Raw genomic sequence first — 115,343 nt, 5'->3', positions numbered from 1 at the left:
TCGCTGCATTTCCTGTAATTAAAAAGCTGTCTTGCGCCTTAATACTGGCATGGACAGCTTTTTCTGAATTTCAACGTATGGGCTCAGCCGGTTCTGGCAGAGCCTGATCGAGCAAGGATAGCCCTCTCCTTGCCTGATGCTGCGTATATGCCTTCATATGCCTTCCATTCACAGTTCGCTAAAATTCTAACGATCACCAGAAGCCTTATTTGGCCCGATTCGACGCCTTTTATTTTCTAACGATCACCAGAGACCTTATTTACTCGAATTACTGATAAAATCGCCCCATTATGCACATTTTCGATGAAATAGCGTCTCTGGAGATCGTTAGAATTCTCATATCCTCAAAAACCTCGAAATAAGCTCTCCTGTGATCGTTAGAATAAAAAGTGGAGCCCGTTAACCAACGTTACGCCAAATCCTATCACTTCAATCCACCCAACTACTCTCTTCCCGTGGCTTTTGTGGCTTTTATGACTTTTGTGGCTTTTGTGACTTTTGTGACCTTTATGACCTTCGGACCCTTTTGACTCTTTTGACTCTTGTGACCCTTTTGACCCTTGTGACCCTTTAACACTCTAATTGCAAATTAGCTATATCTCCTCCATTCCCCTGTTACCTCCACTCTCCCTCACCCTCTCACTTTCTCCAGCCATCCAGCCATCCAGCCACTCATCCAGCCTAAAATAACCGACTACCCTTCCGGGGTAAGTACAATCAGTTTGTCATCCCCGTCACGCGGTGAGCCTCGGCCATCGCGATTGTTGGTTAGCACGTACAGCTTACCGTCTTCACCGGTACTAACATTACGTATACGTCCCCACTCATCTTCGAAAAAAGGGATCACCTGCTCGACCTTCGTACCGTCTTTGGACAATACTACTCGCAGCAGCTGCTCCCCTCTCAGATTCGCAGCTACCAATGAACCCGCCCATGGACCTTCCGTAATGAAGGCTACACCCGAAGGTGCCCAGGTATTATTCCCGCTATGCGCCAGCGGCGCCTGATAAGTTCCGTTATCATCGTCGTCGCCCTCCACTTCGGGCCAGCCGTAATTTTCTCCGGCAACAATCCAGTTAATCTCGTCATGGTTGCGCTGACCGTGCTCGGTCGCATAGAGATACCCGTTATCCGGGTTCCATGCCAGCCCTTGAGCGTTTCGATGTCCCATACTGTATACAGGGGAATTCGGCCAAGGGTTATCTGAAGGGATCGATCCATCGAGACCTATACGCAGTATTTTTCCACCAAGGCTATCCTGGTTCTGTGCCAGCTCCGGTTCATAACGCTCACCTGTGGTGATATACAGCAGCTGATCCGGGCCGATTTTGATTCGTCCACCGTTATGGTTTACTCCGCCTGGAATGCCCGTCAAAAGCTCTTTGTCGATCACCGCTTTTCCCCCCGTCACTTTCAAGCGCAGCACGCGATTGGCAATGTCCTGCCCGTCCAGATACGAGTGGTACACATACAAATAACCGTTACTCTCAAAGTCCGGATCCGCCTCCAGTCCAAGCAACCCGCCTTCGCCTTCTTCATTAAAAGGTGCTTTGAATTCAATCAGCGGTTCCGCCTCCAGCTTTCCATCCGTAATGACTCGAATCACCCCCGGACGCTCCGTCACAAACATCCGTCCATCTGCAACCGTCACGATCTCCCAAGGTGCATTCAGTCCCTTCACCATTACAGAAGCCTGATATGGCACTACTTCACTCCCCTGATCCTCACTCTCTCCAGTATCCTTTTCATTATTGCCTCCAGTTGCCGTCTGACCTTGACCAGATCCCTCTCCTTGAGACAACTGTTGCGAATCTGGAATCGGATTGTCAGGTCCGCACGATGTGGTTAACAGAGCCATACTAAGCAAAGAGGCATACAGAGGCACAGTTAATCGATTGTTCATGATGAATCAAAATCCCCTTTCAGTGTGTTTTCATTAGGTATAAAAAAAAGGATCCGTTTCTCTCCAACATATCCTATTTGGCCTGAAGTCGTGATGCGTCTTATAGGGGAGTCATTGTGTCGTGGGTATGAGTAGCATGTTGTGTTTGTGTGTTTTGTGTGTTTGTATTGCGTGTATCTTTGCTCCGAGTCTTTGTTCCAATTGTTTATTTATTTAGTATATCTATGTCTCTTACTCCACCTGATGCACAATCTGTAAGCGGTATCGCCCTGTATTACCCTTACCACCCTTCACCTAAACGGTAAAACCACGCATTCCTTGGCTCACAAGCCACTGCCGGTTTAGAATTCTTTCAACATCTTCTATAATAGAGGGAAGAGACGCTAAAGTGTTAAGTAAACGCGAAGTATTTAAAAGAGCGTACATAGGAAAGGTGGACATATCTATCATGAATCAAACTCCTTTATCAAGGCTGGAAGCCGATCTGTCCGGGCAAGGGCTCGATGCTATGCTGATTACAGATCCCAAACATATTTATTATCTGACCGGGTACGCAAGCAATCCGCATGAACGTTTTATGGGTCTGATGATAGCACGTGGTGAAGACCCTTTATTGATTGTACCCGCTCTGGACGCTGATGCTGCAGCAGCCGTTTCATCGGTATCCAACATTGCTACACATTCGGACACGGATAATCCCTATGCGTTATTTGATCGATATCAGGGAAGTCTGAGCCGTGTAGGTTTGGAAAAAGAATACGTCACCGTCTCTCGTTATGAGCAGTTAAGCTCCGCACTCGGCGGTGCAAGTTTTGAAGATGTTGGCTCGTTGCTGCGCGCACTGCGTGTGAACAAAACGCCAGATGAAGTCGCTCGCATTCGCCATGCGATCTATTTAATTGAAGAAACGCTGCGCCAAGGCCTTACACATGTACGTACAGGTGTTACAGAAATTGAGCTGGTCGCCGAGATGGAATATCAGATGAAGAAACTCGGTGCGGATGGCCCTTCTTTTGATACCATGGTACTCACTGGGCCTAAAACTGGTCTGCCGCATGGTACACCTGGTGATCGCAAACTGCAGCACGGAGATCTGCTTATGTTTGATATGGGTGTGTACGCTGGTGGATATGCGTCAGACATTACGCGTACTTTTGCATTTGGGGGCATTTCGCCGGAACTGCAAACCATTTATAATACCGTACTCGCTGCCAACCAAGCCGCTATTCAGGTGGTTAAGCCAGGCATTACCTGCGCATCTGTTGACCGTGCAGCTCGTCAGGTGACGATTGATGCCGGATACGGCGAGCGTTTTATGCACCGTGTTGGGCATGGACTCGGTATTGATGTGCACGAGTATCCTTCCCTGCATGGAGAGAATACGGATCTGCTTCAAGCCGGAACCGTGTTTACCATTGAACCGGGTATTTACACTGCAGCAGGCGGTGTGCGTATCGAAGACGATGTATTGGTAACCGAGACAGGTGTAGAAGTGCTTACCACGTATCCAAAAGAACTGCAAATCCTGACAGACTAAATCGCTTAGCGATCTAAGCTAAAGCAGACGATGTACGCTGACATTCAGCCGTGGGTATTCACCCTACACTGATCAAAGATGGACTGAGCTGTATTTTAGAATATCGCAGAACATACGTGAACACAAAAACAACGAACGCCAAAAAAATCGCGCAAGCCATATTGTCATGGTTTGCGCGATTTTTATTGCTTGTTTTAAATACTACACGTTACTCAAGCACATATGGTGTAATCTTGACCTTATAGATCATACGGCTGCCGCGAAATACAGGCTATCCGTACTGCATCATTACACATACTTACTATTCGTTAGTCCATTTCATGAGTGATATCCTGCCAGTCCTCCAGCTTCGGAAGCTCTTGTTTCCCCCAGTAATCCAAAAACCACTGAATCACCTTCGTTGTATCTGCCGTCGTGTAGCTGTAATGCCGAAATCCGTTCTCCCCTTCCTGCAAACGGGTCTCTACCACCATTTGTCCCGGTTCCTCAAGCGAGGCTGCCTGCAAATACATACTTCCCTCTACCAGATCTGACGGTTGCAGAACTACAAAATCATGTAATTCCAGATCAGTAATCAAATCCACAAATACCGAGGCATTAAGACTCTCATTCTCGTAAGTTGTGCCATTACTCTCCAGTTTATAGCGTAGTGTAGAATACATGCTCAATCCCCCTTGTTTTATGTAATCGCCTGGCTTAGGATACATCGCCCATACGAACGAATTTTTCATAATATAAGCCCTAGCTTTCTTATAAAATATATAAAATATCTTATAACAACTTAAATAGATTGTCCCTTAGCAACTGAGAACGTTCTCTCTATAAATTATCCCCCTGCGGAGTCCAAATTGCAACTGGCTACGCAGAGGGATTTTAATGATTAACCCTATTTAAGTCATTACGCCTCATCATTAAACTTAAAGTTACGTGCGGCATACAAAAATGGCGTTCCGACCGCAGTCAGCAAAAACTTGATCAGATATGTCGTCAGGAAAATCTCCAGCCACACATCCCATGGATAGATAAATACAAACGCGATCGTACAGAATACAAGCGTATCCACAAAAGAACTAATAATCGAGCTACCATTTGTACGAATCCACAGCTGATTACGTCCCGGTGCAATTTTACGCAGCCAACTGAACAAACGTACATCGAGAAACTGACTGATAAAATACGCGGACAGACTACCGAGCGCAAGACGTGGCAACAGACCAAATAATGTTTTCATCGAGTCCTGTGCAAAGTCCGTCGGTGCCGCTTTAAATAATAACACCATCTGCATTAGAACCGTGGTCATAATCAGCGTGAAAAATCCAAACCACACCGCTTTCCGTGCCTCTTCCGCCCCGTACTTCTCATTGAGAAGGTCACTGGTCAGATACATGCTCACATACATCGTATTACCCAGCGTCAGGACGATTCCCATAATATCTATCGTTTTGGTCACCTGAATGTTGGCAATCACTGTTGCTACACCAATCCAGGCATACAAGCCCTTTTTGCCAAACAAGCGATAACACAAAAGAAAAAATCCATACGTCACGAGAACGAACACCGCTCCCCAAACCAAATTAAACATGAACTCACACACTGCCTTCCTAGTTTTGATTACGCGGGATGGTTACGAACCGCGGTTTGACGCAGCGCCAAAACATGAATACTCTATCACATTTCTGCCCCCTTGAACAGCACTAAATCCCTCCAGCGTTGCATAACACCGTTAACCCAACACATGTATCCTCAATCGCTCTATACCCGTTATCGCCCCGATCCCCCTACTTTATTGAAAAAAAGACTCCCACCACCCGTGCCTGTCCTGCACATTCTCGTGTAATCTCACACGCAAAAGCCGCCCTTCGGAATGTCTCCGAAGGACGGCCTTGCATCAAGTTCTATTGCAGATCGCTCTGCACACTCTGCATCACCAAGCACACAAGCTGCGCGGCAAAAAGCTACGCTCCAGCTTACACGTGAGCCGGGGAATCCAGTTGACGACTCTGATCGTTAAACGTATCCCGATCATTCTCTTTCAAAATTTTGCTTGTCAGCAATCCGGATGTCATGGAACCATTCACGTTAAGCGCTGTACGACCCATGTCAATCAGCGGCTCAACAGAGATGAGCAATCCAACCAAAGCCACTGGCAGATTCATTGTGGACAGTACGATCAGGGAAGCGAAGGTTGCCCCGCCACCGACGCCAGCCACACCAAACGAACTGATCATAACCACGAGGATCAACGTTACGATGAAGTCCCAGCTCAGCGGGTCGATCCCCACCGTCGGAGCAATCATTACCGCCAGCATGGCCGGATAGATTCCGGCGCAGCCGTTTTGCCCAATGGTCGCACCAAAGCTTGCAGCCAAGTTCGCTATTCCGTCCGATACCCCCAGCTTCTTCGTCTGAGTCTCCACATTCAGCGGAATGGCTGCTGCGCTTGAACGGGATGTAAAAGCAAATACCAGTGTTGGCAGTACCTTTTTCAAGTACGTAACCGGGTTAAATCCGGACAATGTAATGATAATCAGGTGAATGATAAACATGACCGCAAGTGCCACGTAAGACGCAATGACGAATTTAATGAGCTTCAAGATCTCTTCCGCATTGGTTGTTGCCGTGACCTTCGTAATAAGTGCGAGAATTCCGTAAGGCGTAAGCCTCAGCACCAGCGTCACAATTCGCATCACCACCGCATAGACGGCATTTACCATACCGCGGAATGTTTCTGCCTGCTGCGGTTTTTTACGATCCAGTCCTAGTACAGCCACTCCGATAAAGGCTGAGAAGATAACAACAGCGAGCGTAGATGTACGGCGTTCACCTGTCATATCCGCAAATGGATTGGAAGGAATAAACTCCAGCACCTGCTGTGGAATCGTCTGATCTTTCACATCAGCCAGACGCTCCTCCACTTTCTGAATTTGAGCGTTCTCCCGATCTCCTCCTTGAATCTCAATGGAAGTCAGGTTGAAACCGAGACTTGTAACAATACTAACCCCTGCTGCAATGGCTGTGGTGATCAGCAGAATCGCAATAATCGAAAAACTCATTTTACCGAGGTTTTGTTTCCCCTTCAGGTTCATGATTGCCGAGATAATCGACACCATGATGAGTGGAATCACGACCATTTGTAACAAACGAACATATCCTGAACCGACCAGATTAAACCAATCGACTGATTTTACAATGACATCGGAACCCGATGTGTAGATCAGTTGCAGTATGACACCATACACAACCCCCATACCGAGACCCGCGAATACGCGCTTTGTAAACGAAATGTGTTTCTTCTGCATCCAGTAGAGGACACCCAGCAGCGCCAGCATGACCACTACATTCACAATGATTTGAAATGTACTCATTACTTAGTTCCTCCTCAGACATGTATAACCGGCTTGAACCGATTTTTTCTATATGCTACCTTCAAGTGCGACAATGAACAATATAACACATATCAAACTATTCTGGTAGGTATTAATTGATATTATGTAATAAGCATGTTATAGATTCATCAATCATGAAAATATTTATGCAGTTTTATGAAAATTCTTCTATTCAACCCGCGGTTAATTTTGTAAAATGGGTATATCCGCTTATTCGAGAGTTTCAAAAACACAAAAAAATAGGTCTTTCTTCGTTAGTAAAAAGGCCATAAGAGAACTGAATAAGGGACAATGTTATTGAAGATGACGTGAAAGGGTGATTCTATGTTTCGCAAACGCACCGTTGCTGGAAAAATCAGGGGCACGTTATTCCTTGTGTTGCTGGTTGCCTCCCTGTTGTTCAGTATCAGTTTTTATGCAGTATCCATGAATATTATTCAAAGTTATGTGCTTCCTCAGTTCGACAAAGTTCTGAATACGTCCATTCAGGATATTTACAAAAATACATCTTCATCCAAGATTTTGCAGATCCAAAGCGGCGGAGCAGGCGCTGAAGGTGCTGCTATGACGGTAGGTTCCTACCTTGCAGACCAATCCAAAGAACATAATCTGGATGCTGCATACGTCATTGCTATAGAGGATGGTAAAGCGAGCGTTGTTGTAGCTAGCATCAACTCCAAATTAAAAGCCGGGGACTCGATTGAAGTAGAACCATCCATGTTGGAAGCTAACGAGAAGAAGCAATCAGTCATCAGCCCGGTCTTCTCTGATTCATATGGTGTACATAAAGCAGCTTTTATGCCGATTGCCGGAAGTAATATGCTCATGGCTGTCAGCATGGATGCCAAGTTTATTCAGGATAAAATTGCTCAAATTTTCTGGCTGTGCCTTGGTATTACCGCATTGGTATTTGTCCTTGGCTGGCTCATCTCGGCGAGTATGATCAAAAGAGTCACGAAACCGATTGTCAAACTTGTAGAGCATAGTAAACGAATCTCTCAAGGTGACCTGACCGCCGAGTTGCAGATCAAAGGCAAGGACGAGATCGCACAACTGGCCTTCAGCTTCCAGACGATGACACATAATCTCAAAGAGATGATTAGCCGCGCCCTGTCTACCTCTAATGAAGTCGTAGTGGGTTCCAATGACTTGCTTGAGCGCGTGCAATCCATGTCCGGTATGGTGCAGAACTCCAGCCGTGCTGCAGAAGAAGCAGGTAAAGGCAGCGTCAGTATTGCTTCCAGTGCATCCGAGAACGCACGAGCGATGGAAGAGATCACACAAGGCATTATGCATATCGCAACTTCTGCTGCAGAAGTATCCGACCAGATCAATGAAGCTGCAACAGAGGCACTTAACGGCAATCAGCTCGCACAGAATGCGGTGGATCAGATGGAACGTGTCGGACAGACGGCAAGCGAATCGCTGCGTTACATTGAAACAATGAATGAACGTTCGGTAGCCATCGGTACGATCGTCACTTCCATTTTTGAAATTACGAAACAGATCAACATGCTGTCCCTTAACGCCTCTATTGAAGCTGCCCGTGCCGGTGAACACGGACGTGGGTTCGCCGTTGTCGCTGGAGAAGTCCGTAAGCTGGCGGAACAATCCAAGACGGCAACAGAAGAAATTGCCGATTATCTCGGTACGATCCGCGAAGATGCCGAACGCTCTGTAAGTGCGATGAACCGGGTGACGCAAGAGATCGGTTCCGGCAGTGCCGTTGTTCAGCAAGCAGGCTCGGCCTTCCAGCAGCTGAATGAATTGATCCAGAATGTGAATCTCACGATTCAAACGGTCTCTTCGTCCACACAGCAGGTATCTGCGGGTGCAGAGGAAGTTAGCGCTTCAGTGGAAGAAACAGCACAGATTACGTCCAAGTCCCGTGAGAACATGGAACGGATTGCAGCTACCGCAGAAATGCAACTCAGCGAGATGGACTCTCATTCGAGCACGGTGCGCCATTTGCACGAACAAGCAGTTGAACTACAAACCGCTATGAAGAAATTTAAAATCGACTAAATGATTAAGCATCAACCACCATAACGAACAAATATCTTTAACCCTGCATTAGCTAAACTAAACAATTTGAATCCTCGAATAAGCAAACACCCCCATAACAGCAATTTCGTTCAGAATGAACGGGTTGCCCATCATGGGGGTGTTTGTTTTGCCTATGACTCACTCATACTTACTTTCCAGTAAATCTACTTTAATCATTATCGTATAAAGTCCAAGGTCCGCTAATCCATTATTCAGGCTGTCTCATACCTGTAATCTCATACACTCGCTTCATATCCAGTGACGAGCGAAGTGACGCAGCTACACGATCAAATTCCATTTCCTTGCGCTCCTGAGCACTGTAGGTTTCCTTCAGCGGTGCAAGTCCTTTGGTTTCGCGCAGACCATTCAACCAGGAACGCCGGAATTGGTCGCTTTCAAACAGACCATGAAGATACGTCCCCCACACTTTACCGTCTGTCGTGCCCCAACCTTCCAGAAAAGCCGGTCCACCAGCATGAGCAATTTCAAACAAGGCGATTACCTGTTCAGGTTCGTGACATTCTGTTATACCCATATGAATTTCATAACCATGAACAGGTACTGCGAAAGGCTCAGCATGTTTTCCGCTATGCAGCTGGAAAGGATGTTTAGATTGTACGTTCCCGGAGGCCCTAACCGTCTGCTTGTGCTGGAGGAACGTTGTTGATAACGGCAGTCTGCCAAGCCCTGTAGCTTCTTGAGCCTGATTTGCTTCAACAGCATGTGGATCAAACAAATGTTGACCCAGCATCTGATACCCACCACATATGCCCACAAGCTGCACATGCTCTTGTTTGATATGATTTGTAATCATTTGTTCCAATCCGGATTCCCGCAGGAATAACAGATCACCGATCGTATCCTTGGTGCCTGGCAAAATAATTACATCTGGGTTACCCAATTCTTCCGGCGAAGTCACGTAACGCACATTCACATCCGGTTCACGGGACAGTGCATCGAAATCCGTAAAGTTGGAAATACGCGGATAACGGATTACGGCGACATCCAGTTCTGTCTTTTCTTTTTTGCCATGTCGCAGGGAGTCCAGTACCACCGAATCTTCCGCTTCAATCTGAATATCTCTTATGTATGGCAACACACCAAGGACAGGTATTCCCGTCCGTTCTTCAAGCCAGTCTAATCCCGGCTGCAACAGAGAAAGGTCCCCTCTAAACTTATTGATAATAAACCCTTTTACACGGGCTTTCTCATGTGACTCCAGCAGTTCGAGCGTACCCACAATCGAAGCAAACACACCGCCGCGGTCAATGTCAGAAATCAGAATAACCGGCGCATCGGCCCATCCCGCCAGATTCATGTTAACAATATCCCGATCTTTAAGGTTAATCTCCGCCGGACTGCCTGCACCCTCCATTAGTACGATGTCGTAAGTGTCGCGCAGTCGATTCAAGGCATCCATTACAGTCTGCTTCGCTTCAGGTAAGAAATGCTGACGATAATCCGACGCACTCATCTGTGCAAAAGGAACACCATGCACCACGATCTGCGAATGCATATCCCGCACAGGTTTAATTAGAATCGGATTCATATCGGTCGTTGCCTCAATGCCGCATGCTTCAGCCTGTGCCCCCTGCGCCCGACCAATCTCCTTGCCGTCTTCTGTAACATAAGAGTTCAGCGCCATATTCTGTGATTTGAACGGAGCGGGGCTGAAACCATCTTGCTTGAAAATCCGGCACAGTGCCGTTGTAATGACACTTTTACCTACATCCGAAGCCGTGCCTTGCAACATGAGTACAGCCGCTGGTTGTTTTACTTGATCTTCCACGGTTCCTCACCCCTGTCTTTCGCGCGATTAACTTGCTACACATCGATAATGCTCAAACCAAACGAAAATTCTCCAGTAAAATTCTGGCAACTCAACCTCTACAGCCAAAACAGTCCTTGAAGCACGCTTAATACCGTCAATAAAGCCGCTTCCAACAGTTCGTTCATGGCACCATATGTATCTCCGGTAAGTCCTCCGAGCCGGGCACTGATCCGGGAAGCAACAAATCGCCCTATAAAATAACACGCCACAGGCAGTACGATAACTGACGTTACAAGATACAGCCACCAAGGGAGTGATCCAAACCCGCTGACCATGGCATCGGCAATAGCCATATCCGGTTTTAACAGCCATACGGAAGCCATTGTAATGACGCCTGAGACCAGCGTAAGTCCAATCGCGGTGCTACGTGCTCGCTGGACTTCATTCCGCTCCCCAAGCCCTTTGAATAAAACGGCAAGTCCATCATCCCCACGTGCATTAGGCCAGGCTGACATGGCATAGACCATAAACCATCGGCTCCAGATCATAGGCAGAATCAGTAACGCACCATACACCCAGTTGCCTCGGGCAATCATATCGGCAATCAGTGCCGCCTTCATCATAAGTAGCAGCACACAGGCAATAACCCCCATCGCTCCTACTCGGCTGTCTTTCATAATCTCCAGCATTCGCTCACGGCTGCGATAACTGAGCAGGCCATCTGCTGTATCCATCCATCCGTCGAGATGTAATCCTCCGGTAAGCCAGACCCATACGGTCAAGGTCAGAACCGCTGCCGGAAAATCCGGAAGCAGGGCACCACTCAGTGCGGCGACCAGCCACACACAGAGACCGATTGCAGCTCCGACCAGTGGATAATACACCACACTTTCACGCAACAATGGCGGCACAAAATCGAGTTGCATTTTCACAGGAAAACGAGATAGAAATTGAAAGGCCGCTGCAGCCGCATGTTTCCGCTGCGGAACGGCTGAACCCGCTGAGTCATGCTTCATAGGCGATACTCCTTACTTTTCAATTCGATCGGAATGCCTACCGTGACGAGAAACACCTCACGACAGATTGCTGCGATGCGCTGATTCAATACACCTGCCAGATCACGATACACACGACCAAGCTTGTATTCCGGTACAATTCCATCCCCTACTTCATTGGTAACCAGTACAAGCAAGCCGGGATAAGTTTGGACCGCTTCTACCAGTGCATCGAGATGACCTTGCAACACGTGACCTTCATCATGTTCATGGGCCAATAACACATTCGTCAGCCAGAGAGTCAAACAATCCACCAGAATCGTTGGTGCAGACGTGCCCGTATGCCCTTCGCCCATCTGCTGAATCAGAGTAGGCAAAGCCAAGGGTTCCTCCATCGTACGCCAGAGATAACCGGACTCTTCACGCTGCTTCTGGTGCATTGCTATGCGTTCACGCATCTCGTCATCATACGCCTGAGCAGTTGCTACATACCAAGCTTCGGAGGAACGTTGCATGCACAGACGTTCGGCAAACGAACTCTTACCACTGCGTGCACCGCCAGTAACCAATACACTCATCGGGAGCCATCTCCCTGAACAGGTGATACCTTGGAATCGGAGTCGGAAGCCTGATTCGTCCCATCAGAGACACCCGCACTTGCAAAAGTAGCCATCTCATTCAAAATCAGACACGCCGCATCAATCAGATGCAGACTGAGCACTCCGCCTGTTCCCTCACCCAGACGCATGTCCAGATCCAGCATCGGTTTCAAATCAAGCTCACGCAGCAGAGATGCATGTCCATTTTCATGTGAAGTATGGGAGGCAATCATATAAGCTTCGCTTAAGGGAGCCAATTTTCTCGCGATCAGCGCTGCGGCTGTAGAGATGAAACCATCGACAACAACCGGACAGCGATGGGCCGCAGCTGCAAGAATAACGCCGGTGAGTCCAGCGATCTCAAGTCCGCCCACCTTGCACAGCACATCCAGCGCATCCTCAGGGTCAGGTTTGTTAACGCTCAAAGCCTGACTTATAACAGCAGCCTTGCGAAGCACGCCTGCATCATCCAAACCTGTTCCTCGCCCTACAGCAGCCGCAGGCGCAACACCGGTGAGCGCACTCATCACTGCAGCACTTGCCGTGGTGTTCCCGATCCCCATCTCTCCGGTGACAAACAGCTTTGTTCCTTTTGCCACTTCTGATGTAACCACGTCTGCGCCTACTAAAATAGCCTGAATCGCCTCATCCCGAGTCATCGCTGCGCCTTGAGCCATGTTGGCGGTACCTTTACGAATGTTGCGAGAGAGCAGGTCTGCATGTTCAAGGTCAGCATTCACACCGATATCAACACAAATCACTTCTGCTCTGGCATGACGAGCGAGGACATTGACTGCAGCACCTCCAGCCAGAAAATTCATGACCATCTGAGGCGTAACTTCGGCTGGAAATGCACTTATGCCTTCTGCCACTACGCCGTGGTCCGCAGCCATAACGATCACAGACCTGCGATCAAAACGCGGACGTGCCTGCCCTGTCATCCCTGCCAATCGAATCACAAGTTCTTCCAATTTCCCGAGACTACCCGGTGGTTTTGTGAGTATATCCACATGAGCAGAAGTCTCCGCAGCAATGGTTGGGTCAAGAGCAACAATCTTATTTAATACTTGCTCCAACTTCTGTTCTTCTTTCTTCATTCAACCAGCACTTCCTTCATCAAAATAGAGGCTCTCCCGCCTCGTTTAATCCATGTCCCGCCGCAGCAACAGTTGAGGAACAGCATGATCCGGATGAGAAACCATCGCAGGTGTAACACGAAAAATCTCTTGAATCTGCTCTCCCGTCATCAAACTGTGAGGTGTCCCCTCTCCGACTACCTTACCTTCACGCAAAGCCAATATACGATCGCAAAACAAAGCAGCCAGATTGAGATCATGCAGCACCGCTACAATCGTAATGCTGCTCTTCTTCTGCCATGCCGCTAATAACTCCATAAACTGCATTTGATATTTGATATCGAGAAACGTCGTTGGCTCATCCAACAGTAGCAAACGAGGCTCCTGTGCCATCACCTTGGCCAGGGCTACTCGCTGCCGTTGTCCACCGCTCAGAGAATCCAGAGGCCGATCCGCCAGTTCCATTAGTCCCAGCTCTTCGAGCACTCTGTCCACCACACGTGCTCCATCCGCTGTTTCCCGGCCTAACCAATTTTGGTACGGGTAACGGCCCATTTCGACGACATCCCGAACCGGATAGGAGATTGCGGGTAAGCCATCCTGCTGCAAAACCGCGATCATCCGTGACAGTTCCTTACGGCTGTAAGATCCGATATCACGACCAGCCATGCTGATCTGGCCTCCACTTAACGATTCCGTTCCTGCTATAAGCTGGAGTAGTGTGGACTTGCCGCTTCCATTGGGGCCAACGACACCCCACCAATCTCCTTCTGTGATCTGCCAATCTGTAGGATACAGGGCATGATGATCACCATAGGTTTTGCCCGCCTGTGCAACAGTTACCAACATAGCAGCGGCAGTATCATCTTTTTCGGCAATCACGGCATCATCCCTTTCCTCAGCTTTTTATTCCGATGCAACAGGTAAGCGAAGAATGGCGCACCGACAAAAGCAGTCACGACGCCTAGCGGTATCTCGGTCGGTGCCAACAAAGAACGAGCTATGGTGTCTGCCCATACCATAAAAATCGCACCGCCAATCGCAGATAAAGGTACCAGCAATCGATAGTCCGGCCCCACCAGCAATCGCAAAATATGCGGAATAACCAAGCCAACAAATCCGATGACTCCCGAGACCGAAACAGCTCCTGCTGTTAGTAATGTACCTACAGCCAGTACAGATAACTTGAGCCTGTCCACACCAACACCAATATGTGCTGCCTGACGTTCACCCAGTGCCAAGACATTCAGAGAACGTGCCCGGCTCCATAGAAAAATCAGTCCAAGCAGAAAATACGGGAAAAGGATGGTCGTATACGACCACCCACGCAGTGCCAGACTTCCCATCGTCCAGTATATAATTTCATTAATTGTCTGCTTCGACATAGTCGACAGGAAGGAAACGACTGCGCCCAGAAAACTTTGCATGACCACACCTGCCAGAATGAGGCTGTGTGTTGGTATTTTCCGACCTTCACGAGCCAGTGACAGCACAAACCATAACGTTACTACACCGGTCAAAAAAGCAACTAGCGGCAGTGTCCAAATACCAATTATAGCGTACTGTAAACCAAAGAATATTAGAAACGCCGCCCCCACCGAAGCACCTGAGGATACCCCCAGTGTGAATGGATCAGCAAGCGGATTACGCAACACACCTTGAAAACCTGCACCTGCAATAGCTAGCGAAGCGCCGACGAGCACAGCCAGCAAGACACGCGGGAAACGCACCTTCCATATAATTTGTTCGGCAGCCCTGCTCCAATCAGGTGTAATCCAGTCACCCACCCATGGCAATTTATGAACGAGAATACCAGCGATGTCCCGGATGGGCAACGCCACTGAACCGATGCCCGTGCAGATGAGCACGGTAAGCACCAGCAGCGCCATGCCCATCGTTCCGAACAGGATCAGCTTTCTGCTCATTTGAACAGGTCGGGATAGATCGCTTTGGCTACTTCTTTCAATCCTTGAGTTATACGTGGCCCCGGACGGCTGAGCAAATTGGCATCCAGTCCAATCAAAGCATTGTTTTTCATCGCCGTAATTTGATCCCAGCCGCTACGCGCTTTGATAATCTGATCCAGAGTTTTGGAATTTTCGTCAACAACATCATTTGTATACAGAATGACATCCGGGTTGGAGGCAATAACATTTTCTTCGTTAATCTGATACCAGCCCTCTTTGTCGGCAGCAACATTGGTACCTCCGGCTACGTTGATCAGTTCGTCCATGAACTCACCTTTACCTACCGTCCAGCCTGGGGAGAACTCGATGTATACTTTTTTCTTATCTTCCGGTTTTACGGCTTTTACCGCTTCGGTTACATCTGTTACATCCTGCTTCATCTGTGTGATGAGCTTCTGTGCCTGCTCCTGATGATCGGTAATTTTACCAAATGTTTCGATATTGTTCATCACATCGTCAATGGATTTAGGATCGGTTTTGAAAATGGTAATGCCCAGATCACGCAGCTTTTTCACTGCATCCTCGCTCAATGAAATACCTCCGAATACGATATCCGCATCTGCTGCAATAACGGATTCTTCATTCGGCTTGTTAATACCGCCCATTTTTGCTTTTGTCTTTGCCGCTTCCGGATAATCGTCATAGTCGGATACGCCAATAATCTCATTATCCAGTCCGAGTGCAAACAGCGACTCCGTTTCAGCTGGAGATACCGAGACGATTTTGGTTGGTGCTTTTTCAAAAGTGAAAGACTCACCCGTTGCATCTGTAACGGTCAGTGGATATTGAGTTTTCAGATCCGCTTGCTTTTGTTCCTGAGATTGCTCCTGTGCAGGTTGCTGTGAGCTACCCGCGCCTTCTTTTGTTGCAGTATTACCGCATCCAGCCAGCGCCAGTGCCAGCATTGCTGCGCTCAACAGTGATGTGAGTGCTTTCCAGTTCTTAATCATTGATTTAAACTCCCCTTCTCTATCTGTACTATTGTTGTTGCTTTTGTTGTATACACGAGGCCACTCCGATTGCAGTACCATTTTCCGATCGCTGTTACCCCCAGATTTTTTTGATTCCCTTATTCAAAGGGAAAAATCCGGTGATAAAGGCGAGCACTTCGTTTCTCCAAATTGGTTCTGCACTCTCCGTTATACGTGTATAAAATGACTCCACTACATCGTGTACAATAAGAAAAATCCCTTATCCTTAAACAAGGATTAGGGATCACGTCTCGCATACGGCCATCTGTACATGTGCAGCAAGGCAGCTGTTCATGCGCGCAGAAATAGCCCGAAACGTTGTCCTTTCCTCGAAGGAACACCGGCTTGTACGTCCAGGGCTGGTAATCTGACTTACAGGATGACTCCTGTTTCACAGTGGCGGGACCGTGCCGGATTTGCACCAGCTTCCCCATTTTACCCTTGTGCATACCATAACTTGTCCTTGTTCATCATGGACATTGGCTTTGCACGCGGGACCCTTGGTCGTTAAAGATGGTTAATTGAGATCAAACAGAATCGCAGTGCTCTTCGCACGAATCACGTCAGTTCAGGCCTCTCAGCCTATCACACCAAATATGTCCGTCCGAGTCACACTTCTGTTGTGATTATAGGGTATATTGCACCACCTTACAACCCGAAGAACGGAAAATCCACTCGTCTGCCACGCCAGTCTTCTCCCTGTTTTTCCATATGAACCTGAATGGCTTGTCCGGGGATTACATGTGTATCCCAGAACCCTAAACCTGGGATGAGCCTGGATAACATATAACGTATGACTCCACCATGGGTCACGATAAGTGTCCTGTGTGAATGCTCATGTGAATTTCTATGTGAAATACGCTGTGAACTTTGTAATACTTCAAGATCAGCCCGATTCACCTTATCCAAAATTAGCGCATCCGTATTCTCCGACCAGATATGTTCGCGCAGAAAAGAATCCATACGTTCCGCAAAAGTCTGCCACGTTTCCCCTTCAGACGGGGTTACCTTCTGAGGATCATCAATCCAGCTCCGATACAAGGAATTATCCTTCAATTGCTCATAATTCAAGCCTTCCCATTGTCCAAAATTATTCTCGCGCAGGCGTGAATCAAACTTCACTTGCTCAATCAACTGCGGTGCAATATGTGCCAGCGTCTGTCGACAGCGTAGCAAGTCACTGCAATACACCGCATCCCATGTGAGATCACGGCACTGCTCGCCTAGCCTAACCAGCTCTTCTTGTGCATCAGGCAACAGTCCCATGTCGGTATGCCCTAGATATTTTTTTTCCACATTCCACTGGGTTGTTCCATGACGGATCAGTACAATGCTTCGCTTAGAGGCAGACTGCTCTGATCCACTCTGTTCTGATTCACTATAGTTTGATTCACCCTGCTCCTGCCCTTCTTTAATTACCACAACAGCACACCTCCTGCTAACCACACTCCCAAGGATGCTAAGAAACAAAGACCCACAAAAGCGCCCGCTGACCAGAACATCAACCGGGTCGTTCGCACAATATCCTCCGCCTCCATCGGCCGTGTAGCCTCGCCCATATAAGCTCGAAATGAAGCTACGCCGTGGTACACATTATGCCCGCCCAGTCGAATTCCGAGCGCTCCAGCCACTGCCGATTCGGGAAAACCGCTATTGGGACTGGGATGCAATCTCGCATCCCGGGCAACCATACGCATTGCGCCTTTGGCATCCAGTTTTAGTACCCATGCGCCTACAATTAACAGCAGAGCAGTCACGCGAGCGGGAATCCAGTTAGCCCAATCATCCATCCGGGCGGAGGCCCAGCCGAGATGCAGATATTTATCATTTTTATATCCAACCATGGAATCAAGCGTATTAACCGCACGGTAGGCCATCGCCAGCGGAGCACCACCAATGAGCGCATAGAATAGTGGCGATACAATGGCATCCACAATATTTTCCGCAACCGTCTCCACCGTTCCCCGAACGACCTCAGGCTCGTCCAGATGTGCCGTATCTCGTCCAACAATCATACCGAGTGAACGCCGTGCAGCAGGCCAGTCCTGCTGTTTCAAGTGGTGGTACACTTCCATGCCTGCATCACGCAGACCTTTGGAAGCAATCGTTGTGGCGATTAGAATAATTTCGGCTGTAGCCGCCAAGATCGGGTGGAACAGACCCAGTAGAATCAGAAGACCCCATGTGACAGCAAAAGCCCCCCCTGCAATCAAGATCGGTAACCAGATCCCGGCTTTTTTCAGACCCTGATCTGTATGTACTCGTGCCCGAATAACACGCTCCAGTGCCGAGATGCCTTTCCCCATACCGATAACGGGATGCGGAATCCAACGTGGGTCTCCGATACATCGGTCTAATATGTATGCAAGAATGATGATCCAAGCTCCAGACATGCCAATCCAGAACGATGATGTCCATAGATGCTCCAATTCAAATGTCATTACTGTGCCCGTTCCTTTCTTTCCATTGCAATCCGGCCTGAAGGCTTTCTGTCACCGTGTCATATACCAGTCTGCCGATGGCCGCCCCCAAAGCTGTTGCTGTCCCCGCGTAGGTGTGAAGCGGCTGACTATCATCTGCCGTAGTCTGACGTACAGCGAGCACAATCGCATCGGTTGTTGTACCTGTGGCAGGAAGCCCGTTCTCCGAATCCGCAACACCTGCATCAGCAAGCGCTGCGGCTTTGGCCTCTACCGCTGTCTGAACCGCGTTGACCATTGCCCCTGAGGTCATCTGTCCATTAAACCACAGCATGATATTAATTGTTCCAGGAATATATGGAGTTCTATTTTGTGTTTTTCCATGGACATCAAAAACAGTCCTCTCCGAACCTGCCCGTGCTGCATTGGATACGCCGGCAGTCGAACAGCACAACAGCCCAAATTCCGAACTCATATACTCCTGAATAGAGGTATGCTCCAACCTGACAGCGGTCAATAGTCCAGCACATTGATCGGCTTGCTCCTGCCACTTATGTAAAGCCTCCGCGATATCACGAGGCGGATCATCACAGCGGTAATGTTTGTCCACATAGATGTTGAAGACACGGTTCAATTCAAGCATCCCGCCCCCATATACCGCGCTAGACAAGGCATGAGCAGGATGTGCCACCTGTGCTTTGATATGCCGTTCATGAGCAAATATGTTCAGACCCGGCCAGGAATAGGACCTATAATTGTTCTCGTCTACTTTCCCATGTGTAAAATAATTATAAAACGGGAGTGTCACAACCGCTTCCCTCCCTTTATTTTTTCGGATAGTGGCTTATGATCCTGCTGGCTCTCCTGATCGGCAGATTCCAGATCAGCTTCCTGATCCTCGTTTGGTTCAAGCACACCACTTCTAAGCACATCAAGCAACCTGTCGTTGGCTTCAGCACCTTTAACCGCAAAGCGTATATGTCCTGCATCTAGCCCCGGATACATCGCACAGCTACGAATGAGTATGCCTCGACGCCCCAATGCCTCCTGCATATAAACTGCCGTCCAAGGTTCTGGTACACGCGCCAGAATAAAATTAGCCTCCCCCGGCGTCACGCTAAATCTAAAAGCCTCTAGTGCTGTGTACAATCGCACACGCTCACGTGTAATTTGCGATATCGTGTCCTGTTCGAAACGTTCGCCGCTGCGCAGACACGCTTCTCCTGCGATAAGTGCCAGTCCGTTGACGCTCCAGGTCACCTGTTTCTCCGTCATTGCCTGTATGTATCTTGCGTTGCCCAAGGCATACCCGAGCCGCAACCCTGGAATCGCATAAAACTTGGTCATCGAACGAATGATGATCACATGCGGGTATTTATGCAAATACGGAGCAAGAGACTGACGCTGGGCCGCTGGAATAAAATCAATAAAGGCCTCATCCATAACGAGCACCGTATCCGTTTCTTCGGCTTTGCGAGCTAACCTGTGAAGCACCTCCGCCGGATATTGCACCCCATTTGGATTGTTTGGCTGTCCGAGAAAAAGCAGATCTACCTTTTCCATCAATTGTTCGATATCTTCGGGTCTCGCCTGCCAATTCAACTCTTCCCGACCTGTAGTATGCATGACCTCCGCACCGAATTGCCTTGCCAAAGCGCGATATTCCGAGAAACCTGGCTCCACCGTTCCAACCTTGTGCGGAGCCAGTGCCAGCAGAATCAATGCCATACTTTCAGCCGCGCCATTGCCTACGGAAATTTGCTCTTGTGTTACTCCCAAACGTTCGCTCAGGAGTGCTTTGAATCCCCGATGACCCGGATCAGGATAACGAAGCACCGAATGCAAACCTTGCTGCAATGCTCCCAAAACCTCTTTTGGCGGTCCCAAAGGGTTAATATTGGCGCTGTAATCAAGAAAATCTGCAGCGTGGCCCCCAAACCTCGAAGCCGCGGTCTCCACATCTCCACCATGTCCGAACACTTCGATAAAACCGGTCATTCTTCCGTCATCCTCTCTGTATGTTCTTTTTATTATGGATGGCATAGGAGGGATGGGTCAATCCTGTATTGCTTTTGAATTCATCCGCCTGTAAGAGTTGTATCAAAATAAATGGCATCAACGTGTTTTCTTTGTGTCCCAACGACAATTCGTTTACAATAGAAGAGGAATTTCAGAGATTCTGTTTCTGAATCAAGGATACAAGTATCACTACATAAGGGGCTTCACGCCTCTCACATACATTAATGGAGGAATGACCATGCTGTTTGTAGATAATCAGGGCATTACAGATCCTTCTGTAAACCTTGCGATTGAGGAGTACATTCTGAAGCATCTGCCGATGGAGGATGATAGCTATCTATTGTTTTACATCAACCGTCCGTCGATCATTATAGGTAAGCACCAAAACACGATTGAAGAGATTAATATCGAGTACGTTCAGGATAACGGTGTGCAAGTGGTACGTCGTCTATCCGGGGGCGGGGCGGTGTATCACGATCTAGGCAACCTGAACTTCAGTTTCATTACGGCGGATGACGGTCAATCCTTCCATAACTTCCGCAAATTCACCCAGCCTGTGGTTGAAGCCTTGCACGAGCTTGGTGTTAATGCCGAGTTGACCGGGCGTAATGATCTGCAAGTCGGCGAAAAGAAAATTTCGGGCAACGCCCAATTTGCTACCCGTGGTCGCATGTTCAGTCACGGCACTTTGATGTTTGATCTGAATCTGGAGCATGTTCAGGCTTCCCTGAATGTGAATCCCGAGAAATTCAAATCCAAAAGCACCAAATCGGTTCGTAGCCGGGTGGCCAACATTCGTGATCTGATTGACAGCAATCCGACGATTGAAGAGTTCCGTGATGAGTTGCTGCGTCATATCTTCCGCATGGAGCCGCAGGACGTTCCTCAGTACAAGCTGACCGAGAAAGATTGGGACAAAATTAAAGAAATCTCGGCCGAGCGTTATAACAACTGGGACTGGAACTACGGCTTGTCACCGGAAAGCAATGTGAAACACACTCGCAAATTCCCGGTTGGCATCATCGATCTGCGCATGAACATCAAGGATGGACGCATTGAAGATATCAAAATCTTCGGCGATTTCTTCGGGGTTGGCGATGTGGCAGATATCGAGGACATACTGCGTGGCAAGCGTTATGACGAGACTGAAGTTCGCTCCGCACTGGAAGGTTTGGATGTGAAGCATTACTTCGGCAACCTGGAGCTGGAAGACTTTATCGGCCTTGTTTTTCTGGAGGAGTAACAAAGGAAATACGACATTTAGATGGGTATAGATTGTTTGAACGAAATAGAATCACAGCAACGGAGAGGACAGAAAAAACCTGGAAAAGCGAAGCGTTCACCTAAAAGCTTTCTGCAAGAAAGCTACATCGGAAGCATATGCTTATCATCGGATTTTCTCTTTATGAAATATAAAGATCAAAAAAATCTGGGGATAACAGTGATTGAAAGGTTATTCTGTCATCGGAGTTTTTGCGTGAGACTATTTCGTTCAATGAACATAGAACCAGATAAAAAAGGAGAGAAACATCATATGACTTACAAACTCATTGCTATCGACATCGACGATACCCTCATCAACGACAACAAGGAAGTTACACCTGCTACACAAACAGCATTGGAACAAGCCGTTGCACACGGAGTAGTTGTAACCCTCGCTACAGGACGTGCTTACGCTTCCGCACAAGCACTTGCACGCCAAACCAAGCTGAACGTGCCGATTATCACCTATCAAGGTGCTTTGGTGAAAAACCTGCTTGACGAAAAAGTACTCTATGAGCGCTATGTGCCTCAAGATGCTTCACGTAAATTGTTCGACTACTGCCTGGAGAAAAACCTGCATCTTCAAACGTACATTGACGACAAGCTGTATGCTCGTGAAGAAAACCAAAAACTGCTTGATTATGCCAAACTAAACGGCACACAATATTACATCGAGTCCGACTTCATCAAAGTCATCGAACAACCAACACCAAAACTGCTCATCATCGACGAGCCAGACTATCTGGATCAAGTGGCTGTAGAGCTGCGTGAGTTGCTCGGGCCTGAAGTGCACATTACCAAATCCAAGCCGTATTTCCTCGAAATTATGCACAATGAAGGTACCAAAGGTCATGCTCTGACGTTCTTGGCTGACCACTTTGGGCACCAACTCAGCGAGTGCATCGCCATTGGTGACTCCTGGAACGATCACGAGATGCTGGAAGTCGCCGGTCTGGGTGTAGCCATGGGCAATGCCATCCCTGCGTTGAAAGAATTAGCGGACTATATTACAGCGAGCAATAATGAAGACGGCGTAAAAGAGGTTATTGAGAAGTTTGTATTAAACGCGGAGTAAAAATAAAACTTTAACAAAAAAAACAGTCCGGATACCACAAAAAATATGGGGTTCCAGACTGTTTTTTTATTATTTTTGTTTTGAGAGAAATATGGCAGTGAGTAAAGATAATTGAAGTGATATCGTTATCGCTATCGATAGAATGACCCGATCTGTATCTGGAACTGCGACCAAAAACAAAATGAAAAAAAATACAATGAAAGAAACAATAATACTAGCTATGAAATTTAACATTGTGCTTTTCATGTTATTCCTCTTATTTGCTTATGGCATGTTGAAAAGTCTCCAGCAGCTTCTCGATCTGTGTATCATGTTCCAGTTGAAATGATGGAATTAGCTCATCTATTCTTTGCTGAAACAGTTCGGGATCTTGTACACCAAGCTCTGCTCTTAACACCATTTCTTCCTCGGAACCATTGTCATTCAGGATCATCTTCAGTACGTCACCATTGAAATATTCACCCGGAGGAAGAATTAAAGCATTCATCAGAAACTGTATGAAAAAAAGATGAGTATCTTTCTCATACATCGCCTTTTTCATCGCCTGCTTCGTAAACAAATTGATGTATTTCTGAGCAAAAGTCACCCCTTGTAGTTGAGATGACCCAACATGTTCAACACCTTTCCAACGCAAGTCAGCTACAGAACTAAGCCACCATGCCGGTTCAATGGCCTGCTGCATCCGACGCAGAACTTTGAGCTCAAACTTCGACTCAGGATGTACTCGCTGTAGCTCCAGACATTTTCTTATCGTATCGGCTTCAATAGCAGCGACCGTCATTCCTTGTCCATGAATCGGATCAAAGCTGCAAAATGCATCGCCCAGGACGAGTAATCCGGAAGGCCAGTTCTCCATGCGTTCATAATGTTGACGTATAGACTCGGAAATGCGGTATCCCCTCGGTCCCTGGAAAGGTTCCAGTCGATCCGCCAACTCCACGATTTCATTTGAAGCAAACAGATGCTTCATTTGTTCCTGAAACTCATCGGGATGGGTCGAAGGATATGTATCTCCTCCTGCATTGAAAAGCAGCATTCCAGCGATATCATTTTCAATGCGCCACAACATACCTGCCCGAATACCCTGCTCAGGATCTGATTCTGTAAATACCGTTTTCCATTCATTTTGAATAAGAGATGGTATCTTATAATACCGGGTACTGTAACCGAGAGATACCTTCAGCACATCGGGCTCCGGTACAGATAATCCGATCTGATCAAGCCATTTGATCAATTTGGACGAACGCCCTGAGGCATCAATCACCATATCAGCCCGTCTTTCTTTCCGACTCTCCGAGCCTCTTTCCTTTGTATAAACGCCTATAATGGAACTCTGATCTTCCGAAACCATTAGCCCGGTAACTTCCGTATTTTTTAAAAAGCGGATGTGACTTATATTCTGCACTCGCTTCCGCAGTACCCATTCCAGCAAGGGTCTGCTACTTGATGCAATTTCGATGAAAGAAGCATTCACTTTATGATTAAATTTACCGTATTTATTTGCATTCACGATCTCTTCTTCATGTGAAGGAATGGCGCCAAGTGAGATCAATTCATCATTGTACCCGGGAAAGTAATGTTCCAGAATGAGTCCGCCGCGCGGTAATACCCGATGTGGATGAAAAGATTGAGGGACTCCCTGTCGGTTCGACGGCTCAGAAGGCAATTCATCTCGCTCGATAATACATACCTCATCATAATGATCAGATAACATTCTTGCAGTGATTAACCCCGCAATCCCTGCTCCGATCACCACAGCTCTATTTATATCAGACATCGCACTTCCATCCTTTCTATGACGTTAGATTTTATCTACACTTGTAGAGCAATCAAAATATTTCTTATAATACCAATATATAATTAAAATATCTTATTTAGTAAGAATCAATATAAGAAGAATATATAGTTAAACTACAATAAGGAAATGGTGTAGATGAAAATAATTGGAAAAAGTACGGATTTGAGAGTTGCTCGAACTCAAAAACTGTTGACGATGGCCCTTATAACTCTGTTATGTGAGCAGGGCCAGCTATTCAGTAACATTACGGTTAACGAAATATGCGATAAAGCCATGGTGCACCGAACAACGTTCTATAAACATTTTGAAGATAAATTCGCGCTGTTGTCCTCTACCCTGACTTCGATTCTTCAGGATTATTTACAAATAAACGTGGAAGACAGACTGCGACAGCCTATGCAAAGTATCGCTACAATTTTGTCAGGCAATGTACTGGAGACAATGGTCCAAAATCAAAAGAAGGATGAGGGATTCAGTCATTTTTTCAGAAAATATATCGAAGAAATATTTAAGCAGGATTTTATAGAATTAAAAAATAGAGGTAAACAATTCTCACTTCCCGTAGAACTTGCAGTCGAGTTTCACTCAGGGGTTATTAGTTTACTTGTGAATTGGTGGATACATCATTTTGAAGAAAATATTACAGCTGAACAGATGGATGAGTATTACTGTCTATTGGTTAACGAGAAAATCTTGATGAAATAACAAACAGCTCAATCTGAAATTAATTACTGATTTCCAGATTGAGCTGTTAAAAAGACACTAGAATAGGTGGAATGAAGAAGTTCGAACGTTTGCCCCAACACGTTTCCCTTTCTTCAACCAACCGCTCACCTTCTCATTCATTGCCAGCAGTCCCGATATCACCAGACCCACACCGATCCACGTCACCCAACTAACATGTTCCCCATAGACAATTGCTCCAAGTCCGACCGCAATCGGTGGCGAAATATACAACCACGTTGCCGGGAACAGCGGATTTGTGCGCGACATGATCCAATAGAACAGACTGTGCCCGACCATGGAACCGATGATCGTCAGATAGATCACGGACGACACTGCAGGTAGCACATCCAGTGCCGACATATTCCATGACTCCGTCAACGCGGACAGGATGAATAACAACGCACCGCCATACATCATCTGCACCGCATTAATCGCAACAGGACTCATCTCGCTAAACTGATGGATGACCTTTTTGGAGTATAAAGTACCTGCCGAATAGCAGACTTCTCCCACTAACACAGCGATACATCCCCATAAAAATAGTGAACCCGCGCCAAGCGATACTCCTGGTAATACGACGAGCACCACACCTGTAAAGCCAATCAGGCAGCCCACAATCATACGCGATGATGTTTTCTGCCGTAACACTGCCGTTTGCATTAGCATAATCATTAGCGGCCCTGTAGCCGAAAGAATGGCCCCAACTCCTGAGCTGACATGTTGCTCCGCCCAATATAATGTGGCAAACGTGGCAAACGTTAAACCTGCACCGGTAATCAGCATTTCTTTGCGGAACAGCAGAGACAAATTCACTTTGCCCTTCATCCACATCCATGTAAACATTAAAGCTCCCGCGATCAGAAACCGCAGCCCCGCTGATAGAAAAGGCGGCATGCCTGCCTCTACTCCAATTTTAATCGCCAGAAACGTTGTCCCAAAAACGAGACACATTACGGTAAATGCAATCCCCACCATGTTAACCACTCCTTTATCTGTTCTCCATCATAGCTCATGGTCTACAGAACAGAATGAACAAAACAGAACAGTTCACCCTCATAAGCTGTTACAATAAAGTTCATAAGGAGCGTGAATCGGGTGGGCAAAACGTTAATGATGACAGATAACAGCATGAAACGGTATGAGCAAGTCATCCATTATCTCATGGTACGGATCGAAGCAGGTGAGTGGGCTGAACAGGAAAAACTGCCTTCGGTGCGAAGCCTGTCCGAACAGCTCGGCGTTCACCGACTTACGGTGTTCAAAGCGTATCAGGATTTAAAGCAGCGCGGGATTGTCTATGTCAAAGACAAGTCTGGTTACTTCGTCAGTCCAGCGAAACCACTATCGCTTACGGATCAAGCGGATGATCCATCGGTGTCGGCATGGCTCCATTGGGATACACTTGACCGGGTACAATCGCTGGAAGCGGAATATCAGTTTTCCAAATCCTTAATCGATCCTGCTCTACTGCCCAACCGATATTGGGGCGAGTTAATGCGCGATCTGTTAGATCAATATCCTCGTCTACTCGGTACGTATTCAACGATCCAAGGTGATCTCGAACTGCGCAGCAGTCTTGCAAGTCATCTGACGGCAAAAGAACGCTTTTACCTGTCCTCTGACGAAGTGCTGATTACTTCCGGTGCACAGCAGGCGATTGATGTCATCTCCCGTGCACTAGTAAAACCCGGAGATCGGGTACTCATTGAGCGACCAACTTACGGCCCTGCCATGGAAATTTTCCGCAAACAGGGTGCACGGCTTGTTTTTACCGACATCCATCCCGAAGGGTATGATCTGGAGCAGATTGAGCATCTGATGAAAACAGAGAAGCCACGTCTCTTTTATATGACACCGACGTTTCAAAACCCTACGGGCATCAGCATTTCTGTAGAGCAGCGCAAACAGCTGCCCGAACTTGCTGAACAGTATGGTTGTTATCTGGTGGAAGACGACAGCACGTATGATATTTATTTTAAAGAGAAACCGCCAGCGCCTATCTTCACTTACGATACCTCCGGGCATACGTTGTACATTCGCAGCTACAGTAAATATGTTGTTCCAGGATTGCGCATCGCAGCTATTATGTGCCGTCCACATCTCATGCCAGGGCTACAAGCGATCAAAGCTTTGACCGACAACGGATCACCGCTGCTGAATCAGAAGCTGTTTCTTCGATATTTTCAATCGGAACGCATGCATCAACATCTGTCCAAACTGCGAACCGCGCTTCAGCTGCGAATGGAAGTGATGGAACAGTGTCTTCTGCAGACGGACTGGACGTGGACACGCCCCGAGGGAGGTCTGAACATCTGGGCCGAGCTACCGGAGGGGATCGACACAGGTAGACTGCTGCACCAAAGCATGGAGCACTCCATTGCTTTTGTACCTGGCACCGTGTTTGATCCCTCGCACGCATCGGGCAGCCGCAAGCTCCGCCTCTCCTTCTCCTACGGCCGGGAGCAGCAGATCCGGGAAGGCATGGAGAGACTGATCACCTTAGCGGCAAGAAGTTAAAACGAAACTTCGTTTGGGATCAATGACGAGAAGTAGTAAGAGCAATAGAGATACGAAGGAATACGGGAATCCAGGTGAGATACGGAAGTTTGAAGAGTAGATTGAGAGTGGGTGGAACCTCGGGAAGTCGGCGTGCACCTCACGCAACGCTAACGATCACCAGTGACCTTATTTAGGCGTTTTTCACAACCTAAAAAATGTAACGATCACCAGTGACCCTATTTCAATGAAAACATGCGACTTTTGCCCATTTCCCATCGAAATAACTAAAATAGCGTCTCCTGAGATCGTTACATTTTCAAATCGCCTGAATTGCAGCAAATAGGCTCATCTGTGATCGTTAGCGCCCACTTCGAGTCATAAAGTCAATTCCGTTCACAGATCTTTTCTCTCAAATAACCGGATTGTGACGACATACGAAACAAGAAACAGGACTACTATGGCTATGGCAATCCCCACGATAATGGGTGTTGTAATCAGCCCTTCTTTACCCGCAACATCAAGAATAAACGCAGTCGGTTGAGCAAGAACAATTAAACAAACGAAGAAAACCGTATTAATAATGCCTGCTCCCTTTTTGCTGAGTGCATAGAAAAGTGGCATATAAATAGATACCAGTATAAATACCAACCCCATAGAAATAAGGATATCCAACAGGGAATAATGAGGTTTGTTGAGTTCAGGATAATTCAGGTTAACAATCTTGTGAATGCCGAAGGATACAAGCACTCCAAACAGGGAATAGAGAATGGAAGACAGGTACTTTGCTTGCACGATCTGTTTACGACTGACTGGAAGTGTAACTAAAAAGTTATGATTATTGTTTTTGATATCAATCATCGTAGCTAGCATAATCGAGCCAAAAGCCGTATAAATCCCTACGAGATACATGGACATTTCCATCTTCGGGATAAACGCCCAACTGAAAACTACCACATACACACCCACAATCCACAACGAACTTCTCAGTGCAATAAAGTCTTTGCGAAGCAGATTAAGCATGTTGACGTCCCCCTTTTGCCGTGAAATAAATCAAGTCTTCCAACGCGGGCCTATGCAAAAGAGCCTCACTGCCAAACATACGCTGTGCCTCCACTTTGTTGTCCGATAATGCTTCAAAACCAATCGATGTTTCACGTATGCCCACGAATTGACGCCGGGTATCGGCATCCAGCAGATTCATATCCCCTTTCACAATGATGTAGCGCTCAAGCACATCGTCTTTGGCTTCATTGAAAATCAGCTTGCCTTGATTAACAAAAGCGATATAGTCTGCGATCCGCTCCAGATCGGTTGTAATATGTGTCGAGAAAATGATAGATTTGGTCTCGTCCTGAATCATGTCGGCCAGTAGATCAAGCAGCTCTCTCCGAAAAATCGGATCAAGACCGGATGTCGGTTCATCCATGACAAGCAGATCGGCATCATGAGACAGAGCAACCGCAAGCGAGAATTTGATCTTCATGCCTTTGGATAAATCCTGGATTTTCTTTTTCGGAGACAATTCGAATTGTTCCAAATAACTCCTGAATAAGGCATGGTCCCAGCGACTGTAAAAAGGAGCGATTAAACGTGACATCTCCCTGATAGTCAAATGTTCATAATAAAAGCATTCGTCGGACACAATACCGAGCCGCTGCTTCACAGCGACATCACCGCTCGGATTCTCACTGCCCAGCGTTCGCACTGTTCCCCGATCAGGATGGATGAGTCCGGTAATCATTCGGATTAATGTACTTTTTCCAGCTCCGTTTGGGCCAATAAGCCCTGTGATAAATCCCTGTTTCACATCTGTGGATATGTTATCCACCTTAAATAATGGGTATTCTTTCGTAACATTCCGCAATTCTATCGCATTCATCGTTCCTATTCCTCCTCCAACAGCAAAGTAAGATAATGAATCAAATCCTGTGAGTTCATGCCCAGTTCCTTGCTCTCCTGAATAACCTCAAGCATCTTCGCTTCTAACTGTTTCATACGTCTCTCCCGAATAAAATCCTGATTTGCACCGGATACAAAACTCCCCTTGCCAACCACGGAATCAATCAACTGTTCCTTTTCCAGCTCTTCATATACACGTTTCGTTGTAATGACGCTGACTTGCAAGTCTTTCGCAAGTTGACGGATGGAAGGCAGGTGATCCCCTGCTGCCAGTTCTCCATTAAGAATGCTTTGCCGGATCTGGGATAAAATCTGGATATAGATGGGATCGCTTGATGCATTGGATATCCGTATATTCATGTTCGTTCCTTCACCTCATTGCCATTGTTTCATATCATTAACCAGGTATAGTGTATATATATAATATACACACTATACCTGGTTAAGGTCAACCCTTTTTATCCATTTCTTTCTACCCAACAGAAAACAAAAAGAACGACAGTCTCCTGTCGTCCCAATCTTTACGTTCGTTATTTCGCTTGTATTTGGTTTTCTGTTCCATTTGCTTCTTCAGTTTCATTTACGGTGACACTTATGCACCTGTAACAACCTTATCCACCAAACCATATTCCACCGCTTCAGTTGCAGTCTGGAAATAATCTCGGTCGGAGTCTTTTTCAATGCGCTCCAGCGGCTGGCCTGTATGGTCTGCAAGTAACTGATTCAGTCGTTGACGGTGCTGAATAATGCGGTTAGCATGAATCAGCATATCCGATGCCTGCCCACGTGTGCCGCCAAGGGGTTGATGGATCATGATCTCACTGTTCGGTAGCGCCATTCGTTTACCTTTTGCTCCACCCACCAGCAACATCGCACCGAAGCTCGCTGCCATCCCTGTACATATAGTCGATACATCAGGTTTAACGAACTGCATCGTATCATAAATCGAGAATCCCGCTGTCACCGATCCCCCCGGACTATTAATATACATCTGGATATCCTTATCCGGGTCCTCGGCACTCAAAAACAATAATTGGGCCACAATGGCATTGGCCATCTGATCCTCAATCTCTCCCGACACCATAATGATGCGGTCTTTCAGTAAACGTGAATAAATATCATAACTCCGCTCACCGCGAGCGGTTTGTTCTACTACGTAAGGTACAACGTTCATAAAGGTCGCCTCCTTATATTAGGCAGCCATGATGACTGTATACCCACCTCCATAAGACAGCAAATTTCTGCTTGGAGTGGCAGTATCGTACATCACTGGCTGCATCGCTCGAGACGGCAGAACCTGCTGGAGAATCGTACCCGCCACAGCCATCGGATCGTCCATACGGTTCAGGCACAGATCAATTAGACGTGCAGTATCCCCTTGACGGAATGCCATCAGATAACTACGCAGCTGCTCTTGCTCGAGATCGGCGTATTCTTCCCTCGTCCCTTGTTCCAATGCAGACTCTATCCCTGCATTCTCCAAATTATGCCTAACCTTGGTTATAGTTGTGCGGGCACGGCTTAATGCTGCTTTTACGGCACCTTCGGTTGTACGCAGCATCTCAGCAGTTTCTGCCGCCTTATATCCCATGATTTCACGTAATATATAGATCGCTCGCTGCCACGGTGGCAAGGTGTGAACTAAAATTTGCAACGCAGACTCCAGCTCTTCAAATGATCCTTCGTCGGTAAATTCGAACAGGACAGGTTTCATCTCGGCAAGTATAGAGCTCAGCTTTTCTTGCTTACGAATACCGTCAATCCACGTATTACGTGCGATACGAATCAGATAGGCTTCCCAGTTAATCGCGCCCGATCTTTCCGAAGCTTGCACCACAGCAGACGATAATCCCTTAAGGCAAGTTTCCTGCACAAGATCCTCTGTCTCTGTCACCGACTTGGTGAGTGACATGCAATATGCATATAGTGAAGCCAACAGGTCAGGTAATGCATCGTGCAACGTAGAAGTTGGTATCCTTTTATCTTCAGCTTCGTTTTTACGGTCAATGGCACATGTTTGATTCGTTGCAGTCGCTTGATGCTTTTGTTGCTTTTGACTACCTTGATTCGTTTGATATGTCGCCTTCATTTTCTTATTTTTCATGGCTATGACTATATTCATTTCGTAAACTTCGCAATCTGCGGACTTCACAAAGGCCATCTCGGGGGCCCCCCTTTGCTGGTTCCTGATTAGTGTTTCATTAGGTAAACGAAGAACCTCCTGTAAAGGATACGCTCTTCTTCATTTATTTTTTCTAAACAAAATCCATTCCCGGGCTTAACTCCTCCAACTTCATTGCTGAATCCCGATTTCAACATTGAATCTTAACCCAGTGTCACTGTCATGCCTGTTCGAGCTATGGTGATGCCCCGATCCAGTTTATAATCCTGCCTTACATCTACATCATGTGACATATGTGTAAAATAAGTGTGTCCCGGCTTCAACTCTCGCAAAAGCTCCTGCGCCTCCTGCATATCATACACCGAACGCGCTGAAAACTCCGCCAGCTCATGCACAAAACTTGTGCCCAATACCAGTAGATCCAGTCCCTGTAACGGTCCCTTCTCGTCTTCCTTCAAATCTATAGCATCCGAACAGTAAGCCCAAGCATACCCCTTATGATCCAATCGATAAGCGTACGAGAATCCATTGTGTCCGTGACACACTTTCCAGGAGCGAATCTTCCATCCGCCGAGTTCAACTCCGTTGTCCGTTTCCAGAAAATCCATATGACGAGTAAGCCAAGGAAACTGTCCCTGGATGGTGACAATTACCTCACGCGGTGCATATAGCTTACCCTTCATGCCTAGCCAGCGGCAGGCATCCGCCCATTCCGGCAGACCACCAATATGATCAAAATGCGCATGTGTAATCAGTAACGTGTGCACCATCCGCATCCCTCGATTTTCCATCTGGGAACGCCAGTCTGGCCCGCAATCGATCATAAACATCCCGTCTTCATGCCTATCCCGAACGTAACCACCCTCATGGATCAGAACAGACGAGCGCTTCCGCCGATTTTCACCTGTAAGCCTGGCCTCCGTACACACCTCGCAATCACAATACACCCGTGGAACACCCATGGCATCGCCCGTGCCCAGAAATGTGAGCTGATTCATTCCGCATTCCCCTCTCGATGATTCCTGAAGCCGATTCAGCTCAGATCTGATGTCTATTCAATCGTAATCAACATGTCTTACCTCAAACATTCTATGTAAATTGTAATCCTCTACCTCCGCTTTTGCAAAAAAAAGACTCTCCCGCTGCAGCTCATAAACAGCTAGCGGGAAAGTCTGTCGTCTGACCTGAAGGGAAACTCAAGGTCAGACAATATCGTGCCGGATGTGTGCGCTCACACCAGCGCACGCAGTTTCAACGTCAGTTCACGGCCAGCAGGAACCTCTTGGGCATCCGTGATGACCCAGTTCCATGCGAGGCGCTGCTCCAACACCTCAGCCTGCGCTGCGGTCAATTGCAAACCGGTGATGATACCCTCACCCACCGTGAAATCCTTATCTGCTTGCAGATTAAATGCTTTTTCTAACCAGATACCAAGTCCGCCGCGAGTATTAAACGTAATTCGATACCCGTTCTGGAGAGCACCCTCCAGATTCTCACCATGCTCGTCCGCATAAGAGAAAAACGTATCGTACCGATAATGCTCCTCTGACACGCTATCAAATGCCGTTACATCCTTAGCTTGAATCGCTTTTAAAATATCCGCTTCTGACATGCCCTTGCCTCGGGCCTGCTCCAGTCTAATCGCTGTGCTTTGGGATAATTTGATCTCTGTACTCATTACGGTCACGCCTTTCTGCAATTACGATTATGCCATCATGTGCATTAGTCTACTTCCTATTATAACCTTTTCGCAATAAAAAACCTCCATCACGGCATGCCGCAAAATGAAGGTTCACATTAGCTGCTACAGTCCCGCCAGCACCTGATACCAGACTCCGCGCTTGGAATAGAGCGTCTTACGCACCTCATCCCATCCACCTAGATAGTTGATATCAAACAGTCCCGCTGGTGTCGGGAACGATTCTTTCGTCTCTGCAAATACATCCGGGTCTACGGAGCGGAAGCCGTGCTTCGCAAAAATACGCTGCGCTTCAGGTGTCCGCAAGTATGCGATAAATGCCTCGGCCAGCTCTCGATTGCCATGTTTGTCGGCGTATTTATCGACCACCACTGCAGGATTTTCGATGAGTATCGTATTTTTTGGCACCACGATATCATAATCTACACCCTTGGCAATTCGGGCAAGCAGCTCATTTTCATACGTCACGATAACATCGCCTACACCGTATTCAAACGCAGCCATCGAGGAACGGCCACTCTTGTCCAGCGATTCAACGTTCTGATGCACTTCTTCCAAAAATGCTTTGGCTGCGGCAGGGTCTTTCTTGCCTTCTTTCTCCTCCGACAACTTCAATCCTGCACCGTAAATAGCATTAATATCCCACTGTGCACCGCCGGATGTTTTCGGGTTGGGATACAACACCTTCACACCAGGCTTAGTTAAATCCTCGAAATCCTTGATGCCCTTCGGATTGCCCGCTCGTGTACCCAGCACAACGATTGAACGTGTAATCATGCCCTCATTCGGCGTTTGTTTCCAATCCGTGGTGACCAGCTTGGCCTTCACCAGTTTATCGATATCGCTTTCCATTGCAAGCAAGGCTACATCCGCTTCAAAACCACCAACGATCGCTCTCGCCTGTGTTCCTGAAGCTTCATAGGATTCTTGGAAGTTAACCGTTTGCCCCGTCTTGGCTTTCCATTCTGCCTGGAACTTGGGCAATAGTTCACCTACCGCATCCTTCGCTACGCTATATGCACCGATAACCAGTGTGCTCGAAGAATCTCCACTCGATACGGTGGCTGATTGTCCTTGCTCCTGCTTGCTGCATCCGGCAGTCACACAGACGAGCACAAGCATCAGGATCACGTATAGAGGTATACATTTCTTTTTGTTTTGGCTCGTCTGCATGGCTGCTCCTTCTTTCATTTCTACTTTATTCTAAAATAACAGGCTCTAGATCATGACAGGCATCGGATCTTCTTTCAGTCGGTTCTCAACAACCCAGCTCTCCGAGTCGTTGAACATATAGGCGCGGTGCACAAGCACACGAATCGTTTGCCCGATCTCCAGTGTCGTTTTCTCCAATGAGCGATAGGTGATGAGCTTGTGGCCCTCCACCTCAACTTCAACCATCCATTCACTACCACGGAAATGAAGATGTTTTACGATTCCTTTTTCCGTTGCAGACAGCATGGTGAATTCATTTTTGAGTCCAATCTCGATGTACTCCGGTCGGATCAGTGCACGCGTATTGCCACCTTGCACAGCATGTTCAAAACCTTTCAGCTGAGAAGCATCCTCTATCACCGTGGACTCACCAATAAAAGTCGCCACGAATGGAGTCTGCGGATTTTTATAAATATCCCAAGGGGTACCCTTTTGCTCTAAACGACCTTGGCTTATAATCATAATCTCGTCTGCGACTTCAATCGCTTCATCCTGGTCGTGAGTAACAAAGATGGACGTGATGCCTACCCGCTCGATCAGCTCACGCAGCCATGAACGAAGCTCTTGACGAATCTTTGCATCAATGGCGGCAAACGGTTCGTCCAGAAGCAGTAGCTGCGGCTCAGGCGCAAGCGCTCTGGCAAAGGCCACTCGTTGACGCTGTCCACCCGACAACTGGTGCGGATAACGCTGTTCGAAACCTTTAAGCCCAGTCAGCTCAACGAGTTCCATCACGCGATCACGAATCTGGGTTTTCGGTGTCTTTTTCACCTTGAGACCAAACGCAATATTATCAAAAACACTCATATGTTTGAACAACGCATAGTTCTGAAATACAAATCCAATGCCTCGTTCTTGAGGCGGCAGATGATTTACTACTTTTCCGTGGAAGCGGATCTCGCCCGAACCCGGACTCTCAAGCCCTGCGAGCATACGCAGAATCGACGTTTTCCCTCCTCCGCTGGGTCCAAGCAGCCCGATCAGATGGCCTTTGGCAATATCGAATGAGACATCCTTCACCGCATGAAAATCACCGAAATGTTTGTTCAGATCACGAACTTCTACATGCATCTCAATGCACTTCCTTTCGCTTCTTGGCCCATTCCATCAGGAGCAGTAGTCCTACGGAGAAGGTTACCAGCACCAATGCCACACCGTTTGCAGCTGACACGTTAAAATTCTCTACATCCTGATATACCAGCGTTGTTGCCGTCTGCGTTTTGTTCATAATGTTACCGGATACGACCAATACAGCCCCGAATTCTCCCAGTGATCGTGCTACCGTCAGAACCAGACCATAGACCACAGCCCAGCGAATGGAAGGCCATGTAACGCTCCAGAACGTTCTCCAGCCATAGGCCCCAAGTGTTGAAGCTGCTTCTTCCTGCTGGGAACCAAGCTCCTGCAGAACAGGCATGACCTCTCTTACCATCAGTGGAAACGTAACGAACAACGTGGCAATCACCATGCCCGGGAAAGCATACACCACATTAAATCCGATACCTTCAAAAAATCCTCCCATGATGCTGTTCGGTCCAAGCAACAGAACAATCATCAAACCGCCAATAACCGGCGATACAGCATAGGGCAGATCTACGATACTGTTCAACAGACCTTTCAACCGATCACTCAACCAGCCTGCGCGAACCAGATAGAGTGCCATCATGATGCCAAACAATGTATTTAACAGGGTAACCACCAGAACGACAAGCCCTGTCATCATCAGTGCGTGCAACGCTTCGGGACGCATAATACCTTTTATGAAACCACCTGCGCCATCCTCAAATGCTCCAATCAATATGCGACCAAGCGGGATGATCAGCAGAAGGATAAATACGGCAAATGTCAGTCCGATTAACAGTCTTTTCATCGTTTTCTCCCCCGCATCTGCACCAGATTGATCAGCCAGAGAATCAGGAAGGAGAGCGTTAGTAGCAACACGGATACCGCTGCCGCCCCTGTCGGGTTATCACTTTCAATCTCACCATAGATAAAAACGGAAGCCGTCAGCGTTCTACCCGGAATATTGCCAGCCACCAGCACAACGGCACCGAATTCAGCGAGCGCTCTGGAAAAAGCTAACATTCCGCCGCTGATCATGCCAGGAGCCATGGACGGCAGAATGACTTGCATAAATGTACGAGCCTTGGAAGCGCCCATCGTATACGAAGCCTCTTCTTCGGAAGGATCAATCTCTTCCAGCAAAGGCTGCACTGCCCGAATGACAAAAGGAAAGGTGACAAAGGTCATCGCGATCACAATCGCAGGCTGATGAAATACAATTTCGAACCCCATTGATTCAGCCAGTTTCCCAACAGCACTGATCGGGCCGAGCAACAACATAATCATCAGACCACCTACAGCTGTTGGTAATGCAAAAGGCAAATCGACAAGACTATTGAGAAATGATCTGCCAACGAATCGATATCTTGTTAGCACCCAAGCAATCATGGTTCCTAAGATCACATTAATTAAAGCGGCGACCACGGCCAAACGAACCGTTAACAGCACTGCCTTCCATGCGATCGGGTCCAAGATGCTCTCAGCAAAATTGCTCCATCCTTCAGAGAAGGAGTTGGCGTACACACCGATGATTGGAAGTACAATAAGTACGATAAAATATAACAATACGGTACTGCGAAAACCCCAAGTCCATCCCTTGTGACGAAGAACGGTGTTCATTACTGTGTTCCCTCCCAGCCTCCGGCTTTAGCTCCGGTCGGCAGTCTACCTGACTTCATACGACATTTTCCTAAGTTGGATAAGTTTACTTTATTATTATTCCCATTAGTCTACTTGGTTTTTTGCTTATCTGATACTTTACCAGTTTGCAGTGCTAATCGTCAATGCTTTTATTCGAACTATTCGATGCTCTTATTAAACAAATCTTACCTTTTTTTATAAATGATTTTATTACTTTCATTGGCGAAAATTCGTTCAATGTGATTACACATTTGTGTGTTAGCACGCATACATAAATCTTTTATGCACACACGTTATTCCGTGCGGTTTGTTAAGCTTCTAGTGATTAAGTTACAATCTAAGAAGAGTTAATATTGAGGCAGTCGATACTACGTGAAGGAGTGATCAGTGATGTTATATACGAAAAGCATATCAACATTTGCAAGAGATGAGATGAAGGATATCACACGGGAGGTAAAAGATGTTGTGCAAAGCAGCGGAGTACAGAATGGCACCGTGCTCATCTACTGTCCTCATACAACAGCCGGAATTGCCATTAACGAAAATGCAGACCCCGATGTTAAACATGACGTCTTGTTACGTCTCGATGAAGTGTATCCATGGGAACACCCTCAGTATCGTCATGCCGAGGGCAATACGGCCTCACATCTCAAATCAATAACTACCGGTCCATCACAGACTGTTATCCTGCATGAAGGCAGACTGCTCTTAGGACGCTGGCAAGGGATCTATTTTTGCGAATTTGATGGACCGCGTAACCGGGAATATTTCATTAAAATTATGGAAGGTTAATCATAGTTCTGAAGACAAACACAAACAGGCGATCCACCCTGTACCGGGGTTAGGAAGCGCCTGTCTTCGTCTTCTGCGTATAAGCAATATATCTTTCGCATGATAACGTAATAAAGAGTTAACGTTATGATCAATCACCGCCTTGAAGTGTAGGGGCAGACAAAAGCGGCAATTATTGCACGCCAGGCTGCTGACCCAAGTTACGGCACAATACTTTCACATGAGACAACGCAGAGGACTCCATCTCTGCAAACGTTAAACGGTCTTGAATATGATACGATATGAATCCGTGCATAGCCAGAAACAAAGTACGCGGCACATGCTCAATATCTTCTTCGGCACAGCCTTCTTCCTGCATATACTGCCGAATGATCGACGCGAACAGTTCGAAACAACGTCCCTGTTCCGTACGACAATAGGACAATAACTCCTCGTCCCGAATCATAAACATAATCTCGTATTGATATGGATGTTCCAGACCAAATCGAATAAACTCCATCAAAATATGCTCAACTTTGTTCACGCCGCCTGCAACCGGCCTGACCATGGCTTGCAATAGTAGATGTCCCAGATGGTTGAAATCCTCTACCACGATCGCATAGAACAACTCTGCTTTTTCCTTAAAATGATAATACAGCGACCCATGACTATACCCCAGATGCTGACCGATGCTTCGCATCGAAATGGCACGGTATCCTTTGGTAATAAAAAGATGCCTCGCCGCCTCCAGTATCCGCTCCCTCGACAACTCCTGTTCGACTGCTCTTCTAGCCATATATTTTATTCCCCTTCAATAAAATAAAGCCGCTGTCCCTCCGTGATCCGGGATTGCCCTTGCGTCAAATCCGTGATCCAGGCAATAAATGCCTCGGTTTCACTATCCGGCGGAAGACAAGTTAACGTAACTTTATCGGTGAAAGCAGTTTCACCTGTACGCACTTCCCGGCTTCTTAACTCATTTTCCACTTTCCCAAGCCACGTATAGTCCAGTTCTACAAACACTTCTCGATGCAGCAACTTGGTAATGGCTTCTCCTGCTTCAATCGCCGCTACAGCACCATCCGTATACGCACGGATAAGTCCGCCAGCACCAAGCATGATTCCACCAAAGTAACGTGTGACCACAATCGCTACATTCTTTAATTGCTGATTCTTGATCACTTCAAGAATGGGTTTCCCTGCTGTACCACTCGGTTCCCCGTCATCAGATTGCTTCTGGATCTCATCCCGCTCGCCAATCATGTACGCCGAGCAGTTATGTGTCGCATTCCAATGTTTTTTCTTGATATCATCAATAAAAGCAATGGCTTCTTCCTCGGTTGTGACCGGCATAATATGACCGATAAACCGTGATTTTTTGATCACGATTTCCAGTTGCCCCGATCCCCGAACCGTTCGATAACGTTCTATCATTTCCAATCCAACTTTCCTTAAATCATCCATTTTACAAGAAAGCAGTTCCCCGCATATTGCGGATGAACTGCCTTGGTTAATTTACATCCGGGAACCGACACCCTGCAAAGGGTCGCATTCCCGGATGGACTTAACTATCCTTATTTAACTATATGAGCAGAGCCCTGAATTATTCGGAAAGTCTCGCTTCAAGTGCTGCTTTCTCTTCTTCAAAGCCTGGTTTGCCCAGCAATGCGAACATATTTTTCTTGTATGCTTCCACACCCGGTTGGTCAAATGGATTCACACCCAGCAGATATCCGCTGATGCCGCATGCTTTTTCAAAGAAGTATACCAGATATCCGAACGAATATGGAGTCATATCTGGAATGTTCACAATCAGATTCGGAACTTGACCATCTGTATGTGCGAGCAACGTTCCTTGGAATGCTTTTTTGTTGACGAAATCCATCGTTTTTCCTTCCAGGAAGTTCAGGCCGTCCAGATCGTCCGCATCAGCTTCAATGGAAATGTGTTCGGATACTTCTGCGACTTGAATAACGGTTTCGAAGATGTTGCGGCTACCTTCCTGAATGAATTGGCCCATGGAGTGCAAGTCTGTCGAGAAATCCACCGATGCAGGATAGATCCCCTTGTAGTCTTTACCTTCACTTTCACCAAACAGCTGTTTCCACCACTCGGATACGAAGTGCAAGGACGGCTCGTAGTTGACAAGAATCTCTGTGCCTTTACCTTTGCGATACAATGCATTACGAACAGCTGCATATTGATAAGCTTCATTCTCAGCTACATTCGGATTACTGTATTCCTTGGAAGCGTCAGCTGCGCCTTGCATCATTTCTTCGATGCTGATCCCCGCTGTTGCGATTGGCAATAAACCTACAGCTGTGAGTACTGAATAACGTCCACCTACATCATCCGGGATGATGAAAGATTCATAACCTTCTTCATTCGCAAGCTTTTTGAGTGCTCCGCGCTCTTTATCTGTTGTTGCATAGATGCGTTTGCGAGCTTCCTCTTTCCCGTATTTTTTCTCCAGAGCTGCACGGAAAATACGGAAAGCAATGGCAGGTTCAGTTGTTGTACCGGATTTGGAAATAACATTCACGGAGAAGTCTTTGCCTTCTACCAGATCCAGCAAGTGTGTCACATACGTAGAGCTGATGTTGTTACCTGCAAAATAAATCTCAGGTGTTTTGCGTTTATCTTTCGGCAAGTTGTTGTAGAAAGAATGTGTCAGCATCTCGATCGCTGCGCGTGCACCCAGGTATGATCCACCAATACCGATAACGATCAGCACTTCGGAATCACTTTGGATTTTGGCAGCCGCTTTTTGAATGCGTGCAAATTCCTCTTTGTCGTATGCTGTCGGAAGGTCAATCCATCCGAGATAGTCGGAACCTGTTCCTGTACCGTTATGAAGTTGCTCGTGAGCCAACCGGATCGGTTCAGCGAAATAGTCTACTTCGTGCTGGTTTACAAATTGCAAAGCTGTACTATAGTCAAATGTCACTTTTTTTGCCATGATTTCAAAAACCTCCTGATATCGGTATAATAATTCCGTTTTCCATGTTAAACAACTTGTCCTAAGGATACTTCAAATCCACCCTGCTGACAAGCTTACGAATGAACTTGGCTATTAACAATCAAGAAGCAAAAAGGGCAAATCGAATCCGCAGCACTGCGGTTCGAGTTCCCCTTCTTGTGTTATTCCGCCGGGTACGAGCAAACGTAGTCGGTAACGCTGCGTATCTCCAGTTTAAATTTGGATTCAGCAGGCACGTGGAATGTAGCTTGGCCTTGAATCTCTTGCCACTCTTCTTCACCAGGAAGCAATACTCTCAGATCGCCCGACAGAATCTCCATAATTTCGTGGGAATCTGTGCCGAACTCATAGTTGCCTGGAAGCATGATGCCCAGTGTCACTTTGCTGCCATCCCCCAAAATAACCGTTCTACTGGTTACCTGACCATCATAATAAATGTTGGCCTTTTTCACTACACTGACTTGATCGAATTGTGACATGCGTACCCGCTCCCCTGAAGTTAATGAAAACAAAGGCAACACAGATCAGGGCAGCTACGCCGCCCTTGACTCTGCGGAAATAACAACTGTCATGAGCCAGAAGCGCCGGAAGACGTTCGGCCCATGACAGACGGTTGAAGTATAAAGTTCTTATTACAGCAATGCTTTTACGCGGCTAACTACGTTATCCACAGTAAAACCATACTCTTGGATTACACGGTCGCCAGGCGCGGAAGCACCGAATGTGCTGATTCCGAGAATGTCACCTTGATCTCCAACATATTTTTCCCAGCCCATTGGGTAAGCCATTTCGATCGCAAGACGAGCTTTAACATCTGGAAGAAGCACGGACTCTTTGTAAGCTTTGTCTTGTTTCTCGAACAGATCCCAGCTTGGCATGCTGATTACGCGAACTTGAATCCCTTGCTCAGCAAGTGCAGCTTGAGCTTTAACAGCGAGCTGTACTTCAGAACCTGTAGCAATGATTTGTGCTACTGCTTTACCGTCTTTAGCATCGGACACTACATAAGCACCACGTTTAACATTCTCACGTGCACCTTCTACAGTACCTTCGAGGATCGGCAAGTTTTGACGAGTCAGTACCAAGGCAACCGGATTGCTCTTGTTCTCCAGCGCGTAAGCCCAAGCTGCAGAAGTTTCGTTACCGTCAGCCGGACGAATCACTGTCAGATTTGGGATGATCCGCAGGGAAGCCAATTGCTCGATCGGTTCATGTGTAGGACCATCTTCACCAACAGCGATACTGTCGTGAGTCAGAACATACGTTACTGGCAGGTTCATCAGTGCAGCCAAACGAACAGCCGGACGCAAGTAGTCGGTAAATACGAAGAACGTACCGCCGAATACTTTCACACCGCTGTGCAGTGCCATACCGTTCATCGCTCCAGCCATACCGAATTCACGGATACCGAAGTAGATGTTACGGCCGGAATAGTCTTCCGGGCTAAAGTTGGTCAGGTTGTTCAGGTGAGTCATTGTGGAGCTTTCCAAGTCAGCGGAACCACCTGTCAGATGAGGCACATTGTGTGCAAGACCGTTCAGAGCGTTACCGGAAGCTACACGCGTAGACAATGCTTTGTCTGTTGCCGCATATTTCGGCAGATCACGATCCCAGCCTTCTGGAAGGTCACCGTTGATCGCTGTTTCGAACTGAGCAGCCAGTTCAGGGTATGCTTTTTTGTACTCAGCAAATTGCGCGTCCCAAGCTTTGTTTGCAGCAATACCGTTCTCTTTTACTTGAGCAAAGTGATCGCGAACTTCAGCTGGTACGTGGAAGTTTTCTTCGTACACCCATTTATAATATTCTTTAGTCAGTTTAGCTTCTTCTGCACCCAGTGGAGATCCGTGAGTACCGCCGTGGCCGCCTTTACCTTGTTTGTTCGGGCTACCGTAACCGATAACGGTTTTCACTTCGATCAATGTAGGACGCGCTGTATCTGCTTGACCTTCTTTGATTGCTTTTTCAATTGCAGGCAGATCGTTACCATCTTCAACACGCAGTACTTGCCAGCCGTAAGCATCAAAACGTTTGGCGATGCTTTCGGAAGAAGACAGATCGAGTTTACCATCGAGCGTAATGTCGTTGGAATCGAACAACATGATCAATTTGCCAAGGCCCAGACGTCCAGCCAGGGAAGCTGATTCATGAGATACGCCTTCCATCAGATCGCCATCACCGCAGATTGCATATGTGTAGTGATCAACAACGTTGAATTTGTCTTTGTTGTAAGTTGCGCCCAATTGAGCTTCAGCCATGGCCATACCAACTGCCATCGCAATACCTTGACCGAGTGGTCCGGTTGTCGCATCAACACCAGCTGTATGTCCGAATTCCGGGTGACCCGGAGTTTTGCTTCCCCATTGACGGAATTGTTTCAACTCTTCCATTGGAAGGTCGTATCCGCTCAGGTGCAGCAAGCTGTACAGCAACATGGAGCCATGTCCTGCGGACAGCACAAAGCGGTCCCGGTTAATCCAAGTAGGGTGGTCCGGGTTATGAGTCATCGTTTTTGCAAAAAGCTGGTACCCCATCGGTGCGGAGCCCATCGGCATTCCCGGGTGTCCGGAGTTTGCCTTCTCAATTGCATCAATCGCCAAAGTACGTACGGTTGTAATCGACAGGTTGTCAATTGTAGTGTTCTCGTCCTTTTGAATCGCTTCGTTCTTGTCAGTCATGGTTTGTCCTCCTCATGTCTTTAGATAAGTCGGGTGCGCAAGCGAATCCCTCTCATCATACAAGCAAACCGCATAAACAATAAGTGAATCCGCTTGAATGTTTCATTTTGACTTATTCACTTTTGTATTGTATCACTTGACGTGAAGCTTTTCCATAACCTTCTTTTAGAAAGTTACGGAAAATTCAGGTGATCATCATGAAATCTTGCTAGGGTGTGCCTGAATACGCTGAAGAAAGCCAATTTTGCCGAATTTTCCTTCCAAGCCAGGAAGTTTACCGCAGGCGTGCCGAGGCACGTCAAGGGAAAGTAACGCAGCAGGAGCAAAGAGGCAGTAAAAGATGCACTTCAGTCGGTTTCAAGATACGCCCTAATCCATCGGATGAAGTATAACCTTTAACTCGAAAACCATACACATTTTAGCGATTAACGTGAAATTTGCATGTTCTGATCAACATCTCTGGATTCGAAAGCATGGTGAGCGGTTTATTTTTCAAATAATAGAAATGCTTCATCTTTAAGGGGGGGTTGAAATGTCAGATGCTGTGCAACACCCGTCTCATTCTTTAAAATCATCATTACCCTGGTTATCCGGGATCATAACCGGAATCGTCAGCGGTGTTGTGCTGGGATTGTTTCTAAAAGCTGTTCAGACACTAACTGGTGAAAAGGTATATACCTTGTTGTTGAACATCGATTTTGTGCCAGGGCTTCCTCCGCAGTTGCCGGAATGGATCGAATTTTCCCTGCACCTTGTTGTTTCAGTTGTCATCGGGATTTTCTACATCTGGTGGATCAGACGTTCAGGCCGTCCAGTCAGAAGAGGAATATTTATCGGTGCCGCCTCTTCCCTGCTCTATCTCCCTTTGTCTCCGTTATCCTCACGTGTGCCTGATCTGAATGACGCTGGTGCCATTTTCTACTGGGTAGTTGGTCATCTTCTTTTTGGTGCTTTGCTAGGTCTATTCGGAAAATACATGCACGCCAAAAAGCGGCACCAGGTTCATCGTTGAACCGGAGCCGCTTGGCTAATAATGCATCATTCTCTGAGTGATTACATCTAATTCTCTTGCGAGGTTACGGATCAACCTTGCGCAGTATTAAAGTGTAAACTTAGACTTAAAATACAACTGTTTTATTTTCATGTACAAGAACACGGTCTTCCACATGCCATTTCACAGCACGCGCAAGCACAACACGTTCAATGGTACGTCCAATGCGTTTCAATTCAGGTACATTATCCCCATGGCTTACACGCTGAACGTCCTGTTCAATGATCGGGCCACCATCCAGCTCTTCCGTTACATAATGCGCCGTTGCGCCAATGATTTTAACACCACGGTTATAAGCCTGAGCATACGGTTTTCCTCCGACAAAAGCCGGCAAAAACGAGTGATGAATGTTGATAATGCGATTGCGGTAATGCTCGATAAACATCGGAGAGATAATCTGCATATAACGGGCAAGAATAATCACATCCACATCATCGCCGATGACTTCCAGCTGACGTTGCTCCGCTTCTTTTTTCGTATCCGCTGTAACCGGGATATGGTGATACGGGATGCCGAATGATTCCACATAGTCCTTCATGTCCAGATGGTTGCTGACTACAAGTGCAATATCCGCGTCGAGATCACCCGCCTGCCATTGCCAGAGTAACTCTACCAGACAGTGATCCTCTTTGGATACAAAAATAGCCAGTCTTTTTTTGCGGCTTACTGCGGAAAGAGACCACTCCATCTTGAAACGTGCCGCAACTTCGGCAAAATCTGCTTCCAGCTTCGCCAGATTGCTCTCCAGCTGCGGAAGGTCGAATTCGATCCGCATAAAGAACATGCCACCTGCCGGGTCCATCGTATACTGGTCAGACTGTACAATGTTGGCACCGTGCTGGTGCAAAAAGTGTGATACCGCAGCTACAATTCCTGGACCGTCCGGACAGGAAATAAGCATACGCGCTCGATTGGCGCGGTTTTGATCATCAGGTCGTGTTTGTTTCGCATGAATCTCCATCGGGTTAATCTTCCTCCTTAATTAGACAAAACATACATGAACTATATCAGGCAAGACTTGCAGGGATTACCCTGCAAGCCAAGCAATCAAGCGATGATTGATTTGTTCTTCATTCAAATGCGGGAACAATGATGCCTCCGTTACCATGTCATACAAACGTTCCAGCGGTTCACGCGGATCAGCTTTTTTGGCTTTGGCATCATTTTTGAGCAATGTCCACACGTCAAGCACATAAGCACGGGAATCCAGCTCTTGCCCTTTGAAGAAATGCTTCAGTTGCTCTACTTCACTCAGGAACTCCTGACCGAAACGGCCTTCCACGTCGCCTCGCAGCAAAGCGATTTCAATTTCATACATTGGTCGCTGCGTTTTAGCATCTTTACCAATCCACGGCGTCTCCAGGATGAATGGACGATTATGCAGTTTCTCATGGTTTACAATGCGGTTGATGGCTTCAAAACCAATCCAGCCTGACCCAATCGGTGTATGACGGTCTTTGTGTGCGCCGATAGCATTTTTGCTATCGTTAATGTGCATTACAGCAATACGATCAAGTCCAACCGTTCGATCAAAATGATCAAGTACACCATCCAGATCATTGACAATGTCATAACCTGCATCATGAATGTGACATGTATCCATACACACAGTCAGACGTTCGTTATGTTTCACTTTTTCAATAATCTGTGCAAGTTCCTCGAAACTGCGTCCCATCTCGGTTCCTTTGCCAGCCATCGTCTCCAGCGCAATATTCACATCGGTCTCCTGAATGCCATCCAGCACTTCATTCAAACCTTGTGCGATGCGTTCGATACCGTAATGAGCATCCTTGTCCGTAAAAGCGCCAGGATGCAATACGATGTTTTTCACACCAATGGCGTGAGTACGGCGAATTTCCTCTTGAAGGAAGTCCACAGCCAGTCCATATGTGCTGTCCTTGTAAGAGCCCAGGTTGATGATATAAGGAGCATGCACAACAATTTCCTCAAATCCGCCTGCCTGCATGGCCAGCTTGCCTTCCTCAATAAACATGGATTCAATAGGCTTACGGCGTGTATTCTGCGGTGCACCCGTATATATCATAAACGAACTGGAACCGTACGAGGACGCTTCCTTCGTTGCACTTAATAATCCCTTGTCCGAAAAGGACACGTGGGAGCCAATTTTCAGCATCAATAGATCCCCCTTTTTCTGAATTATCCCTTATCATAACGCGATTATCGAAATAAATCTAGAAATGCGATATAATTCGGATGAGAGGCTATTTTTGACAGCTAATTACAGAATATAAGACGCATTATTATCATGCCGTGAAAATCAATAAACCGAGGTGATTCCGCAATGATTTTTAATATCTACGCCCAGCTTTTAACGAACAGCTCCCCTAGTAACTGGTTTATGAACACAATTGCTTTCTGGACACTTGTGTTGCTAGGTAGCATGTGCATTGGTGGATTTTTCATGATGCGTAAGTTCCTGAAGGTGCTGCCCAAGGCAGACGGAAAGTCGAAGCTGGATTGGCAGAATTACTGGGTCGAAACAAGCCGTCACTTGTGGACAGATGAAGCCAAAGCTTTTTTGGATCAACTGGTTGAGCCTGTGCCTGGACCATTTCGCGATATTGCCAAACATTCTATTGCTGCTGAGATTGGTAAAATCGCCGTGGAAGATCATGCGACCGAAGTGTCAAGAGATCATTGCATTAAAGGTTATATCATTGCGACACCTAAACGGGACAACAAATTTCTGGTGAAATTTTTGGAGAAAAATAAAATCGACTACACTCCTTATCGCCATTTGATGAAATAATCTTTGGATGAATTATAACGTATGAACCGATTGGAAAATAAAGCAGGCCAGCATCGTTAGAAATGGCACCAATTTGGTTAAATTAAACACATATTAGCTCCGCTTGGTAAGTCCTGTTCACTCATTTAACTTACCCTGCGGGGCTTTTTGACCCATTAGAGAGGATGTTCAATATGAAAATTGCTATTTGTGGAGGAACCGGATTCGTCGGAGGTGCACTTGTAGATTACTGGTTGCAGGCCGGACATCATGTGAAAGTAATCACTCGTAAGCTGCCTGACATGCATAATCCGAGTAAAAACCTTACATATATATCTTGGGAACAGCTTGAAGAAACACCGCAGAAACTGGAAGGTTTCGAGGCTCTGGTGAATCTTGCGGGCGAGACATTGAACCAGCGCTGGACAACGAAGGCTAAGCTGGAGATCGTAGAATCCAGGGTTACGACCGTTGCCCGGGTTGCCAGACTGGTAGAATCACTAAAACAAAAACCGGAAGTCGTTGTTCAGGCTTCGGCCATGGCAATCTACGGAACTTCACCCGATGAAACCTTTGATGAGAGCAGTCCGCAAAGGTCGATGAATTTCCCTTCTCGCGTCTCGGAGCAGTGGGAAGTTGCTGCGGATGCCATCCGGGATGTAAGACTGGTCAAAATCCGGGTCAGTCTCGTTCTGGGTCATAAAAAAGGGGCATTCCCGTTGATGAAACTTCCGTATATGCTAGGATTTGGCGGCAAGATCGGCAGCGGCAAACAGTGGACCAGCTGGATTCACATTATGGATATTGTTCGATTGATTGACTTCACTATTCATAACAAAGAGATTTCGGGTCCAGTTAACGCTTCTTCGCCCAACCCGGTGACTAATGATGAATTCGGCCGTACCGTTGGTAAAGTCTACCATCGTCCTCATTGGTTCCCTGTACCAAGCTTCCTGATCAAAACACTGGTTGGCGAACTATCCGTCGTTGTGCTTCAAGGGCAGCGGGTCATTCCGCAAAAAGCTTTGGATCACGGTTTTAAATTTACCTTCCCTACATTGACCGAGGCTTTGGAGGACCTGAAGCATCGCGGGTTGTCAGACTAGACGGGAAAACAAAACGCTGTAATGTTCATCCTGCCACTCGATAAACGTAGACCGATTCGGCCAGGATGAACGTATCCCCGTCCGTCAGTGGATATTCTTTGTAAGGAGCCAGCAGGTTTCCTTGAAGCATCGTACCGTTAACGGAGCCCAAATCTTTGATCACATAACCGGATTGGCTTCGGCTCAATTCCACATGAGCACGGGATACACCTGTCGAACTATCCACACATTGAACCATATCTACAGCTCTTCCAATGACAAAAGAGGCTCCCCTCACTTCTACACGTTCGCTCCGTTCACCTTTGTTTAATGTTCGTTCCAGATAATAAGATGGTACATTAGTACTTTTACTTTCCGTCGCTGAGGGCGCCAGTTGCTGAAGGTTGACTGTTGCCTCTACGGCTGGAGCCGTGAATTTGAGCCCTGAAGTGATAACACTCTCTTCCCTCTGCTCCTCTGCATATAATGATTCGGACAGGTCTGGACGAGAAGGCATACGCTCTTCATAAACAGATTCTACAGGTAAAACATCTATAGAGGGCTCATTTTCTTTTTTGGACTGGTCAACCGCATTCCAGCGCCAGCTCTCCTGATACATCTCCTCTTCGGTTTGAGATCCCTTATCTTTTTTCTTGCCCAAAATGGATAATGATAAAAAATTAAAATGATGAATGCCAGATTCATTCCGAGAACTACCCATTTTCTTCCACATCCAACTTACCACTGCAATCAACCCTAGACTTAGCGATATAGAGAGAATCAATCCGTTCTGCCCCGGCTGTTCCATGTAGATAAATCTCCATACCAATGCCATGGCGAGCATACAAATTAGCCAGATATATGTTGTACGTGAGGAGTTAGGAGCAGAAATTTGCTCTTCGATCTCCATGTTTTCTTGTTGTGTGGAAGCAAATAAAGGTGAAGGTGACTCTATGCGAGTAGAGTCCTGTCTCTGATGAATACGGGGTGAGTTAACAACAGAAGATTGTCCCGCTGTTCGTCTGTGTAAAAAAGATTTTGGACCGCGATGGATGTCGTCCACATCTAAATTCGGCTTAATGAAGTGCTGTTGCTGACGCAGATGAACCTCTGACTGCTCTGTATCAGGCTTATTGTAATTAAAGTTTGCCTCGTTTCTCTTTTCTAGCTGCTGAATGTCTCTTGGTCGTATCAAATGACCTGCACACAATTCCAGTAAAAGCTCACGTAACTGCTGAATATCCCACCGCTCGTCATCACATAGTTGCAACACACGCTGTATGCCCTCTCCTTGCAATTCCTGAACATGTGCCATAAGCCTGATCACCAGATCACGGAATAACTGCGGAGTGCGATCCTTCTGCTGAGTGTTCATCATGGGCACGTAAACTAAACCAAGCTCCCCCTGCTCAATAGATCCTTGAATGAAGATATAGTCCTCCTGAACCCATAAATTTTTCGGCTCCAGCATGTACTGTCTGCACTCTATAAGCGTATCTGCCAACTGGAATAAAAGATGGTACAACACGGGCAAGCCGATCTGACCTGACTTCAACATCTGAGACAACATCTTATAACCGGAGATGTCATATTGCAGCGTAACATTTTGATCAATCTCCCGTGTATGCACTGACAGAAAACGGGGAATCCGATTGGACAATAACATTCCGATCTGTACTCTGCTGAGCTCCTCCATACGCAATCCGTCTGCTTTTTCCAATATCATAAATGCTCCACCATTACGTACAAAATCCCTCGTTAATCCATACATGCCGATCCTCACTTTCCATTGCTATTAATAAATTAAACGAATGATTATTCGGACGGTTACTAAGGCGATAGAACAACCTTCCAAAGGCTGTTATCCCTAGTACTCCCGTGACAGAACAACTATCCAGTCATATAAATCCATGAACTGATGAAACCCGGCAGCACAGCAAGCATAAACGGAAACTTCAATGTTTTGTCGTGACTCACCAGTTTAAGAGAACCTAGCTTAAAGAAACTAATTAGATTAAATGCCATGCTACGTATTCGCTTCGCCGCACCTCTGCGAAATAATAGAATGACTAAACCAATCACGCCAGCGTACAAGATCGAGTAGATGATCACATGTACACCAAATGTAAATCCCGTCCACGCACCTATACCCCCAAACAATTTCACATCTCCTGCTCCGACTGCACCAATGGCGTACATCAAAAACAACATCCCAAAACCGGCGGCAAATCCAGCTAAAGAGAACACCATACCATCCCAACCTCCCCACGCAAGATGTGTTACCACCCCCGTTACCGTTACGGGCAGAGTCAGCCGATTTGGGATTTTCATAGAGCGTATATCCGTTACGAAAGCGACCAGAAGATATACACAACAGATCATATAAAACCATCCCACCTACATCATCTCTCCTTATTTTCTGGATGCTACTGTGAACGAAGTTTCCGTCGTGGCACCTTCAGCCGTCTCTACTACAAAACTCCATGTGCCTTCCGTTGTTCGAGTGCCAACAAACCACGTCCACTCTATCACTCCATTTTCGTCGGCAGCGGCCCAGCCAATATGCTTCGCGGAACTCTCACCAGACTTGTAAAAAATCGTGAGATTAGCCGTCGATCCCGGCTCGACTTGCACCTTTATCGTTGCATTGTTCCCTATAAATGCTGGGTCAGGCTTGGATAAAACGGTTGCTGCTCCAGCATTGTTTCCTTTCCCGTCTCCGTTACCAGACCCCTCTCCTGTATCACCGATCCATATCCGTTCTGCCGCAGCGGCCTGAATACGAAGAGGTTTACCAAGAAAAGGAATCTTCACAGGCAGCTCATAACTTAGCTCAAGCCTGAAATATGGATTCGTTTTATTCTTCAGATCAGGAACGGACACTCCGTTAACGTGAATCCGTTCCATGTCCAGCAGTGTAGTTTCAACAAAAGGTTGCATCAACGGCTTCACGACAGGGTCAAGTACCACTTCCAGTGCCGACGTTTTGATTCGTTGTAACGGTTCTTCACCATGCTTTGCCGCCGCTCGCACCCAGTCACTCAGAGGTGCAGGTAATGATGAAGCGTAATCATCCGCCCATTCTGTCAGGGAAAGTTCAGGCCACTTCCAACTCTCCTTCGAGTTCTCGCCTCCTGCAGAATCGGAAGGGGTGAATACTAGCGAGACCGGATATACCTTTGTTGACAGCTGTTTTACCGTTTCACCCGCTGTACTTTGAAGAGCAGTTGAGATCAACGTCATCTGAACTATAAAGATAAGGAACAGAATAAAGAATAAAAAAACAGGCAGAACCAATGAAGCCTCTAACACCATACTGCCCTGTTCTTTTTGGGATTCAATCATCTGTTTTCTCAGTGACTTCAAGCGCTCCAATCTGCTGATCCGCTCGATCCGATGTTGCATCTGCAGACTTGTCCTTTCACTCTGAACCCGAACCCGTTTATCCATCGTGCCTCCATTAACATGTTTCCACCTGTTCAATAGGAATAATCCGCCTTCCGCTCAATGAAAAACCGTCCATTTTGAACTTGATCCTCACTGCCTATTGCTGTGCCAATACTCTGCACGACCCCGGGTAAAAACCATAGTTTGATGCTGCTTCGCATCTGTCCGGATGCATAGGTCTGCTTCTCATCCGGGTTTACACCCGTATTCAACCGGATCAAAGCAAGCATTCGTGACATCTTGCGGTCATTATTGCTGTGTATAAGCAGGAACAATCGCAAATGATCCTTGTACGTCAGTTTCACCTTGATATATTTGGATAATTCAACACTGCCGTCTTTCGCCAGCTTCACCATATCTTCTATAGCGTGCGTAATTCCGTATAGGATCGCAGCAGACAAAACAAGGAGCGGATTTCCCAGCTTACTGTTCTCAGCAAGTCCTTCAGCTGTGCGAATGGCTAGACGCATGCCGAAGATTTCCGCATATGCAGACGCGATGTTACCTGAAGGATTATGAAATCCGTATATGATATATTCCAGCTCCTGATTCTCCAGCTTGAACACATCCTTAGCATCTCCACTGCCCTCCGTCCAAGAGAACAGTTGACCAAAATCCATTGAGTTAAAATAAGCAAGTGCATATTCATTCTGAAACAACTCATCCCCAAGGCCATCAAGTAGTCCAGACATTCCGCCAAACAGATGATCCATGCCCTTCATCGCGCTTCCACCAGAATCATAAGGATCACTTTCAATCTCAGTCTTTTCCGCTTGCTCGGAGATTCTTTCATTCAACGCAATGTTGGCTTCATAAAACTGTTCGAGCTGTTTGAATGCCTGCCTCGAACCGGAACTTCCTTTTTCAATTTGGGTCAATATTCGTTTCATTTCTTTCAATTTCCCTTTAGACTGCTTGTCATTCTCTTTACGCTGGGCATCCGATCCACGGCCGTTTTCAAGTTCACGTTTACTTTGTGTAATGAGATTGGAAGGGCCGGTTCTCCCGTAGGTATCCATATATCGTTCTGCAGTCTGACTTGCCTGCCTGACCGCTGGTTTAATGGGGACACCACCCATCCCCGTCACATTACGAAGCTGTACATTAAGTTCCAAACTATCATTTCGCACACTGGAGAAGTCTGTAATTTGCGAATGAATACGAAACTTTAATCGTTCAAACAAAGCTCCCTCTCTCACAAGCTCCGAAGCGAGCGAACGAGCACTTTTGGCTTCATCGCCTGAACCTGCTGATGGAGGAGTTGTACCAGGGAGGGCAGAATTTCCTACGTTTTCATAACTGGCACTCTCGGAACGGCTTTCTCCTTCTGCGATCACCCGTTTCATTTCTTCATTAATTTCTTGAGCCTCATCAATCTTGGCCTGTGCTTCCGCAAGCTTGGACTGATGTGCCTGTTGTGCTGGCTGTATAATCATGCTGATACCTGTCACGATTTGATTTACCCCTGTTCGGTAACGTCCCAATTCCAATATGTACAGCTGTTCATTCAAAGGTAACCCTTCATCTGCCTGTTTCTTGCTTAAGTAATCGGCATAACGTGCAGCTCCTTCAGCTGCTGTCTCTGGTGCTGCTTCAAGCATTTCTTCATAGATGGCCTGAGCAGGCGGTTTCATAATCAGGTCTGGAAGTTTCGTCAGCTTCTCGGCGGATTGCACCTGATTGGCGATAGCTTCATCCAGCAGTTTCTCACGTTTGTCATAGAGCTTTTGCAATTTTTTCAACAGATCAACCGTATGCGCCGCTTCCTTCATCTCGTCCGACATCGGCTTGAATCGATTAATAACTTCAATAGCAAAATCAACCGGAGCTCTATACTTCATGTCTTCCTGAATTTGACGATTAAACATATCATACCTGCCCAGTTGACGTTCCATGCGGAGTGAAGTCGTGTCCCATTGAATATCCAGTATCGGGAAACGATCTTTCACAGACGAAGGTTTCACACTATCATTTAAGACTTTAGCCATGATTGCATCTCCGCTGCTATCCCCATATGCAAACAATCCATACTCTCGAAGTGAAGTGTCATAAGCTGACATAACCGATCTCATCGCAGCATGTACCATACGCTCAGTTTGCACTTTGAAAGCCGCAATTCGCGCATAATCAATAAATATCGCTACAAACATATACACACCAGCCAAGATTAAGATGAGAAATAAAGTTACCGCTCCAGCTTCACCATCTTTTTTTCTGAACAGTGCTTCCCTCCTCCTTTGCTTATTTCTTGCTTTTACCAAAATACTGTACAACTTGTCCTGCTTCTGCAGCCGAAACGGCGGCCTTTCCGCCTTTACCTTTAAACTTTGCACCGTAATAACGGGCTAAATCCACCGTTCGGATGAACTCGACCGGTTCTACAACTGCAGAGGAACCCTCTGTGAGCACACGATTGCCTGAATTGAATAAAAATGAGGGCAGCGGTAGAGATATGACCTGCTCAAGCCTAGTTGTGACTTTCCGCTGGATCAGCATATTTTGATACATCATTGTGCCTTTCATGGCTGAAGGCATATGACCGGAGGCTTGTGTTAATTTCTTTTCCGAAAGATTCCCGTCTTCACCTCCAGGTATAGAAACACTAATCTCATTATCCGCTCCTGCCCATCCAAACAAAGCGCCCAATAACCGATCATCGGTTAACCGCCAGTACAGATGATCATAATCTCCAGCAGCATACTCACCTGTCAGTGCCTGCTTGCTACTGTTGTCCCAGCTATAGGCAGCTCGTTCCGAAGCCGCATAGGCATGCTGATTCAAAAATGTTTTTTGATACATGTACATGGTGAAGAAAAGCAGAAGCACAAGGATAAACAATATGATTGGGAAGACCAGGGAAGCTTCGACGGTGAAGCTTCCTTCTTCCTTTTCAAGCTTATTTACCCGGGAAGAAATCATTACTTTTTGTATCCACTTTTGTAAGCAGGCTTGTAATTAATCGTGTGATTTCATTTTTAAAGATCAGCGCAATAATGATAATCACACCGATAATTAGAATCAGTTCCAACGTACCCAACCCGTCCTCTTCTTTCCATAATCCAGCTGCCTTGTTCTTTACCACTTCACTCATCTGGCCTCTCACTCCAATCATCTGATTTTTCACTTTAATCATCTGGCTTTTCACTTGATCGTCCCATTTCCTTCTACATATTCATCATCATAAAAGCAGGCGCACCGATCATGACCACGATCGTAAAAAAGATCAATACCATCGGAAACACCAGTTTCGAAGAGGCCTGCTCTCCCTTGGCCCGGCTAACCGCCTTGCGTTTCTCCCACAAAACATGTGACAGATCTCGCAATGCCAATACAAAGTCACCTCCCCCACGCCGGAAATTCAGTAGCACCGTCGTTGTAAAAATTGTCGCTTCCTGTACACCGGAGCGGCGGCTGAACTGCTCCAAAGCTTGCTGAAACGAGTAGCCATTATTCCAGTCTGCTACCGCTTTCCGCAGTTCGTTGTACAATGGATGATCTCGCTCCCTCTGGCTATTCACGCAGTGAATAATTGCACGTTGCACTGTTTCTCCTGCCCCAACCAGGAGCACAATCCGATTAAGCAGCTCAGGTAGCTCTATGAGGATCTCTTGATCTCTCCGCTTAACTTTCGTATAGAGGTCCTTGTACATTGCAAGCGGCAAAGCGATCCCAAGAATAATCCCTCCGGCTAATCCTCCCATTCCTGCATCCCCAACGATCGATAACAAACACCCTGCCATCAGCATCAGCCATGAGTACGTCAACATCTCAGCACAATAGAGTAACGTTTTTTCGCCGCTGTGCTGTATTCCATACATCTTCTGGATGGCGTGCTGCATTCGAAACATGAGTACAGGTAATCTACGGCCGATCTCGAACTTGTCCAGCATAAACAGAAATGGGCCATGCAATTTTTTCAAACGTAACCCTTCCATAGTCAGCTTCCGTAAATGTCTGTAAGCTTGCCCTCGGGTTCGATCGAGCACAATCCAGCCCACGCCAAGTATTCCTCCAATGATGAGGGGAAGCAGCATCTTCTCAACTCCTCATACTTTGATATCCATAATGCGATGAATCCATAAATAACAGCAGACTAAGACAGCAAGTGCGCCCGTGGAGATGAGATATCCTATCCCACTGTAGAGGGGTTCCATAAAATCCTTGGCCGTCAGGTTGAGAAATAATAGAAAAATGAAGGGTGCTGCAAACATTACCTTGGATTCAAATCTTTTCTGAGCCACGGCAACCATAATGTCCTGTTGAATATCCAGCTTTTCTCCAATCACTGCGGAGGTGCGGCGTACCACTTCAATCAGATCACCACCTGTTCGTTTGCAAGTAATAAACACGTCTGCAAAATTCGTAATATCTTCAATCTGTGCCCGATCTGAGAAATCCTGCAACGCCTCTTCAATCGGCTGTCCATATTCCATACGTATTCGTAATATTGTGAACTCTCGGATCAGGTCTGTATCTGCTTCAGGGTTCAACATCCGCAGGTCTTCAACAGACTCCTTGAAACCATTCTCCACTGATTTTCCAGCCGCCAATGCCGATGATAGCGCGTAGAGAGCTTGCTTGAAATGCAGGCTAAGTGTCATTCTTCTGCGTTCCAGCAGTACCTTTGTCCAAAACCTGGGTACCCATATACAACCTGCGGCCAGCAATATCCCGGCCAACCAGTGATGATAAAATAACAAGCCCACGCCGAAAAATAATAAACCGCTAACCAGCATGCACATTAAGCGTTGCCTTGAACTGAGCGAATACACGGTGTAATCCGTTAACTTCTGCCTGCCTTGCGCCACATTGCATTCCCTCCCATAATCCATGTTTTGAATCTCATCCTATTTCTCGCTTCATTTCTTACGCTACTACTGGTTTTCTTGTACGACCTGTTCATTTATCTGCTCTATGTATCCATCAAGCCATTCCCCAAGTCCAGCCATCTGAATTTTATCTACATTCATGAGTCTTCCCGCCCTGACAAGTCCACCGATGATATGTCCCTCCCGTTCCTGCTGCTCCTGAAAACGAAACAGCGGGTTCAGGAGTACTTCCCCGTCCTGCATACCTATCACTTCACTGATCTCTGTCACGCGGCGTGAACGGTCCCGAAGGCGGGAAAGATGCACAAATATATCAATGGCAGAACTAATCTGCTGCCTCACAACGGCAATTGGAAGTTCCGCACCGCTGAGCACCATCGTTTCAAGCCTGCTGATCATGTCCGAGATCGTATTGGCATGACCAGTCGACAACGATCCATCATGTCCAGTATTCATCGCCTGTAACATATCCAGCGCTTCCGCTCCCCGCACTTCCCCAATCACAATCCGGTTTGGACGCATCCGTAAGGAAGATTTGATGAGATCCCGAATGGAGATAAGACCTTTGCCCTCTGTATTGGCATTCCGGGTCTCCAGAGAGACGAGATTGGGTACCGTCACAATCTGTAACTCCGCTGAATCCTCAATCGTAATAATTCGCTCATCGGCAGGGATGAATTGGGATAATGCGTTCAGAAAGGTCGTTTTTCCGGAACCTGTGCCTCCCCCGATAAAAATGTTGTACTTGCTCCGCACTAACTGTTGTAATAACACCGCTGCTTCTTGATGCAAGGCACCCTTCTCAATCAGATCAGACATTTTCATTGGCTCACTTGGAAACTTCCGGATCGTCATCGTCGGACCCTTTAGCGCAATAGGCGGAAGCACAATGTTAACCCTCGAACCATCCTTCAGGCGTGCATCCACAATAGGAGAAGATTCATTGACAATCCGGTTCACACCAGACACGATCATCTGGATGATATCCTCCAGACGCTCTCTGGACTCAAATTGCAGCGGAATCTGTCTAACCTCTCCTTCCTGCTCCACAAAGATCTCTTGGTGACTATTGATCATAATCTCCGTAATGTCCGGGTGATCTACCAACGGTTGCAAAATATCCAACCCGCGAAAAGAATCAAACAGTCGCTGCACCAGTGTATGGCGTTCTCCTGAGGTCAAATCCTCCAGGCTCGGATCGCCGAGAACTTTCCTCTCAATCCCTCGCCACAACTCCTCGTCCACCGCAGAGGCAGTCAAATCAAGCGATGCTCGAACCTCTCTGCGTATTAACTGAAACTGTTCTTCAATATCTGGGATGCTCCATGAATTTCGATCCGTCATAACGATCTGGACTCCTGTTGAACCATGCGTCCCGTCTGCCGCTCCTCTTCTCCCTCGCCTTGAATCAGTAGTTCACATAATTTCTTCACTTCACGCTGGAAGATCGGTGAGCTAAGCATGACCTCTTCCTGATTCAGCTGCTTCCAGGAAGGGATATAAGGCAATACCGCGTCCACGTGCAGATCAGGTCTCGGCAAAGGACTCATCACTTGTTCCCGATATTTGTTAATGACAAAATACGTACGCTCCAGCATACTTCCAAGCACATCCGCCCGGGTACGCTCAGAGTGCTGCAACCATTGCCCCCAGCGATGCATCGCAGCAATATCATCCTCTACCAGCCATACGCAGGTATCCGCGGCTTCCAGTATCCCATTGCTGCGTTCATCCCAGCCTGAATCTCCATCCAAAATCAACACCTCATACTGTCCACAGTCGGCCAGATAGCGGATCAGATCCGTCGTGTCCACTTTAGACATTTGCAACATTTCCTTGCGGTTAGCTAACGGCCAAAACACATCCGACTTCAATGGCTCATGTGGAACAACATACTCATTTGCCGCTTGTAAGCCCGCACCTCTTTCTTTTGTAGAACCTGATTCTTTCCTAAGTCCCTGCCCTTGTAAATGGCCACCTGTTACTTCCCTTCGATGAGCCTTCAGATCGTATAACAGCCGTGATAAACCCGTCTCTACGTCCGTATGTTGCTGCTGACTGCCCTGTCTCAATCCTTTCTCCAGAAAAGGAAACGAGCTGTCCAGAGTCTCCAGATTGAGATACAATACAGAATACCCAGCAAGTCCAAGTTGCTTCGCCATATGCAGTGCTACGGCCGTTTTACCACTCCCGCCCGAAGCAGATAATACAGCGATTGCCAACGTATCTTGGCCTGGGCGTTGGTTCCTCTTGCTTCGCGGCTGTCGGCCTGCATTCCTTACAGCTTCCAGTAGAACGGGTAGAGGCTGATACTTCATGAGGCAGTTTGTCTCGTGTCCTTCGTCAGCCCCTTCACTAAGCATGAGCCAAGATACACCTGTGGCCCCCCCTCCATTCATTAGCCACGGATTCAAAAACTCAGGTTCAGCAATAATCAGATCAGGCATTTCGTGCCCTTCCTGTTCTGTCATATGATTCCTGAATGCCTCCCATTGGGAAAAGGCAGTAAATCGCATGTGCTCCCCTGACGAGCTACTCTGTACATAATCAAGCCAGGCACGAATATAGTCTTTGTCCCTCGACACCAGTACCGCCTTAAGTACGATCAATTTCTCCTTCCCTCCCTGCAAAAAAGCACAAAAAAACACCGCCCATTACCCGCATAAAGTTGCAGGATATGGACGGTGCTTCCGTCACGTGCTATGAATGTATGCACACTATAACATACAATTTATGGACGAGCAAGAGATTTATTCTATCTCTTTGATCTAGGAACCATATGGCGCCCCAAACTCGATAATATTCCGATCAGGATCAAGGATAAAAATCTGGGCGAAACCAGCCACACTATCCGGTCTCGCTTCATATTCAATGCCTTGCTCTTCCAGCCAGGCAATCGTCTCCGAATAACTGACCACCCATAGCGCAAAATGCCCATCGGTTGTATCGATTCCTGCTTCCCGCAACGTATGCCCCTCTGGATGCTGCAACAGATGAAGCTGCTGACTGCCGATCGCGTACCACGTACCCGTAGAACGAAACGGCGGGCGTTCGATTTCTTGCATACCTAATAAGCCGGAATAGAACTTTTTGGCTATCTCCAGATCTCGAACAGCCAGACTTACGTGATGAATATGTGCATATCTAATCATCTCGGTATCCCCTCCCAAGTACAACAATGATGCATCAATTTTACTCAGATACAATGGACATTTGTGTGCATTATTAGCTAATGTCCCTATTTATAAATAAATCATATATAGATATATTATACCATTTCGAAGAACAGACAAAATCAATAAAAAAACACCCTTGATCCTCATCCGGCTTACCCTAAGGGTATTCCGAAGACAGAATCAAAGGTGTTTCAGGCTTTTACTTATTTTGCGCTGTCCAGAGCCTCTTGTGGAATTTTGATTTCTGCAACTTTGTCATGGTTGGAGAACGAAGTGTCCATTTTCATGTCCATCGTCATTTTCTGATTGTTTTGCTCCATTTCCATCACCATCTCTACATCGATCTTCTCCATAAGAGATGTCTCTTTGTTAATCAGATATTTCATTTTCATGCTCTTAATGTTCATTTGATCAAGCATAGCCTGCATTTGAGCATCTGAACCGTTTTGTTCCATAACGGATTTAGCCAATTCCTTCACATTGTCACCCGATACATCTGCGTTCAGGACATAGTTGTCGCCCTCTTCGGTGATCTTAACGTCTTCTTTTACTTTTTTGAATTGGTCCAGCTCTTTTTCCGGATTCATGCTAGCTTTCAATTGTTCGATGAGCGCCTTCGTTTGATCTTCTGGAATAGCTACCCACTGGTCACCCACTTGGGAGTAAATTTTGTCTGAAGTAATATACTGTTTTACGTTTTGCTTCTGTCCAGACATATCCATTTCCATCTCTTGATAGATCATCATTGGATCTTTGATGATATCCATTTTCAAAGACGTTTTTACCTGCTGATCCTGAGATTGCTCACCAGCATCCAGTTTGATCTTTTGATCAATGTTAGCTTCTGTAGTGAAGCTTTTGAGCGCTTTTGTTGCTTCACCAGTTTTGGCAAGCAATTCATCCAATGTTGGAACAGCCGCATTCTGCCCCGCTGTATTGTTGCTTTCATTCGTTGTTTCATTTCCTGCTGGCGACGTTGCAGATTTATCTGTGTCATTTCCACATGCTGCCAAGCTCACTGCCAATAACGCCCCAATAATCATTGTCGTCCACTTCTTCAAGTTGTTATCCTCCCAATAATGTAAAAAATAATGTAACCCATAGTAATTACCCAGAGATTACCGATATTAATCACCTTACATGAAACTTCTTTCTTATGGAAGCTTATCCTGAAAAACTGATACTTTTATACTTATAAAAATCGATCTTTAGTCTCAGGTGTAGGCAACATACATGCTTCTTCTTTCCCGAACCAACGATACCGATTGCGCGCAACCCAGTTGTATACTGCATTACGAATGAATTTGGGCACAATAATAAACACATAAAGTAACGGATAAGGAAACTTGAGACCTTTGGCCAACCTTAACGCTGCTGTAGAGCGTGTATAGTATTTTCCATTTTCAATCAATACAAACGTATCCATGCTGTCGGTTCTCAAACCACCCTTCTCCAGCAATCCTTTCGCCACATCCGACTGGAGTGAAGCAAAGTGATATTTCCCTTCCGGGTCTCGCTTGATAATCCATTTGGTTATTCCTTGGCAAAAGTTACATACCCCGTCTACAAGAACAATCGGGTGTCCCTGGTGCTTATCCTCTTGGTCTACTGTCATATCATCATGGCCTCCTGTATGGTGCTGTTAGATTACTTACCCATTTTGAGCCAACTTTCCTCTCCTAAACTTGAATTGGATCCACCAAACTCTATGGCAAAATAGAAAAAAAGCGCAGGCTCAATGCCTACGCTCATATCTGTCGGCTAATTACTCAGCCAGTGCTTTTTCCATCCACTCGTCATTAATCATTTGCTGATGCAGGTCAACTGACCATTGATCCATACATTTGCAGATGAAGTCTTTGCGACATACAGGACAAGGTGTCTTCTGCAGACGGCTGATCGCAGTCATTTTCCAATCCGGAGATTTGGAGTAGAATACACGACACTGTGTACCATCTACCAGTTTCATCGTAAATTCGTACAATCCGTCTTTTTCGTTTTTGCTGGCTACTTGCAGTTGTGCAATGCTTGGTCTATAAGACATGGATATCACCTGTGAATTCAAATTTGGTTCATGCTAATGACACTGACACTTTCAGTACTAAATCATATTAAAGAAATTTCAGGTCGATGTCAACTCAGGTATGTCGATCAACCGAACAGAATATCCAGAATCGTACCGACTTGTCCTTGCTTCTTGCCTTTTAGCACATCCGGGTTAAAGACCTCCACATACCCGCAGGCCGTACAGCCCACAAACAAATAATGATTATGCTGAATATCAAACACCTTGCTGAGCCCTGCTCCTGACATGGAAACCTCCTTAATACTGCATTCGGTCCCCCGGCATTTGGTACATACAAATTTTCTCTCAATCATCTCTTCAATACTCATGGCCGTTCCCCCTTATGGAATATGTGGCATGAAGTGACTGTACTGTTATGTAAAAGAGTACGCGCTAAGACGAGGAAAATCCTCCCCTATAGTTAGATCAGGTTAATTTTGTGTCTAATCGTTCGGTTGGAAAACAAAACCCTGCTGAGCTACCAGCAGGGTTTGTGTGCTTGAACATAAGGTATTTACTAAATACCCCGCTTCTTTACTTCAAGCAGTGACTTGCAAAAAAACAGGTCAGGTTTTCGTATTTACTAAACTACATTCAAAACAACATCAATGTTACCACGTGTTGCTTTGGAATAAGGACAGAAGTCATGCGCCTTGCGAGCAAGATCCTCAGCTTGGCTGTGATCTACTCCCGGCATGCTCACATCCAGACGCACCGCCAGTTTGAATCCATCATCTGTAGCATCTTTGCCGATCGATACGTTGCTGGTTACAACGACGTTTTCCAATTTCACGCCTGCTTTACGAGCAACGTTAGCCAGAGCACTCTCGTAACACGCACCATATCCAGCTGCAAATAGTTGCTCAGGATTTGTGCCTTCTCCACCAGCGCCGCCCAATTCTTTCGGCATTTTCAGATCATGTTGCAGTACGCCGTCCGAAGAAGCCACCGAACCTGTACGTCCACCTTTTACCGTTGCTGTTGCTGTATATAAAGCTTCCATCAGAATCTCTCCTTCGCTACTAAAGTTTTATGTGCCTACAATTCATTTTAAACTTCTGGCTCGATTTGAAACGCAAGATTGTCCGCTTTATCAGCTTTTACATTTGACTGCATTTCATGCACAACCTGTAAAAGTCGTATCTTTTTACGAAATGGGTACGATATACAGAGGCACTTTAAAAATAAAAACCTTCGTCCATTTCTTTTCTTGTCCGAATACATAAAAGTTGCACTAGACAAAAATTATTGAGGGTGTACAATGTAAATGCGAACATAAAATTTTAGATATATGGAATGTCGTTTCATCACATTCATTTGTCGCAGTATTTGTGCCAGAGCACACCCTAAAACGAATTTCATTTCGGCTACAAGTCGACCACATCTTAATGTAAAGTCAGGTGATCCATGTATGAGTCAAAAGAATCCGTTCAACTCCACATCCGGCAAGTATTCCTCTGCAGCAGCAATGGCTCCTTCGCTGGGAGAAGCACACAGTTCCATGAAAGTACCCAAAAATGCAGCCTGGTGGAAAAAGTTCCTTGCCTTTGTCGGTCCAGGTTATCTTGTCGCTGTCGGTTATATGGACCCCGGCAACTGGGCTACTGGAATCGCAGGCGGCTCGAAATTTGGATACACCCTATTATCTGTCATTCTTATATCAAATATGATGGCCGTGGTGTTGCAAGCCCTCGCAGGCAAACTGGGCATTGTCACCGGACGAGATTTAGCACAAGCATGTCGTGAGCGTTTCAGTGCCCCCGTCGTTGTGATGTTATGGATCTTGTGTGAGCTTGCGATTGCCGCTACCGATCTGGCTGAGGTCATCGGCTCAGCAATTGCCCTTAAGTTACTGTTTAATATCCCCGTGTTATATGGGGTAATCATCACCGCAGTGGATGTGTTACTCATTCTTGTACTGCAAAATAAAGGCTTCCGTGCGCTGGAGATACTCGTTATCGTGCTAATGGCAACCATTGCTCTCTGTTTTGGCATCGACCTGTTTTTGGCGAAACCTGATATGGGCGGTGTTCTTCACGGATTCGTTCCTAGCACCGAAATTTTGCAGAACCCGGCCATGCTCTACATCGCCATTGGCATCATCGGAGCTACCGTTATGCCGCACAATCTGTATCTGCATTCATCCATCGTACAGACACGCCAGATTGAGCAAACGACTCAGGGCAAAAGAGAAGCTATTCGCTACACCACGATGGATTCAACCATTGCTTTGACGCTAGCTCTGTTCATTAACGCGGCCATCTTGATCGTATCTGCAGCTGTATTCCACAGCGCTGGCATGACACAGGTAGCAGAGATATCCGATGCCTATCATTTGCTAACTCCGTTGCTTGGCACAACCATTGCAAGTGTCCTGTTCGGTGTAGCTTTGCTCGCATCCGGTCAGAATTCTACCCTTACAGGCACGCTCGCAGGACAGATCGTTATGGAAGGATTCCTGAATATCCGTATCCCGGCTTGGCTGCGCAGACTGGTCACGCGTCTGATCGCCATCATCCCCGCTGTCATCGTCACTGCTATTGCCGGTGAGCGCGGCACAGAAGAGTTGCTGATCTTGAGTCAGGTCATCCTATCCCTGCAACTGCCATTTGCCGTCATACCGCTTGTGATGTTCACAAGTGACAAAAAACGTATGGGGGCTTTTGTCAATAAACTGTGGCTCAAAATCGTATCTTGGTCTATTGCCGTTATTATCGTAGTGCTGAATGTGTATTTGATTGTCCAGACCATTATTCAGTTCTAACTTAGAATGCCATTGAAAAGGCTGATGTGCCACGGTATCCTCATACCGGGCGCATCAGCCTTTTCATGCCTTTATTTTTAACCAGCTCCAGCCATTTATACCTTTAACTCGGGCCGGATCTAACCTCATGCTCATACAGATCCGCTCGTATCCCCATCAGCAATAAGTAATGGAAGCAATTCATCCAGAGACTCCACTGTCCAGTCTGCACGCTCGCCATCCGAAAGCTCTGGCTGGAACCTTCCGTACCCTTGCAAAATACGAATGGTGCGTAAGCCTAAACGACGTGCTGGCATAATATCATTATCGATTCGATCACCAATCATAACCGCTTCTTCGGGCGCGCATCCAGCCTGCTTCAGAGCAACCGCATACAACTCCGGATCAGGCTTGGACACCCCTTCTTCTGCCGAACAGGCGAGAACATGGACATATTTACGAAGTCCGTAGCTCTCCAGCCTTGCTTCAGTCCCGGGGCTCTGATTGGCAATAATACCAATACGATAGTGCTGCGAAAGCTGTTCAAGCACCTTGGTTGCAGAAGGAAAAGGTTGCTCCAATTCTTTATGGAATTTGAGCTTGTTCTGAATCTGAATGCGGTGATCTTCATCATGAATATATGTACGTATGGCTACTTTCATAGGCCACTGCTCATAATTACGGTAACAGGTAGCAAACAGTTCTCGTACCGCCTCGATCTTTACTGGATAGCCGTAATCATTAGCCTCACGAACGAACTGCCCAATAATATCATCTACTGGCTCCCATTCATCCACCAGCGTATCCCCCACATCAAAAAACAGCCACTTCAATCCGGCAATATCCGGCACGCTGATTCCTCCTCGTAAGCTACAGGTCGCCCCTCGCTTCTATACTACCGTACTGTTTCCATAAAAAAAAGAAGACCCACGACAAGCATGAGTCTCCTCAAATTCCGTTAGTCTATACCTGCAATTATAACAGGCGTCTTACCTTGGATCAATCTCAATCACAAGCTGCTCACTTCAGCTTGCGGTTTATTGCAACTATTGAGAAGAAAGCCGACTTCTCCATTCAACGAATATACAATTTTATCTGCTCCCATACCCCGATAAATCCCTTTAGGATGGCTCTGCTCGGTGATCACACACAAAGACTTCGATGTCCACGAGCGGCAAATCTGCAGGTAACGGCAGGTCAAATTCAGACTGTTTTCAAAAATAAATACATTTCCTACACTTCCCTGCGGCAAAAACCATTTCTCAGCCGCTGCCGTATTCATACGAATGACGTGTTCTACGCCAATCCGGCGAAGCTTGCGTTCCTCACCAGCACTGTTCGTCAGAACGGCAAAAGGCATTTTTTTGTACATCAGCAATTTAACAAATTTACGTCCGGCTTCGTTCGGTGCCGTTACCAAAATCATCTCTGTATCCATCATTCGTTCCTCCCTTGGCGTGAAAAGACAACAAAAAAGAAGCGTGGGGACCAAGGCCTCCGAAACGCTTCTTAAATAATCCATGGCATAAGCGCCATGAACCAGCGTGCGGTTTGTTGCCTCTCCCTTTAACGCTTACGAGGTTAGCTGACGGATTCGGACGCGAGAGTCGCCCTATTTCCAGCTGTCACCGGAAAATTCACCCCATAGATGACTGCTGCTGTAATACAGCACATCCTGTTGGTTCCCCCGTTTTCCATTCATTACGAATGGAAACTCAGCGATTAAAACATCGTTCGTACATCTTGAGTAAAAGATCGATCGATATTATCGTTTGTTTCGTTTTTCATGTACAATTTAATTAAAATTCAAATTACGATATGAATCATACACCCGTGCCATGATCATGTAAAGTGCACACAGATCACCGAATCGTCAGATTTCCGGCAATAATCATTAATAATAACGCTTACAATGAGGTTATACGCCATCCATCTCATCCAAGCTATCTAATTCTCAGCCGCACGAAAATTAATTCGTGTATTCCTCACCTATGCGGAACTCCGACTTAGCGAATGAACATAACAACGATAAACCAAAATAAGTTTTGCATTATTTAATTGCTTAAAATATAATAAATATATCAAGAATAATAGGATGGAGGCAATCCCCATGTCAGTCTATGATTTCAAAGTAAACACTCTCCGTGGACAAGAGATTGAAATGTCCCAATATCGCGGCAAAGTGTTGTTGATTGTGAATACCGCAAGTCAATGTGGTCTTACCCCTCAATTCAAAGGCTTGCAGGAACTGCAGGATAAATTCCAAGATGCTCCATTCGAAGTGCTTGGATTCCCAAGCAACCAGTTCGCGCAGGAGAAAGGCTCTTCCGATGATATTGCGGAGTTCTGCCAGATGAATTATGGCGTAAGCTTCCCTATGTTTGAGAAAATTGACGTCAATGGTTCCAGTGCTCATCCACTCTTCCAGCATATTTCTAAAGAAGCGCCAGGCTTGCTCGGCTCCAAAGCGATTAAATGGAATTTCACCAAATTCCTTGTCGATCAAGATGGTAAAGTTGTGAAGCGGTATGCCCCGCAGACCACTCCAGACAAAATTGAAGAAGATATTCAGAAACTGCTCAAATAAATCTATTTTTACAATTAATAAACAAACCATCCGGAAGCAATGAGGTCAGGATTTACTCCAATCTGCAGGATGGTTTTTTATATTTTTGATATACCATTCGGATAGCATCCATTCCACTCTTAATGTAGTCTAGATCTGTTTGCAAGGCTGCTATTGTTCATCTATATTGCCTATTTGTTCTTTTGTGCCCCATCAAGCCGTACGCCATGCCACTTAGGGTATGATGGCGAATATCAATAAAGACCATACTGATTTCTTCTCTCTCAGTAATAAGCGCTGTCTCAAAAGCCTTTAAAAACGAACATCGGTGAAGAGATTGAACACCGATACGTTCAAACGGGACCAAGCAGAGGTTTATCCTGCTTGGTCCCGTTTACGTTTTTCCGTCATTGTTGCTTTTTTGAGCTGATTGTGGGTAAGGCAAGGCCACCCGACTTCCAAGCTTACTTTTTGCAAGCCACGAAGCAGGAATCTTCGGAATCCTCGATTATTTTACCCAAGCACACTTTCAGGCTCGATCATTCGCCGAACCGACAGTGTGTATCCTTCTTCGCTACGCAGACGTTCTCTCATCTCGTTTTTTGCCGCATGTAGGTCAAGCTAAATGCAATTTCCCGGTCTCCCTGAGCCTTTGTGCATGTGCCCTTCAGGGGGCACTGGCTACAATCCTCACTCAGGTAATGACGTGTCAGAATCGGGTAGCCGCTCTCCTTCACCGTCCGACTTTCATACCGAAAATATAACGTCTGTCCAGCTGCACAAGTCCATGTATCTGACGTTTCGTTGTAAGTCCAGTTTCTCTTCTTTACCGATAGCTCGCTGAAAAGTCCTTGTTTTTTCCTTGTGATACGTTCCGTACTTCACGATCCCCTGAATGTTTTTCCCTTCAGATAACTGTAATTCTCCTCACTACCATCCCCGCATCAGCAATGACGGTCTTATAGCTTTAAAGACTTTCAAAATCATAAAAGAATAATTTATATTGCTGTACACCATATAAAGTTGGAGCGTCTACTACCATGTAAATAGTGGCCCCCGGAGGTACTGGTACAATATTCATAATATGACCCGAGCTTATTCCTGATGTATCTGCATACATTAGAGTAGAAAGATAACCATTGTTAAAATCATATTGAATTCCTAATCTGTTTGTTATGCTTCTGTCTTCACTGAGGCTTTCAATTCTAACAAATCGTGTTTTATCAGTAGTATTTGTCCACTTAAACCAGTCTTGGTCACTATTGTTCTGCAAGAATAGTGAATATTCAGCCCTATTGCTACCATTCGCAAAGATTAACGAAATAGCGTCATCCCTCGTATCTCCTATTCCTATCGCTGTAGGTGTTATCTCGCTAGCAAAAACTGATGATGACAGAGTTAGTAATAACATTGAAGTTAAAAGGACCGTAATCAACTTTCTAAGCCTCATTTTTATCCCATCCTTCTATCAAAATTTACAACCAATTCCATTATACAATAAATTTATATATAATGGTAGTTAATTAAGAATATAAAAAAAACGCCTTTTCTGGCGCAAGAATCGATTAATTTTGTCAGTAAATCACCTCAGTCTAAATAAAGATTTTCAGAGACAAGTTTGACCTGCAAAAATGTCCATATATGTTTAGTAAATAAATAAAAAAAGCCCTTGATCTACAAGGACTTTTCATATAATGCGGTCGAGAGGACTCGAACCTCCACGGGCATACGCCCACTACCCCCTCAAGATAGCGTGTCTGCCATTCCACCACGACCGCATGTCGTAAATTATCGGCAACAGAATTAATTATACCGGATTACCACGAAAAAGTAAAGCACTTTATTACTTTTTTCTCATCTTACAACGTTTTAACATTAAGCTATGCACTCCCCCTTTCTGGTTGCCTATAATCTGCACAAAATTCAGTCATATTTCCTTAGAAAGCACATATCATTAAATCTGATTCCTCAAAAAAGAGCTGTCATTTGAAAACAAATGATTTCATATTCACATCAGATAAAATGTTATATTAATTAACACAATAAACATGTTATATATAATAAATCTATTTTTTTGCGCAAAAGATTGACAAAACAAGGATAATTATGTGAATATATATATCATATAATTCGAATTCACACATAAAAATTAATTAAAACTAAAAACGCGTAATAAAACCTAACACAATAAACCACAGGAGGCGAAAGATCGTGAACCGTGGGAATAAGTTGCTCGATTACACCAAACTGCTTGACCCCTCTGTCCAGGTGGGAGGGTTCACCCATTTCTTTGGTATAGACGCCCACATCAAGGAAGGCACCATTCGGACAGCCGAAGACCTCGAATCATTTATGCGTTGCCAGCTACACCCAAGTCTCGTGCGACTCGAAGGAATGGCCATCAAGGGAATCTATGCCGCGACTGATCATAAGGATACTTGGAGAATTGCCTTAATCGACAAACTTGTGCACATACAACGGACCCCTCCTGAGTTGAGAGGGCAAGCAACAACCATAGGCAAACGTTTAATTAAACTCTCTCGAGCTTTGCACCCCTGGATCGATTTTAGCCCACTTGAACAGATCTTCGCCAAATACAACTCGGTTGGCTGCCTCTCCACTGTTCACGCCTGGATCAACCACCACCTCGACATCCCCGTCGAAGAGGCGGTTCTCGGTTACTTGCATTCAGCCATGAATGCATGCGTATCTGAAGCATGCAAAGTTATACTTCTAAGTGAAACTGCTACTCGGGAACTACTGTCTCGCCTGACCGCAGACCTCGAAAACGAATGGACTACCGTTAGCACTTCCTCTTCAGAATCACATATGCACCCCAATTCCATGTCTATGAAGTCATTATTCCCCAGCTTCCACATGCTCGGAGCGGGTCTCCACGCTTATAGAGCATAAACCCCATCATTCCTCTTACCTTTCTGCAGAACACACCAAAAACACGCCGCAAATCCTCTTGCTGGCGTGTTTTTTCATATTCATCCATTCAAATAACACGTACTTACGTAATAATAATTCATAAAATACACTTATTTCCGTATTTTTTAATTGTTAGATGACGAATTTACGTATATAATGGAATTCATAGCACGCATTTCTATCTATATTACACGAAGAATGACCTGCTGAATACTATAAAATCCACTCAGGGGTGAACCCTATTGAACAAGAAAAAACCAGTCACTCCATTCGGATGGGCTATCAAGCGACGGCTAACCGAGCTTCAAGTTGACCAGAAAACCTTTTGCGAACAACACGACATACCACCTTACCGTCTATCCAACCTTATACATGGCACACGAAAAGCAACTCGATTCAGACATCAGGTCGCCGACATTTTAGACATCCCCGAGGATCTACGATAAGTTTTTTTTCATAAAAGGAGGACTTCTCTCATGAGACATATTACATGTGACATTGAAAGCCTATCCTTCCAGTCCACCAATCATCAGTTGATCATTATAGATCATCATTGGATGATTCGAAGTTGCAACCAAGCCTGGCAGCACGGACTTCATAAACTTTTCTTACAGGCAGCCAGCCGACATAATCATTACCTGCATCTGATGGAGGCTTGGGCCGCACAACAGAAAAACCTCTATCCAACCAAATTTGCACAGTATCTGAGGCATAACGTCGTACCTTTTAACAAGCCCCATACATACGATATCTCTGTTACTACGCCACAAAACGAAGAAAAATGGTTTCGCGTTGAACTCACTCCTTTACAGGATGAGCCAGAGGCAGACTCCCGTCTCGCTTTAATTGCTCACACAGATATTACAGAGCAGAAAAAGACAGAGTTCCAGTTGCGGCAAGCCTTGACCGAAGCACGTACACTCTATGGACTACTGCCGATTTGCGCCGTTTGCAAACACATCAAGGACGATTCAGACAAATGGAACAGCGTTGAACGATACTTGGAGAAACACACTTCAGTTGAGTTTACACATGACATCTGCCCAGATTGTATCCGCCAGTTATATCCGAAATACTCCAACATTCTTGATAAGCACAACTAAAAATCCCTCTATTTCTAAATAAAAAACCTCCCTGTTGTCCGAAAGCATTACATTCGGCACAGATGGAGGTTTTTTTATTATCCAAAGGCACTTACGTTCCTTCCTGCTCTGACTTATTCCCGTCTTCCGATTCAGGTTGGTAACGATAACTGCCGGCATCTTTACTCTCTTTAAATTTTCGATAACGAGTGAACTCGATATACTCACTAATAAAAGACTGTTCTACAGCCGACAATTCACTCTCTTGGCAATTCAATTGCCGCAACACGTTAAAAAAATAATCTTCCCGCTTTTCCCGCACAATTGCTTCCTTCGATAGACGACCAATCATTAACCAGTCCAGACTAACATCAAAAAATGAAGCAATTTCAATCAGTTTATTTGTACTTGGGATAGATTTACCACGTTTCCAGTCACCAAGATTGCCCGTGCTTATCTTCAGCTGTTGACAGAAGGCCTTCTTTGTCATCCCTCTTTCGGCAATCAGGTCTTCAATTCGCTCATAGATTGACTGCATGCAAGAACCGCCTTCCAACCGTAATAATCAACGCAAATACCATATGATAGAATTATAGCACAATATTTCTGAATGCTCAGCTTTTTATACCAACCGAGATTCTCTCAATTAAGAGTGAAATGCCTACCATACTCCCTACCAATCCATAAGAAAATTAGACAATTTATGCAGGTCGGTCCATGGTTTCACCTTCAAAAGAAAAGTCCTGTTAAAAGTTATATTGATATTCTGTAAAGGCCAAGGGACTTCCATTAAACAGGAAGCCCCCTTGCTTTACAGTCTAACCAACCTATTATACTACCACGTTCATTAAGATCGTAAATTCATTCTAATCCTATCTACCTTCTCAATGTGGATGCCCAAATTAAAAGATAAATCGGAGCAATAAAACAAAAAGCCAAAAGACTAAGCGAGATTATAAAAGGTAAGCTAGAATCGATACCCACCGCATAATTTAACAACGCTTCATTAGCTAGTAGAAAGGATAGAAAACTTAGATTTTGAATCAAAATCAGGACTTTTCCAGTTCTAGAAAACTGAATCTCTTTATTCGCTTCAGTTAAATTAATATAATTCAATTTATCTGGCTTTTTAACTAATATTCCAATAAGAAACCACAAGAACACACCTATGACAGGCATGATGTACAGGATAGATTTGGGACCCCAGTTATCTGGAATATCGTTAGTAAAGTGGATTGCGATACGTTCAGGAATATCCGTCCAAAGATAAACTAATTTAAATACATGAAATAAAAAAATAGAAAGCGAAAGTATAAACAGAGTAACTTTAAAGTATTTCATTCTATCACCCTTCATGCTTAAAACTATATTGAACTCATTTGTCCGGTTAGCAGATTAAAGGAGCTCCCCAATCAATAACTTAGTACTGTACGTTTATTATGTATGTTTCTATATTCGGAATTAAATCCCGCTAAGCCAATTAACATCATAAAACCAAAAGAAAAAACACCCCTAAATTAATTAGGGATGTTTCACTCTTACATCTAATGCGGTCGAGAGGACTCGAACCTCCACGGGTATACACCCACTACCCCCTCAAGATAGCGTGTCTGCCATTCCACCACGACCGCATATTAAATTATAAAAGTGAGCCATGAAGGGCTCGAACCTTCGACACCCTGATTAAAAGTCAGGTGCTCTACCAACTGAGCTAATGGCTCTCGATCTAACTTCACCTGTTGTTATGCCATGCTTATCGAATGTTACAGAGCAGTGACTTCCAAAGAAATTCTGATTAATGGCGAATCTCTTAAAGGTGAAAAATGAGGTAATACTATGACCCGTAGGGGATTCGAACCCCTGTTACCTCCGTGAAAGGGAGGTGTCTTAACCCCTTGACCAACGGGCCTTATAAACAAGTTGTCTTTCTTGGCGACAAGAATGAGTATATCACAGATAAATATAATATTGCAATACTTTTTTTATTTCCTTTTACAATCCAAATTTTTGCTTGTATTCAAAGGTCATTTTGTAATCAGATCAGTCTAACTCTCGTTTCCTATTTACCTTAACTCGTTAAATCCAAAATCATATTCGTGTCATAACTGTACTTTAATTTTGTAAATTTATGATAAAAAACTTACAAAAACTTATTTCCACTTACAATATTGCAGATCACATTATAATTACTTATAATTAAGCTATAGTACAACGCACGGTCATCCATGAATATAAGGAGGCTTTACGTTTGTTTCAAGAAGAACGCATGCAACTCATCATTGAGCACCTGCGCAAACATCATCGTATCTCCGCAGAAGAGATTGTATCTTTATTTGATGTTTCAAGAGATACTGCACGCCGGGATCTGATTAAACTCGAAGAGCAGGAAGCCATTATTCGCACACGCGGCGGTGCAATCCTCCCCTATCCCCCACAAGAATTCAAGTCGTATCAAGACCGACTGAAATATGTTTCTGAGGAAAAACGGGCCATTGGCAAACTAGCCGCAGCTCTGGTTCGTTCAGGGGAAACGATCATTTTGGATTCCTCCACAACCGTTCAATCCTGCGCTGAGAATTTGAACGGCAAATCCTGTACGGTCATCACCAATTCGATACACTCGGCTGATCTTTTATCTAATCACAATGCTGTTCAGATCCGACTGCTCGGTGGCAGGCTGGATAAGGAACAGCGTTATGTCTATGGAGCACCTGTAATTGAGACCCTCTCCCATTATTACGTAGATAAAGCGTTCATTGGCATTGGCGGCCTCACCATGGATGGATTCAGTGCTTCTGAAGAGGAAGGCAAGATTAAACATCAAATGATGAAATCAGCCAAAAAAGTAATTATCCTGGCCGACCATTCCAAGATGGGCAAACGTTATGGTTATCGTTTTGCAGATTGGTCACTGGTGGATGTATTAATTACAGATCAATGCCCGGATCAGGATTGGCTAGATTTTTTAAACGAACAAAAGGTTGAGATTCTAATACCCGAACCTACACAAGATAAGGAGTTGTAAAGATATGAAATTATTTGCTACCGATTTGGATGGAACATTGTTGAATCGAGACAGCCAGATTAGCCGTGAGAATGCCGATGCCATTCAGAAAGCGCAGCAGGCTGGCATGAAAGTTACCATTGCGACTGGGCGTGTATATTCAGATGTTGTGGCGATCAGCCGCCAAGGTGGAATCAAAACCCCGATTATCGGCTCCAACGGCGCGACCATACATGATGAGAACGGAGAACGCTTATTCCACCTCCCATTGGAACGTGAAACAGCCGCTTCAGTCATGCAATGGCTGGAAGATCAGCATATTTATTATGAAGCTTCAACTCAGATGGGCATCTACGCTGCAATCAGCACTCACGAAACGATGCTCGCTGAGTTGGAACGTGTCCTGGGCTCAAAACCAGGTGAAGATATCGAGCGCATGATTCATTCGATCAAAAAGCACTACGACAAAAAAGACTATCACCGCGTGAATAGCCATCTGGAAATTCCGGCAGAAGCCTGTATCTACAATATAATGGCCTTCTCAATGAATCCGGAAAAAGTTCAGCTCGGACGTGAATACTTCTCCTCCAGAACCGATGTTGCTATGGTTGTATCCTTTGAGCATAACTTCGAAATGCAACACCCAGATGTATCTAAAGGGAATGCCCTGACCAAGCTGGCGGAACATTTGAACATTTCGATGAAAGACACCGCCGCTATCGGAGATAACTTTAATGATGTTTCCATGTTGCAGATGGCTGGGCTCGGGATCGCGATGGGCAATGCCGAGCCAGAAATTCGCGCGTTGGCTAAAACGATCACACTGACCAACGTGGAGCATGGCGTTGCTCACGCGATTCATAGCTTGTTAGAAGGCAAACCTATTGCTCCGGAGGAAACTATTGTTTCGGAAGGTTAATAAAAGCCAATTAAAGATAGTAGCTTTAGTTAAATTAAGAAATAAGCACAGCGGTCTCGTTAACTGAGCCAGCCTGTGCTTGTTTTTTTCCTCCTTTCATTTATCTGCCCGAAAATTCTCCCCTTGTCTCTCCCCAAGTCCGTAATAATGCCTGAAATTATAAATCAATGGATGCCATTGCTTCGGATCAATCTTATTGACATCTGAAATCAAATGAGCATGTGCGTGTACCTTCACCGCCTTCACTTCTACAATCGCCATGAATGGCGTGTGTTCCGGAGTTCGCATATGTTGTGCAACCGCTTCAATCTGAAGCGGACATTCGACTATTTTATCTGGTGCTACCTGAACTGAACGCTCAGATGTCAATCCTGCTACAGAGAATTTATCCTGACAAAATGTATATCCCATATTCCTTTTCACTTCGGGAACAGGGGAACTTCCTGTCGTCCGCCCTAGCGCTTCAACGTTTGGCCACATGGAAGAATCCGGAAGATTAATAACACACTCTGGATGATGACACAAATTCTCATAGGCTTTGCCCTGTGTGCCTATACCTAGCACCAGACAGTCCCCCAGTGCCCAAGATGAGGATAGCGGAGAAAGATTGGTAGATCCATCATTATTTAGAGTGCTCAGAATGATAACAGGTGTGCCATAGTATAGAATACTCGGGTTAATGGCCTGATGTTGATTCGTCTGAGCCCAATCGGTAGTTTGTTTTGTGTTATACTGCTGCTGCATATCGTTACTCACCTTATACCTCTCCTATTCGGATATTGAATTCAAAACCAATTGTAATACAGCATTATTTCAACTATCATCGAAGTATGAATGCATATCCGAATATCACTGTTATTGCCTCACTTATTGCCGATACAAGTCGCTCTATATTTCTCTCCGCTTTGTTGGATGGACGGGCACTACCTGCCGGTGAGCTGGCTTACATGGCTGACGTCAGTCCACAGACCGCAAGTAACCATCTTGCTAAACTTGTAGCAGGAGGACTGTTGGAAGTAGAACAGCAAGGTCGTCATCGGTATTACCGTCTCGCTAGCGAGGAGATTGCGGATCTGATTGAAAAAATGGCCAGTATCGCTCCACCGGTTCAGGTTCGCTCATTGAAGCAATCCAATCAATTGCAGCAGTTAAGTTATGCACGTACCTGTTACGGTCATCTGGCCGGAAAACTTGGGATTTCACTTTGTGAAGCTCTGCTTAAGAGAGGTTATCTGATCGAAGCCAAAGAAATGCAAAGTAAGGATTATATAATCACGGAGAAAGGATCACAGTGGTTTAGCTCATTTGGAATCAAACTTCACTCAAAACCGGGATCACGCCGAGCCGTCGCTCGTAAATGTCTGGATTGGAGCGAGCGCCGTCATCACCTGTCCGGCTTACTTGGTGAACAACTCGTTCACCGATTACTTGAACTGAATTGGATTCGTCAAAAAACAGGAAGTCGTTCTGTTGAAGTGACCGAAGCTGGAAAGTTAGGTTTGTATGAGGTTTTGGATATCTCCCTTGAATTGAAAAGGAATAGGCACTAAAAAATCTAAAAAATCCTCTTCATATGAATGATTGGCACATTCATGTGAAGAGGATTAACTATTTATTCAGAACGGAGAGAGAGGGATACTCTCACTTCGTTCGAGACTGCGATGTATCGCTATCGAAGCTTATGCTCCGACGAACCTTTAGGGTTCTCATCCCTGGCATAGAAGTATAATCAAAACGGAGAGAGAGGGATTCGAACCCTCGCACCGCTTACGCAGTCTAACCCCTTAGCAGAGGGTCCCCTTATAGCCACTTGGGTATCTCTCCAAGAAATGGCTCCCCGAACAGGACTCGAACCTGTGACAACTCGATTAACAGTCGAGTGCTCTACCAACTGAGCTATCAGGGAAAATTAACTTGAATAACATTAATTTATCATGATTAATAATTCAAGTCAACCTGCCGTTGACCACTTTCTGCAGCCGAATAATCAGCGTATAGATTAGATGGTTTGAAGTGTAAGTTTTCCAGAGCATCGACCGCAGCGATAACGCTTCGGGTCTATTTTTCGTTTACGCAAATATTCCATCCCGCAGCTCTTGCACACCAGTTTGTATCGATACGGCAGCGGTTTTCTACCCTTGTCTCCGGGAAGAGACTGACAGAACCGTGAACCGCCCACTTTCTGCAAAAGTGCCTTGAATTCCGGGTCTCTATGCTGGTATCCCCTTCCTCGAATATGCAGATGATAGTGGCATAATTCATGTTTGATAATTTTCTCAACCTCGTCCCTGCCATGCACTTCAAGCTGATGCGGATTTATCTCAATCCGGTGGCTTTTGAGCATATAACGTCCACCCGTTGTCGTCAGACGACGGTTAAATATCGCTTCATGGGTAAACGGAACTCCGAAATGTTCCAGAGAAATCTGCTCAATCCATTGTTGTAATTCCTTATTTTCCATCATTCCCCTCTCTCTCCATCCGCTCGATCACGCTGTTTTCCCCTATAACACTTGAATTTTAACCGTTTCGTAGGCTACACTGTCAAGTAGAATGTATGAGGGGAGATTAATACTCGTTATGCCTACAATGCGCTATGTCATCCTGCAACAGGAGCAGCAATTGCAGTTTGTTGAAATGCCTGCAGATTATGCTTATCAACTCAGTGCCCTTAATCTGCGTCTGCACAAGGAAATTGACAAACTCACGGTAACGGATGTACCCGTTCTGCCATGGGCTATTGCCGAATGTGACAACCTTGACCTGTTAAACGAAAATCTGACGATCATCGGAGGTCTTGACTATATCAACGGCCTTGAAGAACGTTTTGCTGCTTTGCGTGAAAGCAACTATCCTTTGATTTCCCTTCTTACCGAGATTCGGGCACTTCAGGCTCAATTGGAACAATGGTACGAAGAAGAGATGGAATCACTCTGATTCATAAGAAATCACATCTCATAGAACCTGATGTATCACCATTTACTAATCGCTATACTGTAATCCTTCTTCTTGTGATCAGAAATTCCAATACAATACGAAAAGCGCGTCTCCTACTGCAGGGTGATGCGCTTTTTTTCATCCTCGCTTTTTTATGCTCCCTACATATATGATGGTTCCTCACTAAGTATCCGATTCGTTCCGGTTCAACAGGTGATGACCATTTTCGATTGACATGGAGTTATCCCGCACAGTCCAGGCTATAACCACATATGCTAACGTACAGATGAATTATGCAAAAGGAGGAGATTCCTTTGCCTCAATGGCTCTGCAACCAACTCATGCGAGCGTTTCACAAAAAGGATAGTCGTCAAATCAAGTTGCTGAACGAATGCTGGTACTTCTATCGCAACAAACCTGCGAGCGGTTCACAGCGCAACATCGAGAACGAAATTTAAGCCTGTATGCAAACCAAACTAATCCATACCAGTGCGCAACAAAGGATAATACTTAACAGCAAACAGCCTTCCCATTCGGGAAGGCTGTCCCCTTATACGTTTACACGCGTATACTTCGACAGACTTATGCTTTGACATCAGATCATGTCGCCAAAACAATAATTCAAAATTAATTCGCAGATGCAGGTTTCTTCATCGTAAGACCAACACGACCTTTTTTCGTATCCACATTCATCACCCAGACCGTCACATTATCCCCAACGGAGACAACATCCATCGGATGTTTAACGTACCCGTTACTCAATTGGGAGATATGGACAAGCCCATCACTCTTGATACCAATATCAACGAAGGCACCAAAATCGATTACGTTGCGTACCGTTCCTTGCAGTTCCATACCTTCCACCAGATCTTCAATCTTGAGTACATCGGTACGGAAAATTGGCAACGGCATCTCTTCACGAGGGTCACGGCCCGGGCGCTGTAAACTGTCCATAATGTCACGCAGTGTAGGCACTCCGACATTCAGTTTAACAGCCAACTCTTCTGTCTGTTGCTCGGACAAAAGGGCAGACAGTTCTTTGCTTCCGAGTTTGTCCAGCTCGACCTGAAGCTCTTCGAAAAGCTGATCAACCACCTTATACGATTCAGGGTGAATTGGTGTACGATCCAGCGGATTCTCCCCTTCCGAGATACGCATAAAGCCCACGCATTGTTCATACGTTTTGGCGCCCAGACGTGGTACTTTCTGCAGCTGGCGACGGCTCGTAAAACGACCGTTCTCTTCACGGTATTTAACAATGTTTTTGGCAATGGTTGCATTAACGCCCGCAACATAAGACAGTAAGGAAGGCGAAGCCGTGTTGACATCTACGCCAACATGGTTAACTGCCGATTCTACGACGGCTTTCAGACTCTCTTCCAAAACCTTTTGGGATACGTCATGCTGATATTGACCAACACCGATTGCTTTTGGATCAATCTTTACGAGTTCAGCCAGCGGGTCTTGTACCCGGCGAGCAATAGAAGCCGCGCTACGCTCGGCAACATCCAGATCCGGGAACTCTTCTTGAGCAAGCTTGGAAGCAGAGTACACACTCGCTCCAGCCTCGTTCACAATCAGGTAAACGAGGCTCTCGTCACCATTTTCCTGAATGATCTCGGCTACAAACTGCTCCGTCTCGCGTGATCCAGTTCCGTTACCGATAACGATCAATCCTATATCGTACTGCTTGATCATCCGGTGGAATACTTCTGCTGCTTCACGCTTCTTGTTATGTGGAGGTGTCGGATAAGTTACGGCTACTTCGAGCAACTTCCCTGTATCATCGACAACGGCCAGTTTACAGCCTGTCCGGTATGCTGGATCGACACCCAGTACACGTTTGCCATGTATCGGAGGCTGTAACAGCAGATTACGAAGATTCGCGGAGAATACCGAAATCGCCTGATTTTCCCCTTTTTCCGTCAACTCGGCACGCACTTCACGTTCAATGGACGGAGCAATCAATCGTTTGTACGCATCTTCAATAACGGAACGCAAAATCTCTTGCACCACAGAAGCGCCTCGGATAATCTGCCCTTCCATATGACGATGAGCCGGTTCGGATTGAACATCAAGACCAACCTTGAGAATGCCTTCGCGTTCACCGCGATTAATCGCAAGAATGCGGTGCGGCGGCATCTTTTTGGCAAGTTCGCGATAACTGTAATAATTCTCGTATACCGACTCCTGCTCGGTATCCTTGGCTTCTGAAGTCAGCATCCCGTGATCCAGGGTATATCTGCGAATCCAGGCACGAATAGCCGCATCATCGGCAATATTTTCAGCGAGAATATCCTTTGCTCCTTGAAGAGCCGACTCTGCATCTTCTACCCCGAGTTCTGCATTAATATACCGCGCAGCCTCCTGAAGTGCATCTCCTTGTTTCGGCTGTTGCCAGATCCATACAGCGAGCGGCTCCAGTCCTTTTTCCTTGGCAACACTAGCACGTGTCTTCCGTTTCTGACGATAAGGACGGTACAGGTCCTCTACTTCCTGCAACTTGACAGCTTGCGTAATGGATTTCTGTAACTCTTTGGTCAACTTGCCCTGTTCCTCTATAATACGGATAACTTCCAGTTTACGGTCTTCCAGATTGCGCAAATACACCAGGCGTTCTTCAATCTGCCGCAGTTGGTTCTCATCCAGTTCTCCAGTCATTTCTTTACGGTAGCGGGCGATAAATGGAATCGTATTGCCTTCGTCCAGAAGCTCCGATGTGGTGCGAATCTGCTTCAAGGACAGTGACAGTTCCTTGGCTACCTGTTTGATGATTCGTTCTTGGCGTTCCGCCTTTAGTGTTTCTTCATTGGGTTCCAGAACCGTTTCCTGTTCAGACAAATAAATCCCTCTTTCCTTCCTGAATTGTTCATGATACTCATTTCAGGGCAGCTGTGCTGCATAATAACAGTATGGTCGATCATCCGAAGTTGATCTCAAGCTTTTCAAGCTCTAAATAACACTCTTCTCTATATTATCACAAAATCACGTTGAGATTTCTATCATTCCTATGGCACGTCTGTCATTTGCGTTATTGCACTCCTAAACATCCTTCCCCGTTGAACGAAAAAAAAGACCGAGAACGTCATCATGACATCCTCGGGTCTTCTTCAAAAATAATTTAATCCAATTCATCTAAATAAGTTGAAATTTTCTTTTACACGTTAACGGAGAGGACAGAAAAAACCTGGAATAGCGAAGCGTTCGCCTTTATCACCGGATTTTCCCTTTTGGAAAAAGGGAATCAAAAAAATCTGGGGATAACAGCGAATGGAAGGTTATTCTGTCATCGGAGTGGACTGTGTAAAATCTCTAGTTAAACTTATTTAGACCCGCTCAAACCGGAACATTTCGCTCAGGTAGTCTCCCGACTCACTACCCACAGCAATACCGCCATACATCAAAGCATCGCCTGTAAACGTCTCTGAGCCGCCTTTCAGGCGATAATCCTCATTTGGATCAAGCCCTTTCAGCTTCAGGCGCTGAAGTGGTGCATTCGGTTCAGAAAGTACACGGAAGTAGAATACAATTACTTCACTGCCATCTGGTGCAATGAACATCCATGCCGTTTCATTGCCTTCAAACGGACTGAGCAGGCGGCGGAAAGTACCGTATTGTACGGTACTGCGGATTTCCTTGTATAGTTCGACCTGTGCTTTTACAATGGCATTCTCTTCGTCTGTAAACTTCGTCAAATCCAGCTCGTATCCGAAGTTGCCCGACATGGCAACATGACCGCGAATCTCCAGAGAAGTGATGCGATTCACCTGATGATTTGGCACGGCCGAAATGTGTGAACCCATGGAACTTACAGGATATACAAGGCTTGTACCGTATTGAATCCGCAAACGGGAGATCGCATCCGTGTTGTCGCTGGTCCATGCCTGAGGCATGTAATACAACATTCCCGGATCAAAACGTCCGCCGCCACCAGAGCAGCTTTCGAACAAAATATGCGGGAAGGAGGTAACGATGTGCTCCATCACTTCGTACAGTCCGAGCATATAACGGTGTGCCGTTTCGCGCTGTCTGTCCGCCGGGAGCAATGCAGAGCCGACCTCTGTCATGTTCCGGTTCATGTCCCACTTCACATAAGTGATCGGTGCAGAACTCAGAATGTCAGACAACATCCGAACAATCTCGTCACGAACATCCTGACGGGAGAAGTCCAGCACAAGTTGCTGTCTTCCTTCGGTACGGCGACGATCCGGCACATGCAGACACCAGTCCGGATGCTTACGATACAGTTCACTGTCCGGGGAGATCATCTCTGGCTCGAACCACAGCCCGAACTGCATGTCCAGATCTGTGACACGGTTAGCCAAGTCATCCAATCCTTGCGGAAGCTTGTTTTTGTCCACAATCCAGTCGCCCAGGGATGAATTATCGCTGTCCCGATGACCGAACCAGCCGTCATCAAGCACAAACAGCTCAATGCCCAGCTTCTGTCCTGCACGTGCGATCTGCTCAATCTTGTCGGCATTAAAGCCGAAATACGTTGCTTCCCAGTTGTTCACCAGCACAGGACGCTCCGCATTGCGGAATTGTCCACGTGCCAGACGTTCCCGGTACAACTCATGGTAGGATTGGGACATTCCATCCAGACCCGTAGCCGAGTAAACCATGACAGTCTCAGGTGTCTGGAACGACTCCTGCGGTTCAAGCTTCCAGCTGAACTCAAACGGATTGATACCAACAGATACACGAGTGGTATAGAACTGATCCACTTCTGCCTGTGCAGTAAAGCTGCCGCTATATACTAAACTGAATCCATACACTTCGCCTTGATCTTCATCTGTTCCCGGTGTCATCAGGGCAATGAACGGATTTTGCTGGTGACTGCTGGAGCCACGGCGGCTCTCAATCCCTTGCAATCCGGAAGCAAGCGGACGACGAACGATGTCACGTTCACGAGTCCAGGCACCTGAGAGTTGCAGCAATTCGTAATCTGCATGTGGCAGGTCTACAGAAGAGCTGAGTGCTCGCAGAACATTCACTACGTTAGCGCTCTCATTCACGATACGCATTGAGCGGGTAATGGCATTAAAGGCAGTAAACGCGGTATACGTTAACTCGATTTTCACACCTGACACCTGATCTTGCATTTCAATAATGAGCGTATCCGCTTCATCCTCGGATTCTACATACGTTGCCGGGAGTCCCGTTAACGCCTCTTTCCCCTTGACCAAACGATGGCCTTTATACGTAAACTCGGATACCGTTGAACCATTCTCTAGTTCCAGCTGAATCACCGGGTTGCGGAAATCACTTGTGCCATAGACCGGCAACTCTACTGGTAGAGTGTCGAACGAAATGGTACGATCCTCGGGCACCGGGTTAGGACTAAAGGATGCTCTTTCCGTCCGAACATGAAGCCAGCTCAGATCGGTATCACGCAGTTTTTTGCCATAATACAAATGCACCAAATATCCCGAAGGCAGTACCTGAAATACGTAGCTCGCCTCGCGGGTCTGTAAATGAAACTGAAGTTTCTCCTGATTGATGTAAATGCTCATATGTCTCCTCCATCTATCTATATAGGTCTTTCGGGTAAACGGTTTCTCAGGTTCCATTATAACGAAAAGATCATCATTGTTCTACGCTTTCACCAAGTCTTAACCAAAAGAGCGCACAACACCCATAAAGGTATCGTACGCTCTTAAGGTAACATTCTGAAATTGTGTGTTCCCTTCCAGGAACATCCGTTGTCAACGGACAGGTACATTAACGGATAAAATACCGTTCTGCCACCCTAAAAATCAATTAAACCCAGGCTGATCTGCAAGGCCTCGTTGACCAATTTCATGGTCTCCTCGTCCAAATGCGTAATCTTGTCGGTCAGCCTCTGCTTATCGATCGTCCGAATCTGTTCGAGCAAAATCACCGAGTCCCGGTCAAAGCCATGCGCCGCTGCATCAATCTCGACATGTGTTGGCAGCTTTGCCTTCTGAATCTGGGCGGTAATAGCCGCCACGATACAGGTTGGACTGAACCGGTTGCCGATATCGTTCTGGATGACCAGAACCGGCCTGACGCCACCTTGCTCAGAACCGACAACGGGAGAAAGATCCGCAAAAAAAACGTCACCACGTTTTACGATCACTGTCTACACCCCGCTAACTAAGCGGTCCAGAGTGCTGTCCGCATCTTCCTCCGCGTGAAAGGCTTCGGATGCCATGGTCAGGTTGATTTTCGCCATCTCCATGTACCCTCGCTGCATTGATTCACGGATATAACGTTTCTTCCGTTCAGTCAAGTACAGCTTCATTGCTTGCCTAATCAATTCGCTGCGGTTGGAATTCTCCAGCGCTACGATGCCATCCACTTCCTGCAAAAGATAATCAGGCAAACTGATCATAATCCGCTTGGTGTTCTGCAAGTTGGCCACCTTTCTTCCACCCCCACAAACCTTTCGCCATTGTGAACCAGTATTACGCTTTTCCAGAACTTTTATACAAAGGAATATATATGCCCCGCGTATATCAAGTATGCTGTACTCCATTATAAACACGGGAATCATTATTCGTACAGACTAAACATCGCATTTCGGGATTTAATTCCTGACATCGTACATATTTCGAGATGCTGCGACAGTATTCCTTCTGTTCTGAAAAAAACTTTGCTGGTAATCGTGTCCAATTTGCGAATTACGTTGTCAAAAGGGGATTGATTCTGGCGACTACCTCTCCTCCCCGGGTATAGACCCGAGGAATGCGATGAGCCATCATGCAGATCACTTCATAGTGAATCGTACCGAGCTGGTCTGCCACCTCACTAGCGGTAATTACACCGCCGGACTGGTGGCCGATGAGAACAACCTCTTCGCCGGCTTGAATTGCTTCCGCTTCTTCTGCGAAAGATTGTAGCGACACCATGCACTGATCCATGCAGATCGTACCGACGACAGGAACGCGGCGGCCACGTACAAGCACCTGCGCTTTGCCTGTCAGCATTCTTGAGAATCCGTCTGCATAGCCGATAGGCAAGGTCGCTATTCGTTCATTTTCCTGTGTAAAATAACGGGTTCCGTAACTGACCCCCCAATGGGGCGGCAGAGTTTTGACCAGAACCGCTTTTGTCTTCAGTGTCAATACCGGGAGCAGCTTCACTACTTGATGATTCACCTCTGCTGAAGGATACAGTCCATACAGACTGATGCCCACACGCACCATATCATAAGATAATTCAGGTGTATCAATAGCAGCCGCACTGTTCGCCGTATGTATAATCGGGATGACACATCCCTGATCCCGGAGCGTCTCTGCGACGCTCTGGAACCGTCGATACTGTTCCAGTGTATAGTTCTTGTCTTGTTCATCTGCTTTAGCATAGTGAGTAAACATGCCTTCAAGCATCACCTGATCAAGTGAGGACACCTCTTGTATAAAGTCAATGGCCTCATTGCCAGGCAACAAGCCCAGTCTGCCCATGCCACTGTCAATTTTGATGTGAACTTTCAAACGATTCACAAATGTGTCTCGCTTCACCTGTTTAATAGCCTCAAGCACTTCTCTGCTAAACAAGGTGATCGTCACATCATGCTGCCAAGCTACAGCGACTCCTTCAGGCGGTGTATACCCTAATACCAGAATCGGACTTGTGATGCCGTGCAGACGCAGTTCAAGAGCTTCGTCAAGAAACGCTACACTTAAATAGTCCACACCCAGTCGTTGCAATTCCCGGGCCGTTTCCACCGCGCCGTGTCCATAGGCATTAGCCTTTACACAAGCGAGGAATCTCGTACTCTGAGGCAGAGCCTCACGAAAAGCCGCCACGTTGCTACGCAGATGATCCAAATTAATCTCCGCCTGGGTCGGCCGATATTGTCCTTGCACGTTAAGTCACCTTCTCTAATCTTGTTAATCCGGCTCACGTCAGACTCCATCGTAATGCTCCAGCATGTCACTGTCAAATGAACGAAAGTTTTACCTCTCAGATCTTATGCTGCAAGAGTCTGCAGAGTACCACAATCAAGTACAGAAGAAGGAGAAATAAGCGATATTATTCAGCTCCTCTCGTCAAATACGAATGACCTTCTTATGACTGGGTATAACCTGCTCACACCGACTTATTACCCGGTTCACTCCGCATAGAAGCGTTTTTTTCTTTTTTGGCTGAACTCGACACTATCTTCTGTACTATAAAAATAAATAAAGCACCGGAGAAATGAATTCTCCGATGCTCTATAGCATTCCTTGGGATAAGACCGCTATGCGTTCTCGCTTTATTTACCTGACTCTTCCTGCATGGAGGTGGCTATACGTACCATTTCATTCTCAGGCAGATCCGCGCTTGTAATCCGGTATTCCACGCCATCCGAAGTCCAGGTCAGCGTCTGTAAAGCATCTCCGCTGATCATCCCAGCTGTAAATCCTAGATCAACAAGACGTGAAGGCGCAAGGGATACAGCCCGATCCTGAGGTCTTGCTTCAAATATGGTGTAATTATATGTCCCCTCATAACGAAGCAGGACGGAATAATCCCCGGCTTCCTCCAAAATCTGATCATCCTTCAACTTGACGCCTTCCGGTGCATATGTCGGCTGAATGACACCAAAGCTGCCTGATTCTTTTGGCTCGGCCAAGGTAGGCTCCTCGCTACCCTGCTCACTTGCTGCTCCTTCTGACCCTTGCTGATTTGCGCCCTCACTTACACCGGTCTGTCCATCAACAGCCCCCTCGGTTCCCTCGGAGCCTGGCGCAGCCTGAGGATTGGCAGGTTGCTGTGCTCCTGCATCATCCGTTTTCTCCGCTGGAGCCACACCTGCATCCGTGCCTGTCTTATTTCCTTCTTCGGTTGCAGCCGTCATGTTCCGCTGCATGTCAAAGGCGTCTTTTCCAAATTCAGCTCCGAATTTGAAACTGTCAAACTTCACGTCCACCACCACATTGGCATTGGAGTCGGATACCTCCACTTGTTTGGGCGCGTAATCACTCTTGTTCAGCCAGATTTTCTGTCTTACAAGAGCATGTGTATTGTAGTTGGCTGCAACATCAAACACATAGGTTTCCTTTTCATCTGCAAACTGACGGGTCGTATCCCCTGTAATGCTTCGAATTAACGTTTCATACAAGTAAACCTGACCCTGATTATCTGGCCAGTCACTTTGGAAACGGAAGCTTTTATTCTGACTCGGCGTGAGTACAAACACACCTTCATCATTACGAAGTACGATTTGCGTAACATCTTTCTTGGCATTTGTTAATGCAATACGGTAATACGAAGGCTTCTGATGCCATACCTCGACCTTGTACTGCTGCGGCGTTTCTCCGGTATGCAGCGTCATGACACCTGCTCCTTGGTAACTTTCCATCTCTCCAACGACTTCGTTCAGATCTTTGACCACAGCTGCCGCATCCTTCTTCCCGCAGGCGGCAAGTAAGGCCGATAAGACCAATACCATGGCAAGCATCCATGATATTCGGCGCATGACATCATCCCCTTTAGCACATGTTTTCACTTCAGGATTTTGCGTACAGCAGAACCCCTACTTGATTAGTACATGTTATGAGGGACTTGTTCGATATATGCGGACTAGTTTGACAAGCAATGCTCTAAGCTGTGAAAACATATTGCCCTAAAAGACCGAGAAGCAGATCAGTCTCAAGGAGGATGAATGCAAAATCCAAAAAAGAGATAATGAATCAAATGGAAAGATCAGGATGGAGGAGATTTATATGACAACTAAAACGACGACTGAATCTGCACCCACAGTCACATCACTTCAGACAAAGCTTGAAGGATTGGAGGACTTTGTAACCAAACAACTCGAACAATGGAAAGGTGTTGGCGCAGCGGTCGCGGTTGTTCATAAGGATCAGGTCATCTGGAGTAAAGGGTATGGCTATCGTGACTTGGAGGCAGGACTTGCGGTCACTCCAGACACGTTATTCGCCATTGGCTCCAGTACCAAGGCCTTTACCGCGACGGTAGCAGCACAGCTTGTAGATGAGGGACTACTCGACTGGGATCAACCGGTCAAAACTTATTTGCAGGATTTCCAGATGTTCGATCCGGTTGCTACAGAGCGTCTCACTATGAGGGATATGTTATGTCACCGTTCAGGTCTGCCAAGACACGAATTGGTCTGGTACAATTCCACTCGTTCTAGAGAAGAACTAGTGCACAGCCTGCGCTACCTTGAACCAAACCAGAACTTCCGCAGTAAATGGCAGTATCAAAACCTGATGTACATGACTGCCGGTTATCTCATAGGTCATCTCAAAGGTGCTTCGTGGGAACAGGTACTTTATGACAAGTTGCTCAGCCCGCTCGGGATGAATTCCAGCCTCTTTACTGTCGAGGAGATGCAGCAGCAAACGGACTTCGCCATGCCTTACATGGAGCGGGACGGACACAACGTGAAAATACCTTTTCGCATCATTGATGTCATTGGCCCTGCTGGCTCCATCAACAGCAACCTGACAGATATGACGGCATGGCTCCAGTTCCAGATACAGCAAGGCAAATGGCAGGACAAAGCGCTTGTCTCCACAGAACAGATGGCCGAAACTCATCGTCCGCAGATGGTCTCTGATTCTCTATTTCACAGCAAAGAACTGCCTATCAGTACATACGGTCTCGGCTGGATGATAGAGCCTTACCGGGGACACGCCATGATTCATCATGGCGGGGGTATCGACGGCTTCGCTTCACAAGTAGCCTTTTTACCGGATGAAGAGATCGGGATCGTTGTATTAAGCAACACCAATGGAAGTGTTATTCCGTATACTGTTGCCTTCTATATCATGGACTGTCTGCTCGGGCTGGAGCCTACAGACTGGACCTCCACCATTTTGAGACTTATGGGTCAGGGAGAACAAGACGGACAGCAGGAAGCACAGGTAGAGGAAGAAACAAAGCCCGAAGAGACCGCAACCGCCCTTCCCATGGATATTCCAGTCTCTACTTATACTGGAATTTACCAACACCCTGGTTATGGTGAACTGCTCGTGCATGAGACGGATCAAGGGTTGCAGACAAGATTGAATAACATTGACATGCCTATGCAGTACGTTGGCAAGCATACGTTCTCTGTCTCACTGCTCCTGTTTGGCTTGCACATGGATTTTACATTTGAAGTAAGCGAGGATCAGCTTGCAGCTTCGGTCTCCGCACCATTGGTGCCTGATGCCAATGCCAATGCAATTGTTTTTACCAGAATTTCGTAATCCTCAAGATTGCCCAACGAGATTAGCAAACGAGAAATATAAATAGATTACAACGTTTAAAGGAGCCTTTTGAAGGCTCCTTTTTTCATGCTTGATCAAGCTGTACGTAATCATAAAAGTAAATTATCATATTCATTTTGTATATTATACTTTACATTTAGTCGATTATCATATACATTGTATTCATGGAGGTGAGTACGTGGAAGAATTACACAATCACGTTCGGGAGTTACGAGCCAGAGACCGATTGTCTCAGGCAGAGCTGGCGAAGCTCATCGGAGCATCAAGGCAAACCATTGCTCTGATTGAACGCGGAGATTATTCTCCCTCGGTCGTTCTGGCATTAAAAATAGCCCATGTGTTCGGCGAATCTGTTGAAAAAATATTTGAATTGAAAGGTGGAAATATAGATGAATCAAACCGCTAATACCTCATCCAAAAAAAGAAGAATGCGCCTTCCGCTCTATGCCGCTGGCGGTGCTGTTGTCGGATTTATTTCCTCAGCCGCAATCACCCAGCTTCCCACTGACCTGAACTGGACGCTGTCCGTTTATTATGATTATGACCTGCTGTTTGCTCTTATCGCACTGGTGGTGCTCGTTACGATGATCTGGAATAGCATCAGTCTGGCCCGTACGCCTTCTGTCCGTCCCGCGGAAGATGATGATGCAGCTGACATGGAAGACCACCACTCCTTGATGTCTCCTGCCGAACGTTCGCTGGGAAATGCCATGATGCTCAGTTCGTTCGGTGTCATTGCTTCATTCGCATGGGTCGCTCTTGCCTTGTCGTTATACGCGTCGAGCAGAGACCTACCCCAGTCTTCGAATCTGTTTACGCTTGGTAATTTGATCGCCGCTTGCATCGCTGTAATCATCGTTGTTGTCCTGCAAAGCGTGACGATCAAACGTTACAATCGCTACTTCCCTGATCGCGCTCTGGACTTAAACTCCCGCAACATGAAAAAAGATCACTTTGAAAAGCTGGATGAAGGCGAGAAATGGATTGTGTATCGCGCAGCCTACCGCTCGTTTCAGATGATGAACCTCCTGCTTGGCGTTGGCATGGCCGTTTCGGTGTTATATTCCATATTGTATAACTTTGCTGCCTTCCCCATTGTTCTGCTGTCTGTCATCTGGATGATCAACCTCGGCGTTTATTTTCGTGAAACTTATCGTGCTCAGAAGCAGTAATACACAGTGAACTATCTACTTTGGTAAAAATATCAAAAGGAGTGATGATGTGCATTTATTCAATCGAAATACCCGGTCCAAATGGAGCGCTCTGACCAGCGCATGTATGGCACTTGTTCTTTCTCTCAGCCTCTGGGCTCCGCAGGTTCAGGCTCAGACAGGGGCAACAGCCCCTGACTCTGACGGCTCGAAGAAGCCTGTAACACTGAATGCCGAATCGGCTAATGCTTTTCTGGATAAGTTCTTCGCCTCAGCTGAAACCAAACCACATTACGTTGGTGCATCCGTCGTTGTTGTGAAGGATGGTCAAGTTATTGCTGAAAAAGGATACGGCCATTCCGATCTGGACCAAAAAACACCTGTAGATCCGAAGAACACCGCTTTTCGTGTCGCCTCTGTCTCCAAAACCTTCACAGCCGCTGCGGTTATGCAGCTTGTAGAGCAAGGCAAGGTCGACCTGAAGGCTGATTTTCAGACCTATGTGAAGGGTTTGCACTTCGAGAATCCATTCGATGCGCCAGTAACCGTAGAACATCTGTTGACACACACCACCGGGTTCGAAATCCGTGATCCACAGCCAGAAGACATCCACACAGACCAAGGCAAGTACATAACGATGGAGGATTACGCCGAGAAGCACATGCCTCCTGTTGTGCGAAAGCCTGGTAGCGCCTACATGTACGATAACTTCTCGTTTTTGCTACTCGGCATGATCGTGGAAAATGTCAGCGGCGAGCCGTTTGAGACGTATATGCAGGAACATATCTTTAAACCGCTAGGCATGAACAATAGCAGCTTTATGCTCAATGAACAATTCAAAAAGCAACTGGCCACAGGTTATGATGCAGCACACAAACCGGTTGACATGTATTACCTTAATCCAACACCAATGCCTCAAGGCGGCATGTTGTCTACTGCCGAAGACATCGGTAAGTTCATGATTGCCTTCCTGAATGACGGCAAGAAAGACAACCAGCAGATTCTCCAACCCGCGACCGTAAAAAGCATGGAGCAGTATCGCTCTTCCATCCATCCATTATTGCCGGATAGCACTTACGGATTCGAAGCTCCATTTCAGCTTCCTGGGGCAGGAAGCAGTTCCAAAGTAATTACCAAAGCAGGCGACCTGTCAGGTTACAGCTCTTATCTATTTTTTATTCCTGAGCAAAATACAGGTGTTTTCCTGACCTATAATCAGAATGGTGCTCTTCGTAATCTGCTCTACCAAGCCTTTATTCAGGAATTCTTCCCGCAGTATGCTAAACCGGTACAATTTAAAGAATATACACCACAATCTGCAGAAGAATTGCAACGTTTCAACGGTTTTTATGCTGACCTTCGGATCAGTGCACTCATAAGTAAACTGCAGACTGACGAAGAAACGTCCAGTCAATTGAGCATTATTGATCCGTATTTGGGTGAACGTAAGCTGATTCAAGTGGAAGACAATCTGTTCACGGATGAATTAACAGGACAGTTCACAGCCTTCAAAACCTACGAAGATGGAACAACCTACATGAGAGAGCCGTATCTTAACCCATTCGGATATGCCAAAAAAGGGCAAAAAGCGGCGGGCTTCCTGGATGTTCAGAAGAGCAATCCTTATGCCCAAGCGATCCATAGTTTGCAATCGCTTGGATATTTCGAAAACGAAGCTAACCAGTCTTTCAAGCCTAAAACGACTGTAACTCGTGCGGAATTTATTGAGGATATTCTTAAATTAAGTGGACTCAAGCCTAGCAAAACACCAGCACCTATAGACACCGACTGGGCTGACCATGCCTCAGCTGGCTATATCCAGCTTGCTTATGAAATGGGTATGATCACAGGTGCGGACGAGAAACAGTTTAAACCCGATCAAGCTATTGTTCGGCAAGAAGCAGCAGTTATGATATGGAGAGTATTTCAGCTACAGTATCCAACCGAACTGTTTAAGGACGTTAAGCTTGCAGGCCATACCGATGCTTGGGCTGTGCCTGCGGTGCAAATGATGGTGAAGCTGGGTATCTACGGCCCTGAAGTCAAAATGCTGGAGGACAATGCTGCAGATTACCTCTCACGCAAACCTCTCATTCGTCAGGAACACGCTGCTATCATGTATGCGTTAATCACACAGCCGACCGATCGCATTGTCGCTGAATTGATGGCTGCACAGCAGCCAGAGCAATCACAGCAACCGGAGCAACCAGAGCAACCAGAGCAGGCAGAGCAGGCAGAAACTGAGGAGATCACTAAAGACGCCTCGACGCCAGCGAGCAAACCTGAGATTGCCCCTAATCAAGCGACAGAAAGTGCTCCTCCAGCAACATCCGTTCAATAATTATGCTATACAAGTAAACGACAAAAAGGCTTGTTCGAAAGGATTTCTCCTTCACGAACAAGCCTTTTAAGTTATGCAATTAACGAGGATACATGTGTGTTTCCGTTACGCTGATCAAACTTGGCTGCGGTAGCCCGGGCATACTCTTCAAAATAATCTGCAAGTTTGAGCAAATCTCCTGGCTCTCCCTCATACGGGAAGGAAGCTGGCAGACGCAGGCGATAGCCTTCGGAGTCTTTTTCTTCAGTCCAGCGCCGCAATAACGAAGCTGCCTTCGCATAATACATCATTTTGGCATGCGCATCTTCATGATCGGCTGCAAGCACCAGTGTTTCTTCGAGGATATCAATCCCTTTAGCAGGATTCGTAAGCGTGAGATACTCCATCTGCTCTGAAAAACTCTGCACGAAATCATTTTCACCTTTGATCAAACGATATCCTTTAACCTGATGTTTATCTGCCTCATCCTTCCGTCCAAGACGATACAGCGGCATCAGAACTTCGGACAAGGTCAGATGTGGGATCTCCGCACAGCTCATGCGTCCTTTGAGAATCGGCTTGGCCACTTCCAGCACCTTCTCATCGTCTCCTTTTAACATAAAATAACGCATGATCTCATCCTGCTCACACGCCTCGCAGTCACTCATGAAGTCGCGGTCTAACATTCTGAACTTGTCATAACTACGTCCGGCTTCCTCCAATTCTCCAAAATCCATAAAGATGCGGAAACGGTAATACCAATAAGAACGCTCACTGTAGCCATAGGACTTGAAACGCGCTCCGAAATCCTCCAGCAACTCCATGATCTTCTCACGGGAAATTTCCGGGAAATCGGGCATTTTGCCGAGAATCCATTTGTACGACCACAATAACGTTTCTTCATCATACAGCTCTGGCTGCTGATCGAACTTGCCTAGTTGCCAGGAAAAAGCGATCAAAGCTTTCATCGGATACCCGCAGAAGGTGGCAACATCCACAATCTCTGAGCGTGCTTCGTACGCCTCCTCAACCATCCCATTGACATCAGCCACCCGCGCTGCTTCCTCCAAAAAACCGAGCTTTGCGGAACCATTTGGCAGCTGATAGGCCTCTTCCATCAAATCTTCAAAATCCATCTCTGTCTTCATCAGGCATCTCCCTCATGATTCGTATTTGCGCGTAAACCCCAATCAATAAACCGAACAATTCCCTGGTTCAACACTTCGAGTTCCTGCTTGTTCATGGCGTAATGTCCCATCATTAGTGCGTTAACATATAACATTTCAATAGCAATCGGTGTCATCTGATTATCTGGTGAAGTCAACACCCGTTTAATGATGGGATTGTTCACATTCAGATACAACGTCGAGTACCCTGCCGAATTAATACCTGACGACAACGAACCCAGAACAGAGGAAAATAAGTCTGTGCTCTCCTCGCTGGCTTTTTCCAGTGCACGTAGCGTGGATGATTCCTGAGATAGGGTAAACAACACCGGCAAGTCAGCGGGCTTGAATCCTTTCACTTCTGCACGGCAGCGGAAACGTTGTAAGGCCGAATCTGCCAGACGTAGCGCATCATAGTACTGGTTACGTTCAGCCGGTGCAACATCCGTGAATGTCATCGATACTTCATCTGGCTCAATTCGCTCAGTCTCTACATTATTCATTATGACAGGCAGCATCGCCATCAGTTCTTTATCGTAAATGTAACCAGCGTTGACGACCAGCATCGACTGTGCTGAAGCCACATGGTGAATCTGCCGGTATTCATCAATGGATCCGGTGTAATACAGTGTCTCCCCTTCATCAATTAGCTCACCCAGCTCCCGATGTCCTCTCGTAGTCTCGAAGGGCAACCAGCGGTGAATCATCGCGTAGAACTCCTGGTCTTGTACAGCCAGTGCCTTCATCGAAAGGGCATGCAGACGAATCAACTTCTGCAGTCGTTCGGTCTGCTGCTCAGCCATCTCGGCCAGTCCCATCCGCAGGGCGTCTCCAAGCTCGGAGCGCACTTCTTCCAGCTTTTCATTTTCATAAAAATGCTCTCTTGAAGCTGTCGGCTGTAGTTCATCGGTCCAGATCAGACATTTCACAAAGAAGGCCCACTCTGGCAAAATGTTCTCGGCTTTCTCCGAAATCAGCATGCGCTTCAGGTACACCCGATGAGAACGCTTGGCATTCAGATTCACCGCATGTGGCAGTACGTACGCAATACCTCCCGTGCGCCCCGAAGCCGTTGTCAGCGGAATGAAATCCTGGAACTTCTCCCCCAGCAGACGTTCACCAAAAGCAAGCACTTCCGCACGACAGGAACGAGCAAGCTCTGGACGTGTTAGCCAGATCGGAGAATCCTGATTGACGACAGACTGCACCCCGTCATGAATCAGCGTGACCGGATAAGGCAATAACGCACCATAATAAAATAAAGCTTCTTTCACATACTCCGCTTCAAAGTAGTGAGCCGCTTCCGGCGTACAACGCAGATATACTTTCGTTCCGGGAGACAATTGCGTGTCCAGCTGTCTAATCGTATATGTACCATCCGGCTTACCTCTCCATTCCATAGAAGGCCCGCCCTTAACCGATTGAGTCAGCATGACAATCTCATGACTCACCATGAAACAGCTGAGCAGACCAATCCCGAAACGCCCAATAAATGATGTCTCGCCATCCAGCAACGCCTGTTGACCACGTTTTGAAGATTGTCCAATCATAGCCAAAAACTCATGGATGTCCGCTTCGGTCAAGCCAACGCCGTTGTCCTCCACCATCATCGTCAATTGATCTCCGGTTCCTGTCAGCTCGATTCGTGCTTCTCCCTGATATCCCGGCTCCACTTCCTTGCGTGCCGTGATCGCATCTGTCGCATTCTGCATAAGTTCCCGCAGGAATACTTTCGGACTGCTATATAGATGATTCGATAAAATCTGGATCATTCCGCTCAGGTTCACCTGAAAGCGATATTCGTTTGGTGTACTCATGAATCACTTCACCTTTCCTCTGGGTCTAAGCACAATCGTCTGGCAGCATTACTGCATCCAAACTGGATTTACGGATGTGTTAGACGAATTCATTATGTATATCTCGGCCTATACTCTATTACTCCATTTTCCATAACATTGAAACGGCCACAATATCCTTCTTTTTAAGGATACCTTGTACAGCTTGCCAAAAAAACAAACCTTAGACCCGATTTGTTGAAATTTCCCGGGGAATTATGCACTATGCTCTCGGGACTATTGAAGCAAAGATATATTTCTTTAGTCTTACATTGAACGATCTGACAACACTGTACGTATAATCATCAAACTAAAAAAACGGACGGTGATTCTACATGATTGTAGTACGGGATATCAATAAAAATTTCGGAGAGCAGCACGCGTTGCAGGATGTCAGCTTCACAATTCAACAAGGCAGCATAACCGGACTCATTGGCCCAAACGGCTCGGGTAAAACAACCCTCATTCGTATCATGAACGGAGTTCTGGGCGCAAACAGCGGACAGGTTACCATACAAGGCATGGATACGTCACGCGAAACGGAAAAGGTACTGGCGATCTGCGGCACACTGACCGAACAAAGCGGTTTGTACGAAAATATGAGTGGGCGGGATAATTTACTCTTTTTCGCTGATGCCTTTGGTCTAAATCATGTAAATGAACGCATTGACGAGTTGGTGCAGCTACTTGAGATTCAGGATTACCAGCATCGCAAAGTTGGTACCTATAGCACAGGTATGAAAAAACGTTTGGGTCTTGCACGGGTACTGTTGCACCGTCCTTCGATTCTGTTTCTGGATGAGCCAACCAATGGTCTTGATCCTGACGGAATCCAGATGGTGCTTCGCATCATTCGTCAATTAAATACGGATCTGAACTTGACGATCCTCATATCTTCACACGTGCTTACTCAGCTTTCGGCCGTATGTGATCATTATATTTTCATGGAAAAGGGTCGTGTTGTGGAGAAAGGGACTGAACAGGAGATCATTCAACGTTATCAATCTGCGCCGCGCCTTGAGATTGAAGCAAACATGCCAAACGGTTGGGAGACAAGGACCTATTCGCCTGAGACGGTTACCGCGCATACAGCAACGTTCCAATTATCATCTCGTGAGCACATTCCGTTGCTGCTTCGGCAGTTAACCGAACGTGGTCAGGTTTATCAGGCACGCATTGAAGGCAATGATCTGGAAAGCATCTATTTTGCGATAAGGGAGGCGACTGCACATGAATAATCGTCAAGCGATACGTGCACTCATTCGTAAAGATATCCGTTCGGTCACATCCAGCGTGCAGCTATGGCTACCTATGCTGATTGTACCGTTAATCATCGGAATTATTGTTCCGTCCGCAATGATATGGGCAGCATCCCGAGTGGATCTGCATTCAATAAGTAACTTAAATATGATCATGGAAACATTAGACAAGCTAATCCAAAGCGGACAGATGCCCTCAATTGCTGCCATGACAACGGATAACCAACGTATTGTTTATTTTCTTGGCTTATATATGTTCGCCCCTTTGTTTCTCATCATTCCGGTGATGGCTTCCAGTATTCTGACTGCCAACAGTTTCGCTGGTGAGAAGGAACGCAAGACACTGGAAGGTTTGTTGTTTACACCGATGAGCATGAGCACACTTTTCCAAGGTAAAGTACTGGCTGCTCTCATTCCGTCACTGTTGTTATCCTGGGTGACATTCATCATCTACGGCGTCATTGCCAATATCCTGATGTACCCAATATTCGGCACACTGATGTTCCCGAATTGGAACTGGATCATTCTGATTCTCTGGGTTGTTCCGACATGCAGTTTAGCGGTTATTCTGCTGAATGTGCTCATCTCGGCTAAAGTACGAGGATTTCAGGAAGCCTACCAGCTTGGCGGACTTGTTGTCCTGCCTCTGGTTGCCCTGATCGCTGGTCAGGCCACTGGCATGTTAATGATTGGGCCATGGATGCTGCTGGGCACTGGTGCGGTGATGCTGCTCATGAGCTTTATTTTACTCCGATTCGTAACGACTTGGAATCGGCGTCAGCAGCTCGCTGAAAGCCAAATTTGAGTCACCGTCATCTGCTTGTGCAGTCTGTTTATGAAGGAAGTCAGTAGATACACTTTGCTTCGCTGTGCAGATTGAGAAATAAACAGACGCGAGTTATGATGTGGAGACATGTACTTTGGCATGATTATAGAGAGGAATGGAACAACAGCATGGAATACAACCTACTTCAAAAATTAAAATATGCTTCACCATTAACAGCACAGGAGAAGCATATTGTGGACTTTATCCTGAACAACCCCGAAATTGTATTCCAATCTACAGCCTATGAACTGGCTCAACAGACTTATACAAGCGCGTCCACCATTGTTCGCCTATGCAAAAAGCTGGGTACCAAAGGGTACCCAGACTTTCAGTTAAAGCTCGCGCTCGAATATCAACAATCCCCTTCTTCATTGCGGACGCCGGATCATGCAATTATAGAACAGGGCAATGTGCTGGCCACTATCGACTCGGTTCCTTACCTGTATCAACAGGCGCTGAATGATACCCGCCGAATGTTAAACGCTCCTGTTTTGTTACGAATCGCGAATTGGGTCAAAGAATCCGGGCGTATTGATATCTACGGTAGTGACATGAATTATTATTTAGCACAGCAAGCTTGTGCCAAATGGAATGAGCTTGGCATTGCGGCGGTAGCGCACAATGGTCCCAACATGCATTATTTGAACACGATGAACTCCAACAGCCTAACCCTTTCATTTGTTATCTCGCACACAGGTGAGAATCAAGCTATGATTGAAGCTGCCAGGGTGCTGAGCGATAAACAGATGAACGTCATAGCAGTCACAGGCAACAACCGTTCATCCCTGTCCAAACATTGTGTTGAAACGCTACTGACCTATGGTTATAAAGAACAATTGAGGTTGTCCAAAATGTCTTCCATGATCTCGGTAATGTATCTGTTTGATATGCTGTATATGGCGAGCATTAGCGACAACTACTGAGATTTATCATTAATCATTTATCCGCTGCAAATATAATACCCGCATGCTTGCGAGCCTCGGCAAGTACATTCATTACAGATCGGCTGTGTTCGAGTAGTTCATAACACCTCTTATAATCCTTAGCCAAATAAATGTCTCTGAATGCTTCCCACTCATAGTACAGCCAATTGGTTTTGCTCTGTAAATTATATTCCTCAGCAGGCTCTTTCCCGATCTGAAGCTTGATTTCCCGGCAACCGTTCGCTCCCCCCACAACTTGAAGATAACCTTTTTCACCCTGAATGAGCACAAAGTTCATGCCACTCGTGTCTTTGGCCCCAACACATTCTGCAATCAACCCCGGGTACTTGAGAACGGCAACTCCTGATGTATCAATCCCGTTCGCATGCTGATTCGCCGTATATGACACGCTATTCGGACTGCCAAACAAACTCATAACCAGATGCAGATTGTAAATGTTGATATCCATCAGCGCTCCACCAGAGAATTGAGGATTAAATACGTTGGGTGTCTGCCCCGCGAGAAGATCATTGTATTTGCGCGAGTATTGACTGTAGTTACACTGAATCAGTTTGATCGGACCAAGCTTCGGTAGTTGCTCATGTATAACTTTAATGTTCGGCAGATGAATGTTGGAGATGGCCTCAAAGAGCAACAGATTCTTTTCTTTGGCAAGTCCAATTAGCGTTTCTGCTTCCTGAAGCGTGGACGTAAACGGTTTTTCACATACAACATGTTTACCATGTTGTAGCGCCTGATAGGCCTGTTCATAATGCATACTATTGGGTGAAGCAATATAAACGAGATCTACATTTTGATCCAAAAATAAGGATTCCAGATCTGTATAGATTGTGCTTATCCAATATTTTTCCGCAAGCTCTTGTGCTGTCTCTCTCTTACGGGAGTACATGGCAGTGACTGTGACATCATCCAGTTCATTGATCGCGGATAAAATGGCATCTACAATGGAACCTGTGCCAATCGTTGCTATATTCATCGTATCGTTTCTCTCCTGTCCTTGATGATTCAGTCGGTTCCCCTGTTTCGACCCCATCAAGTAAAATATCCATTACATACAAAACCTCTTCATTCACGTTCATGTTACCACGACCATATTAGCCCGAGAATGCTTTGAAACGAGATTGGTAGCATCATGCGCAAATCGATTTCAGGTTGAACTAAGTATGAAATTCAATTTCATTCTCTTTCTCTTTCTTTACCCTCTTATCTCCATTCTAGATCTAACATAAATTCCATAGTTTACCGATATAACATAATAAATTAACAACATATAAATAGAACGAGAGGGACGATGAAAGAATGAAAACACGGTATACATACGTAAAGCGTATCATCTGTGCATTGTTGCTGTTTACACTCCTTGCAACAGTGACATTAGCAGGCGGAACCGCAGCCCAAGCAGCTTCACTGAGTCAATCCACCGTCTATTATGACTCCGATGGCGTGCTTTACAAAGTATCCGGGGATGGAAGCAATCCCTCGGAGGTATTGATTGATTTTGAAGGCGTAGATTTGACTGCGGCCGGATCGTATCTCTACTACATCCAGTCCCCTACTTCTACAACATTGCTTCGGGTTCCGAATGACGGTTCCAGCGATGCAGCAGAGACGTTTGCTTCTGATGTCATCAATTATTATGCGGATAACGGATTTATCTACTACATGGACTCCAAAGGCAACATATATCGTGCCAATGGCGACCAAGATGTCTCGTCTGTTACGAAAATTGCAGACAAGGCCAATACAGACTATCCACTTCTGATTGTGACGAAAGGACGTGTCTACTATAATGCCTTGGTTGGCGGTAATACGTGGGTTGCCTCCAAAGCATCAAATGGCACAGGAACCGTGCAAAACCTTGCACAAGGAGCTGTGGAGAGTCGTTATTTTGTGAATTTCGCCAAAAATGAATTACAACTTATGGTCAACACCAATCCTGAGGAGCAGTACTACTCGACCAAAGCGATTGTCATGTTCAAAGCGAGTTACAATACAGGTAAAGGTACTGCCGTGAATGCAAAGGCCAAGCTTGATGTAAATGCCGTATACTCTGGTGGATGGAGCAACAATTTGTATGTATATAACAGCGGGATTAAGCTGGACAGTAATAAGGATTACAACTACACCCTAGGCAAAGCTTATGCTCTAACGACATCAGGTAAAACCTTTCAGCTTCACTCCAAAAGTGTACGCGAAGTAAGTGCAGTGGGAGCAGACAAAGTTGTGATCATCGATGCGGATCAAAAAGCTTACGCCAAAAAGGTTACTGCGAACAAGGTGAGCCAAACGTCTAATCTCAACCTGAGCAACGTAACCTATGTGATGAATCAGTTCGTGAATGGTAGACCTGAAGTTGCCTACATTTCCGGCAAAAATGGCCTCTATGCTGTCAATGCATCTCTGAAAGTTAGCAAAATAGCTGGAGACGAATGGGACACATTCCACTTGCGTGATGATGTTCCGGGAATCTTTTACATCCATGCCAAAGACGAATTCCGTTTATACCATTCTGCAGTAAACGGAACAGGACAACAAGCAGTAAGTGACATTTTCTTGGACAACATTCTTTTGATTACAACGAATTAAGTTCGTTCCGGAAACGTTAAATTCAGGTTTGATTGAGGGTGACTCTTCAGCTTCGGTGCTGGGTTGTCATCCTCTTTTGCGTTTATTTTCTACTTTCCCATTTGCGTTTTTCTCTCTTACGATTTCAGTATTGTCAAAACTAATTTTCAAAAACACCTTCCATTTGAGAATGATAATTGTTATCATTAAGAAAATAAGACAAAAGGATGGTCCGCATGAATGAATCGTTTCCCGTATTAACCGAAACCTCTTCCTTACCGCTGCTCTCTTCAATGTGCCGTGTACGTCGCGGGGGAAATTTCCGTATACAAGGCATGATGGTAAGTCGGCCCATACTTTGTCTTATTTTACAAGGCAAAGGCTTGCTGGCTCTGGACAACATTGTGCACGAAGCACAAGCTGGAGATCTGTTTATAATCAAACCTGGCATAATCATCGACGCATTAGCTCATTCGGAGATCGTTGAATTTCTCATGCTAAGCATGGAACAAGTAAGTGTGCAACGAGTAAGAGGACAATGGAAAATGACCGCTTCGGCCTCCCTTCCTTACGACTGGCAGACAGGCAAAATGCGTATCCGGCATGAACAGCAGGCAGCAGAGCGAATAGCCATGTTGTATGATTCCTATCGAGGTGAACGGGCAGACCACTTTGTCAGCATACATAGTCAGTTACATGAGCTACTGCAATTCCTGTCAGAGCATCGACTGGAAGCTAACCTCGAAAAGGTAGATCCCGCACTGGAACGCAGCATTTCATATATGCAACGTTTCATGAGTGAAGGCATCAGCATGGATCATCTGGCTAAAATCGCAGGACTGACACCAAGTTCATATTCCCGAAGCTTCAAAAAGGCAAAGGGCATGTCACCTACCGATTATCTAAACCGGTTAAGAATTGAAGAAGCCAAAAAACAACTGTCGGTGGAGAATTGTGTCCTCAAAGAAGTTGCCGAATCCGTTGGGTATGGGAATGAATATTATTTTAGTCGTAAATTCAAGCAAATGCTTGGAATTGCGCCAAGTATCTATATGAAGAAACATCGGTTACGTGTAGCCACAGTATCCAGCGCTGGCTTTGATGAGCATCTACGCTCCCTGGGCCTGCAACCTGTTGAGTCACTGGATCTAAACCATCACTCAAAGAGCGACACAACAGAGCAAGAACGTGACCTAACGAACCAGCTGGATCTATTGCGCCACGGTAAACCTGATCTCATTATTGGTGACGGTTCCTGCCAACCTTATTATGATCATTTAAAAGGTATTGCCCCCACTGTCATTGTCGAATTGACCGATGATTGGAAAGATACCTATAGCCGATTGGCAGAGCTTACCGGGCGTGAGAAGCAAGCACAGCGGTATTTCAAAGAGCTTGCACTTTCTCGCTTAGAAACAGCCCCACACCTTGCAATTGGAGCCAATCGAGATCGGATACCTGTCGCATGGACAGATCAAACAAATACTCGGCGTACTGGAGCACAAACCAGTGCTTCCAAACTGCGGAGGCCTGCACAGCGTTTGCAAAAGACAAATTCGTTGAAATCGATTACAAGTTTAAGCGTAATCGGTCAATAAAAAGTAAAGGGACCCTTCCAAAAGGAATGGGTCCTTTGCTTTGAACTTATAACTGTTCTTTCATTTCTTCTTTAATCTCTTCTTTGGGAACAAGCTTATAAATTTCTTCATCTTCCATCGCATCAATAAGCCTGTCGAGCCATCGGTAGTATGCTTCCGCTTGCAATACTTTACGCTTGTCCTCATGGAGTACTCGCAGAAGATCGGCATCCGCCTGTTCATCAAGCTGTTCGATCAACCGATTCATCTCGTCAATGGATTTGCGAAGAATCTGAAGGTTACTCTCCACCGCTTTTCTCCATTTAATAGCGAAAAAATCAGTGAACGTCTGATGCCAGTCATACTCCACTTCATATAGATCTTTTCTGGAGCCTTTGCTCCACACCTTATTTACCATTTTCAGATCCAGCAGAGTTCGTACTCCGGTGCTCATGCTTGTTTTGCTCATTTCCATTTCCCGGCCCATATCATCAAGGGTCATCGGTTTTTCTGCAAAAAATAGCAATCCATATAAATGTCCCGTGGACAACGTTACGCCGTATAGATCCATATTTCGTCCAATGGCTTCAATAACGCGTTTACGGATCTTCAGCACGGCTGTCTGCTGATCCTCTTGCAAATGGTCCAAGCTCATGCTTGCAACCTCCATTCTGACATTCCAGTCTTGGCAAAAAATCAACATGTTCAAGCTCTGCTTACATGGGAAAGCATGCAACTGGATATTCTATAAGCTAGAAAACACCTCACACCCAATGGATTATATTAGGAACTTTACCATGTCAATTTGCCTACGATGATCATTTAACCAAAAAAATAAGCTTTAATTCAGCTCTTTTCCTATTGTAGGAAAAGCAATAATAAATGTAAAGATGCCTGATTAGCCAAAAAAAGGCGATAGACAGAGCATATAGGAGGAAAACTTTGTACAGTTTTTACTGTATAAACATTATGTACTGTTTATTCAGTTGCTATACTGGTTAACTATTGTTAGAATACAAACCGTTACCCAGAAAGACGGGAAGCGAAGCAAGAACTACCGGATTTCGTGGCTGGGCGCACAAGTGTATGGGCTTGTGGCTGCTGAAAGCCGTTCGAAGTGCACAACACATCAGAAGGGGTGAAAACATGACCATACTTGAAGTGAAAAACGTAAGTAAACTGTTTGGCCCCCAAACCGAGCAAGGTCTGGAATTACTGGAGCAAGGTTGGGGCAAAGAAAAGTTGGCCAAAGAAAAACAGATAACGGTTGGTGTCAATCGGGTCAACATGGAAATCAAAGAAGGTGAAATCTTCGTTATTATGGGCCTGTCCGGTAGTGGTAAGTCCACACTGGTTCGGATGTTCAATCGTCTGATTGAACCAACATCCGGAGAAATTCTGGTTCATGGCAAAGATTTGAGAAAAATGAACAAAGAACAATTACGAGAAGTACGCCGGAAAACAATCAGCATGGTATTCCAGAAATTTGCTTTGTTTCCGCACCGGACTGTTCTTGATAATGTGGAATATGGTTTGGAAATTCAAAAGGTAGATAAGGAAGTTCGCCGTGAGAAAGCCAAGACCTCACTCGAACTCGTCGGTCTCAAAGGCTGGGAAGACAAAATGCCGGATGAGCTCAGCGGCGGGATGCAACAACGTGTCGGGCTTGCCCGAGCACTTGCGAATGACCCGGAAATACTGTTGATGGACGAAGCCTTCAGTGCACTTGATCCATTGATTCGTCGGGATATGCAAGATGAGTTGATTGAGCTTCAGGATAAGATGAAAAAGACCATTATTTTCATTACCCATGACTTGGACGAAGCGCTGCGTATCGGCGATCGGATTGCTCTTATGAAAGACGGCGCCGTTGTGCAGATCGGTACACCGGAGGAAATTATGATTCAACCGGCCAACTCATACGTGGCCCGCTTCGTCGAAGACGTGGACTTGTCCAAGGTCCTCACAGCATCACACGTTATGCGCCGTCCTGAAACAATCACAACTGATCGTGGTCCTCGTGTTGCTCTCGAGTTAATGCGTGAGCGAGGCATATCGAACCTGTTTGTCATCGACCGCTCCAAAAAACTGCTGGGTGTCATTACAGCAGAAGACGCAACGCGTGCAATGCGCGAAAATAAAGTATTAAATGACATTCTGATTACAGATGGTCCGACAGTGTCGCCCGAGACCCTGATTCATGAATTGTTTGAGATTGTAAGTTCAGCCCATGTACCTCTCGCCGTTGTAAGCGAAACTGGCCGTCTGCAAGGTGTTATCGTTCGCGGTGCCCTGCTCGGTGCACTAAGCGGTGAAGTTGCAGAAAAGGAGGAAGCTCTGAATGATACCCAAAATACCACTAGCATCGTGGATTGAATCCATCGTTGACTGGATGAGCTCCTCGCTCTCCGGATTGTTTAAAGTAATCTCTGTCGTTATTCAGGAAGTGGTTGGATTTTTCTCGGGGCTGTTTATGTTGCCTCATCCGCTCCTGTTCATTGCTATATTAGGTGTACTGGCCTTTCTGCTAGGTAGGCTGCCACTAACCTTGTTTACAGTTATCGGATTCCTGCTCGTGGATAACCTGGGCTACTGGTCCCAATCGATGGACACGCTCGGTCTCGTTATTACGTCAGGATTGATCTCAATACTGCTCGGTGTGCCTGTCGGTATCTGGCTGGCTTACAGCAAAACAGCTGCGCGAATTATCACACCGCTGCTGGACTTCATGCAGACGATGCCTGCATTCGTTTATCTGCTGCCAGCCGTTACATTCTTCAGTCTAGGTGTTGTTCCGGGCGTTATTGCATCGGTGATCTTCGCCATTCCACCTACCATTCGTCTGACCCACCTGGGAATTAGACAGGTTTCAAGCGAACTGGTGGAGGCAGCAGACGCGTTTGGATCAACTTCTGCTCAGAAGTTGTTTAAGGTACAGCTTCCACTCGCCTTGCCTACCGTGATGTCAGGTATTAACCAGACAATCATGCTGTCCCTTTCCATGGTTGTTATTGCATCCATGATTGGTGCACAAGGTATTGGTGCAGAAGTATATCGTGCTGTAACTCAGCTACAGATTGGTAAAGGATTTGAAGCTGGTCTTGCCGTCGTTGTACTCGCGATTGTACTTGACCGTTTTACACAAAATCTGTTTATGCCTGGCCGCAAGAGGACTTCACGTCTCTCCACCAAACAAAAGGCATGGATCGCTGCGGCAGCAACACTCGTTGTACTGGTCGCAGGATTCTCACAATACTTCACAGGCAGTACTACATCTGCTGGTAACAACAACGGTACAGCTAATGCTATAGGCAAAGAAGTTAACTATCAGATTATTGGTATCGATCCAGGTGCCGGTATTATGAAGTCCGCAGCCAAAGCAATTGAAGATTACAAATTGTCTGACTGGAATCTGATTGAAGGCTCGGGTGCTGCAATGACTGCCACACTCGACAAAGCTATAAAAAACAAACAACCTATTATCATAACTGGCTGGACACCTCACTGGATGTTCAACAAGTACGAGCTTAAATATTTGGAAGATCCGAAAAAATCTTTCGGTGATGCCGAAGAAATCCATACCATTGCTCGCAAAGGTCTGAAAGAAGATCACCCGGTTGCTTACGAATTCCTGAAGCGCTTTAAATGGACTTCCGATGAGATGGGTGAGATGATGATTGCCATTCAGGGTGGTCAATCCCCTGAAGAAGCTGCTAAAGACTATGCTGAAAAACATGCAGATCAGATTGATGAATGGACGAAAGGTCTGACACCGGTGGGCGGTGATGCGTTCAAACTGAGCTATGTCGCATGGGATTCTGAGATTGCCAGCACCAATTTGCTGAAATATGTCATGGAGAACAAACTCGGATATAAAGTCAACGCACTTCAAGTTGAAGCCGGACCAATGTGGACGGGCGTCGCCTCAGGTGACGTAGATGCTTCTCCTGCGGCCTGGTTGCCACTGACACATGCTGACTACTGGGAACGTTATAAAGATCAGGTTGAGGACCTTGGAGCCAATATGACAGGTGTACGCACTGGTCTGGTTGTTCCTAAATACATGACAGACGTCAACTCGATTGAAGATTTGGAAACCGGTGCTTCAACTTCTACTTCATCCTCTGAGTCTGCGGCAAATGCCAACGTCGGAGATGAAGTCAACCATCGGATTATCGGTATTGATCCAGGTGCCGGTATTATGAAATCTACCGCCAGTGCCATTGAAAAGTATGGCCTGACCAACTGGAATCTGGTAGAAGGGTCCGGTGCAGCCATGACGGCTACGCTGGACAAAGCGTACAAGAATAAAGAACCGCTTATCATCACAGGCTGGACTCCTCATTGGATGTTTAACAAATATGATCTGAAGTATTTGGAAGATCCTGATAAAGTCTATGGAGATGCCGAAGAAATTCATACGATCGCTCGTAAAGGTCTGAAAGAAGATCACCCGGTCGCTTATGAATTCCTGAAGCGCTTCAAGTGGAATTCCGATGAAATGGGCGAAATGATGATTGCCATTCAAGGAGGTACATCACCTGAACAGGCTGCTAAAGACTATGCAGAGAAACACAAGGATCAGATTGATGAATGGACAAAAGGTCTGACACCGGTGGACGGTGACGCGTTCAAACTGGGCTATGTTGCTTGGGATTCCGAGATTGCAAGTACAAACCTACTGAAATATGTAATGGAAAACAAACTCGGATATAAAATCAACGCATTACAAGTTGAAGCCGGACCAATGTGGACGGGTGTTGCATCAGGCGACGTGGATGCATCTCCGGCTGCATGGCTTCCTCTGACACATGCTGATTATTGGACTAAATACAAGGATCAATTGGATGACCTTGGTGCCAATATGACAGGTGTAAAAACGGGGCTTGTTGTTCCAGCCTATATGGATGTCAAATCCATCGCAGACTTAAAGGATAAATAAATCACTTCTTGTTCAATCATTCTTTGATGTAAGTTGATTTTGTTCTTATAACGTTGTTTTTTAATAAAAACCGCTTATCTCGAATGTACGAGATAGGCGGTTTTCGTTTCACTAAAAAAGAGGCGAAAAGGCTGTTGTGCCTTCTTCGTCTCTTCTCTTATGTCATTTCTATTATGAAAATTTCACTTGGAATCCCTTTAGGTGTTAATCCCTTGATTATTTCCCTGTGCCAAGAAATCCTTCTTTGAAAATATTCAATACATAGTCTAACGTAATCGGGTCACTGTATGTCACCGCTTTGGTATCCAACTCGATAACCTGTTTGTTCTGTACGGCCGGAATTTTACTCCAGATTCCCGATTTCATAATCTCATTATCCCGGGTCATGTCTCTGCTGAGCACGATGAAGTCACCCATGTACTCCGGAAGAACTTCAAGTGACAAGGAGTGATAACCTTCTTTTAACGTATCATTCTTCACTTTTTCCGGCATATTCAGCTTCATCGCTTGGTACAGCGCTTCTGTTCCGCGTGCCCAGTGATCTCCCATGGCGAAAACTTCTTTATCAGCAATTTCTATCGTGGACACTGTTACATTATCACCATATTTGGCTTTGATCTCATTGCCAATCGCACCAGCTCTTTTGGTGAAATCATCCATCCATGCTTGTGCTTCAGACTCTTTGTTCAGCACTTTGCCAATCTCCAGCTGCTGTTGCAGATAATCGAGTTTACCCCATGTGTATACGATGGTTGGAGCAATTTTGGAAAGTTGTTCGAGATTTTTCATATGTGAACCTGCAATGATCAAGTCTGGGTTCAGAGCAGAGACACTCTCCGGATCCTCTTCACTTACAATCACTACATCTTTTAATTTATCCTTGAACAGCGGATTTTCTGCCGTCCATTTATCCACGCCCACTGGCGTTACATCCATAGAAAGGATATTGGGACCGTTCGTGAGAGCAACAATACGTTGCGGTTTGGCAGGAATCTCAACTGGCCCTGTTTCGGATTGATACGTTATGGTATCCGAAGTATTCGCTGCTTCACTGCTTGTCCCTTCTGTTGCAGATGCCTCTTGTTTTCCGTTGTCTGATGCACCGTTTGATGCCCCGTTACCACATGCGCTGGCAATCATCGTAAATAACATCAGCACGATGAACGGTAGAATCCATTGCTTTTTCATCTGTATAGTCTCTCCTAATCGTTAATGATAATCATTATCAATTTAATGAACGTGTTGATTATATGATATGAATCTATAGCATGTCAATCATTTATCTTTATTCTTTCGACAACAAAACAGCTTGCAGAACGATCTCTGCAAGCTGAATCATCACAATGATATATTAACTCCATACTCGTACAATCCACACGGCTACCGCAATCTATTCGCTATAAATAGAAGATCCATCCTATCAAGCCCCTGCTCTTAGTACTCTCACCAGTTAACAGCGTCATCACATCTGGTAGGATATTTTCTCCGTACTGTGGTTACTTCTTCACCGTGCTGTTGTACTGATTGATTTTTTCCGAAATCTGTTTTGCAGCTGCATCGAGTGCCTCTTGTGACGATCCTTGTCCATTCAGCACCGTTTCAATCGCTCCTTCGACAATTTGTCTCGCTTCTGGAAAAACACCCATAACTGCGCCGGATGTTGCTGTCGAATCGGCTGAAGCGTGTAATTGGTCGACTGCTGTCTGGAACTGCGGATATTTCGTCATATTATCCTTTAATACTTGCTGATCGTAGGCTGCTGTCGTAATTGGGAAGTATCCGGTCGCAACACTCCAATTGGCTTGTACTTCAGGTGTAGCCAAGTATTTGATGAATTCCCACGTGGCCTGCTGCTGGGCTTCCGACTTGTTATTCATAATGTACAAGCTTGCGCCACCAACCACGACGCCACCTTCTTTGGCATCCGCCGGACGAGGTAGGAAACCTGTCCCCAGTTCAAACTTGCCGCCTGAACCCTCAACAATTTTGCGTAGTCCTGCCGTGGAATCCAGTGTCATCCCAAGCTGCTGTGCCGTAAATGCTGCGGTGGTATCGTCTGTGTTACGTCCCAAGTTGGCGAGGGTTTTCTCGTCAATCATCTTTTTCCACCACGTTAACGTCTTCACACCTGCCTCAGAGTTCAGTAAAGATTCAGTGGCCGCGCCACTTCTTCCGTTTCCATTGTTTACATAATCTGCATTCTGGTTTGCAAAAAATTGTTCCATGAACCAGCCATAAATCGCCATCGATGCTCCTGGTTTACCGTCTTTGGATAGAGCCTTGGCCGCTTGCTCAAACTCTTCATACGTCTTTGGCGGATTCTCCGGGTCTAGTCCGGCAGCCTTGAACATGTCCTTGTTGTAATACAAAATCGGGTTCGACGTATTAAACGGCATCGCGTTTAATTTGCCATCAATCGTGTAATAACGAATGATGTTCGGCTCAAGTTGGGACAGATCAAACTTGTCCTTGTCAATGAACTGCTGTACTGGAGTAATCATGCCCGAGTCGATCATGAACTTGCTGCCAATCTCGTAGACCTGAATCAAATCTGGCCCACTGTCTGAACCCATGGATGCTTTGAGCTTATTCAGACTTTCATCATATTTCCCCTGGTAGATTGCTTTGACCTGAATTTCGGGATGGCTTGCATTAAAATCAGACGCGAGTTGGTTGATCGCCTTTTCTCCTGCACCAGACATTGAATGCCACCAAGTCAATTGGGTCGTTTCAGCCGTAGCCGCATCAGCCTGTGCCCCACTCGCCGGGCTGCTTGTTTCTGTTTTCGTACCACAAGCCGAAATGACCAACATCAGCGCTGCTAGCATTAGTGCAAAGGTTCCTCTTCTTTTCATGTCGCTCTCCTTTTAGATGGCTCGCGTTAAAAAAACATTTGTTGAGACTGCACGTTGTAGCCGTTCCGGTTACGAATCGTTCTTTCGATTGCTGTTATCCCCAGATTTCTTGAATATTCCTATACTTAGGGAGAAATCCGGGGATAAAGGCAAACGCTTCGCTTCTACAGAATCGATTTCGTCCCCTCCACTACTAACGTGTGTGTTATCTCACAAAACCTTTTATAAAAGGCGAGCCTCATTTTATTCGCTCCTGGCAGTTCATGCTTAACCTGCACAGTGATACAGGTTTAATGTAGCAACTATTGTTTCAATCGTTAAACCGTCCTTTATCCCTTAAGCGCTCCGGCTGCCATACCTCGCACTAGCTGTTTTAAACCAAAGATCAACAGAAGCAAAGATGGCAGAATTACCATCGCTGTTCCGGCAAACACCAGATTCCACGCCGTCGATTCCTGGAACTCCAACATGGAGATTCCGATTTGAGCCGTTCTCATCTCGGGTGTGTTCGTCACAAGCAGCGGCCAGAGATAAGAGTTGTACATGCTAAGGAACGAATAGATCGCCAGTGTGCCAAGTGCCGGACGGGACAAAGGCAATACATGTGAGATGAAATAACGAATATGTCCACAGCCGTCTATTTTCGCTGCTTCGAACAATTCCTTCGGTAACTGCATGAAGAACTGTCTGAGTAGGAAGGTACCAAATGCAGTTGCGAGAAACGGTACCGTTAACCCCTGATAACTATCCAGCCAGCCCCAACTGCGAATCGTCAGATAGTTGGGAATCATCGTCACTTCCCACGGAATCATCATGGTGGCCACAAACATACTGAAGATGACGTTTTTACCTTTGAACTGCATTTTGGCAAAAGCATACGCAGCCATACTGGCTGTAATCAATTGACCAACCGTGGTCAAACCGGCCACCAGAAAGGTATTCCCGATGAATCGTCCGATCGGCACAATATCAAACACCTCGTCGAAGTTGGACAAATCAATCGCCGTCGGGATAATGTGAGGTGGATATGCACTTGCATCCTCAGGGGTCATCACGGCCATAAAGAAGGTGTACATCACCGGATATAACACTAGTGCGGCACAGACGGTCAGTAGTATGTAGAGCAGCGTTGGGGTCCATTTTGCACTCATTGGTAATGCACTTTCCTTTCTACCCATTTGAACTGAAACAGGGTCAGCAGCATAATGACCGCAAACAGAATTAATGCCTGTGCACTGCCTGTGCCGAAGCGGAAGTTCACGAAAGCTTCCTGATAGATGGAATACACAAACACATTCGTGCTGTCCATCGGGCCGCCCCGAGTCAGAATGTTGATCTGTCCGAAGGATTGGAATGCACCAATGATGGATACCACCGTCACAAAAAACAAGGTTGGTGATAACAGAGGCATTGAAATTTTGCGAAACGTCAGTAATGGTCCTGCTCCATCCATCTTGGCACTTTCGTAGATCTCATCCGGAATTCCCTGTAAGCCGCTGGATAGAATGATGTAGTTAAAACCAAGATTCATCCAGATCGTCATAATGGAGATCGAAATCAAGGCCCAATCCGGGCTGGTTAACCATGGGATCGGGTCAATGCCTACTTTGCCAACCAGGTAATTCAGCATGCCCAGCGTTGGATGGAAGAGAAACTTCCAGATGACCGCAGACGAACCCACCGATAATACGACAGGCAGCGAGAACACAAATTGAAACACCCGCATGCCCTTAAAGCGGTTATGGGTCAGAGCGGCCAAAATCAGAGCAACCAGCATACCCGTCGGTACAGTAAACAGAACAAACAATAACGTCACTTTCATGCCTTGCATAAATAGACCTGACTGGAACACCGCTTTGAAATTGTCCAGCCCTACATAAGCTGCAATCTGTCCGGTAGGATCAGTAGAATGCAGACTCAGATACACCGACTTGAACATCGGATAAAACAGAAACACGGCGAACAACAACAGCGATGGTGCCAGAAAACCATAGGCCAGCAGGTTCTCCCTCAGCCGTTGCAACCGTAGTGAAGCAGTCCGACGATTGCGTGTACTTGAGGTTATACGCCGTTTGATGGCAGGCAAGCTGATCTGGTTGTCAAGATCACTCATCTGAAGTTTTTCCTCCTTGATTGTACTTCTCGGATTGCACTGCCTAGATTACCCCTCTCGGGTCACACTCTCTGTATACAAGCTCTGAGGTGACTTAATTCAACTGAGCTCAATTGAACTCAATTGAGCTCAGCACCACGATATCTAGTCTAATTTTCCAGTGTCATTGCAAAATGGGAAATGTATTAATTTAAAGTTAATCCTCATTCAGCCGTTTTACACAATTAAACATTGAGCAGAATGTGTTTTCAGCTTTCACACATACGTAAAAAACCGCAAGGAACCTCCAATCTGGAGATCTCCCTGCGGTAATATGTGTAAATACTATATTAAAACATTAACGTTACATTGATGAACCGGATTTTACATTATTTTCCCATTAACGGTTCAGATGAAAAGGAACTGTCGTCACAATCACATCTTTATAATTAATCAGATAAGCACGAATCATGAAGCTGGTCTGATTATGAAGTACATTTTGCCACCAGTGCTTCGTAATAAATTGCGGAATCAGTATGGTGATATGATCGGTTTCGGCTGTTTTCCATTCGACGGTATCAATGAATTTCTTCAGTGGCCCCATAATACTGCGGTACCTTGATTTGATCACAACCAGACGCACACCAGGGTTCCATTCTTCCCATTTCTGCTCCATCTTGCGAATGGCCTCATCATCAAAGCCGATATACAGTGCCACCACATTATCCGACATCGTCTGGGCGTAACTGATCGTATTCATCACCACCCGGGTAATACCTGCTACGGGAATAACAATGGTATTGCCTTTCTTAGCCGGTTTATCCACCTGAATATCGATACGCAGTTCGTCTGCGATGTTGCAGTAATGGCTGCGAATGCGCATAAACACATAAACGACCAGGGGCAAGAAGATAAAGATGACCCATGTCTGCGTGAACTTGGTGAAAATAAAAATCAGGGTAATCGACAGCGTGGTCAGCATACCGATTGTATTCACCAGCAGTTTTGTTTGCCACCCTGAAGGTTTGATTTTGATCCAGCGTATCATCATGCCGAGTTGGGACAATGTGAACGGAATGAATACCCCGACTGCATAGAGTGGGATCAAGTTTCCGGTATCCCCTTTAAATCCAACCACCAGAAGTGCCGACATGACGCTTAGAAAAATAATCCCGTTGGAGAAGCCCAGGCGGTCCCCTCGCACCATAAACATATGCGGCATATATTTATCCTTCGCCATCATGAAGGACAGCAGCGGGAAAGCCGAGTATGCCGTATTTGCCGCAAGAAACAAGATCAGAGCAGTAACACCCTGGATAATAAAATACATCCATCCTCTGCCAAACGTAGCTTCGGCAATCTGGGAAATGACCGTTGCTTTCGGATCAGGTTTGATGCCGTACCCAAAGGCTAACAGCGTAATGCCGATAAACATGGCGCCAAGGATGCAGCCCATCAAGAGCAACGTCCCGGCAGCATTTTTCTCCGCAGGTTGCTTGAAGTTCGGGATGGCATTACTAACTGCCTCAACCCCGGTCAATGCGGAGCATCCAGAGCTAAACGCTTTAAGCAACAGGAAGATGCTGACATGCGACAAACTTGTTCCAAACTCCGGAGCCGCAGCATGCATGCCGCCAGCCAGAAACTTGATGCCGCCCGAAATAATGAGAATGGCAATCGAAAAGATAAACAGATAAATAGGGATCGCCAGCACGGATGCTGACTCTGTAACCCCCCGCAAGTTCATAACGGTCAGAAACACAATCATAATAAGCGCAATAATGATGCTATAGTCATGCAGAACAGGAAAAGCAGATGTAATCGCGTCCGTACCTGCGGACGAGCTTACTGCTACGGTCAGGATATAATCGACAAGCAATGAACCTCCGGCAATCAGGCTCGGTGTGGTGCCCAGGTTATC

104 protein-coding genes, 6 tRNA genes, 1 pseudogene and 2 riboswitches (1 of these 113 only partly in view) are annotated in these 115,343 nt (G+C 46.1%); of the genes and pseudogenes, 31 read left to right on the top strand and 80 right to left on the bottom strand.

The annotated features are described in order from the left end of the window. Positions 1–694: 694 nt before the first annotated feature. Positions 695–1,903 (bottom strand): PQQ-dependent sugar dehydrogenase, encoded by a 1,209-nt coding sequence (locus tag AB4Z30_RS12205; protein ID WP_441926561.1) that lies wholly within the window; start codon positions 1,901–1,903, stop codon positions 695–697. Positions 1,904–2,351: 448 nt separating this feature from the next. Here AB4Z30_RS12205 and AB4Z30_RS12200 point away from each other — a divergent pair, with 448 nt between their 5' ends. Beyond that, positions 2,352–3,440 (top strand): M24 family metallopeptidase, encoded by a 1,089-nt coding sequence (locus AB4Z30_RS12200; protein ID WP_441926559.1) that lies wholly within the window; start codon positions 2,352–2,354, stop codon positions 3,438–3,440. A gap of 308 nt (positions 3,441–3,748) precedes the next feature. Here the strand turns inward: AB4Z30_RS12200 and AB4Z30_RS12195 are convergent, their stop codons facing one another. The 3 genes from AB4Z30_RS12195 to AB4Z30_RS12185 form a co-directional block, all read right to left on the bottom strand. Then, positions 3,749–4,102: a hypothetical protein gene (locus tag AB4Z30_RS12195; protein ID WP_441926557.1), complete on the bottom strand. Its 354-nt coding sequence runs from the start codon at positions 4,100–4,102 to the stop codon at positions 3,749–3,751. 236 nt (positions 4,103–4,338) lie between these two features. Next, entirely contained in the window at positions 4,339–5,022 is a 684-nt protein-coding gene (locus AB4Z30_RS12190) for a queuosine precursor transporter (RefSeq protein ID WP_441926555.1), read from the bottom strand. Between the two features lie 385 nt (positions 5,023–5,407). Next, a complete protein-coding gene (locus tag AB4Z30_RS12185) occupies positions 5,408–6,805 on the bottom strand; it encodes an L-cystine transporter (RefSeq protein ID WP_441926553.1) in 1,398 nt (465 codons plus the stop codon). 345 nt (positions 6,806–7,150) lie between these two features. On the opposite strand from AB4Z30_RS12185, the gene AB4Z30_RS12180 reads away from it, so the two are divergent. Then, positions 7,151–8,851: a methyl-accepting chemotaxis protein gene (locus tag AB4Z30_RS12180; protein ID WP_441926551.1), complete on the top strand. Its 1,701-nt coding sequence runs from the start codon at positions 7,151–7,153 to the stop codon at positions 8,849–8,851. Positions 8,852–9,080: 229 nt separating this feature from the next. Here the strand turns inward: AB4Z30_RS12180 and AB4Z30_RS12175 are convergent, their stop codons facing one another. The 11 genes from AB4Z30_RS12175 to cobD all read right to left on the bottom strand — a co-directional run bounded on the left by AB4Z30_RS12175 (position 9,081) and on the right by cobD (position 20,669). Continuing rightward, the gene (locus AB4Z30_RS12175; RefSeq protein WP_441926652.1) at positions 9,081–10,625 is read right to left on the bottom strand and encodes a cobyric acid synthase; all 1,545 of its coding nucleotides are present in this window, start codon (positions 10,623–10,625) and stop codon (positions 9,081–9,083) included. 134 nt (positions 10,626–10,759) lie between these two features. Further along, positions 10,760–11,659 carry an adenosylcobinamide-GDP ribazoletransferase gene (locus tag AB4Z30_RS12170; RefSeq protein WP_441926549.1) on the bottom strand — a complete coding sequence of 300 codons (900 nt, stop codon included), beginning with the start codon at positions 11,657–11,659 and terminating at the stop codon, positions 10,760–10,762. After that, a complete protein-coding gene (gene cobU, locus AB4Z30_RS12165) occupies positions 11,656–12,216 on the bottom strand; it encodes a bifunctional adenosylcobinamide kinase/adenosylcobinamide-phosphate guanylyltransferase (protein ID WP_441926547.1) in 561 nt (186 codons plus the stop codon). Before cobU ends, AB4Z30_RS12170 begins: the two co-directional genes overlap by 4 nt. Next, entirely contained in the window at positions 12,213–13,334 is a 1,122-nt protein-coding gene (gene cobT, locus AB4Z30_RS12160; RefSeq protein ID WP_441926545.1) for a nicotinate-nucleotide--dimethylbenzimidazole phosphoribosyltransferase, read from the bottom strand. The genes cobU and cobT overlap by 4 nt, the downstream gene beginning before the upstream one ends. 45 nt (positions 13,335–13,379) lie before the next feature. Continuing rightward, complete coding sequence (locus AB4Z30_RS12155) at positions 13,380–14,162, bottom strand: ABC transporter ATP-binding protein (RefSeq protein ID WP_441926650.1); 783 nt, start codon at positions 14,160–14,162, stop codon at positions 13,380–13,382. Positions 14,163–14,191: 29 nt separating this feature from the next. Continuing rightward, a complete protein-coding gene (locus AB4Z30_RS12150) occupies positions 14,192–15,238 on the bottom strand; it encodes a FecCD family ABC transporter permease (RefSeq protein ID WP_441926543.1) in 1,047 nt (348 codons plus the stop codon). Continuing rightward, on the bottom strand, positions 15,235–16,230 hold the full coding sequence (locus tag AB4Z30_RS12145) for an ABC transporter substrate-binding protein (protein ID WP_441926541.1): 996 nt from the start codon (positions 16,228–16,230) through the stop codon (positions 15,235–15,237). The genes AB4Z30_RS12150 and AB4Z30_RS12145 overlap by 4 nt, the downstream gene beginning before the upstream one ends. 361 nt (positions 16,231–16,591) lie before the next feature. Further along, a riboswitch (cobalamin riboswitch) is annotated at positions 16,592–16,721 on the bottom strand. Positions 16,722–16,899: 178 nt separating this feature from the next. Continuing rightward, the gene (locus AB4Z30_RS12140) at positions 16,900–17,673 is read right to left on the bottom strand and encodes a histidine phosphatase family protein (protein ID WP_441926539.1); all 774 of its coding nucleotides are present in this window, start codon (positions 17,671–17,673) and stop codon (positions 16,900–16,902) included. Then, positions 17,667–18,644, bottom strand: a complete 978-nt coding sequence (gene cbiB / locus AB4Z30_RS12135) for an adenosylcobinamide-phosphate synthase CbiB (RefSeq protein ID WP_441926648.1) — start codon at positions 18,642–18,644, stop codon at positions 17,667–17,669. Before cbiB ends, AB4Z30_RS12140 begins: the two co-directional genes overlap by 7 nt. 37 nt (positions 18,645–18,681) lie before the next feature. Further along, the gene (locus AB4Z30_RS12130) at positions 18,682–19,479 is read right to left on the bottom strand and encodes an adenosylcobinamide amidohydrolase (protein WP_441926537.1); all 798 of its coding nucleotides are present in this window, start codon (positions 19,477–19,479) and stop codon (positions 18,682–18,684) included. Beyond that, on the bottom strand, positions 19,476–20,669 hold the full coding sequence (gene cobD, locus AB4Z30_RS12125; RefSeq protein ID WP_441926535.1) for a threonine-phosphate decarboxylase CobD: 1,194 nt from the start codon (positions 20,667–20,669) through the stop codon (positions 19,476–19,478). The genes AB4Z30_RS12130 and cobD overlap by 4 nt, the downstream gene beginning before the upstream one ends. A 259-nt stretch (positions 20,670–20,928) precedes the next feature. On the opposite strand from cobD, the gene AB4Z30_RS12120 reads away from it, so the two are divergent. Both AB4Z30_RS12120 and AB4Z30_RS12115 read left to right on the top strand, forming a co-directional pair. Then, positions 20,929–21,933, top strand: a complete 1,005-nt coding sequence (locus tag AB4Z30_RS12120) for a lipoate--protein ligase (protein WP_441926533.1) — start codon at positions 20,929–20,931, stop codon at positions 21,931–21,933. Positions 21,934–22,224: 291 nt separating this feature from the next. Further along, complete coding sequence (locus tag AB4Z30_RS12115) at positions 22,225–23,028, top strand: Cof-type HAD-IIB family hydrolase (RefSeq protein ID WP_441926531.1); 804 nt, start codon at positions 22,225–22,227, stop codon at positions 23,026–23,028. Positions 23,029–23,284: 256 nt separating this feature from the next. Here AB4Z30_RS12115 and AB4Z30_RS12110 read toward each other — a convergent pair whose 3' ends face one another. Next, positions 23,285–24,805 carry an NAD(P)/FAD-dependent oxidoreductase gene (locus AB4Z30_RS12110; protein WP_441926529.1) on the bottom strand — a complete coding sequence of 507 codons (1,521 nt, stop codon included), beginning with the start codon at positions 24,803–24,805 and terminating at the stop codon, positions 23,285–23,287. Between the two features lie 156 nt (positions 24,806–24,961). On the opposite strand from AB4Z30_RS12110, the gene AB4Z30_RS12105 reads away from it, so the two are divergent. Then, positions 24,962–25,531 (top strand): TetR/AcrR family transcriptional regulator, encoded by a 570-nt coding sequence (locus AB4Z30_RS12105; RefSeq protein WP_441926527.1) that lies wholly within the window; start codon positions 24,962–24,964, stop codon positions 25,529–25,531. Positions 25,532–25,588: 57 nt separating this feature from the next. On the opposite strand, the gene AB4Z30_RS12100 is transcribed toward AB4Z30_RS12105, so the two are convergent. Then, the gene (locus tag AB4Z30_RS12100; RefSeq protein ID WP_441926525.1) at positions 25,589–26,527 is read right to left on the bottom strand and encodes a DMT family transporter; all 939 of its coding nucleotides are present in this window, start codon (positions 26,525–26,527) and stop codon (positions 25,589–25,591) included. A 120-nt stretch (positions 26,528–26,647) separates the two neighbouring features. Here AB4Z30_RS12100 and AB4Z30_RS12095 point away from each other — a divergent pair, with 120 nt between their 5' ends. Then, on the top strand, positions 26,648–28,069 hold the full coding sequence (locus tag AB4Z30_RS12095; protein ID WP_441926523.1) for an aminotransferase-like domain-containing protein: 1,422 nt from the start codon (positions 26,648–26,650) through the stop codon (positions 28,067–28,069). 375 nt (positions 28,070–28,444) lie between these two features. On the opposite strand, the gene AB4Z30_RS12090 is transcribed toward AB4Z30_RS12095, so the two are convergent. From AB4Z30_RS12090 to cysT, 11 genes are all read right to left on the bottom strand, one after another. Next, complete coding sequence (locus AB4Z30_RS12090) at positions 28,445–29,071, bottom strand: ABC-2 transporter permease (RefSeq protein ID WP_441926521.1); 627 nt, start codon at positions 29,069–29,071, stop codon at positions 28,445–28,447. Beyond that, the gene (locus tag AB4Z30_RS12085) at positions 29,064–29,930 is read right to left on the bottom strand and encodes an ABC transporter ATP-binding protein (protein ID WP_441926519.1); all 867 of its coding nucleotides are present in this window, start codon (positions 29,928–29,930) and stop codon (positions 29,064–29,066) included. Before AB4Z30_RS12085 ends, AB4Z30_RS12090 begins: the two co-directional genes overlap by 8 nt. Before the next feature lie 5 nt (positions 29,931–29,935). Then, positions 29,936–30,310 (bottom strand): GntR family transcriptional regulator, encoded by a 375-nt coding sequence (locus tag AB4Z30_RS12080; RefSeq protein ID WP_441926516.1) that lies wholly within the window; start codon positions 30,308–30,310, stop codon positions 29,936–29,938. 232 nt (positions 30,311–30,542) lie between these two features. Beyond that, positions 30,543–31,124 (bottom strand): ATP-dependent Clp endopeptidase proteolytic subunit ClpP, encoded by a 582-nt coding sequence (gene clpP, locus AB4Z30_RS12075; protein WP_441926514.1) that lies wholly within the window; start codon positions 31,122–31,124, stop codon positions 30,543–30,545. 18 nt (positions 31,125–31,142) lie between these two features. Next, on the bottom strand, positions 31,143–32,111 hold the full coding sequence (locus tag AB4Z30_RS12070; RefSeq protein WP_441926512.1) for an RNA polymerase sigma factor: 969 nt from the start codon (positions 32,109–32,111) through the stop codon (positions 31,143–31,145). Positions 32,112–32,275: 164 nt separating this feature from the next. Next, positions 32,276–33,070, bottom strand: coding sequence for an MBL fold metallo-hydrolase (locus AB4Z30_RS12065; RefSeq protein ID WP_441926510.1), 795 nt, complete (start codon positions 33,068–33,070; stop codon positions 32,276–32,278). A gap of 233 nt (positions 33,071–33,303) precedes the next feature. Continuing rightward, a complete protein-coding gene (locus AB4Z30_RS12060; protein WP_441926508.1) occupies positions 33,304–33,750 on the bottom strand; it encodes a hypothetical protein in 447 nt (148 codons plus the stop codon). Positions 33,751–33,876: 126 nt separating this feature from the next. After that, the gene (locus tag AB4Z30_RS12055) at positions 33,877–34,944 is read right to left on the bottom strand and encodes a sulfate ABC transporter substrate-binding protein (protein WP_441926506.1); all 1,068 of its coding nucleotides are present in this window, start codon (positions 34,942–34,944) and stop codon (positions 33,877–33,879) included. Between the two features lie 45 nt (positions 34,945–34,989). Then, a complete protein-coding gene (locus AB4Z30_RS12050) occupies positions 34,990–36,054 on the bottom strand; it encodes a sulfate/molybdate ABC transporter ATP-binding protein (protein ID WP_441926504.1) in 1,065 nt (354 codons plus the stop codon). 1 nt (position 36,055) lies between these two features. Next, positions 36,056–36,853, bottom strand: a complete 798-nt coding sequence (locus tag AB4Z30_RS12045) for a sulfate ABC transporter permease subunit (protein WP_441926502.1) — start codon at positions 36,851–36,853, stop codon at positions 36,056–36,058. Next, complete coding sequence (gene cysT, locus AB4Z30_RS12040; protein WP_441926500.1) at positions 36,850–37,665, bottom strand: sulfate ABC transporter permease subunit CysT; 816 nt, start codon at positions 37,663–37,665, stop codon at positions 36,850–36,852. The genes AB4Z30_RS12045 and cysT overlap by 4 nt, the downstream gene beginning before the upstream one ends. Before the next feature lie 411 nt (positions 37,666–38,076). Between cysT and AB4Z30_RS12035 the strand changes: the two genes are divergently transcribed. Beyond that, entirely contained in the window at positions 38,077–38,478 is a 402-nt protein-coding gene (locus tag AB4Z30_RS12035; protein WP_441926498.1) for a secondary thiamine-phosphate synthase enzyme YjbQ, read from the top strand. A gap of 172 nt (positions 38,479–38,650) precedes the next feature. Here the strand turns inward: AB4Z30_RS12035 and AB4Z30_RS12030 are convergent, their stop codons facing one another. The 5 genes from AB4Z30_RS12030 to tkt all read right to left on the bottom strand — a co-directional run bounded on the left by AB4Z30_RS12030 (position 38,651) and on the right by tkt (position 44,112). Then, complete coding sequence (locus tag AB4Z30_RS12030) at positions 38,651–39,253, bottom strand: TetR/AcrR family transcriptional regulator (RefSeq protein WP_441926496.1); 603 nt, start codon at positions 39,251–39,253, stop codon at positions 38,651–38,653. 5 nt (positions 39,254–39,258) lie between these two features. After that, positions 39,259–39,891: a YigZ family protein gene (locus AB4Z30_RS12025; RefSeq protein WP_441926646.1), complete on the bottom strand. Its 633-nt coding sequence runs from the start codon at positions 39,889–39,891 to the stop codon at positions 39,259–39,261. A gap of 169 nt (positions 39,892–40,060) precedes the next feature. Further along, positions 40,061–41,416, bottom strand: coding sequence for a glucose-6-phosphate isomerase (locus AB4Z30_RS12020; RefSeq protein WP_441926494.1), 1,356 nt, complete (start codon positions 41,414–41,416; stop codon positions 40,061–40,063). A gap of 182 nt (positions 41,417–41,598) precedes the next feature. Then, entirely contained in the window at positions 41,599–41,916 is a 318-nt protein-coding gene (gene ppnP, locus AB4Z30_RS12015; RefSeq protein ID WP_441926492.1) for a pyrimidine/purine nucleoside phosphorylase, read from the bottom strand. 153 nt (positions 41,917–42,069) lie between these two features. Then, a complete protein-coding gene (gene tkt, locus AB4Z30_RS12010; RefSeq protein ID WP_441926490.1) occupies positions 42,070–44,112 on the bottom strand; it encodes a transketolase in 2,043 nt (680 codons plus the stop codon). Positions 44,113–44,644: 532 nt separating this feature from the next. Here tkt and AB4Z30_RS12005 point away from each other — a divergent pair. Beyond that, the gene (locus AB4Z30_RS12005; protein WP_441926488.1) at positions 44,645–45,124 is read left to right on the top strand and encodes a hypothetical protein; all 480 of its coding nucleotides are present in this window, start codon (positions 44,645–44,647) and stop codon (positions 45,122–45,124) included. A 106-nt stretch (positions 45,125–45,230) separates the two neighbouring features. Here the strand turns inward: AB4Z30_RS12005 and purU are convergent, their stop codons facing one another. Beyond that, positions 45,231–46,124, bottom strand: a complete 894-nt coding sequence (gene purU / locus AB4Z30_RS12000) for a formyltetrahydrofolate deformylase (RefSeq protein ID WP_434752419.1) — start codon at positions 46,122–46,124, stop codon at positions 45,231–45,233. A gap of 66 nt (positions 46,125–46,190) precedes the next feature. Then, positions 46,191–47,297 carry a deoxyribonuclease IV gene (locus AB4Z30_RS11995; protein WP_441926485.1) on the bottom strand — a complete coding sequence of 369 codons (1,107 nt, stop codon included), beginning with the start codon at positions 47,295–47,297 and terminating at the stop codon, positions 46,191–46,193. Positions 47,298–47,465: 168 nt separating this feature from the next. Here AB4Z30_RS11995 and AB4Z30_RS11990 point away from each other — a divergent pair, with 168 nt between their 5' ends. After that, complete coding sequence (locus tag AB4Z30_RS11990; RefSeq protein ID WP_441926483.1) at positions 47,466–47,933, top strand: DUF2621 domain-containing protein; 468 nt, start codon at positions 47,466–47,468, stop codon at positions 47,931–47,933. A 173-nt stretch (positions 47,934–48,106) separates the two neighbouring features. Next, positions 48,107–49,018: a TIGR01777 family oxidoreductase gene (locus AB4Z30_RS11985; RefSeq protein WP_441926481.1), complete on the top strand. Its 912-nt coding sequence runs from the start codon at positions 48,107–48,109 to the stop codon at positions 49,016–49,018. Between the two features lie 25 nt (positions 49,019–49,043). Here AB4Z30_RS11985 and AB4Z30_RS11980 read toward each other — a convergent pair whose 3' ends face one another. From AB4Z30_RS11980 to AB4Z30_RS11905, 16 genes are all read right to left on the bottom strand, one after another. Beyond that, positions 49,044–50,768, bottom strand: coding sequence for a DUF6382 domain-containing protein (locus tag AB4Z30_RS11980; RefSeq protein ID WP_441926479.1), 1,725 nt, complete (start codon positions 50,766–50,768; stop codon positions 49,044–49,046). Positions 50,769–50,887: 119 nt separating this feature from the next. Beyond that, complete coding sequence (locus AB4Z30_RS11975) at positions 50,888–51,379, bottom strand: A24 family peptidase (protein WP_441926644.1); 492 nt, start codon at positions 51,377–51,379, stop codon at positions 50,888–50,890. A gap of 30 nt (positions 51,380–51,409) precedes the next feature. Then, the gene (locus AB4Z30_RS11970) at positions 51,410–52,381 is read right to left on the bottom strand and encodes a pilus assembly protein (RefSeq protein ID WP_441926642.1); all 972 of its coding nucleotides are present in this window, start codon (positions 52,379–52,381) and stop codon (positions 51,410–51,412) included. A gap of 95 nt (positions 52,382–52,476) precedes the next feature. Continuing rightward, the gene (locus AB4Z30_RS11965) at positions 52,477–54,717 is read right to left on the bottom strand and encodes a hypothetical protein (protein ID WP_441926477.1); all 2,241 of its coding nucleotides are present in this window, start codon (positions 54,715–54,717) and stop codon (positions 52,477–52,479) included. After that, entirely contained in the window at positions 54,686–55,363 is a 678-nt protein-coding gene (locus AB4Z30_RS11960; RefSeq protein WP_441926475.1) for a TadE/TadG family type IV pilus assembly protein, read from the bottom strand. The genes AB4Z30_RS11965 and AB4Z30_RS11960 overlap by 32 nt, the downstream gene beginning before the upstream one ends. Beyond that, on the bottom strand, positions 55,341–55,535 hold the full coding sequence (locus AB4Z30_RS11955) for a Flp1 family type IVb pilin (protein ID WP_441926640.1): 195 nt from the start codon (positions 55,533–55,535) through the stop codon (positions 55,341–55,343). The genes AB4Z30_RS11960 and AB4Z30_RS11955 overlap by 23 nt, the downstream gene beginning before the upstream one ends. A gap of 73 nt (positions 55,536–55,608) precedes the next feature. Continuing rightward, positions 55,609–56,478, bottom strand: coding sequence for a type II secretion system F family protein (locus AB4Z30_RS11950; RefSeq protein ID WP_441926473.1), 870 nt, complete (start codon positions 56,476–56,478; stop codon positions 55,609–55,611). Positions 56,479–56,490: 12 nt separating this feature from the next. Further along, a complete protein-coding gene (locus AB4Z30_RS11945) occupies positions 56,491–57,276 on the bottom strand; it encodes a type II secretion system F family protein (RefSeq protein WP_441926471.1) in 786 nt (261 codons plus the stop codon). A 42-nt stretch (positions 57,277–57,318) separates the two neighbouring features. Next, entirely contained in the window at positions 57,319–58,617 is a 1,299-nt protein-coding gene (locus AB4Z30_RS11940; RefSeq protein ID WP_441926469.1) for a CpaF family protein, read from the bottom strand. After that, the gene (locus tag AB4Z30_RS11935) at positions 58,614–59,882 is read right to left on the bottom strand and encodes a nucleotide-binding protein (RefSeq protein WP_441926467.1); all 1,269 of its coding nucleotides are present in this window, start codon (positions 59,880–59,882) and stop codon (positions 58,614–58,616) included. The genes AB4Z30_RS11940 and AB4Z30_RS11935 overlap by 4 nt, the downstream gene beginning before the upstream one ends. Before the next feature lie 159 nt (positions 59,883–60,041). Further along, positions 60,042–60,425: a VOC family protein gene (locus AB4Z30_RS11930; protein ID WP_441926465.1), complete on the bottom strand. Its 384-nt coding sequence runs from the start codon at positions 60,423–60,425 to the stop codon at positions 60,042–60,044. A 227-nt stretch (positions 60,426–60,652) separates the two neighbouring features. Next, on the bottom strand, positions 60,653–61,510 hold the full coding sequence (locus tag AB4Z30_RS11925) for a DUF6612 family protein (RefSeq protein ID WP_441926463.1): 858 nt from the start codon (positions 61,508–61,510) through the stop codon (positions 60,653–60,655). A gap of 131 nt (positions 61,511–61,641) precedes the next feature. Beyond that, positions 61,642–62,064, bottom strand: a complete 423-nt coding sequence (locus tag AB4Z30_RS11920; protein ID WP_441926461.1) for a thiol-disulfide oxidoreductase DCC family protein — start codon at positions 62,062–62,064, stop codon at positions 61,642–61,644. A gap of 150 nt (positions 62,065–62,214) precedes the next feature. Next, the gene (locus AB4Z30_RS11915) at positions 62,215–62,493 is read right to left on the bottom strand and encodes a hypothetical protein (RefSeq protein ID WP_441926459.1); all 279 of its coding nucleotides are present in this window, start codon (positions 62,491–62,493) and stop codon (positions 62,215–62,217) included. Between the two features lie 107 nt (positions 62,494–62,600). Further along, positions 62,601–62,843, bottom strand: a complete 243-nt coding sequence (locus tag AB4Z30_RS11910) for a zinc ribbon domain-containing protein (protein WP_441926457.1) — start codon at positions 62,841–62,843, stop codon at positions 62,601–62,603. Positions 62,844–63,097: 254 nt separating this feature from the next. Beyond that, positions 63,098–63,517 (bottom strand): organic hydroperoxide resistance protein, encoded by a 420-nt coding sequence (locus tag AB4Z30_RS11905; RefSeq protein WP_441926455.1) that lies wholly within the window; start codon positions 63,515–63,517, stop codon positions 63,098–63,100. A 465-nt stretch (positions 63,518–63,982) separates the two neighbouring features. Between AB4Z30_RS11905 and AB4Z30_RS11900 the strand changes: the two genes are divergently transcribed. Continuing rightward, positions 63,983–65,278: an Nramp family divalent metal transporter gene (locus AB4Z30_RS11900; protein WP_441926638.1), complete on the top strand. Its 1,296-nt coding sequence runs from the start codon at positions 63,983–63,985 to the stop codon at positions 65,276–65,278. A 131-nt stretch (positions 65,279–65,409) separates the two neighbouring features. Here the strand turns inward: AB4Z30_RS11900 and AB4Z30_RS11895 are convergent, their stop codons facing one another. Then, positions 65,410–66,108, bottom strand: a complete 699-nt coding sequence (locus AB4Z30_RS11895) for an HAD family hydrolase (RefSeq protein WP_441926453.1) — start codon at positions 66,106–66,108, stop codon at positions 65,410–65,412. Between the two features lie 158 nt (positions 66,109–66,266). Continuing rightward, positions 66,267–66,698, bottom strand: coding sequence for a hypothetical protein (locus tag AB4Z30_RS11890; protein WP_441926451.1), 432 nt, complete (start codon positions 66,696–66,698; stop codon positions 66,267–66,269). Positions 66,699–66,812: 114 nt separating this feature from the next. Further along, positions 66,813–66,988: riboswitch (cyclic di-AMP (ydaO/yuaA leader) on the bottom strand. Positions 66,989–67,367: 379 nt separating this feature from the next. On the opposite strand from AB4Z30_RS11890, the gene AB4Z30_RS11885 reads away from it, so the two are divergent. Then, positions 67,368–67,844 (top strand): glutathione peroxidase, encoded by a 477-nt coding sequence (locus AB4Z30_RS11885; protein ID WP_434752438.1) that lies wholly within the window; start codon positions 67,368–67,370, stop codon positions 67,842–67,844. A gap of 354 nt (positions 67,845–68,198) precedes the next feature. Here the strand turns inward: AB4Z30_RS11885 and AB4Z30_RS11880 are convergent. The 3 genes and pseudogenes from AB4Z30_RS11880 to AB4Z30_RS11870 all read right to left on the bottom strand — a co-directional run. Next, positions 68,199–68,781: pseudogene (locus tag AB4Z30_RS11880) on the bottom strand (transposase); the annotation flags it as partial. 9 nt (positions 68,782–68,790) lie between these two features. Continuing rightward, a complete protein-coding gene (locus tag AB4Z30_RS11875; RefSeq protein ID WP_441926448.1) occupies positions 68,791–69,273 on the bottom strand; it encodes a hypothetical protein in 483 nt (160 codons plus the stop codon). A 245-nt stretch (positions 69,274–69,518) separates the two neighbouring features. Then, positions 69,519–69,601: transfer RNA gene (locus tag AB4Z30_RS11870), tRNA-Leu, on the bottom strand. A gap of 433 nt (positions 69,602–70,034) precedes the next feature. Here AB4Z30_RS11870 and AB4Z30_RS11865 point away from each other — a divergent pair. The 3 genes from AB4Z30_RS11865 (at position 70,035) to AB4Z30_RS11855 (ending at position 71,860) form a co-directional block, all read left to right on the top strand. Further along, positions 70,035–70,736, top strand: a complete 702-nt coding sequence (locus AB4Z30_RS11865) for an urease accessory protein UreF (protein ID WP_441926446.1) — start codon at positions 70,035–70,037, stop codon at positions 70,734–70,736. Between the two features lie 263 nt (positions 70,737–70,999). Beyond that, the gene (locus AB4Z30_RS11860; protein ID WP_441926444.1) at positions 71,000–71,203 is read left to right on the top strand and encodes an XRE family transcriptional regulator; all 204 of its coding nucleotides are present in this window, start codon (positions 71,000–71,002) and stop codon (positions 71,201–71,203) included. A gap of 30 nt (positions 71,204–71,233) precedes the next feature. Next, positions 71,234–71,860 (top strand): hypothetical protein, encoded by a 627-nt coding sequence (locus AB4Z30_RS11855; RefSeq protein WP_441926442.1) that lies wholly within the window; start codon positions 71,234–71,236, stop codon positions 71,858–71,860. A gap of 91 nt (positions 71,861–71,951) precedes the next feature. Here the strand turns inward: AB4Z30_RS11855 and AB4Z30_RS11850 are convergent, their stop codons facing one another. From AB4Z30_RS11850 to AB4Z30_RS11830, 5 genes are all read right to left on the bottom strand, one after another. Then, positions 71,952–72,377, bottom strand: coding sequence for a helix-turn-helix domain-containing protein (locus AB4Z30_RS11850; RefSeq protein ID WP_441926440.1), 426 nt, complete (start codon positions 72,375–72,377; stop codon positions 71,952–71,954). 338 nt (positions 72,378–72,715) lie between these two features. After that, a complete protein-coding gene (locus AB4Z30_RS11845; protein WP_441926438.1) occupies positions 72,716–73,180 on the bottom strand; it encodes a DUF1648 domain-containing protein in 465 nt (154 codons plus the stop codon). Between the two features lie 207 nt (positions 73,181–73,387). Continuing rightward, a tRNA-Leu gene (locus AB4Z30_RS11840) sits at positions 73,388–73,470 on the bottom strand. 17 nt (positions 73,471–73,487) lie between these two features. Next, positions 73,488–73,560 (bottom strand) — tRNA-Lys (locus AB4Z30_RS11835). A 116-nt stretch (positions 73,561–73,676) separates the two neighbouring features. Next, positions 73,677–73,748 (bottom strand) — tRNA-Glu (locus AB4Z30_RS11830). 339 nt (positions 73,749–74,087) lie between these two features. On the opposite strand from AB4Z30_RS11830, the gene AB4Z30_RS11825 reads away from it, so the two are divergent. Both AB4Z30_RS11825 and AB4Z30_RS11820 read left to right on the top strand, forming a co-directional pair. Beyond that, on the top strand, positions 74,088–74,864 hold the full coding sequence (locus tag AB4Z30_RS11825; RefSeq protein WP_441926436.1) for a DeoR/GlpR family DNA-binding transcription regulator: 777 nt from the start codon (positions 74,088–74,090) through the stop codon (positions 74,862–74,864). Between the two features lie 4 nt (positions 74,865–74,868). Then, positions 74,869–75,762, top strand: coding sequence for a Cof-type HAD-IIB family hydrolase (locus AB4Z30_RS11820; RefSeq protein WP_441926434.1), 894 nt, complete (start codon positions 74,869–74,871; stop codon positions 75,760–75,762). A gap of 96 nt (positions 75,763–75,858) precedes the next feature. Here the strand turns inward: AB4Z30_RS11820 and AB4Z30_RS11815 are convergent, their stop codons facing one another. Further along, positions 75,859–76,506 (bottom strand): flavin reductase family protein, encoded by a 648-nt coding sequence (locus AB4Z30_RS11815; protein ID WP_441926636.1) that lies wholly within the window; start codon positions 76,504–76,506, stop codon positions 75,859–75,861. Positions 76,507–76,592: 86 nt separating this feature from the next. On the opposite strand from AB4Z30_RS11815, the gene AB4Z30_RS11810 reads away from it, so the two are divergent. Then, positions 76,593–77,312 carry an ArsR/SmtB family transcription factor gene (locus AB4Z30_RS11810; RefSeq protein WP_441926634.1) on the top strand — a complete coding sequence of 240 codons (720 nt, stop codon included), beginning with the start codon at positions 76,593–76,595 and terminating at the stop codon, positions 77,310–77,312. Between the two features lie 185 nt (positions 77,313–77,497). Here AB4Z30_RS11810 and AB4Z30_RS11805 read toward each other — a convergent pair. The 3 genes from AB4Z30_RS11805 to AB4Z30_RS11795 all read right to left on the bottom strand — a co-directional run bounded on the left by AB4Z30_RS11805 (position 77,498) and on the right by AB4Z30_RS11795 (position 78,223). Further along, positions 77,498–77,586 (bottom strand) — tRNA-Ser (locus AB4Z30_RS11805). A gap of 6 nt (positions 77,587–77,592) precedes the next feature. After that, positions 77,593–77,668 (bottom strand) — tRNA-Asn (locus AB4Z30_RS11800). A 93-nt stretch (positions 77,669–77,761) separates the two neighbouring features. After that, complete coding sequence (locus AB4Z30_RS11795; RefSeq protein WP_441926632.1) at positions 77,762–78,223, bottom strand: SprT family protein; 462 nt, start codon at positions 78,221–78,223, stop codon at positions 77,762–77,764. 118 nt (positions 78,224–78,341) lie between these two features. On the opposite strand from AB4Z30_RS11795, the gene AB4Z30_RS11790 reads away from it, so the two are divergent. Next, positions 78,342–78,698, top strand: a complete 357-nt coding sequence (locus tag AB4Z30_RS11790; RefSeq protein WP_441926432.1) for a hydrolase/acyltransferase — start codon at positions 78,342–78,344, stop codon at positions 78,696–78,698. A gap of 314 nt (positions 78,699–79,012) precedes the next feature. Next, positions 79,013–79,156: a cortex morphogenetic protein CmpA gene (gene cmpA / locus AB4Z30_RS11785; protein ID WP_154890877.1), complete on the top strand. Its 144-nt coding sequence runs from the start codon at positions 79,013–79,015 to the stop codon at positions 79,154–79,156. 169 nt (positions 79,157–79,325) lie between these two features. Here cmpA and AB4Z30_RS11780 read toward each other — a convergent pair whose 3' ends face one another. The 6 genes from AB4Z30_RS11780 to AB4Z30_RS11755 form a co-directional block, all read right to left on the bottom strand. After that, positions 79,326–81,539, bottom strand: coding sequence for a Tex family protein (locus tag AB4Z30_RS11780; RefSeq protein WP_441926429.1), 2,214 nt, complete (start codon positions 81,537–81,539; stop codon positions 79,326–79,328). Positions 81,540–82,024: 485 nt separating this feature from the next. Continuing rightward, on the bottom strand, positions 82,025–84,214 hold the full coding sequence (locus AB4Z30_RS11775) for an alpha-galactosidase (RefSeq protein ID WP_441926427.1): 2,190 nt from the start codon (positions 84,212–84,214) through the stop codon (positions 82,025–82,027). Positions 84,215–84,450: 236 nt separating this feature from the next. Beyond that, on the bottom strand, positions 84,451–84,801 hold the full coding sequence (locus AB4Z30_RS11770) for a type II toxin-antitoxin system PemK/MazF family toxin (RefSeq protein WP_024630714.1): 351 nt from the start codon (positions 84,799–84,801) through the stop codon (positions 84,451–84,453). A gap of 3 nt (positions 84,802–84,804) precedes the next feature. After that, positions 84,805–85,086: a CopG family ribbon-helix-helix protein gene (locus tag AB4Z30_RS11765; protein WP_024630715.1), complete on the bottom strand. Its 282-nt coding sequence runs from the start codon at positions 85,084–85,086 to the stop codon at positions 84,805–84,807. A gap of 259 nt (positions 85,087–85,345) precedes the next feature. Next, on the bottom strand, positions 85,346–86,533 hold the full coding sequence (alr, locus tag AB4Z30_RS11760) for an alanine racemase (protein ID WP_441926424.1): 1,188 nt from the start codon (positions 86,531–86,533) through the stop codon (positions 85,346–85,348). Between the two features lie 389 nt (positions 86,534–86,922). Beyond that, positions 86,923–88,128, bottom strand: a complete 1,206-nt coding sequence (locus tag AB4Z30_RS11755) for a DUF4367 domain-containing protein (RefSeq protein ID WP_441926422.1) — start codon at positions 88,126–88,128, stop codon at positions 86,923–86,925. 247 nt (positions 88,129–88,375) lie between these two features. Here AB4Z30_RS11755 and AB4Z30_RS11750 point away from each other — a divergent pair, with 247 nt between their 5' ends. From AB4Z30_RS11750 to AB4Z30_RS11735, 4 genes are all read left to right on the top strand, one after another. Beyond that, the gene (locus AB4Z30_RS11750; protein ID WP_441926420.1) at positions 88,376–89,869 is read left to right on the top strand and encodes a serine hydrolase; all 1,494 of its coding nucleotides are present in this window, start codon (positions 88,376–88,378) and stop codon (positions 89,867–89,869) included. Between the two features lie 199 nt (positions 89,870–90,068). Then, positions 90,069–90,296 carry a helix-turn-helix transcriptional regulator gene (locus AB4Z30_RS11745; RefSeq protein WP_090918145.1) on the top strand — a complete coding sequence of 76 codons (228 nt, stop codon included), beginning with the start codon at positions 90,069–90,071 and terminating at the stop codon, positions 90,294–90,296. Then, on the top strand, positions 90,280–91,062 hold the full coding sequence (locus tag AB4Z30_RS11740) for a DUF3169 family protein (RefSeq protein ID WP_441926418.1): 783 nt from the start codon (positions 90,280–90,282) through the stop codon (positions 91,060–91,062). The genes AB4Z30_RS11745 and AB4Z30_RS11740 overlap by 17 nt, the downstream gene beginning before the upstream one ends. A 49-nt stretch (positions 91,063–91,111) precedes the next feature. Further along, positions 91,112–93,382, top strand: coding sequence for a serine hydrolase (locus AB4Z30_RS11735; protein ID WP_441926416.1), 2,271 nt, complete (start codon positions 91,112–91,114; stop codon positions 93,380–93,382). A 71-nt stretch (positions 93,383–93,453) separates the two neighbouring features. Here AB4Z30_RS11735 and AB4Z30_RS11730 read toward each other — a convergent pair whose 3' ends face one another. Together AB4Z30_RS11730 and AB4Z30_RS11725 are read right to left on the bottom strand one after the other, a co-directional pair. Next, complete coding sequence (locus AB4Z30_RS11730) at positions 93,454–94,509, bottom strand: hypothetical protein (protein WP_441926414.1); 1,056 nt, start codon at positions 94,507–94,509, stop codon at positions 93,454–93,456. After that, positions 94,509–96,344 carry an HSP90 family protein gene (locus AB4Z30_RS11725; protein ID WP_441926412.1) on the bottom strand — a complete coding sequence of 612 codons (1,836 nt, stop codon included), beginning with the start codon at positions 96,342–96,344 and terminating at the stop codon, positions 94,509–94,511. The genes AB4Z30_RS11730 and AB4Z30_RS11725 overlap by 1 nt, the downstream gene beginning before the upstream one ends. Before the next feature lie 353 nt (positions 96,345–96,697). On the opposite strand from AB4Z30_RS11725, the gene AB4Z30_RS11720 reads away from it, so the two are divergent. The 3 genes from AB4Z30_RS11720 (at position 96,698) to AB4Z30_RS11710 (ending at position 99,370) form a co-directional block, all read left to right on the top strand. Beyond that, positions 96,698–97,600, top strand: coding sequence for an ABC transporter ATP-binding protein (locus tag AB4Z30_RS11720; protein ID WP_441926410.1), 903 nt, complete (start codon positions 96,698–96,700; stop codon positions 97,598–97,600). Continuing rightward, positions 97,593–98,426 (top strand): ABC transporter permease subunit, encoded by an 834-nt coding sequence (locus AB4Z30_RS11715; protein WP_441926408.1) that lies wholly within the window; start codon positions 97,593–97,595, stop codon positions 98,424–98,426. Before AB4Z30_RS11720 ends, AB4Z30_RS11715 begins: the two co-directional genes overlap by 8 nt. Before the next feature lie 149 nt (positions 98,427–98,575). After that, entirely contained in the window at positions 98,576–99,370 is a 795-nt protein-coding gene (locus AB4Z30_RS11710) for a MurR/RpiR family transcriptional regulator (protein WP_441926406.1), read from the top strand. 13 nt (positions 99,371–99,383) lie between these two features. On the opposite strand, the gene AB4Z30_RS11705 is transcribed toward AB4Z30_RS11710, so the two are convergent. Continuing rightward, positions 99,384–100,367 (bottom strand): Gfo/Idh/MocA family protein, encoded by a 984-nt coding sequence (locus AB4Z30_RS11705; RefSeq protein WP_441926404.1) that lies wholly within the window; start codon positions 100,365–100,367, stop codon positions 99,384–99,386. A gap of 323 nt (positions 100,368–100,690) precedes the next feature. Here AB4Z30_RS11705 and AB4Z30_RS11700 point away from each other — a divergent pair, with 323 nt between their 5' ends. Together AB4Z30_RS11700 and AB4Z30_RS11695 are read left to right on the top strand one after the other, a co-directional pair. Beyond that, entirely contained in the window at positions 100,691–101,977 is a 1,287-nt protein-coding gene (locus tag AB4Z30_RS11700) for a DUF5050 domain-containing protein (protein WP_441926402.1), read from the top strand. Positions 101,978–102,192: 215 nt separating this feature from the next. Continuing rightward, positions 102,193–103,554: a helix-turn-helix domain-containing protein gene (locus tag AB4Z30_RS11695; RefSeq protein ID WP_441926400.1), complete on the top strand. Its 1,362-nt coding sequence runs from the start codon at positions 102,193–102,195 to the stop codon at positions 103,552–103,554. 46 nt (positions 103,555–103,600) lie between these two features. Here the strand turns inward: AB4Z30_RS11695 and AB4Z30_RS11690 are convergent, their stop codons facing one another. Then, positions 103,601–104,188, bottom strand: a complete 588-nt coding sequence (locus AB4Z30_RS11690) for a GbsR/MarR family transcriptional regulator (protein WP_441926399.1) — start codon at positions 104,186–104,188, stop codon at positions 103,601–103,603. Between the two features lie 491 nt (positions 104,189–104,679). Between AB4Z30_RS11690 and AB4Z30_RS11685 the strand changes: the two genes are divergently transcribed. Continuing rightward, complete coding sequence (locus AB4Z30_RS11685; protein ID WP_434752461.1) at positions 104,680–105,909, top strand: quaternary amine ABC transporter ATP-binding protein; 1,230 nt, start codon at positions 104,680–104,682, stop codon at positions 105,907–105,909. Then, positions 105,875–108,475 (top strand): glycine betaine ABC transporter substrate-binding protein, encoded by a 2,601-nt coding sequence (locus tag AB4Z30_RS11680; RefSeq protein WP_441926398.1) that lies wholly within the window; start codon positions 105,875–105,877, stop codon positions 108,473–108,475. Before AB4Z30_RS11685 ends, AB4Z30_RS11680 begins: the two co-directional genes overlap by 35 nt. A gap of 216 nt (positions 108,476–108,691) precedes the next feature. Here the strand turns inward: AB4Z30_RS11680 and AB4Z30_RS11675 are convergent, their stop codons facing one another. From AB4Z30_RS11675 to AB4Z30_RS11655, 5 genes are all read right to left on the bottom strand, one after another. After that, the gene (locus AB4Z30_RS11675) at positions 108,692–109,663 is read right to left on the bottom strand and encodes an ABC transporter substrate-binding protein (protein WP_441926395.1); all 972 of its coding nucleotides are present in this window, start codon (positions 109,661–109,663) and stop codon (positions 108,692–108,694) included. A 308-nt stretch (positions 109,664–109,971) separates the two neighbouring features. Continuing rightward, entirely contained in the window at positions 109,972–111,330 is a 1,359-nt protein-coding gene (locus AB4Z30_RS11670; RefSeq protein WP_441926393.1) for an ABC transporter substrate-binding protein, read from the bottom strand. 329 nt (positions 111,331–111,659) lie between these two features. Continuing rightward, positions 111,660–112,481, bottom strand: a complete 822-nt coding sequence (locus tag AB4Z30_RS11665; RefSeq protein ID WP_441926391.1) for a carbohydrate ABC transporter permease — start codon at positions 112,479–112,481, stop codon at positions 111,660–111,662. Beyond that, entirely contained in the window at positions 112,478–113,443 is a 966-nt protein-coding gene (locus AB4Z30_RS11660; RefSeq protein ID WP_441926389.1) for a carbohydrate ABC transporter permease, read from the bottom strand. Before AB4Z30_RS11660 ends, AB4Z30_RS11665 begins: the two co-directional genes overlap by 4 nt. A 379-nt stretch (positions 113,444–113,822) precedes the next feature. Then, a protein-coding gene (locus AB4Z30_RS11655; protein ID WP_441926387.1) for an APC family permease crosses the window boundary here: on the bottom strand, positions 113,823–115,343 show its 3' portion. Its footprint extends 297 nt past the window's final position; only the last 1,521 of its 1,818 coding nucleotides appear in the window; its start codon lies off the right edge, out of view; its stop codon occupies positions 113,823–113,825.

This window comes from Paenibacillus sp. 2TAF8 (assembly GCF_052114825.1).
In the GTDB taxonomy this organism is placed as follows: domain Bacteria; phylum Bacillota; class Bacilli; order Paenibacillales; family Paenibacillaceae; genus Paenibacillus.
Note: the sequence above shows the minus strand (reverse complement) of the source record. Positions and strands in the feature narration are given on the sequence as shown.

Bases quoted from the DNA above. Each gene is read 5' to 3' on its own strand.
- AB4Z30_RS11855 (WP_441926442.1), top strand. From the start codon at position 71,234: ATGAGACATATTACATGTGACATTGAAAGCCTATCCTTCCAGTCCACC.
- AB4Z30_RS12180 (WP_441926551.1), top strand. From the start codon at position 7,151: ATGTTTCGCAAACGCACCGTTGCTGGAAAAATCAGGGGCACGTTATTC.
- AB4Z30_RS11795 (WP_441926632.1), bottom strand. From the start codon at position 78,223: ATGGAAAATAAGGAATTACAACAATGGATTGAGCAGATTTCTCTGGAA.
- AB4Z30_RS11660 (WP_441926389.1), bottom strand. From the start codon at position 113,443: ATGAGTGATCTTGACAACCAGATCAGCTTGCCTGCCATCAAACGGCGT.
- AB4Z30_RS11790 (WP_441926432.1), top strand. From the start codon at position 78,342: ATGCCTACAATGCGCTATGTCATCCTGCAACAGGAGCAGCAATTGCAG.
- AB4Z30_RS12115 (WP_441926531.1), top strand. From the start codon at position 22,225: ATGACTTACAAACTCATTGCTATCGACATCGACGATACCCTCATCAAC.
- ppnP (WP_441926492.1), bottom strand. From the start codon at position 41,916: ATGTCACAATTCGATCAAGTCAGTGTAGTGAAAAAGGCCAACATTTAT.
- AB4Z30_RS11985 (WP_441926481.1), top strand. From the start codon at position 48,107: ATGAAAATTGCTATTTGTGGAGGAACCGGATTCGTCGGAGGTGCACTT.
- AB4Z30_RS12120 (WP_441926533.1), top strand. From the start codon at position 20,929: ATGCTGTTTGTAGATAATCAGGGCATTACAGATCCTTCTGTAAACCTT.
- AB4Z30_RS11750 (WP_441926420.1), top strand. From the start codon at position 88,376: ATGACAACTAAAACGACGACTGAATCTGCACCCACAGTCACATCACTT.
- AB4Z30_RS11775 (WP_441926427.1), bottom strand. From the start codon at position 84,214: ATGAGCATTTACATCAATCAGGAGAAACTTCAGTTTCATTTACAGACC.
- AB4Z30_RS12110 (WP_441926529.1), bottom strand. From the start codon at position 24,805: ATGTCTGATATAAATAGAGCTGTGGTGATCGGAGCAGGGATTGCGGGG.
- AB4Z30_RS11740 (WP_441926418.1), top strand. From the start codon at position 90,280: ATGAATCAAACCGCTAATACCTCATCCAAAAAAAGAAGAATGCGCCTT.
- AB4Z30_RS11945 (WP_441926471.1), bottom strand. From the start codon at position 57,276: ATGGATTATGGGAGGGAATGCAATGTGGCGCAAGGCAGGCAGAAGTTA.
- AB4Z30_RS12150 (WP_441926543.1), bottom strand. From the start codon at position 15,238: ATGAGCAGAAAGCTGATCCTGTTCGGAACGATGGGCATGGCGCTGCTG.
- AB4Z30_RS12195 (WP_441926557.1), bottom strand. From the start codon at position 4,102: ATGTATTCTACACTACGCTATAAACTGGAGAGTAATGGCACAACTTAC.
- AB4Z30_RS11755 (WP_441926422.1), bottom strand. From the start codon at position 88,128: ATGCGCCGAATATCATGGATGCTTGCCATGGTATTGGTCTTATCGGCC.
- AB4Z30_RS11720 (WP_441926410.1), top strand. From the start codon at position 96,698: ATGATTGTAGTACGGGATATCAATAAAAATTTCGGAGAGCAGCACGCG.
- AB4Z30_RS11695 (WP_441926400.1), top strand. From the start codon at position 102,193: ATGAATGAATCGTTTCCCGTATTAACCGAAACCTCTTCCTTACCGCTG.
- AB4Z30_RS11725 (WP_441926412.1), bottom strand. From the start codon at position 96,344: ATGAGTACACCAAACGAATATCGCTTTCAGGTGAACCTGAGCGGAATG.
- AB4Z30_RS11960 (WP_441926475.1), bottom strand. From the start codon at position 55,363: ATGATTTCTTCCCGGGTAAATAAGCTTGAAAAGGAAGAAGGAAGCTTC.
- AB4Z30_RS12145 (WP_441926541.1), bottom strand. From the start codon at position 16,230: ATGATTAAGAACTGGAAAGCACTCACATCACTGTTGAGCGCAGCAATG.
- AB4Z30_RS11980 (WP_441926479.1), bottom strand. From the start codon at position 50,768: ATGTATGGATTAACGAGGGATTTTGTACGTAATGGTGGAGCATTTATG.
- AB4Z30_RS11715 (WP_441926408.1), top strand. From the start codon at position 97,593: ATGAATAATCGTCAAGCGATACGTGCACTCATTCGTAAAGATATCCGT.
- AB4Z30_RS12185 (WP_441926553.1), bottom strand. From the start codon at position 6,805: ATGAGTACATTTCAAATCATTGTGAATGTAGTGGTCATGCTGGCGCTG.
- AB4Z30_RS12205 (WP_441926561.1), bottom strand. From the start codon at position 1,903: ATGAACAATCGATTAACTGTGCCTCTGTATGCCTCTTTGCTTAGTATG.
- AB4Z30_RS12085 (WP_441926519.1), bottom strand. From the start codon at position 29,930: ATGAATGCGATAGAATTGCGGAATGTTACGAAAGAATACCCATTATTT.
- AB4Z30_RS12175 (WP_441926652.1), bottom strand. From the start codon at position 10,625: ATGTTGCAAGGCACGGCTTCGGATGTAGGTAAAAGTGTCATTACAACG.
- AB4Z30_RS11995 (WP_441926485.1), bottom strand. From the start codon at position 47,297: ATGCTGAAAATTGGCTCCCACGTGTCCTTTTCGGACAAGGGATTATTA.
- AB4Z30_RS12080 (WP_441926516.1), bottom strand. From the start codon at position 30,310: ATGAATATACGGATATCCAATGCATCAAGCGATCCCATCTATATCCAG.
- AB4Z30_RS11820 (WP_441926434.1), top strand. From the start codon at position 74,869: ATGAAATTATTTGCTACCGATTTGGATGGAACATTGTTGAATCGAGAC.
- cbiB (WP_441926648.1), bottom strand. From the start codon at position 18,644: ATGTCTGGAGCTTGGATCATCATTCTTGCATACATATTAGACCGATGT.
- AB4Z30_RS11700 (WP_441926402.1), top strand. From the start codon at position 100,691: ATGAAAACACGGTATACATACGTAAAGCGTATCATCTGTGCATTGTTG.
- AB4Z30_RS11900 (WP_441926638.1), top strand. From the start codon at position 63,983: ATGGCTCCTTCGCTGGGAGAAGCACACAGTTCCATGAAAGTACCCAAA.
- AB4Z30_RS12200 (WP_441926559.1), top strand. From the start codon at position 2,352: ATGAATCAAACTCCTTTATCAAGGCTGGAAGCCGATCTGTCCGGGCAA.
- AB4Z30_RS11665 (WP_441926391.1), bottom strand. From the start codon at position 112,481: ATGAGTGCAAAATGGACCCCAACGCTGCTCTACATACTACTGACCGTC.
- AB4Z30_RS12065 (WP_441926510.1), bottom strand. From the start codon at position 33,070: ATGAATCAGCTCACATTTCTGGGCACGGGCGATGCCATGGGTGTTCCA.
- AB4Z30_RS11690 (WP_441926399.1), bottom strand. From the start codon at position 104,188: ATGAGCTTGGACCATTTGCAAGAGGATCAGCAGACAGCCGTGCTGAAG.
- AB4Z30_RS11850 (WP_441926440.1), bottom strand. From the start codon at position 72,377: ATGCAGTCAATCTATGAGCGAATTGAAGACCTGATTGCCGAAAGAGGG.
- AB4Z30_RS11680 (WP_441926398.1), top strand. From the start codon at position 105,875: ATGATACCCAAAATACCACTAGCATCGTGGATTGAATCCATCGTTGAC.
- purU (WP_434752419.1), bottom strand. From the start codon at position 46,124: ATGGAGATTCATGCGAAACAAACACGACCTGATGATCAAAACCGCGCC.
- AB4Z30_RS12060 (WP_441926508.1), bottom strand. From the start codon at position 33,750: ATGAGTACAGAGATCAAATTATCCCAAAGCACAGCGATTAGACTGGAG.
- AB4Z30_RS11905 (WP_441926455.1), bottom strand. From the start codon at position 63,517: ATGGAAGCTTTATATACAGCAACAGCAACGGTAAAAGGTGGACGTACA.
- AB4Z30_RS12020 (WP_441926494.1), bottom strand. From the start codon at position 41,416: ATGGCAAAAAAAGTGACATTTGACTATAGTACAGCTTTGCAATTTGTA.
- AB4Z30_RS11915 (WP_441926459.1), bottom strand. From the start codon at position 62,493: ATGTCTTATAGACCAAGCATTGCACAACTGCAAGTAGCCAGCAAAAAC.
- AB4Z30_RS11930 (WP_441926465.1), bottom strand. From the start codon at position 60,425: ATGATTAGATATGCACATATTCATCACGTAAGTCTGGCTGTTCGAGAT.
- cobD (WP_441926535.1), bottom strand. From the start codon at position 20,669: ATGACCGGTTTTATCGAAGTGTTCGGACATGGTGGAGATGTGGAGACC.
- AB4Z30_RS11815 (WP_441926636.1), bottom strand. From the start codon at position 76,506: ATGCAGCAGCAGTATAACACAAAACAAACTACCGATTGGGCTCAGACG.
- AB4Z30_RS11990 (WP_441926483.1), top strand. From the start codon at position 47,466: ATGATTTTTAATATCTACGCCCAGCTTTTAACGAACAGCTCCCCTAGT.
- AB4Z30_RS12035 (WP_441926498.1), top strand. From the start codon at position 38,077: ATGTTATATACGAAAAGCATATCAACATTTGCAAGAGATGAGATGAAG.
- AB4Z30_RS12190 (WP_441926555.1), bottom strand. From the start codon at position 5,022: ATGTTTAATTTGGTTTGGGGAGCGGTGTTCGTTCTCGTGACGTATGGA.
- AB4Z30_RS11910 (WP_441926457.1), bottom strand. From the start codon at position 62,843: ATGAGTATTGAAGAGATGATTGAGAGAAAATTTGTATGTACCAAATGC.
- AB4Z30_RS11890 (WP_441926451.1), bottom strand. From the start codon at position 66,698: ATGATGGATACAGAGATGATTTTGGTAACGGCACCGAACGAAGCCGGA.
- AB4Z30_RS11685 (WP_434752461.1), top strand. From the start codon at position 104,680: ATGACCATACTTGAAGTGAAAAACGTAAGTAAACTGTTTGGCCCCCAA.
- clpP (WP_441926514.1), bottom strand. From the start codon at position 31,124: ATGAACGTTGTACCTTACGTAGTAGAACAAACCGCTCGCGGTGAGCGG.
- AB4Z30_RS12055 (WP_441926506.1), bottom strand. From the start codon at position 34,944: ATGCAGACGAGCCAAAACAAAAAGAAATGTATACCTCTATACGTGATC.
- AB4Z30_RS11955 (WP_441926640.1), bottom strand. From the start codon at position 55,535: ATGAGTGAAGTGGTAAAGAACAAGGCAGCTGGATTATGGAAAGAAGAG.
- AB4Z30_RS11670 (WP_441926393.1), bottom strand. From the start codon at position 111,330: ATGAAAAGAAGAGGAACCTTTGCACTAATGCTAGCAGCGCTGATGTTG.
- AB4Z30_RS11675 (WP_441926395.1), bottom strand. From the start codon at position 109,663: ATGAAAAAGCAATGGATTCTACCGTTCATCGTGCTGATGTTATTTACG.
- AB4Z30_RS12005 (WP_441926488.1), top strand. From the start codon at position 44,645: ATGTCAGATGCTGTGCAACACCCGTCTCATTCTTTAAAATCATCATTA.
- AB4Z30_RS11875 (WP_441926448.1), bottom strand. From the start codon at position 69,273: ATGAGGCTTAGAAAGTTGATTACGGTCCTTTTAACTTCAATGTTATTA.
- AB4Z30_RS11810 (WP_441926634.1), top strand. From the start codon at position 76,593: ATGAATGCATATCCGAATATCACTGTTATTGCCTCACTTATTGCCGAT.
- AB4Z30_RS11950 (WP_441926473.1), bottom strand. From the start codon at position 56,478: ATGCTGCTTCCCCTCATCATTGGAGGAATACTTGGCGTGGGCTGGATT.
- AB4Z30_RS12170 (WP_441926549.1), bottom strand. From the start codon at position 11,659: ATGAAGCATGACTCAGCGGGTTCAGCCGTTCCGCAGCGGAAACATGCG.
- AB4Z30_RS11940 (WP_441926469.1), bottom strand. From the start codon at position 58,617: ATGACGGATCGAAATTCATGGAGCATCCCAGATATTGAAGAACAGTTT.
- AB4Z30_RS12105 (WP_441926527.1), top strand. From the start codon at position 24,962: ATGAAAATAATTGGAAAAAGTACGGATTTGAGAGTTGCTCGAACTCAA.
- AB4Z30_RS12070 (WP_441926512.1), bottom strand. From the start codon at position 32,111: ATGGCCTTTGTGAAGTCCGCAGATTGCGAAGTTTACGAAATGAATATA.
- cobU (WP_441926547.1), bottom strand. From the start codon at position 12,216: ATGAGTGTATTGGTTACTGGCGGTGCACGCAGTGGTAAGAGTTCGTTT.
- AB4Z30_RS11845 (WP_441926438.1), bottom strand. From the start codon at position 73,180: ATGAAATACTTTAAAGTTACTCTGTTTATACTTTCGCTTTCTATTTTT.
- cobT (WP_441926545.1), bottom strand. From the start codon at position 13,334: ATGAAGAAAGAAGAACAGAAGTTGGAGCAAGTATTAAATAAGATTGTT.
- AB4Z30_RS12100 (WP_441926525.1), bottom strand. From the start codon at position 26,527: ATGGTGGGGATTGCATTTACCGTAATGTGTCTCGTTTTTGGGACAACG.
- AB4Z30_RS11730 (WP_441926414.1), bottom strand. From the start codon at position 94,509: ATGAAGACAGAGATGGATTTTGAAGATTTGATGGAAGAGGCCTATCAG.
- cysT (WP_441926500.1), bottom strand. From the start codon at position 37,665: ATGAACACCGTTCTTCGTCACAAGGGATGGACTTGGGGTTTTCGCAGT.
- tkt (WP_441926490.1), bottom strand. From the start codon at position 44,112: ATGACTGACAAGAACGAAGCGATTCAAAAGGACGAGAACACTACAATT.
- AB4Z30_RS11920 (WP_441926461.1), bottom strand. From the start codon at position 62,064: ATGACAGTAGACCAAGAGGATAAGCACCAGGGACACCCGATTGTTCTT.
- AB4Z30_RS12155 (WP_441926650.1), bottom strand. From the start codon at position 14,162: ATGTTGGTAACTGTTGCACAGGCGGGCAAAACCTATGGTGATCATCAT.
- AB4Z30_RS11975 (WP_441926644.1), bottom strand. From the start codon at position 51,379: ATGATCTGTTGTGTATATCTTCTGGTCGCTTTCGTAACGGATATACGC.
- AB4Z30_RS11885 (WP_434752438.1), top strand. From the start codon at position 67,368: ATGTCAGTCTATGATTTCAAAGTAAACACTCTCCGTGGACAAGAGATT.
- AB4Z30_RS11705 (WP_441926404.1), bottom strand. From the start codon at position 100,367: ATGAATATAGCAACGATTGGCACAGGTTCCATTGTAGATGCCATTTTA.
- AB4Z30_RS12025 (WP_441926646.1), bottom strand. From the start codon at position 39,891: ATGATAGAACGTTATCGAACGGTTCGGGGATCGGGGCAACTGGAAATC.
- AB4Z30_RS12045 (WP_441926502.1), bottom strand. From the start codon at position 36,853: ATGAAAAGACTGTTAATCGGACTGACATTTGCCGTATTTATCCTTCTG.
- AB4Z30_RS11710 (WP_441926406.1), top strand. From the start codon at position 98,576: ATGGAATACAACCTACTTCAAAAATTAAAATATGCTTCACCATTAACA.
- AB4Z30_RS12050 (WP_441926504.1), bottom strand. From the start codon at position 36,054: ATGCATGTAGAAGTTCGTGATCTGAACAAACATTTCGGTGATTTTCAT.
- AB4Z30_RS12090 (WP_441926521.1), bottom strand. From the start codon at position 29,071: ATGCTTAATCTGCTTCGCAAAGACTTTATTGCACTGAGAAGTTCGTTG.
- AB4Z30_RS12030 (WP_441926496.1), bottom strand. From the start codon at position 39,253: ATGGCTAGAAGAGCAGTCGAACAGGAGTTGTCGAGGGAGCGGATACTG.